Here is a 115,343-nt window from a genome sequence, read left to right as displayed (position 1 = left end):
GTTCGTGCGTACGGACTCGAGTCGGCGCACCTGAGCGAGATCGACCGAGCGTCGGCGAAGGCCCGAGACATCGGCGTCGACGTGTTCCGCCTGTTCACCCGCTTCGGATCTCGGAGCAACCGCGCCGAGTGCGTCGGACTGTCGGTGATCCTGCTGGCCGGATTCCTGCTCGTACGAGGCGATTACGTCACCGTCGGCGAGACGACGGCCGCGGCACTGCTGTTCCATCGCCTGTTCAATCCGATCGGCACCCTGCTGTTCACGTTCGACGACATCCAGTCCGCCGGTGCGTCGTTGGCGCGTCTGGTCGGCGTCATCGACATCCCCGACGAGCGACCGGTCGGCGACGGTTCCGTGCCCGCCGACGCCACCTTGGACGTCACCGATCTGCGGCACGAGTACGAGTCCGGGCACGAGGTGCTGCACGGGGTGAACCTGAGGGTCGGTGACGGCGAGACCGTCGCACTCGTCGGATCCACCGGTGCAGGCAAATCCACGATCGCGGCGATCGCGGCCGGATCCATGGCGTCGACGGCGGGGACGGTTCGTGTCGGCGGAGCATCACTGGATGCGCTGGGCAGCGACGGGTTACGACGACATGTGGCGATCGTCAGTCAGGAGGTCCACGTGTTCGCCGGCCGATTGATCGACGACGTGCGGCTCGCCGCACCGGCTGCCGGTCGCGACGACGTCGAAGCCGCGCTGCGTACCGTCGGAGCGTGGGGGTGGGTCGAGGCGCTCGAGAACGGACTCGACACCGCGGTCGGTGAGGGTGGGCACCAGTTGACCGCGGCACAATCGCAGCAATTGGCCTTGGCACGTTTGGTTCTCGCCGATCCCGCCGTCGCGGTGCTGGACGAGGCCACCGCGGAAGCCGGCAGTTCCGGTGCTCGCGATCTCGAGGCCGCCGCCGAGGCGGCCACGAAGGGACGCAGCACGTTGATCGTCGCGCATCGCCTGACGCAGGCCGCTGCGGCCGACCGCGTGGTGGTGTTGGAGCACGGCCGGATTCTGGAGCAGGGTCCGCACGAGGAGCTGGTCGCGGCCGGTGGACGATACGCACAGTTGTGGGAGGCGTGGCAAGGCCGTTGATCGATGTAGGGATTTGCCTAAAGCTATTAGTTTTGGTTACGGTGTCCTCGAATCGACGAGGAGGCCGGCATGGCACGCGCAGGATTGACCGCGCAGCGCATCGTGGAGGCAGGAGCGGATCTGGCCGATGAGGTCGGCTTCGATCGCGTGACTGCCAGCGAGATAGCCAGACGCTTCGACGTGAAGGTGGCGAGCCTGTACTCGCATCTGAAGAACTCGCACGAGTTGAACGTCGGGATCGCGCTGCTGGCGTTGGAGGAACTGGCCGATCGGGTGTCCGAGGCCCTGGCAGGCCGAGCGGGCAAGGACGCTCTGGTTGCCGTCGCCAACGCGTATCTCGACTATTCGCGCGAACATCCAGGTCGCTATGCAGCGACGCAGTTTCCACTCGATCACGAGACCGCTCTCGCGAGTGCGGGAGTGCGTCACTCGGCGATGATGAAGGCGATTCTCCGCGGGTACGACCTCGGCGAAGAGGATCAGGTACACGCAGTTCGATTGCTCGGCAGTGTCTTTCACGGCTACTCGAGCCTCGATGCGGCCGGCTCGTTCGATCACAGTGCCCCCGACTCGCAGCAGTCCTGGGTCCGCATCCTCGACGGAATCGACACACTCTTACAGCACTGGAGGCAGTGACATGGAACCGATCTCCGAACGCGACATCAGGTCGTCGTTCGTCAACTCGTCCAAGGGCGACGCCGGTCGGCTCTCCCTTCCCGACATGTTCGACGCTGTGCCGTGGGACGATCTCGACTTCTTCGGTTGGGTCGATCCCAAGCTCGCCGGGAGGAGCTACATCGTCGTTCCTTCGGAGGATCGCCTGCGCGGAATCTCGTTGCGCTACAAAGTCGGTGGTCCGCGCACGGCGCAGATGTGCAGCATCTGCCTCACCACGCACGCCAACGGCGGAGTGTCTCTGATGGCTGCCGCGAAAGCAGGCGAATCCGGCAGGCGCGGCAACACGGTGGGCACCTACATCTGCTCGGACCTCGCCTGCTCGCTCTACGCACGCAAGAAGAAGACCCCGGCGCTGGGCCGTCAGTTCAAAGAGGACTTCGACGTCCCGACACGAACCGCGGCAGTCGAAGACAACATCGCCGCGTTTCTCGCTCGCGTCCTCGATTGATCAACTGATGGTGGGACCGCGCGCCCCGATCGACCACTGCGCGCCCATACTCTGATGCGAGTAGGGGCGCGCAGTCGGCAAGAAGGGTGTGAGGTCCTGTCGGAGATAGGACCGGTCGACGTCATTCGCCGACAAGACCGAAGTCAGTCCTTGTTCTTCTCCGCGATGAACAGCTTCTCGATGCGCTCCGCCTCGTCCTTCTTGGCGGCAGCTTCGTCGGAACGCTCGGCGGCCTCGGCCAATTCGGCCTCGGACGGCGCAGCGGCCAGCTTCTCCTGCTTGTCGACCTGGGCCTGCTGAGCCTTCTTGCGATCCTCGGCGGCCTTCGCGGCGGCAGCGGCCTGCTCGTCGGCCTTCTTCTTGTCCGCAGCGGCCTTGCGCTCGGCGTCCTGAGCGGCCTCGCGCTTGCGTTGCTCGGCCTCCTGGCGGGCGTCACGTGCGGCTTCCTGCGCGGCGGCGTCGGCTGCGCGGCGATCCTTCTCGGCCGTCTCGCGAGCGACCTTCAGTTCGTCGTCGGCCGCGGCCTTCTTGGCCCGAGCCTCGGCGTCGAGACGTGCTGCCTCGGCGCGGTTCTCGGTGCTGTCGACGAGGGTCTCGCCGCGGTCGGCGAGGCTCTTGTCTCCCAACAGATTTCCGACGGCGCGGTCCAGCGATCCGAGCGTGTGCTCGTACACCAGTCGCGCGGGTGCTTCTGCATTCATCTTCTCGACGACGTTGGTCTCGATGAGCTGCAACGGAATTCGGGCGATCTTGTACTGGATGCGAAGGATGGTCAGTGGTATGGCTAAAACGCTCATGAAGCGAAACTCCTGGTATGAGGTAGTGGTTCAGGCCTGGTTGCGGAGCTCTTCGGCCTTCTTGCGATCGGCTTCGGCCTGACGAAGTGCTTCCTGGTGCTTCTGTGCGGCCACCATCTCGTCGGAATCGGCCGCGGCTTGCTCGATGCGACGATCCTCGTCGGCCTCGATTTGCTCGGCGGTCGCGTCGACCTCGGCTGCAGCGCGCTCCTGCGCCACTACCTCGCGCTTCTCCTGTTCGGCGGCGGCGAGCTTGGTCTGGCGAACTCGATCGGCGTTGGCCTCGGTGACCGCGGCGTTCTCTTCTGCGGCTTCCCGACGGCTCTCCGCCGCGGTGCGCACATCGGCCAGCTCCTCGGCGGCCTCGGTGGCCTGCGCCTCGGCGACCCGCTCCGTGGCATTGGCCTCCTTGCGCTCGCGGGCCTGCGCGGCCTGCAACTGGCCCTCGGCTGTCAACGAGTCGTTGCCGGTCACCGCACCCGCGACCTCTTTGGCCTTGCCCTTGATTCCGTCGAGCAATCCCTTGCGTGCTTCGCCCGCTACGTTCTCGTCAGTCATGTAACACCAGGTACCCACTGGCTGTTCGAGTAACCCCACGTCGGTATCGGACGATACGATCCCCGACGGACGAATCAGCAGTAAGGAGACGTATGCCAATCGCCAAGATCAACGGCATCGACATCAATTACCAGGTCAAGGGCAGTGGAGACCTGGTCGTTCTCGTCATGGGCACCGGCAGCCCCGGTCGTGTGTGGGAGCTGCATCAGGTGCCGGCGCTCACAGCAGCGGGCTACCGGGTGTGCACGTTCGACAATCGCGGCATCGCTCCCTCGTCGGAGAGCACACACGGCATCACCATGGAGGACATGGTCGCCGACACCGCCGGTCTGATCGAGCTCGTCCGCAACGGTGACGAGAAGGCCTACGTCGTCGGAACGTCGATGGGCTCACGCGTCGCGCAGGAGCTTGCGCTGAGCAGGCCCGACCTGGTTCGCAAAGCCGTGTTCCTCGCCGGCCACGCGCGGGTCGACGAGTTCCAGAAAACACTTGCGCAGGGTGAACGAGCCCTCTACGACAAGCGTGTGGAGCTTCCCGGCACCTACTCTGCTGCGGTGACCGCGGTGATGAACCTGTCGCCTGCGACGTTGCGCGATTCTCGCGGGGCGCGTGACTGGCTGGACCTGTTCGAGTTCTCTGCCTCCTCACCGTCCGCCGGAGTGCGCGCTCAGCTGGGCATGGAGGACGATTTCGATCGAACTGCCGCCTATCGCGGGGTGGCGGTGCCGTGTCTGTCGGTCGGATTCGCCGACGATCGGATGATCCCGCCCTACTTGGGCAAGGAGTTGGCCGACGCCATCCCCGGTGCCCGGTACGTGGAGATCGCGGACGCCGGGCACTACGGATATCTCGAGCGTCCCGAGGCCGTCAACGCCGAACTGCTCGGCTTCTTGAAGGCCTGACGGCACCACGGCCCGACCTGCGTTGCTAGGGTCGTGTGGCACCTCACGGTGCAGACTTACCAACCAAACGTTCGCGACGAGTGAGGCGAGATGAGTACCAACCCGTTCGATGACGAAGACGGACGCTTCTTCGTGCTGGTCAACGACGAAGACCAGCATTCGCTGTGGCCGACGTTCTCCGAGGTCCCTCAGGGATGGCGTGTCGTCTTCGGTGAAGACACCCGCGCCGCGTGCCTGGAGTACGTCGAGAAGAACTGGACCGACATGCGTCCGCGCAGCCTGCGTGAGGCCATGGAGGCCGACGCTGCTGCACGCGCATCCGCTGAGGGAACCCCCAGCACCGAGGCCTGAGCTCCGCCTTCTACGAAGGACTCGTACCGCGCCGCCGACGAACTGTCGGTCGGCGCGGTTCTTCTGTGCGGCGAAGCGTCGGGCGCAGTAGTTCCTCGGTGCGCGCGAGAATGCGTGGTCGACGCAGGGTTCGGGCACCCCACTCACCGAGTGTCACACCCGCGGCCAAACCGCAGCCGACGCCGAACGCTGCGAACAACGAGCTGATGCCGAGCAGTAGCTGGTCGTTGAGGATCGCGTACAGACCGCGATACAACGCCAGGCCGGGGAGCAGTGGAGTGATGCCCGCGACGGCGACGATCAGCGGCGGAATCAGCGCACGACGTGCCAACAGACCACCTGCGAATCCGACGACGGTAGCGGCGATGGCCGAGGCGATGATCGGTCCCACATTGAGAGTCTGCGAGAGCAGATACACCAGCGAGCCCGCGAAGCCGCCCATGAATGCAGCCGTCAGCGCACGACGTTCGGCGTAGCAGGCCAATGCATAGAACAGTGACGCTGCCGCGCCGGCGATCACCTTGGTGGGGACCTGCAGGATGTCCGGTGGGGCCAGGTTGCTGATCTGCGGTAGATCACTGCCGATCAGCGCAGCCAACCGCAGCGATGTCGCGACGCCGGCGATGATGCCGCCGGTCATCATCAGTACCTCGAAGAATCTGGACACCGCGGTGATCGGGGCACCGGTGATCGCGTCCTGCACCGAGCCGACGAGCGAGAGACCCGAGAGCAGCACGATCACACCGGCCGCGATGATCTGCGACGGCGAGATGTCGATGTTCAGTTGGTCCTGGAAGTTGTAGAGGGTGATCGCCGGTGTCGCAGCCACGAAGCCTCCGACGACCTGCTGGAAGAAGAACGGCAGGCCCGCGCGGTTGAGTACGCGTCCGATGCGGTCGATCACCATCGTCGTCAGGAAGCTGACCACAGCAACCAGCGCGCCACCGCCGAGCAGCACACTGATGGCCGCGGCCATACCGGACCACGCCAGAGTCGCAATCCATCGGTTGTACGGGTGCGGAGCCTTGGTGATCTCGTCGAGCCGCTCGAGCGCCGCACTAGGCGGCACCATCTTCACGCGCACGGCGCGAATGAGACGGTCGACCTCGGCCAGCCGCGTGAAGTCCATCGACCGGTAATGCACGATGCGCATCGTCGACGCCGGGGGACGCGTCGGGCCGCGGTGCGCACTGAGAGTGATCGAGTTGTACGTGACGTCCACATCGCACCGTGCGAGGCCGTACGTCGCGGCGATGAACTGCACCTGAGTTGCCGTATCCATCGCTGCCGTGCCCGAGGCCAACAGAACTTCGCCGACGCGAACCGCGAGATCGAGGACCTCCGCAACCGACGCATCGTCGGTCAGATCGATCGGACGAAGGGGCGACGGTGCTGCGGTCGGTGTATCGATGGTGGCCCGACGCTCACCGGTGAGACGGCTCAGCGAAGCCGTCAGGTCTTGCAGGAAAGTCATGACCGTCTTTACACGTTGCTGGGGTGATCCACCGACAAGGTACCTGTTGACACTGAGCGTCCGATGAACGGATATGATTGCCTCGCTTCACTGCCTCCTTAGCTCAGCGGTAGAGCACTCGCCTTGTAAGCGAGCGGTCAACGGTTCAATCCCGTTAGGAGGCTCTTTCGGACGGCCCTGACCAGCGAAAACGGTTGGGGCCGTCTCTTTTTGGCCTGTTGTGGCCGCTCGTTTCTTGCGCGAGCCCGGTTCGTCCACCTGGGTTTATGAGTCGCTTGTGAGCTGGGGATTTGCCGGTTCGTCGGCTCGATTCGGCGTTCGGTGTCACAGAGTGTCACAACTCGTTGCCAACTCACCGGTGAGCATTCATGTGGATGTAGGTGGATGCAGTCGGACTGTGCGGGAGGTTGCCCGGGTCGAGGTGCAGTGTTGGAATCAGTGTCGGTTTCGTAGGCTAATACCCTACGTATCCGATACTCGATGGAAGTGTCCGTGACTGCGGGCAGTATTCGACGCCGTCAGGCCGGGTTAGCTCCCGAGTTTGCGAGGCTTCCGATGCGGATGGTGCGTGCCGCCACGGCGGCCGAGATCTACGCGCACCCGCGGGCCGAGCTCGCGCGCCTGATGGATTTGGGTCTGCTGCATCGGGTGGCGACGGGCTTCTACGTGGCGGTGCCCGACGATCGGGTCGGGACCGAGTGGATGCCGGGTTTGGAGGCAGCGGCGGCCGGTATCGCGGTGGCGGCCTACAGCGCCGACGATGCCTTCGTGATGGGTGTCAGCGCGGCCCGTTTGCACGGTGTGATTCCGCGTGCGTTGGCGACTGCTGTAGTAGCTGTGCCGACACGCCACGATCCGATTCGGTTGGCGGATCGTCAGGCGCTGGTTCGGTTCGTCGTGCGCGACACTGCACGTCTGGATGCGGAGCGTATCGATACCGAGTTGGGTCCGGTGCTGGTGACTACTGCGGAGCAGACGGTGTTGGATCTGGTGAAGCGTCCGGGTCTCGGTGACGCCGAGGGTGAGGTGTGGCCGGCGGTGGAGCAGTTGTATCGACGGTGCGAACCAGAAGTGTTAGCCGAGATCGCCGAGGCTCAGAAGATGCGAACGACACTGTTGCGGATGCAGGCTCGGTTGGGGGAGAAGTAGTGAATCCCGACGAGTTGGCCTCGGTGGCCGCGCAATTCGGTGTCGCGCGTGGACAGGTCGAGCGGGATCACCTGATCTCGCACCTGCTCGGCTATCTGAGTGCGCACTTCGCGGATCGGATTGTGTTCATCGGCGGAACAGCCTTGGCCCGGACCCATCTGGTCGATGGTCGTCTCAGTGAGGGCGGTCAAGGTGCAGTTGCTGTCGGCGGAAGGGCACCCAGCATGGCCTCTCGAGAACCGGCAGCTCGAGCAGCGGTATGAGGATGCACTCGGAGCTGAGTTGACGGTGCCCACGCGGCCCGCGTTCGTTGCGGGTAAGACAGCCACCTGGTGTGATCGGCGAGCGTCGCGTGATCTGTGGGACTTGTGGGCACTGAGTCGGATTAAAGCATTCGAGCCGGACGTGGCCGATTTGTATCAAAGGTTCGGGCCCACGAACAAGCTGCCAGGGCAGTGGCAGTTCGCGGACATACCGACCGAATGCGATTGGGAGAGTCAGTTGTCGGGGGCAGACGCGGCTGACCGTGACAGCGCGCGAAGCGGCAAACCTTGTGGCCCGGGCATGGCAGGCGCTGGCGATACGTTAGTCCTGCAGTCGCATGAAACAGTCTTGCGGTAAAGGCCCGTAACGCAGGCGGTCTGCGAGCGAATTAGGCTGTGCTGCCGAATATTCGACGGTATGAGTCCAGTTCTTCTTCGTCAACATCGATTTTGCCGAAGAGTACGTACATTGTTGTGTCCCATGGGCGAAGGCCATCGTGCCTGGGAGTGAGAAGAACCGCGACCGTCCGGCAAGAATCAACTGTTTCGGCGGGACGCCCGGAGATCCATTCGTGGTGGCGGAGCATCGTCCACCCACGGAAGACTGCTTGGTGGTGTCCGCTGAGATGATTCAGCACGCTGAAAGCCAACTGTAAGTGATTGTCTCCCAGCCAGTAACGGCGAGCCTCAAACCGCGTCTCACCATTGAGGGCGTCTCGAGCGATTCGGAGCTGGTCGAGCAGTCGTCGGCCGATCGCGGCCCGCTCGAGTACGGGATGCTGATCGAGCATGTGCAGCACGTTCAAGCGGTCGAGTTCGGGACGATCCCACGACGACGTAGCGACGTCCTCGAGCAGCTGGCGATATAGCGCTGCCCCCGCGGTGTCGACACTCGATGCTGGCTCCCTCGGCAAGAGGGGGTACGAAAAGTGCTGGGCTTGTGCTGGATAGTTTTGGTTGCTATCAGCGTTCCGGGTTGCTTCGAGGTCGGCATTTGCGAGCTCGAAATACTGCGGCACGTGTTCACCCGGTGCGACTTCGTCGTCTTTTATTCGATGAATGTATGCGCCGACAGCGGTGATCGACCTCAGCTGGTCGAAGAGGAATTCCCACTCACGCCGCAGAAGAGCTACTACCGCAAGCGACGGCGTCGATGAGACAGGGGAGATGTGCTCGGGTGGCTGGTCGTGATCGATTATCACAACACCCACCCATGCGTATGCCGCGGCGTCGACATGCATCGAGCGTCCACGAGCGTTGTTAAGAGCCTTGGGTGTGGCGGTGAGGGTTCGTACTGTGCCTGCGGCCTGGCGTGCGCCCTTCGCGGCGTTCTTGGCAATCCAATTCAGTTCGCGCGCAGGGTTTGCGTCGGTGGGTACGTCGCGGGACTTCACCTGGATAGCAAGTGCTCGATTTCCGAAGATGACCGTACCGTCGCCGAGCTCACGGGATGCTGTGCCTTTAGCGATCTTCTTTGGTGGTAACACAAAATCGGGGAGCCCCCACTGTGCCGCAGCGGCGAGGGTCGCGTTCTCGGCTGCAGGACCTCGACTCACTGCTGGTTCGAGGACTCGGGCGTGTGGAATCGTCCGCCCGAACACGCCGGTTTCAGTGTGGACCAGCATGACCATGTTGTTGGCGTCATCCCGATAGACAGCCAGGCCGAGTTCGGACTGAGCAAGCCGGGGTTCGAGATCTGGGTAATGTGAGTAATCGACCGGTGCCCACCTGCCAGGGTCGTGGTCGTTTTCGGGAGTCAAATTGACCACGTCCAACTCAAGGTCCGGGCGGTTGGGCGATTCGCGCAGACCAACCGAGCGCTCGAAGCCGCGAACAATTTCTGCTGCAACTTCGAGAAGTAAGGCACATCGGCGGCCGACCGTGTCTTCGTCTGGGTTGCTCGGCCATGGAGGTAGCGCGAACGCGATGTCGAGGGCAACGTCCGGCCGACCGCGCAGGCCTTGCGCGCCTTCGGTGGGTTCCACCTGGAACCGCGCGATCGGGGTTGGTGTCCGAACGAGTGTGGGCGGCTCGGCAACTAGTTCGACGATCTTGTGCGGTGGGTCCACCAGCACGGTCGGCTGAGCTGAGTGTGCCCATATTCCAAAAACCTCCGCGTCTGGGACGAGGGCGACGACATTCTTCAACAGACCCATTGCCGACCGCAGCATCGAGATTTGAGTGGGAGTTTCTGCTTCGATTGCGTAGGGCTGGAACAGTGTGAGGAGCTGCAGGTGGTCGGGTCGGAGACCATCCAGCGCGCCGGAGCGGTGGAGCTCGGTGAACTCGGATGGGGTTGAACAAAGCGGGAATTGGATCGGTCGGTCAGGCGTGGGTGTGATGCCCGAAGTCAGTCTCTCGGTGGCCTGGATTGCTGCGTTCAGGCTGTCCTTGACTGCAGCAATGAAGTCTCGGCCACTCTGTTGGAGGGCGTCGGCCTGCGTTGTCCACTCGACCGACACTCGCAGCTCGCCGAGGCCTCGTTCGTCGAGCTCGATCCAACAGCGCAGTGCGCTGTCGATGCCCAGCTCGTTCCAGTGCGTCGCGATGTCATGACGAAGTTGGTGCGCCGCATCCAACGATTGCCAGGCTTTCTCGAACGGCTCTGATCTCTGATCGCCGGTCGGATCGAGGGTGGTCATGCGTCGTTACTACACCAATGCACCGACAGTACGGCGTCCCTGATCTCGTTCACCGTCAATTGGCCACGCTGAAGAGATGTCACGCTGTGTAGTAGCTAGACACCTTCGGCTTCCCGAAATTTGCGTGCTCAAGCATTTCTAAGGTCACACGATTCTCGTCGTGACTGGATAGCCACTTTCTGACCTTGTGGCGCTCAATTCCTGCCTGATTTCCAGCCAAAGAAAGTATTCTCCTGTTCTGGGGATGGGATATCTGGCGCTCGATGGATGTGAGAACGCCCCTTGCTTTGTCAGCGTCCCAAGCAGCAAGTCGCTGAACGCAAATCGAGAGGAGCACTATGGGGGTGCGCGCATCCGCCGACCGCTCTGCTACAAAGTCGACGAGTTTAGATCCGGGGGTCTGTTCGCTTGGGAACATGCGGAGATAGTGAGCGATCGACCAGTCAAAGGATGCCCAAGGGCTGCTTGCATAGTTGAGAAACCAGTCCTCAAGATGGTCCTGCGAAAATACCATTTTGAACATCGGTGCCAAGGCATCAGAGGCGTGTGGCATACGTTCAGCTAGATGCGAAAACTCTGCGATCCGGTAGGGAATTGCGTGACTACGCATACGATTCGCGACGAACTTCAGGCTCGTTCTTGATGCGCGAGTCGGGTCGTCGAGTAAGCGGTCGACTAATTCTTCCAAAGGCTTCGTTTCTTTCTTGAGGATAGCGTCATCCACGGCACTGTGTTCAATCTCTAGTGCATGCTCGGAAACTTCATCCCCCTCGAAAACGTCTGTCTTCGCGGCGTTGATATGCATTCCTATATCGCTAGCTGCCTGCTGTAGCTCGATCTGAGCTCGCCGCATGTCTCCAGCTTCGTCTCCGAAGAGCCAGACGTCGTCCATCCATCGGGTCCAGCTTCGTCGGGGACGTGGAGCCGCTTTGCCGAATATGGTCAGGTGGGGCACTGTGGAGGCATGATGCTCAAGCACGTCGTCGAGTGACTTCATGTACATATTTGCGATTACCGCTGACGCAAGCGAGCGCTGTGGTAGTCCAGTGCGGCCGGAGGTTTTGTACATTCGTTCGACGAATGCGAGTAGCGCAGTCTGTATGTGGTTCTTCTTCAGCGTATCCTCCAGCGACGTCTGAAGCCTGTCGAGAGGGATGCTTGCGAAGCATGACACGAGGTCCGTGCGCAGACCGGCTTCAAAGTTGCGGCTCGCATCGCCGAGGTGCGAGCGGTATTGCTTCCACTGCAGATCATTGTGCGAGTAGTCCCCTTTCTGCGGATGGTCCGGCTTTAGGCGCCAGCCGTACGCACTCTCGTGCAGCCCCCCGATCAAATCGACACTCACCGCATCGACCAGAGCCTGATAGGTCAATCGGTCTTCGATGGAGAGCACGACAGCTGGTCGAGCCCCCCAGTTTTCTTTTGGTACGTCGATTAACGCCGGACTCTGGTTTTGTGTGCTGTCGATGTGGTTGCCGAGTCGAGTGGGGGACGCAAGGAGGAAGTCAATCTCGGGCCACTCCCATGGATCGTGGTACCAATCGCCGAAGAACTCTCCGCGCACGTTCTTGGCGGCAGTCTTGAAGTCAAGAACGTTTGCCCAATCCATCTGTGCCATCGGCTGATACTGGCATACTCCAAACCCCGTCACGTCGTTGGTCCGTCTCAGCGACCCGACCCACTCCCTGTCCAGGGTGCCTTGGTGCCATGAGCATTTCGGTGCCGTTTATGGCGCAGCCCGGTTTGACGCTGGGAGTGGAAGCAGCTCGGACAGCGTTATCACGGCGTTCCTGCGGCTGACTTCATCGTGCCCATTCGGGCTGCGTTCGTTGCAGGTAAGGCGACTAGCGGAGACCCTCCAGATCGTAAGGCGGAAAAGGTCGCCACCATATCGGCGAGCCGTTCCAGGGCGAAAGTCCGCTGGACGTGTATGCGGACTGCAGGCTAGCGAGAGCAGCATCTCGTTCTGCTCCGTCCGGTAATGGTCCGCCGGATTTTGCTTGCGGCTCGGGTTGAAGCGTGATGGCGGTCGAGTAAGGGTCGAGGCGGAAGAAGGCGACCACCTCCTCGATGAGTAGTCGCGTGAGGCGTTTCCCTCGCTTCGATTCATGGAGGAACATTCTGTCAATCAACAGCACTGAGTCAACCCAGTGGTCGGGATGGGAGTCGCGAATCTCTGCTGCGATGGCTCCGAGTCCTGAGGCGTCCGTGCTGATCGCGTCTGCCGCGTCGGCGATGTCCTCGTCGGAGACGTTCCAGCCGATCCAACCGCTGATAAAGGCACCGGCGCGTTCGTCGTCTGTGGCGAGCTCAATTTCGCATGAGAAGGCGCGGAGAATGTCTACACCGCCGTCAATCGGTCGGTGAACGGTGACGCGTGTTTCCCAATAGTCGCGGGCGGAGACTTCGTCGTTGAGCATTTAGAATTTTCTTCCCTGGTGGTGGTTCTGCAGGCAGGTCTACCTTTTCGCGCCTGCCCGGATCGACTCAAGTCGCATTCAGGCTGGTGCTGTTGCAGTTGGGACTGGCTACACGCATTGATCCACGACCGACGGAGGTTAGCCGTTACCCCAGTTCCAGCCCGGCAAGGACTCCAGTTTTGCTGATCGCTCAGCTTTCATGTTGTCCCTCCCACGCCACTGCTCCCGAACCCACAAGCCGAGTTTGACGTCTTGTTCTATGTGTCCGTCCGGGGGCTTGATGCGACCTTCGCGAGCGACGTATTGCTCTAACATCTCGAATTTTTGGTTCCAGATGTGATCGCTTTTTGTGCCCCAGAACCAGCCGGGTATAGCTTCCAGCTGAGCTTGTTTGTCGGAGTTGAGTCTTGTGTGCTCACGTCGCCGGAGCCTCGCCCATTGACCGATCTTCAGGCCGTCCTCGACGAAGTCGACTGGAACGTTTGCATGGCCTTCTCTTCGTGCGTAGGAACGCAGCAGCTCGAGGTGTTGCGTCCATGAGTCGTCGAGCGCGTTCCAGCTCCAGCCGGGAACGGCCTCCAACCGCTGGCGTCGGTCCTCTGTCATCGTGGTGCGATTGCTCCGTTGTTCCCCGACCCATCCGCCGAGATTGACTCCGTCCGCAACATAGCCACGCGTAACCCTTGTGTGTCCCTGGCGCCCGGCGAATACAACGAGCGATGAGTACGCCCGCTCCCAAGCGTCTGTGTGCGGGTCCCACGACCATCCGGGGACCGCTTCCAGGAGCTCTCGACGTTCCTGAGAGATGCTTTCGCGGTGATTCCGTTGTTCTAGTACCCAACCACCAAGATTTACACTGTCTTCCTTGAACCCTTGCGGTACGAGTGCGTGGCCTTCTCGTCTCCGATACTGCCTGAGCAGTTCGAGCTTCTGCTGCCACATCGCGGCTCGTGCGTCCCATACCCAACCGGGCATCGATTGCAATCGACCTACTTCGCTCGCGGAGAGATTCCTCTGGTTGCCTCGTTGGACGGTGATCCACGTTCCGAGTCGAAAGCCGTTCTCTAAGTGTGTGTTGGGGACGAGAGTATGACCTTCTCGTGCAGCAAAGGCTGTTAGAAATTCGAAGCCGCGGTCCCACTTCTCGGCTAGTGGTGTCCACGACCATTCCGGCAGTGCCTCAAGGAGTTGGATCCGCTCCGAAGTCATGTCGTCGCGGTTCGTGCGCTGCACGGCCACCCATTGCCCGAGCCTCAGACCGTCTTCGATCAACCGCTGCGACGGCCGAGCGTGACCCACCCGCGCGGCGAACGCCTTCAACGCCTGGTAGTTCCGCGTCCAGGTGTCCTTGCGGGTGTCCCACACCCAACCAGAAAACGCCTCCAGCTCTCGTGTCCTTTCTTCGGACAATTGGCCTCGCTTGTACAGACCACGCTGTGTCGCAACCCAGCTCCGGAGGTTGAAGTCACCGACCGCGTATGGAAAAGGAACGTCGGCGTGGCCATGTTCGGCTACGAACTGCTCCATGAGTTGAATCCAGGTACTCCATTGGTCTGCCAGTACGTCCCATGCCCACCCGGGGAGTCGGTCCAGCGCGGACCGCCTGTGGTCGCTGAGGGTCTTGTTAGTCAAAGCGATCCGTTGGACACTCGCCCATTGCCCGAGCGCGTACCCGTCCACGACGTAGTCGACGGCCACCCTTGAGGTGCCCTTGTCTGCGGCGTATTGCTCCAGCATCCCGTACCAAAAATTCCAGGGGGCACTTGTCTTCTCGATCAAACGAACATCGAACGCGTCGACGAATGCCTTTCCGACGGTGTGCGCCACGTCCAGGTGAATCTTATCCGGAATGCGTGCGCGCCCACCTGTGCGGCCGAGTTCGCGGCGTATCTCGTCGATCTGCTCCGCCATATGTTCGTCGTGAGAGCGCAGAGCAGTAACGACACGCCAGACAGACTTGAATGATGAATCTTTGAGTGCGGTTTCGGGATCCGCGGCGGTATCGATGAAAACTGGAATGACAATGGTTCCGACGGTTTTGTTCTCGGCCAGCCGAATTGCGCGCCCGACGGCCTGAACGATGTCGACCTCCGACCCTCGCGGGTCGATGAAGGCGACACCGTCAAGAGTGGGGACGTCGACGCCCTCACCGAGGCATCGCGCGTTGGCGAGTAAGCCGCGCTCGTCGTCGTCGAGGTGACGAAGACGTTGAAGGCGGACATGCCGCTCGCCGGACGACATCTCGCCCGAGGCGAACCCGGTCCACAATGTTCCCGGGGGCCGCTGCTCCGCGGGCATCCATTCGAGAATGTCGGGCATTTCCGCCGCGAACCGCTTGGCGCGAAGCACGCGGGAGTGGAAGCTGATCACGCGGCGAAGGTCATATTTTCGCATCGCTTTCGCAAGCCCGATCTGGCTGGCGAGGGTACGTGCGTCGGTGTCCTGGTCCTGTCGACGGATCAGAACGCCGTTGGTCGCCCACTCACGAAATGTCGAGTTGTCGACCCCGACGACAGCGACTTGGTAATCGGTGAGTAGTCCGCGTCGAATGGCTTCTCCGAAACTCAGACGGTGGAACACTTCCCCGAATTTCGTGGCGTCGTCCATCGACGCGACTTCCATTTCCGAGCCACGCGCCGCCGTCAGCACTCGTCCGGTGTAGTAGCGCGGTGTCGCCGTCATGAACAGCCGCCGGCGAGCCGCGATGGCGTTCGAGTCGAGAATCGTTGCGAATACCGTTGATTCGTCGCCCGCGACACGGTGACTCTCGTCCGCGATGGCCAGGTCGAAGTGCGGGACTTGTCCGAGGGTGAATGCTTTCGCGATCTGCGGCGAGGACTGATACGTCGAAAACACCACACGTGGTCCACTGCGTTGAAGGAACTCGGCGATCTCGGCGGGGTCGTTCTGAACTGGGAGGCACAGCTCGCTGGTGTACGCCAAGGCTGCGTCGTCCTGGGTGACGGTTTCATCGGAGCAGACTGGTAGCGCCTCGAACGGTTCGGTCGCGTTCGTTCTCCATACCGCCATCGTCTGCTTCAGCAGGGACAAGGACGGCAACAGAACCAGGGTTCGCTGCGCGTGGAGTTTTTGCTTGATGAACAGAGACGTGAGCGTCTTTCCTGTACCGCACGCCATGACGAGCTGACCACGGTCGGCGTTCTGGAAGCCGTCCACGACGTTGTCGAGAGCTTCGGTCTGGTGGTCGCGGGGTAGGGCCGGCTGTGGTGGTGGGATGGGATGTAGGAGGTCCGGGGACTCCGCCCAGTCGATGTCGGCAGTTTGGAGGTCGGCAAGGCCGATCAAGCCGACCGGTTTCTCCTGGGCGTCGATAGTTCTCCGTGCGACGTGGTGTATCCGGTCGGTGGTTGCGATGAGGAGGCGATAGTGGAACCGCCTCCTGGACGACTCGGACAGGAACTTGTCGACGTCGTTCTTCGTGACGGCGCGATCCGCGGCATATGCCTTCGCCTGTACCGCCCAGAGTTTTCCTTCGTTGTCTTCGACCACGAGGTCGATACCGGCGTCGCTGCCCCATCTGTGCTCCCAGTCGTCCCAGAGCCAGACATTGCGAACGGTGTGTCGGTAGTACGCGTCGTTCTGGAGGTACCACTTGCAGATGCGCTCGAACTGCCTGCCCCGGATGTGGTTGTCCTGGGAGAGGTTGTTGTACAGGGTGGCGAATGTGCCCATTCTGGAGACGATAATCGTCTTTAGCGACAGGTTCGTCTCCATAGGCGTCAAAGATCGACCCGAGTAGGTGTTCCCGGCGGGGCTGGTGCCGACGATCGGCCGAAAGTGCCGCGCTCATGCCTGTACGATGTGACCGTCCACCACCCGAACGCCGCTTGCGGCGGCTGAGTTCGAGATCGAGACCAAACGAATGGATGTCTCAGAAATCCGACGGCGGTTGAACATACCGCCGGTGGCGGGAATTGCATGGTTCTCGGTCGACGAGAAGGAAGTGGCCTTCGCCCAACATAAAAGCCCACGTCACCGTGCCGTGATTCTCAGATCTTGGCCTGATAGCAGCCCTCTCGCTTGGGTATTCGCTCGCTCCATGAGTAGTTCAAATGGCATTGAACACGAAGCACACGATCACAGGTACGAATACCCTGCTTGCTGGATCGAGAATCCCGCCAGGATAGTCACAACGGTGCCGTTAACGATAAAGAAATCAGTGTTGGATCATCAGACTGCAATGTGCGCGGAACCGGACGAATTGATAGCCACGGCCCTACTGGCAGTAGAGGTGGCACCGTGAGCGACACCCGATGAGCCAGTCCGTGACGTGGGATGATTTAAAAGTAGAGTTTGTCGAGAGCGTGATCGGCGAGCTCTGGCTGGAGGAGGTAGCTCGCGCAGTGCGCACAGTAGCACCGAAATATCCGCCAAGCAGCTATACCGAAACCGGGGAATGGAGCACCCGAGAGTACGAGAACCTGGTACAGGATGTTGTCGTCAAACAACTACTTGAAGCGGGGCAACTCGCGTACATAGTCGATACCGCATCCGACGTCTCGTCGGCGCGTGCCCTTGTACATCACATCGTCAGACGAACCCTTGCTCGTGGTCGACAGCGGACCGTCATCGACAATCTGCTGGAGAGATGCCGTCAGCTGCAGATCGCCGATGCCCGCAGCGGCGTTGCGCGCGTCGATCTAGACGCGTCGGGTCTGCGCGCCGTAGCTTCCATGGTCGCGAAACTTCCTCGCGTAAGAATCATCAACAGTGACCGGGCCCCGGTCGTGTACTCTGCCGAGACTCTTCAGGAAGTCCTCAGCCTGGTTCGTGAGGTCGTAGGGTCCGACGTCGGCGACCGAGACATGGCACGCATCTTCGAACTGGCTTTGACAGACTACCTCCCAAGCGGTCTTGTTCATAGTGATGGAGGCGAGGACGAACCTGATCGTCGGCTCACACCGGAAGATGAGGTTGCCGCAATCGATGCACTTAGACAACTTGTCGCCCTACCGGCAGACAGCCAGCGGCTACTCGCCCTCAAAATATCCAATAGGTCGGACGTGTACGTTGCAGAGTCCTTTGGTATCTCACGTCCGACTGCTGCCAAGCGTTTCAGAGAGGCGTCAAACGCGGTCCATGCGGTGATCGTTGACGCATCGGTTCAGATTCAAGATGAAGTGCTAACACGGTTCAGCGAGCATCTGCTCCAAAGGTACATACCCTCCGTAGACGGTCTGGGAGACGAATGATGAAGCCGAACACACCTGGATGGTTAGAGGACTCGCTGCGTGCGCTGGTGTCGGCTTCGCCGGGACCTGCTGCAGTCCACATTGGACCTTCGACTCCAAGACCAGGTGAAGTACGACGTCTTGAGCCCATGGATCATGGCGGTCCTTCACCGCATCTAGTTCTGGTGACGGATGTTGACCGTGAACTCGCATCGGCGTCAGTGGTTGCCCTGTCTAACGACGTTGAGATGGGCAGTGATATAGATCGTCTATTGCCTCGAGGCGCCAGTGGGTTACCTTACGACCTCGTCGTGTTGCCCGACGTGGTTGGCCCTGTGTGGTTTGTACAACTGGGGCCGGCCCTCGCGACTTTTGTTGGGGACTTTGCAGAACTGCCGCCTGCTGGTATCCCTCTGCGCGACCAGAAGGATTTTCGCTGGGCATGGAAGGAGCGCCGACTCGACCAGTTGGTCGCCTTGACTGCCGAATGCCGCTATCAACTACTGGACGGCGAGTTAACAATGGTTGTTGATCCGGCGGCTTTCGACCTGGATTTAGTCGCGAACGAGGATCGGGCACAGATGACTATTGCAACGGTTAACCTATGTAAATCTCAATCGATCCGCGTGTCTACAAATGTGCTGCGATCGACTGCAGTGAGCAGCAAATCTCCCGCGTACGAGTCATATGTAGCGCTCACTCGAACAATCCCTCGTTATCCACACTTGCTCTATCCGGACGCGCTATACAGCGGGGAAGTGGCGTTTCAACGAGACGTTGAGGACGATCCTTTGCCGAATGCGGTCGCCGGGTTAATAGCTAAGTTAGATGATAATCTTCGTTGTATAAGGGTTGCAACAATCTCTTCGCTATGGAATCGTTCTGCACTCGATTCTGGGGCAGGATACTTTGGTATAAGTATGGAAGGAAGAAGACATCAGATGGTGCTTTCCAAAGTTGATCACGAAGAGGACAGTCGTGTCTGAATCTGTTTGGCACGACGGCCTGACTTTACGTCGCTGGCGTCTGCGCAACTTCAAATCGGTGCAGCATGCGGATGTTGAACTAGCGCCACTAACTGTGATCGTTGGTGCAAATTCGGCTGGCAAGAGCACACTATTGCAATCGATAAGAGTCGCTGCTCAAGCCGCCACCTCAAACAGCGAGTTTTTTCCCCTGAACGGTGAGCAAATTCGCGTCGGCACCTTCGATGAGACGCGATTCTCGGGCGCTCGCGAGGCAGGCGATCCAATAATGCTAGGTGGACAGTTTCACTTCGGTTCGGAATCCTACTCAACCGTTGCACCTGGCTACGGCTCAGTGCATCTTCCACGCCGCCGATTTCGTCGGCAACGTGAGCACGGGCAAGACACTTTTATCGATTGGGACTTGACTCTAATGGGGGCCCCAAAGCAGCAGTCTGCATCAACCAACATAGTCGGGATCGAAGTGTCCGCTTTTGTCACTAGCGACTTGCATTCGTCCCTGCGCGCCGATCGCTCTGCAACGCCAACGTCAAATTCTTTCGGCCATGAATACCAGTACGGGGGAACTGTCACCGAAGCAGCGGGCGAATCAATAGAACTAACCGACCTCAATATTCGTGGTGGTTTTCCGATTCGATACATGTACACGGAGCCGCTCGCTGACATCCTGTTTTGGGCGTGGTATGAGGGCCGTCAGGCAGCGATGCGCGCCAATCTTCCTCGCGACGCATCTGCGAGGACTCGCGAACGGTGGTTGAACGAGGACGCCAAAAAGGCTAGAGATGAGTCTGGACCAATGCCCGGCACTGCGGAGGTGGTCGACGCGATCACGGCGGACCTCCGTACAATTCTGGATGATCTTCAGGACGTGCTGCAAACGCCGAACGCGCAGCGGATGCTTTATATCCGCGTTAGAGAACTAGCCGATACACGGGAGTGGCGTCTGGATAGTGATTGGCCTAGGACTCAGCTGGCGGAAATATATCAACAGGTGACAGAGCGGCTGGGCCTTGGCGACCGGCGAGGCCCCAAACTTGCGTCACTGCCGGACCTTCTGGATTCGACGGTAAGCGAGTCCAGGGATTTTCTTGCCAACCGCGTTCAGCATCTGGGTCCGCTTCGAATGGACCCGCAGGTTGTTTATCGATCATCGCCCACCGCCAATCCGGGATTCATTGGGGCCAAGGGGGAGTACACCGCCTCGGTCCTGGAAACTGGCGGCGATCAGAGAATTCAGAACCCGCCGGTACTCCCCGACGGCAAAGGATCCGGTCAGACGCTGCTTAAAGCAGTAAACTCGTGGGCCGCACACCTAGGGATCGGGGACGGGTTCAGTACTGAGGACAGCGGACGTCTGGGATTGCAACTTTCGGTTCGGCCTTCGGACGTGAACCTCGATCTGGATCTAACAAGTGTCGGAACGGGCGTGAGCCAGATCCTTCCTGTCTTAGTCATGTGCCTACAAGCCCCTCCAGGATCGCTGCTTCTGATTGAGCAACCAGAATTGCACTTGAATCCTGCCGTGCAACAGCGTTTAGCGGATTTTCTGCTGGCAGTTGCATCAAGCGGACGGCAATTAATCGTGGAGACTCATAGTGACTATCTGATCACCCGTTTGAGGCGGCGTACAGCTGAAGACCAAACCGATCTCAACCAGCAGCGCATTACCATCATCTTTGCCGAGCGACACGATGGCGCTACGACCTATAAGGGAGTGAGACCGGCCTCTGACGGGTCAATGGCGGACTGGCCATCGGGATTCTTCGACGAAACCGCACAGGATTCGCAAGCTCTAATGGAGGCACTGATCGAGAGGGCAGAAAGGTAGAGTCACTGGTCCTTCAGGTAGTTGGCGGGCGGAATTCACCGGTCGGCGCATCGCTAAGTTAAATTAATATTAGTTCATCGTTCTTATAGGTGGGTGATCTGAATCAACGCATCGTCTGCGCTCTCGTTGAGTTGCGAAGAATCGTAGTCGAGAAATTGGTCGAAGCGCTGGAGAGTCTGCGCCGTTTGGGAAAGTGCAGTCCGTCCGTGTTCTTGTTGGTGCAGCGTAGCTAGGGATTTCTCGGGCCTCATATGTAGAGTTGTTGGCTAAGTGATCATGATGTGCGGGCGCTATGTGTGTTGCGAATGCGGTTGAGTATTCCCACACGTGGTGATGAACGCGCTGATCGCTGTGATCCTCACGCCGGCATCGACCGGAGGTGTGATCGGTTGCTTGTCGCAGCAACCCAGCGAACCAGTGCTGAGTTCGGCGAGGGCCCAATCGCTGAAGCGATTTTCTCTCCGACGATGAGGTCTGGCGGGTCCCCTCCGAAATGCCGGGAATCGCTTGAGCCTCGACTCTGGGCGGCCGATTGGCCACATATAGGTGTTGTGTCCGTGCGTTCGCCGAGACATTCGGCAGCTCCAGCGGTCGCCCGACCCACGTGACCTGTTTGCGGGCACACATCAACTCGCGACGTGGTTCGCCCCTGCACGTGGAGCGCTGCGAATGCCGCGGTCACCTACATCTCAGGCCCGGCGATGTTCGGAGGTCTGCGCGGCCCGTTGATCTGTTGGGGTTGACTGGCAGGTCCCCGATAGTCGGGCCACCGTGTTCTAGAGCCACGGTGTGATTGATTTCAGTCGATCTCGCAACCCTCGACCGGTTGGTGGTTGTGGGTGCATCGGGCAGCGTACTCGGCCGGCGTGAGGTAGCCGAGGGATGAGTGCCGGTGTCGATGGTTGTGGTCGTCTTTGAAGTCCTCGATCACCACCCTCGCTTCGAGCAGGCTCGTCCAGTGATTTCGGTTCAGGCACTCCTTCCGTAGCCGATTGTTGAACGATTCGATGTGTCCGTTGTTCCACGGCGTCCCCGGCGGGATGTAGGAGATACCGACACGATCTCGGCAGAATTGTTGCAGCACATGAGAAATGAACTCCGGACCGTTGTCCATTCGCAGCACCAACGGCGGCCCGCCCCACAGCGCGAACGTCTTGTCGAGCTCGTCGGTCAGCCGCTGTGCGGTGATCGAGCGCTCCACGATATTCAACAGGGACTGCCGGGTGTGTTCGTCGATCATCGACGCGATTTTGATCGCCTTCCCGTCTACGGTCGAATCGAACTGAAAGTCCATAGCCCACACCACTTTCGGCGCATCGGCTTCGATTTGCGGGCAGGAGCTGATGCCGGCGCGTTTGCGTGGATGGTAGATCCGAACCTGCAGACCCTCCTCTTTCCAGAGCCGGTGCACCTTCTTCTTGTTCACCGACATGCCCTGGTCGTGCCTCAGATGTGCCCAGGCGCGACGGAAGCCGTGCAGCGGATGCGAGCCTGCGTACTTCCGCAACGACGCCCTCAAAGCCGCGTCGGGGTCCGCGGGCGTTTCGGCGATCGGTGTTCGTGCGTAGGTGGAGCGGGCAAGCCCAACTGCTCTGCACGCCAGACGTTTCGACACACTCATCGTGTTGACAAGCATGTCGACGGCGCGGCGCTTGGCGGCTGGGCTCAGAATTTCCCCTTCGCTACCTCCCGCAGTGCATCCTTCTCCAGCTCGGCCTCGGCGAGCAGGCGTTTGAGCTTGCCGTTCTGCTCGCGCAACTCTTTGAGTTCCTTCGCGGCATCGGTGTCCATCCCGCCGTACTGACGACGCCAGTTGTACAACGTCGCCGCCGACACCTCGAGCTCCGCCGCGATCTCATCCTGCGTCTTGCCCGCAGCAGTGAGCTCATCGGCACGGCGCAGCTTGCGCACGATGTCCTCGGCAGAGTTCCGCTTCCGTCCAGCCATGTTCTCCATCGTCCTATCCGCCCAGCTCATGGGCAACAAGACTCTAAAACGAGATGGCTCCGTTCACTGGGGACACGCCAGTTGACCACCTACAACAACTGAGTCTCGACGGCCGCGTGCAGATCCGGGTTCGGTGTCAGTTTGCGCGAACTCAGCGTGCGCAGAGCGATGTATCACGCGCATGACTGAAGAGCTGGGCCCGATCGGTGAGGACCTTGAGCGAACAAATCCAATTTTGACGCTCCATCTTCATCTGCGACCTGAAAATGCCAACCCTGTAATTCTCCTGGTTTAAGAATTTGACATCTCGCCTCGCAGCACGCCTCTAACAGTGTGAGGGACCGGAAAGCCGCCCGACGAGGGGCGGCGTCTGGACCATGACCGCAGTTACGGAGGTTACAGCGTGCGTATCGAAAAGTGTGACATTGAAAGCAGCCCGATCGCGGCTGGTGCTCAAAGCGACAGTCCTTGGTCTGACTCAGCCTGCGTGGGGGTGTCTCATGCATAGTCACGTAACCCACGCTGACCTGGTCACGTTCGCGGTCAAGAGGGTCAATGTGCCCTCTGCGACCGCCAAATCGCGGCGCACTCAGGTCGCGCACCTACGGAGTCGACTTGAGGCATACATTGCAGACCACCCCGACTACAACCTCGTGAAGATGCGTGGGTCGGGGAGCGTCGCGAAGCACACCGCTATCAATTCAAGCTCTGACACTGACATCGCCGCGTACGTACGCGCAGCGGCAGTGGGAGGTGTAGACGTCGACGAAACTAAGCTTCTGGAATGGCTCCGTGACCGCTGTATCGAGGTATACGGCGCAACTAAGGAAGCCAGCGATTTCGAGATCTCGCACCACGCGGTCGGCATCACGATGCACGGCACGGGCCTCAAGATCGACGTAGCCCCGGTGCTTTACGAAGGCGAGCCGGACGATCGCGGACACCTCGTCACTCAGACAGGTGACCGCGTCCTCACGTCGGTAACGCTGCATAAGGAGTTCTTGAACAAGCGGCGCGCGGTGGCAGGCCCCGAGTATAGGGAATTCATCCGCCTGGTGAAGGCCTTCGTCCACCGCGCCAAGCTGGAGGCCGCCGCCTCCGGACCGGAGCTTCGTTTCAAGTCATTTCTCGTCGAGCTCATAGTGGCGCATCTGTGGGACAACGGCTGGCTTTCGAAGCCGTTCGCGATCAAGGACTACCCGCGCGCTTTCGAGCAGTTCTTCGCCTACATCGTTATGACCGAGCTTAAAGAGCCGATCGTTTTCACCGACTACTACCAGGCAAGCGAGGTCGACATCTGCGTCGACGCTGTGCAGGTCTGGGACCCAGTTAACCCGTCCAACAACGTGACTAAAGGCTATTCCGAGAGTGACCGCTTGAGACTCGTCCAGCGGTGCTCCGAAGCCCTCGACAAGGTCAACACCGCCTCGTCCGCCACGAACAAGACCGCCGCCGTCACAGCGTGGAAGTCGCTCTTCGGCCCGACCTTCCCAGGAGCCTGACATGACCAGTTCCTATACGCGTTCCGCAACATTCACTATCACCAACGCGCGTGAGATCGCAGCCAGCGTAGGTGCCGACCTACGCAACCTCTACTCCAAGTACGGCGAACCCGACCCTAGTTGCATTGAGATGTTCACAGAGGAACTTGCGTTATACCTCAGGGCCGGGTATCTCGACTTTGTTCAGTTCGGATTCCGCGATGAAGACAGATGGGTGCTCAAGCTCCAGTACACCGCCGTCGTGGGCGGGCACCTCCGCAACGACACCCCTGGAAACCTGCCCAGTGCGATGGCTGTAGTCGGGCACGACTTCCACAGCTACCTCCAGCAGAACTCTGCGTTCCGCGGCCTCTCGCCCGAAGAACGGGCGGCGTTCAGGGCAACCCTCCCTACGAGTCGGACCCCGGGAACAGCCCCGACCGCCAACCGCGCGACCTCATCTGCCGGAACTCAATTCTCGAACAACGGCCGGGGTGTTGACCGCACCGTCTACCTCGATATCTGACCACCGCCCGGTGCCCCCACACAGGCGAAAGCCGATAACACATTTTAAGGACCAAACCCATGGCAAGTTCAACAAGCCTTTTTCATCCAGTTATCCCGCTACCGGACGACGTCCGTGCTGACCGCTACGCCAGATTGGTGGGCCTCGACTCGGTCAAAGCCAGGCTCCGCAAGGAGGCAGCTGTCCTCGCCGACCCGACGATGCTCACCGGATGGGCATCCAAGAACCATCCGAAAGTGGCACCGAACGACCAATCGCTTACCCTGCTTAAAGACCGCGCCCCTCTGCTGCTGTTTGCAGGCGACGTCGGTTCTGGCAAGTCCGCACTCGCGGAGAGCTTCGGATGCGACCTCGCTACACACCTGGGAACAGAGGTCGAGCTGTGGCGACTCAAGCTCTCGACTCGTGGATCGGGCCACGTAGGCGAGATGACCGGCCTGATCAACTCTGCATTCGAAGAAGTCACGTCCGAGGCCAAGCTCGGCCGCAACTATCGCACAGGCGAAGTCTCGAAAGTTACCATCATGGTGATCGACGAAGCCGACGCACTCGTCCAATCCCGCGAAGCCACCCAGATGCACCACGAGGACCGAGCAGGTGTCGACGCGTTCCTCGCCGCGATCGACAATCTCGCCGGCTCTGGCATTCCACTTCTCGTGGTGATGTGCACCAACCGGCTCGCAGCGCTAGATCCGGCAGTCAAGCGCAGGGCCGCAGCCATATTTGAGTTTGGACGTCCGGACGAAGGTCAACGGCGTCAGGTGCTCGCGACGGCTTTTAAAAACTACGACCTCGCCGATGACACCATAGAGAAGCTGGTTATTGCGACCGGACCTCAAGGCCCCGAACACTACGGCTTCACTTATTCAGACCTCACCCAGCGCCTTCTGCCCGCCGCAATACTGACTGCCTTCCCCGACGACGCAATCACTGCAGACCTACTTTTCGCAGTGGCTTCGGACCTCGGCCCCACCGCCGCCTTCAACGACCAGGCGACAGCATGAATGCCCCGACCGCTCCTCGCGACGCGGGCGCCCAGACCGGCACCGAGGTGAAACCGTTGACGGGCCAGTACGACATCGCCGCAGCATTTCGTCGAAAGCAGTCGATTCTGCTGGACTCGCACGCCTCGGTCCGCGACGTGATCAGTCATCCGACAGGTCTGGGCGACCATTCCGAGGCTGACTGGGTCGGCGTGTTGAAGGATTTTCTGCCTGAGCGCTACACTGTCGGTCCGATTTTTGCAGTAGACGCAGATGGTGCCAGGAGCGAACAAATTGACGTGGCGGTCTATGACAGGCAGTACTCACCACTCTGGTTCGGATCGCAGGCCGGCTTCAATATCGTTCCTGTGGAAGCTGTATACGCAGTGTTCGAGGTCAAACCAACCATCGACACTACGTACATCGCCGCAGCGTGTAGGAAGGTCGCGTCTGTTCGCCAGCTTCGCCGCACGTCAGCACCCATCAAGCACGCAGGCGGGGCCTTCAGTGCGACAAACCCGACGTCGAAGCACATCATAGGTGGGCTTCTTGCTGCAAAGGCATCGTGGGTCGATCGCACCGCGACAATCGCGAAGCTCGAAGAGCATTTGCCCGCAATTGGTTTGGACGGATCCCTCGACATCGGAATCGCGGTTGACACGATCGCGTTCGACTACACACCCGCGCCTACCAAACTAGGGAGCAGGCAGGGCGAGATCCCGCTTGAGTTCAGCGCGGAGACCGACCAGCTGATTCATTTTGGGATCCGCCTTTTTCGTCAACTGCAGCAACTCGGGACCGTGCTCGCCATCGATATGGGCGACTACGAGTCAGCGCTTGCTCGACAGTAGACCAGCGTCTCCGCTAGCCAAGATCGAGTCGCTTGTAGGTTGGAACCCGTCGCGAAAGACATGTTCAGGCGGGCGTGTGCAGCGACTTTTTGGGGACACCCCGCGATGTTCACACGATTGTTGTATTAGGGTTTGTGGCGCGAAGTCGGACCTCTCCACCCCCCAAGTGCCGGCGTTCTGGGCGAGTTGTTATCCGTACTTTACGATCAGACTTTTATTCGAGCTTTCGAGCAAATACGAGTGAGTTATTGCGGATGCACGCGGAGACGTCAACCCACCGAACGGTGGGAAGTTAGCGTTCGGGAGAGATCGTCTGAACGCTTTGCGCCTGGTAGGCACAGTCACTGGGTCCGGGGTTCGAGTCCCTGTGGGCGTAAGCGAGAAGGCCCGGTGCCAACCGCGAGCTAGTCGGTCATTCTTATGGTTTTGCGTTCCGGGTGGAGCACGAACGCATCCCGCGGCCGTTGTCGACTACTCGCTCTTATGTTCAGCTGACCCTTCGTGAACGCTTCCTGCAGTTCCGCCGGTGAACGGCAACCCGTCTTCGTGAGTTGGACCGTGAGAGTTGATGCAAACCAATGAATTGCAGATTGGAGGTTCCTCGCTCAAATTCCGATCGGAATCAGGCTCGGTGTCACAAGCGTGTCACAAGTCGGTACCTACGAGGATGGATTCGGTTGGTACCACCTGGACGATTGGCACTGGTCAGAGTGTCTGTGGTGGTTCCATCCGGACGTATCTGGTTGTCTCGCAACATACTTGTAAGCGAGCGGTCAACGGTTCAATCCCGTTAGGAGGCTCTTTCGGACGGCTCTGACCAGCGAAAACGGTTGGGGCCGTCTCTTTTTGGCCTATCTCGGCCGCTCGTTTCTTGCGCGAGCCCGGTTCGTCCACCTGGGTTTATGTGTCGACTGTGACCTGGGGTTTTGCCGGTTCGGCGGCTCCATTCGGCGTTCGGTGTCACAGAATGTCACAACTCGTTGCCAACTCATCGGTGAGCGTTCGCGTGGATGTAGGTGGCCGCGTACGGACTGGGCGGAAGGTTGCCGGACCGGATTGCACGTCGGATCCAGTGTCGGTTCTGTAGGCCTGGAGCCTACGTATCCGACACTGGATCGAGGTGTCTGTGACGACAAGCGATGTTCGACGCCGTCAGGCCGGTCTACCTTCGGAGTTCACTCGGCTTCCGATGCGGATGGTGCGGGCCGCGACGGCGGCCGATGTCTACGCGCACCCGCGCGCCGAGCTTGCGCGGCTGACGGACTTGGGTCTGCTGCATCTGGTGGCAAAAGGCTTCTAGGTGGCGGTGCCCGACGATCGGGTCGGGACCGAGTGGATGCCTGGATTCGAGGCTGCGGCGACAGGTATCGCGGTTGCGGCCTACAGCGCCGACGATGCCGTCGTAATGGGTGTCAGCGCGGCCCGGCTGCACAGGGTAATCCCACGAGCGTTGGCGACGGCTGTGGTGACTGTGCCGAAGCGGCACGATCCGATTCGGTTGGCGGATCGTCAGGCGCTGGTTCGGTTAGTTGTGCGCGACACGGCACGTCTGGATGCGGAGCGCGTCGTGCCCGAGTTGGATTTGGTGAAGCGTCCGGGCTCGGTGACGCCGAGTGTGAGGTGTGGCCGGCGGTGGAGCAGTTGTATCGACGGTGCAGTCCAGAAGTGTTAGCCGAGATCGCTGGGGCTCAGAAGATGCGAACGACGCTGACGCGTCTGCAGGATCGGTTGGGGGAGAAGTAGTGAATCCCGACGAGCTGGAGACGGTGGCAACGCAGTTCGGTGTCGCGAGCGCTCAAGTCGAACGGGATCACCTGATCTCGCACCTGCTCGGCTATCTGAGTGCGCACTTCGCGGATCGGAATGTATTCATCGGCGGAACAGCCTTGGCTCGAACCCATTTGGGCGATGGTCGTCTCAGTGAGGACATCGACCTGATTGCGGTCGGTTCCAGATCGGAGGTCGCTCGTGATCTCGTCCGCGCTCTCCCACGCGCGGTGATGCGCAGCCACGGGCGATTGGTGTGGGACTCGGCGATCAGCGAGGTGCCCGAGCGCCTCGGTGCAGTGGTGAGGTCGCAGTCCGGTCTGGCTGTCAAGGTGCAGTTGCTGTCGGCGGAAGGTCGCCCAGCATGGCCGCTGGAAAACCGGCGGCTCGAACAACGGTTTGAGGATGCACCGGGAGCTGAGTTGACGGTGCCCACGCGGCCCGCGTTCGTTGCGGGTAAGACGGTGACCTGGTGTGAGCGGCGGGCGTCGCGTGATCTGTGGGACCTGTGGGCACTCAATCGCATTGGCGCATTCGAACCGGAAGTGGCCGATTTGTATCGGAGGTTCGGGCCCACGAACAAGTTGCCTGGTGAATTGCAGTTCGCGGATGCTCCGACCGAATCCGATAGGGAGAGCAAACTTTTCCGCGTCCGGACCCGTATCTTGCGAGCTGGGTGGTCGATCAGCCGTCGGAAGCGTGGAGGTCGACATCGGGGAAGCGCTCATCGAAGACGCGTTGGACATCGGGGTTGACCGCAGCGAAAACCTGATCGAGGAGCGTGCCGAGTTGCAGCGTCTGCGAGTGTCCTAGGACGTCGATCATGACGCGCCTGACTTCGCGGACGTGCCCGGGGGCGGCCTGGGCGACCACGTCCTTACCCTCCTGCGTCAGAGCCACCTCTGTGAAGCGACCGTTGTCGGTATCCGGTCGGCGACGCACCCAGCCGCGATTCTCCATCTTGGTCAAAGTGTGTGACAGGCGAGAGATAGAGCCACCGACGAATGCGGCGAGGTCACTCATGCGGACCGTCTGATGGGGCGTGTCCGATATACATGAAAGGACCATGTAGTCGAAGTTGTTGATTCCCGCGTCTTGCTTGAGCTGGACACTCAGGACTGTCGGCAGCGACTCGACCAGACCGGCGAGCGTCAGCCACGCCCGGATCTCCTCCGGGTCAGCCATTGGGGGTCGCTCGTCATCGCCCGAGTGTAGTTTTCGAGTTTGACGGGCACGTTCATCGACCTCAGTGGACATCGCGTAGGCCGCGCTTCGCCGGCGGTGACGCCAGGGTGCGAGAGCTCTGCCTGAAGTATCGAAGGTGCACTGCTACGTGCAGCGCTGCGTTGTGTTCTTACGCGTCTGGTCCGATCAGGACGATCCCGTATTTGGGTGCGGCGAGCATCATGCGTGCGATCTCTGCGTCGTCGATGGCTGGGGCGGGGCCGTTGTTGGTGGCGGGTTGGCCGGACTCGCGGAAGAAGCCTTCGATCCCGCCGGGGATGAAGCCCAGCAGGATTCGGCTCGGTGTATCTGCTGTGTTGCGGAAACTGTGGGCAATTCCTCGAGGACCGAACGCGAAGTCACCCGGCCCGACTGCGTGGGTCGCGCCGCCGATTGTGATCTCGAACGTCCCGTCGAGAACGGTCCAGAACTCGTCCTCGTTGGTGTGGATGTGCGGGGGCGGGCCACCGCCGGGGGTGGTGATGCATTCGATGACTGCGAAGCTTCCACCCGTGTTCTCGGCGGTTGCCTTGTAGATCAGGGTGTCGGCGACGAACCACACCCGCTCGCCCTCCCCGGCTGCGACGGTGAAACCTTCGACGGGAGTGGTTGTCTCCCCGCCGCTTTCGGTATCACCGGTGGTACCCCGCGGATTGTGTTCACCTGGGAGTGGTTCGAACTCGCTCCTGTGCGGGGATATGCCCGCGGTCGTCCGTGCCGGTGTCGATGTCGTTCATCGACACCTTGACGGCAAACACGCACTGTTGAAATATCAACTGTGGGTGTCGAGGTGTTCCGAAGGGGGAAGTCCGGACGGGACAAGGAAAGCTTTGAGTCTCGACCCTGTGGGAGGGTCTCAGGACGTGAGCTTGGCTTGGTAGCGATCGAGGAGCGACGGGACGCCGGCGGTCGGGGGTGCCCACGAGTTCGGAACCGGACAATCGACGGCGACACGGCGGGCCGCAGCCACGAAGTCGCGGGTCAGAGGCGAGTCGACGTCCGAACGCCACCCGATGGACAACGGTGTGGGGGGTATGCCAGTCACCGGAACGAATGCCAAACCTGGCCTCGCATAGAATCTTTGAGTCGACGCTTGCGAGAACGCCACGCCCTTGCTGGAGAGGATGGCTTCGAAGCACTCGTCGACAGTGGAGACTTCGGCACCGAGACGAACGGTCTCACCATCCCTCGAGCTGACGGCGAGCCAGAAGTCCCTCCATGATTCCGGGCTGCGCCTCGCGACGAACGGTTGCCCCGCCACTTCTTCAACACTGGTCGAATCTTGCTGCGCCAGAGGCGAAGTGGATGCTACGACAAGCACTCTCGGCTCCACGAACAGTGTCTCGAGCGCAAGCCAGTCCTGCACGACGACCGGCGGCCTGACGAACGCGACGTCGACCGACCCGTCGCCGAGTCCGACGTAGGGGTCGGTGAAGTCGAACGACTGCATCTCGACCGCGACGTCGGGGTGGAGAGCACGGAAAGCCGACAAGATGTCCGGCGTCAGCTCCGCGGCAGCGTTCGCCTGGAATCCGACGATCAGGTTGTTGCGCCCGCTGCGGCCCACCTGACGTGTCAACGACGCGACACGCTCGGCATCGGCGAGAAGCTGCCTGCTCCCTTCGAGGAGCTTGTCCCCGGCAGGGGTCAACGAGACATGACGGGAATCGCGGATGAACAGTGCGGTTCCCAAGGAGTGTTCGAGTTTGCGAATCTGGACGCTGAGCGAGGGCTGTGCGATATGCAGCCGCGCTGCTGCCTTGCCGAAATGAAGCTCTTCCGCGACGGCCACGAAATACGACAACGGCCTGAGCTCCAACGGAAGATTCACGTCCCCGATGCTATTCCCGCAGCTAGACCAGCACCAGTAGTTGTTTCCTATCGATCGGGCGACCGATTGGTATTGGACGAACCCGCAGGTCCAGCGTGTGATGGGTCACATGACAACACCAACCGACACCACCACCCAGACCCCGGAACAGTGGGCCGACGCGTTCACCCAAGCATCCGACGCAGACGCCGAGATCTCCGCGCACGGCACGTACTTCACTTGCTCGTACCTCCTCGACATGGACACCCACTCCTTCGTCATCGAGATGTCGAACGGCAAAGTCCACGCAATCGCCGTCGACCCAGGCCCGCTCGACCGGCCATATCAGTTCGCCATCCGCGCCGGCGTCGAGACGTGGCAGGGCTTTGGAGTTCCCGTTCCGGCACCGATGTTTCACGGCATCTGGGCGGCGTCGTTCCAGCGCGACATGAAGCTCGAGGGAGATGTCCTCGTCCTGATGCAGAACCTGCGCTGCGTTACCCGCCAGATCGAACTGCTGCGCGCCGTCGGCGTTCCGGTCTAGTCCCCGACTCACACACGACTCACCGAAGGAACAGAACATGAGCAAGATTTCACCTGTGACCGGCCATTACGTCGATGTCGACGTCGACGGTCTTCTGTACAAGGTCTTCTACCTAGAGAACGGCACCGGCCAACCGTTGGTATGCCAGCACACCGCCGGGTGCCACAACCACCAGTGGCGTGGACTGCTCGAAGACGAGGACATCACGCAGAATTACCGCGTGATCGCGTACGACCTGCCCCGCCACGGCAAGTCCGATCCGCCGGAGAACACAGAGTGGTGGAAAGAGGAGTACAAGCTCTCGGCCGACCATTACGCCAACTTCATCGTGGCCCTGGTCGATGCACTCGAACTGGAGAATCCGATCTTCATGGGTTCGTCGTTCGGTGGCAACATCGCCTTGCAGCTGGCGCTTCGCCATCCGGAACGCTTCGCCGGAGTCATCCCGGTCGAGGGAGCCGACTACTCACCGGGCTTCTACCTCGACTGGTGGCAGCACCCCCACGCGAACGCTGCGCAGGTGTGTGCAAGTGGCACATGGGATCTCATGGCACCACAGTCGCCCGAAGCCGACCGCTGGAAGACCTGGTTCTACTACACGCAGGGATCCGAGGCGTTCAAGGGCGACTTGCACTTCTACTCCGTGGACCACGACCTGCGCGACAAGCTCGACCAGATCGACGGCGACCGTTGCCCGGTCGTCATGCTGACCGGCGACTACGACTACCTCACCACCCCTGAGGACAGTGCCCGCACAGCTGCGCAGATCAAGAATGCGAAGTTCATCGAGATGAAGGACATCGGGCACTTCCCGATGAGCGAGAACCACCCGGTGTTCCGGACGTACCTTATCGAGGCGCTCGAGGTCTTGCAGAAATCCGCGTCCACCTCGGTCTCCGTCTGACCTGACCCTGTACACACCCGCATGCTCGCCGGCCTCCGACACGGGGCCGGCGAGCATTCTTTTCGGCCCTCGAAAGGGAGATCCCGATGTCTGCCAAACACTTTCCGTACTGGGTTGCCGGCGAATCGACTACCAGCGGTGTCGCTACCGAGATCCGCAATCCGTTCGACGGTCGCATCGTGGGGACGGTGTTCGAAGCGGCGTCGGAACACGTCGACGCCGCGATCGAGGCGTCCGCCGCGGTGGCGGACGAGTTCGCGGGAACGCCGGCCCACGTTCGGTCGGATGCGCTCGTACATGTCTCGACGCGTCTGCACGAGCGTCGGGAGGAAATCGCTCGGCTCATCTCTGCCGAATCCGGCAAACCGATCAAGTGGGCGCGAGTCGAAGTCGCTCGCGCGGTGTCGACATTTCGGTGGGCGGCCGAGGAAGCACGACGATGGAGCGGGCATCTTCAGCGACTTGACACCGACGCTGGATCGGACGGCCGCTTGGCGCTGATTCAGCGCGTCCCACGCGGTCCCATCCTCGGAATTGCACCGTTCAACTTTCCGCTGAATCTGGTGGCCCACAAGGTGGCACCGGCCCTGGCGGTCGGCGCGCCGATCATCGTCAAACCTGCGCCGGCCACCCCGCTGACAAGTTTGGTGCTCGGCGAAATGCTCGCCGAGACATCGCTTCCGGCGGGTGCTTGGTCAGTGCTGACCGTCTCTAACGACAAGGCATCGGACATGGTCGTGGACCCTCGGCTACCGGTTGTCTCGTTCACTGGATCGGTTCCGGTGGGTTGGTCGATTCGAGAACTCGTTCCGCGCAAGCACGTCACGCTCGAACTCGGAGGTAATGCCCCGGTGGTGGTCTGCGCAGACTGGGCCGACGAGGAAAAACAGGAGTACGCAGCCGAGAGAATCGCACGATTCTCGATGTACCAAGCGGGTCAGTCGTGCATCGCGGTGCAGCGCGTCTTCGTCCACGACAGTCTCTACGACGCCATGCGCCGCCGCATTCTGGCTCACGTCGCGTCGCTGTCGACCGGTTCACCCGACGACGACGAGACCGACGTCGGCCCCCTGATCGACGAGCGCGCAGCCGTGCGCGTGGAGGAGTGGATCGAGGAAGCCGTGGAGGGGGGAGCTACCGTTCTGGCCGGCGGTGGACGCACGGGCGCAGTCGTCGATCCGACGGTCATCGAGGATGCACCGCCAGGGGCCAAGGTTGTCGACGACGAGGTCTTCGGGCCCGTTGTCGTACTCTGCAAAGTCGCCTCGGATGCGGAGGCATTCGAACAGGTCAATGAATCCCGATTCGGATTGCAGGCGGGCATCTTCACGTCGAACCTGCAGACGGCGTTCACTGCGTCACGCGTCCTGGACGTCGGCGGGGTCATCATCGGTGACGTGCCGAGCTTCCGCGCCGATCAGATGCCGTACGGCGGAGTCAAAGATTCTGGGATGGGCAAAGAAGGGGTGCATTCGGCGATGGAGGACCTGACGCAGGAGAAGGTGCTCGTTCTGACCGGTATCGAGATTCCCTGAGATTCGGCACGACCCACCCAACTCCGAATGCCTGTTCCGACGGCAAATTCACAGTGCGCCGGCTTTCCCGTCGGGGCCGCGAGTCAACCGTTCGCCCTCACGCCAGGCAAGACCGAAACCAACCACAACGGGACTGCGCGACCGACCGGGTGTCTGTCGGTCCAAAGAATACTGATGTTCGTTCGAGCCAGTGGGCCGAGGTGTCGGATGTGTTGTACAACGTCGGTTTACAACTACCGTATTTGGGTGGAGTTGGGTCTCGGTGTCACGAGCGTGTCACATGTCGGTACCTACGAGAGTGGATTCGGATGGTCCCGCTTGGACGGTCGATGCAGGTCAGCAGCTCCATGGTGGTTCCATGCGGACGTATCTGGTTGTCTCGCAACATACTTGTAAGCGAGCGGTCAACGGTTCAATCCCGTTAGGAGGCTCCACTGCTCCGATCCCGCTGCTGGGGTCGGAGTTTTTTGTCTGTGCGGGCCGGTGTGGAGGGTTCGCGCGCACATACGCCCCTCGTGGGAATTCACGGTGTCTGCAGGAGGTGCGGATTCCGACGAGGGGCGTAGATCCGCGGCGGTCAGAGTGATCCGTGCCGGACGATTTGGCCCAGAGCCTACGTATCCGACACTCATGGGCGTACACGTGACTTGAAGCGATGTGCGACGCCGTCAGACCGGGTTACCTCCCGAGTATGCGCGGCTTCCGATGCGGGTGGTACGGGTCGCGACGGTGGCCGAGATCTACGCGCACCCGAGGGCCGAGGTCGTGCGTCTGACGAACTTGGGCCTGCTGCATCGGGTGGCGACGGGCTTCAGCGTGGCGGTGCCCGATGATCGTGTCGGGACCGGGCTTGGAAGTAGCGGCGGCCGGTATCGCTGTCGCGGCGTACGGCCCCGATGACGCTGTGGTGATGGGTGTCCGCGCGGCCCGGCTGCACGGTGCGATTCCGCGTCCGTTGGCGACGGCGGTGGTGGCTGTGCCGACGCGGCACGATCCGATTCGGTTGGCGGACCGGAAGGCGATTGTTCGGTTCGCCGTACGTGACACGGCGCGTCTTGATGCGGAGCGCATCGATACCGAGTTGGGTCCGGTGTTGGTGACGACTGCGGAGCAGGCGGTCTTGGATTTGATGAAGCGTCCCGGGCTCTGTGATGCAGAGGGTGAGGTGTGGCCGGCGGTGGAGCAGTTGTATCGGAAGTGCAACCCGAAGGTTTTGGCCGAGAACGCCGATGTTCAGAACGTGCGAAAGACGTTGGTACGGATGCAGACTCGGTTGGGGGAGTAGTCAGTCCCGACGAGCTGGACTCGGTGCCAACGCAATTCGGTATCGCGCGTCCACAGGTCGAGCGGGATCACCCGATCTCGCACCTGCTCGGTTACCTGAGTGCGCACTTCGCGGACCAGGATTGTGTTCATCGGCGGGACAGCCTTGCCTGGAACGCGCAGTTCACCAATCCATCCCATCGAGGCAGAGCCCCAGACACCTCCTCTGCCCGGAATGCGCGATGCGGCCTCACCGTGCAATAGCCAGGTGCCAATGTGGGTTCGCAGTTCAATCCACCTCTTCGCCGATCCACTTGGCCAACAAGTGGTGGATGTGGCGGATTTTCACTTCTTGATAGCGAGCCAACGGCAACGTCTTCGACTGCGCGGACTTGAGGCCCTTGTGCACCTTCGGCATGTTGTACGCGTCCTGGTCGAACACCCTCGCAGAGCTACCGAGAACCGTTGCTTCCAACCAGGACTGCTCGGGGCGAAGCCACTGGGTCTTGGCCGGCTTCGGCCGTTCGCCCTTGAACGGCGCGAGCAGATAGACGTCCATGATCGAGGTTTCATGGTTGTCGCCGTTCGGGCGGAACCGGTAGACGATGCGCTGGTACGCACCCCATGGATGGAAATTCGGAAAAACTGTGTAGTACACGCTGTCGAGCGACTCGGCGTCGGACATGTTGTCGGCCTTGACATCTCCGATGATGTCGCGCAGTCCTTCTCGAGCGAGCATGCCCGACATCTCCCGGGCGGACACACCGTCGGGCAGCGTCACCATCGGGTCCTCGTCGATGCGAGCGTCGACCATGGAGTCGAACATCTCCTGCTCGGACGGTACGAAGTTGATGTGCGGGCTGGGCACGCCGTTGGCGGTGATGCCGCGGTTGAAGTTGCCCCAGGTGTCGTACTGGCTGTTGGAGTCACCGGTGCCGACGACGCGTTGCGGATGCGTGGTGATGACGTGGAACGCCTCGGAGAACGCTTCCTGCGCGATCTTCCAGTTCGCCTGGATCACCTGTGCGACGTGGGCCTGAATGTAGCGGTCCTCCAACGGCCAAGCCTCGAAATGCTTTCCGAGGTCACCGAGAAAGCTGTCCAGCGACTCGGACGTGGGATCCATGTTGATGAAGACGAAGCCGCCCCAGGTGTCCACCTTGACCTGAGGGAGGTCCATCTTGCCCTTGTCCACATGCGGGAAATCCCACGCACACGTCATCGACTTCAGTGACCCGTCGAAGTTCCACGCGAAACCGTGGAAAGGGCAACGCAATTCGTTGCCCGCCGGCCCGTCCTCCTCGCGGAGGGTGCGTCCGCGGTGCAGGCAGGAGTTGTAGAAGGCCCGGATTCCCATGTCCTTGCCGCGTACGAGAAGAATCGACTTCTCGCAGATCTCGTAGACCAGTGTGTCGCCCGGCTCGGGGATCTCCTCCTCACGGCACGCCATCTGCCATACCTTGTACCACACGCGATCTCGCTCGAGTTCGTGGTACTTGCGGCTGATGTAACGCGAGATCGGGACGAAGTTCTGGTCCTCGTACATCTCGTGTGACTCGATGCGCAGGATCTCCGGTACGGGATGGGTGTCGGTGTCCAGGAGTCGTTGGTAGCCAACGCCGTTCTCGATGAACCCGGCGTCCTCGGCGGGGCGTTCTTCGGTGTTGGTCACAGTTTGCCTCCCTGTTCGAGCGTGATGGCGCGGGCCTCTTCCGCCAATTTGTCGGACTGCATCTTCTCGAGTAGTTTCGCCGCACCCATGAATCGCCGGTTCTGTGTGATCGGCACGGGTTCGCGGGGGCCGAGTCCGACCCACCGGGCCAGCTCGGGGTCGACCGCTTTCACCTCGCCGTGGAGGTAGCGGCCCTCGGGGTCGAACGTTCCGGTCTTGCCGTGGCGGTCCGTGACCAGAACGTTGAAGTCGTCATCGAATTCGTAGATAGCGTGGCTCATCGGATGCTTGATCTGTCGCATCGCAATCTCCTTGGAACGGGGCAACGCCCTTACTTGGTGCCGAATGCATTAACTGTAACAGCGAACAGTGATCGCGGGCACACTTTTCTTTAGGCTGACTCCAAAAACTCCGGTCATGTGCGTGCTGCCCACCGTAGGGCTCCCGCCACGAGTCGGCGGTAGACGGGATCGGCGAGGGTGGGCGACTTGTCGCCGGGCTGCAGATACGCCAGCCGACTGCGGCCGTTGGTTTTCGTCCACCCGACCAGCTGCGAGCCCGGTCGGTGGCTCCAGCCCTCGCGTTCGTCGCGGCGGCCCGCCATGGCCAGTGCCGTCGACCAGTGCACGCCGTCGGTCATCTCCGCGTCGGTGCGCAGCAGGGGAGTGACGTCGTCCTCGAAGACTTGGCACAGGTAGGTCTCGTCGACGAGGTCGAACGAATCGGGGATGCCGAGGGTGATCGGGTGCGCACGATCGGTGACGGTGATTGTCTGCGGAACTGCATGTCGGTAGCCGGAGTCCGGGCAGTCGACACCGCGGACGATGCCTGGCCGGTAGAGGTATCGGCCACCCACGAACTCGGCCCACTCGTCCCAGTTCGCCCACGAGGCGATGGCGTGATGCAGCACCACGTAACCGTGTCCGCTGGTCGGAGCCGCGGCTACAGCTGCGCGCACGGCCTCCGGTGGATCGGCCGGTGTGGGCAATGTGCCGGGCATGTCGTAGTGCAACGAGACGTCGAACCGGGCCAGGTCGTCCGGGCCGAGATCCGCGTCCGGGTGTTCGTGCCAAGACACGTCGCCGGGCAACGAGTCCAGGAGTTCGGTGAAAGCATCTCGGTCGAACGAATGCCCACCGGTGAATGCCGCAATACGCATGAACGGGTGTCCCATCGATCAATTTCAACTTGTGATGCAGTCAAGTTACTCGGCGAGGGCGGTAGTTCAGCGTCCTTCGATCATCTTCGAACAGACCTCGGTGGTCGCCGCCCGCAGCCGAGGTGCCGATATGCCGGCCAGCGGCCCACCCTCGATGCGCAGCGGCTGGATGGCGATGGTCGTGGCGATCATCGTCCGCACCCGCAACGACCGCGCGGCCTGCTGCGCTGCCGCGGACCGCTTGTTGGCCGGTGTCTCCGCGACCGGGAAGTAATCGAATGCACGTCGGATGTGCCGGTCCTCGTACTCCTTCGTCAGCAGGCGAGTTCCGGGCGTCGCGCCGCCGGCCATTTGCAGAAACAGCATTCGCGCCGCGTTCGGGTGCTCGGCCGTCCAGTCCCACACGGCGTCGATGACGCTCTTGAACGTGTCTGCGTCGGCCTCGGCGTCGTCCGGCCGGGCATGCTGCGCGGCGGCGGAACTGGCGTCCATCGCATACCCGAGGGCGCTCTCGAACAGCTCTTCCTTGCTCGCGAAGTGGTAGTAGACCGCGGTCGGTACCATGCCTGCGGCCTCGGCGATCTCCTGTATCGACGTTTCTGCGAAGCCTTTTCGGGAGAAGACGCGGACGGCTGCTTTGACGATGAGGTGCCGGCGCGACGGCCGATGGGCAGAACCCTTCGGTGCACCGGGCTCGGCCGGCGTGTCGACGGTGTTCTCATCGTCTGCGTTGGCAGAACTCGACGAGACGGTGCCTACCGGATCGTCGTCGGTGGCGGGCGATGAATCCCAGCCGTTCGGCGTCTCGTCTGCGTGACCGTTTTCGGGGTCGCTGTTTCGTCGTCGTGGCACCGGGCTCAATTTACTCGCTGGTGCACGTCGCGACACCCTGATCGAGCGGTGGGTGCCATGATCTACTGCATGGCAGGCAAGGGAGTGGCACCGAAGCGGACTGCGACGGCTCCGACGAGCAAGGGCGCAAAGCGAGCGGCGCATCGTCCGTCGCGGCGTGAGGTCGTCGTCGACGCCGCGATGCATCTGTACTCGGTCCGGTCCATCGAGGACGTCACGGTTGCAGATATCGCCGCGGAAGCCCAGATGACCTCCGCCGCCGTCTACTACCACTACCCGTCCAAAGACGAGGTTCTGCTCGGCGGGCTGCGGCTCTATGCGGACGGTTTGCTCGATGAACTTCGCACCCAGGTCGAGAGCGACCCGGACGCCTCTCTGGGCGACATCATCGTTGGATTGCTGGAGTGGACGGATCGGCATCGGGCCGCGTCGCTCGTGTACTTCGTGCGATCGCCGGGATGGAGCCTGTCGATCGAGTCGCTCCGCAGGGAAGTGCGTTTGACGATGCTCAACATCTTCACCGCCGAGTTGCGTAGCCGCAGCGGAGTCACGACGCGAGCGAAACAGGCTGCCGCCGCGACTGCACTGTCGAGTCTGCTCGAGGTCTCGGTGTCGTCCTGGCTGACCGAGGACACGGTTCTTGCCAACCTCGGACGACGGAGATTTTCCGACGAGGTTCGCGAACTGGCCGCCGACATCGCCAGTTTGTGAGGACTGCTGGAGCCGAACACAACTAAGTGCTCGTCCGCGGGCCGTTGACCCGGAACTTTGCGGAAGTATCTTTAGACCGACGACAGTTTATGGTTGACTTGCACCATGCTCAGTCAGTCGCGTGCCCGATCCATCGATCTCGACAACCCGTTCGCACCTTTGACGGGATTGTGCGAACTGGTCCTGGTCCGGCACGGCGAGCAGGTGCTGAGCAAAGAACTCAGTGCCGGTGAGACGGTAGATCCGCCGCTGTCCGACCTCGGGGAACGCCAGGTACAGGCTGTGGCGCAGAGGCTGGCCACGGCTCGCGTCGATGCCGTCTACAGCTCTCCGCTTCGGAGAGCGCTACGTACCGGAACCGAGATCGCCGATCGACACGGACTCGTCCCCGTGGTGCGGGACGACCTCACCGAGTACGAGCCCTGGCAGAAGTTTCCTGCCGACCGCAGTCCCTTCGACGCCCTGCCACACGACGAGATCGCCACGATCTTTCGTGAGCACATCAGGACGCGTCGGTACGACGCGTTCCCTTACGCCGAGGACGGGGCGGCGTTCCGCGGCCGTGTGCTCGGGCAGATTTCCACGATCGTCGACTCCCATCGCGGTGAGCGGGTGGTGGTGACCTGCCACGGCGGCGTCATCAACGCAGTGCTCGCCGACGCTCTGGGCAGCGGTCTGGACATGCCTGTTCGAGTCCACCACACCTCGATCAGCGTGGTCCGAGGTGCCGACACGCGCCGAGCGGTCCAGTCGGTCAACGATTTCTCTCATGTACTCGACTTCCAGACTTCCGTCGGAGCCATGAATCTCTAAGTCCTGCAGTTGAACACCGATCAAGGAGTCATCACATGGATCTCGACCTCAAAGGCAAGCGCGCCATCGTCAGCGGTGCCAGTCGCGGCATCGGCCTAGCGATAGCCCGCACGTTGCTCGCCGAAGGCGCATCGGTCGGTGTGTGCGCACGCGGCGAAGAACACCTGAACGAGGTGTCCGCCGAATTGTCCGAGCTCGGAACGGTTTTCCACAAAGCAGTCGACGTCGGTGACGCCGACGCCGTGAAGTCGTTCGTCGACGACGCCGCCGAGGCGCTCGGTGGTATCGACATCGTCGTGGTCAACGCCTCCGCCGCCACCGGCAAAGGCCCGCAGGCGTGGATCGACAGTTTCAACGTCGACCTCATGAGCCTGGTCAACTTCATCGAATCGGCCGCGCCCCATCTCGAAGCGAGTGCCTCGGCGTCGGTGGTCACCATCAGTACCACATCGGCGCTCGAGGCCGGTCCGATCAGCACCGCCAACAGCTACGGTGCGCTGAAAGCTGCCGTACTGCAGCACTCCTCGGCGCAGGCGCGGGCACTCGGTCCGAAGGGTATTCGCGTGAACGCCGTGTCGCCGGGCCCCATCTTTTTCGAGGGTGGCGCCTGGGAGACCATCCAGACGAGTCGTCCTGCTCTCTACGAGGCTGCGCTCGGATCGGCGTCGCTGGGCAAACTGGGTGCAGCACAGGACGTTGCGAACGCCGTGACCTTTCTGTCGTCACCCGCCGCAGGACACGTCACCGGAATCAACATGGTGGTCGACGGCGGCTTCACCAACCGCTTCGACTTCTGAGTCCCGACATGTCGTCTGATGTGACCGGCACAGCCGACCTGGTGATCCTCGGCGGCGGGTCCGGCGGGTACGCCTGCGCGTTGCGGGCTGCCCAGCTGGGCATGTCGGTGATCTTGATCGAGGCGGACAAACTCGGTGGTACCTGCCTGCACAACGGATGCATTCCGACCAAGGCACTGCTGCATGCGGCCGAGGTCGCCGATTCCGTCCGCGAGGCTTCGACTTTCGGAATCAAGGCGACCCTCGACGGTGTCGACATGAGTGCGGTGAACAGTTACAAGGACGACGTGATCGCCGGCCTGTACCGCGGGTTGCAGGGCCTCGTTGCCTCCCGTGCGATCGAGCTCGTCGCCGGGCGAGGTCGCCTCGTCGGTGACCGCACCGTTGCGGTCGAACTCGCAGACGGTGGTGTCGCCACCTACCGCGGCGAGGCGCTGATCCTGGCGACCGGCTCGCAGTCGAAGTCGTTGCCGGGCCTGGACATCGGTGGTTCGATCGTTACCAGTGACCTCGCACTGGAACTCGACACCGTCCCGGACAGCGTCGTCGTCCTCGGCGGCGGAGTGATCGGGTGCGAGTTCGCCAGCGTCTGGTCGTCGCTCGGCGGACATGTGACGATCGTCGAGGCGGCACCCACGTTGCTGCCGACCGAAGACCCGTGGGTGTCGAAACAGATCGAGCGAGCGTTCCGCAAACGCGGGATGGTGCTGAAGACGAAGACGTCGTTCACCGCCGTCTCCGCTCGAACAGGCGGAGGAGTGCACGTCGAGCTCGCCGACGGATCCACCGTCGACGCCGACCTCATGCTCGTGGCCGTCGGCCGCGGTCCACGCACCGCGGACATGGGCTTCGCCGAAGCGGGCGTCGATCTCGATCGCGGCTTCGTGGTGACCGACGAGTGGCTGCAGACATCCGTGCCGGGCGTGTTCGCCGTCGGCGACATCGTGGCGGGGCCACAGCTGGCCCACCGCGGCTTCGCGCAGGGGATCATGGTGGCCGAGCAACTGGCCGGTCTGGATTGCACGCCCGTCGCGGACAGGGGAATCCCGCGAGTCACCTACTCCAACCCCGAGGTCGCGTCGGTCGGCTTGACCGAAAGCGAAGCGGCAGCGAAGTACGGCGATGTCGAGACCGTCGTCTACGACCTCGGTGGCAACGGCAAGAGCCGCATACTCCGCACGGCAGGCGGGGTGAAGCTGGTCCAGGCCGGCCCGGACGGACCGGTGGTGGGCATCCACCTCGTCGGCGCGCGCGTCGGAGAGCTCATCGGGGAAGCGCAGCTCATCTACAACTGGGAGGCGACAGCGGGGGACGTCGCCCAACACGTGCACGCGCACCCTACTCAAGCAGAGGCACTGGGCGAGGCGCACTTGGCCCTGGCAGGTAAAGCGCTGCACGCGCACGGCTGATCACCGAAAGAGGACACGATGGCGGGACCTGCAGGCCGGCTCGACGCGGTCGTGGTGTGCGGTGGGCAGTGGCACGACTTCGATTATGCGAGGCTGCAACTGCTGTCGTCGCTGAGTGAGTACGAGCTGGTCCGGACAAGGGTGTTCGAGGACTACGACTGTCTCGATGCTCTGGCTTCGGCCGATCTGCTGGTCACCTACACGTGTAATCGGGTCCCGACCGACGTGCAGCAGAAAGCGTTGGAGGCATTCGTTTCTCGCGGTGGTCGCTGGCTGGCATTGCACGGCACCAACTCCGCGATCGACCGGACGCCGAACGGATCGCCGAGCAAGTACGTGACACCGCGGACCCTGGGTGACCTGGCCGGTGTGCTGGGGAGCCAATTCCTGGGGCACCCGCCGATCGCTCCGTACACGGTGGAGTTCACCGAACCCGAGCACCCGTTCGTCGCCGGGATCGGCCCGTTCGAGGTCACCGACGAGCTCTACGTCTGTGAGCTTCATCCACCGATTCGCGTGCTCGCTCACACTCGCTTCGTCGGTGAGTCCACGGGATTCGCCGAGGGGCACACCACTGAGGACGAGCCCAGGCCGGTCCTGTACCTGAAGGACCACGGCGACGGGACGGTCTGTTACTTCACGTTGGGACATTGCCGGGGTCGGGTCGACGTCCAGGACCTCGGAATCGACGATCTGGGCCGGGTCGACCGAGGGAGTTGGACAGTCCCGGAGTTCCGAACGGTCCTCCAGCGCTGTGTGTCGTGGGCCGTCACCGGAGAGCTGACGGCCCACCACTGAGCTGGGTCAGATGATGTCCACCGTGTCGAGAACCCTTTCGGCGTAGGCCGAGTCGCCGACGATCGTCACGTGCTTGCGCCACGGGCTGCGGGTGGTGCCCCACAGGACGAAATCGGTAGCGGCCGAGGTGATCACGGTGTCGGCGGCCGCCGCCCCGGGTTCGACGGTCAGCAGCTTCGAACCCGGCCGCAGGGTCCACTCGCCACCGCCGGGACCGGTGAGTCGCACCCCCAGCGGGCGGTCGAGTACCCCACTCACCGGAGTGCACATCTGCGGCAACCCGGTCCACATCCACTCGACGGCGGTGCGCACCAGATCGTCTTCAGGGTCGGGCACCTCCCGGGTGACCGGTCCGTCGGATCCGAGCAGATCGACATACATGTGGCACCACATGTCGAAGGCGAACGCATCCGAAAGCTGATGCGTGCGATAGGTTCCCAGATCGGTCAGTGTCATCGGGGCCGACGCCGTCTCGGTCTGCTGCATGGCTTCGAGGACCGCCATCGCGCCGTCGACGTTGTCCAGGAACTCGTCGGCAACCTGCGAATTGGACCACTCCCGGCGTGCGTCGACCAACTGGTTCTGCAATTCTTCGGCGGTGCTGGGCGTAGGCGCGGCCGGATCGGAAGGCGGCGGATCCACCATGACCGCGAAATTCGAACCGGTATGCGCCACCAGATCTTTCACCGACCAGCCTGCGCAACGGCTGGGAGCCGACCACTCGTCGACGGTGAGACTGCGGACCACGGACCCGTATCGGTCGGCAAGCTCGCGACTCGCCGACAAGCCTGCCCGGCTCATGACCTGCTCACCGTACCGGTGTCGATGAAGTATTCGGAAGCGGTGACGTCCATCGAAGTTCTCTCCTTGGAGTGTTCGGTCGGGGAAACTGCGGTCAGTAGTTCGCAGTGCCGCCGTCGACGCTGAGGATCGCGCCCGTGATGCCGGCTCCGGCGTCGGAGGCGAGGAGCATCGCCATCGCGGCAACCTCCTCGATCGTGTTGGGACGCTTGAGCGCCGACTCCTCGGCGAACAGCGCGACCATCTCCTCGAAGGACATTCCCATGGCCTTGGCCGTGGCAGGGCCGTTGTCCTTGATGATGTCGGTGATCACCAGACCGGGGCAGATGGAGTTGACAGTGATGCCTTCGGTACCGACCTCACGGGCGATGGACTTCGTCATGCCGTTGATGGCGTGCTTCGCGGCCACGTAGGCGGTGAACACAGGTTTGCCGTGCTTGCCTTCCACCGACGAAATGTTGATGATGCGGCCGGACTTGTTGGGCAGCATATGTTGAAGGGCTCGGCGGGTGGCCCAGAAGTTCGAGTTCAGATTCCAGTTCATCACCAGAGTCCACTCCTCGTCGCTGAGGCCGGCCGTGGGTTGGAGGTCCTTGGCCCCGCCGGCATTGTTCACGAGAACGTCGATCCGCCCGAACGTGGCGACCGTCTGCTCGATGAAGTCCTCCACATCGGACTGCACGGTGACGTCTCCGGGGAAGAAGGCAGCGCGATCACCGACCCCGAACTGTGCGAGAGCTTTTTCGCCCTTGTCTCTCGAGCGTCCGTTGAGAGACACCTTCGCCCCTTCGGCCAGCGCCGCTTCAGCGATACCGCGACCGATTCCCTGCGTTCCGCCCGTGACGGCAACAACCTTGTCTTGCAGCTTCATTGATTTTCTCCCATACCGATTCGCTCAGGACCAGAGACAAGTAACTTGTCATCGACTACAGTCTGGCATGTAGAGTGGCTCACGTCACAGTAATTCTGCAGACGGATACAAAAAACTACCTACGAGGTGCAGTCGCCGATGTCAGAGACGAGAAGTGAAATGTCCGACCAGCGTTGGTTGGTCGACACCGACCCGAGCCCCCGTCTGCCCGTGTACACGCGTCTGAACGCGAGCGATGTGCTGTCGGACCCGATCACGCCACTCGGTGCGGATCTGGGTTGGATCCAGAACATCCTGCCCGGGTGGAACTTCGGGTACGCCAGCCTCGGTAGCTATTCGCTCGCGGAAAGACCCGATGTGGCGGCCTCGTCCGGCATCTTCTACGGGCACCTCTACATCAACCTGTCGATGTCTCGCCTGGTCGGCATCCGTGGCGGTCTACCGGTGGAACTCGTCGATCAGCTCTTCTACGGCGGAGACCCGAACATCCCGGCGTATGTCGGCCATCCCGACGACGAGAACGCCGAGGCAGGCAGCCGCCTGGAGGCCCGTAACGCGTGGGCGCTGTCGACCGAGACATTCCCGGAACTGGAAGAGGACCGAATTCTCGCCGACCGCTTGCGGGCCGAACGTCCCGACCTGTCCGCACTGACACCGGCAGCGCTCGTCGCGCGAGCCCGGTCGGTGATGCCGCTCGAGCGCGTCGCGTGGCGCGGGGAAGTGATCGCCACCAACTGTGCCGCGGTGGGTCCCGCCGTTCTGGGCCAGCTGCTGGGCGCAGAGAACCAAGACCTCGTCGTCACCCTGGTCGGTGCAGCCGGTGACGTGGACTCGGCCATGCCGTCGTACGCGTTGTGGGAACTCGGCCGCCTGGTGCGGGCCGACGACAAACTGATGGCGGCATTCGATTCCGGGGTTGCCGGTGTCGGTGATCGCATTGTCGGAATCGACCCGAAGTTCGACGCCACCCTCGACCGGTTCCTTCTCGATTACGGATACCGAGGGCCCAACGAGTGGGATCTCGGGTCCGTGTCGTGGGAGACCCGGCCCGAGCTGGTTCTCGGCCTCATCGACCGGCTGCGGCTCCAGGACGACTCGGCCGCGCCGGACGTACGTCTGTCCGACCAGGCGTCGGGCGGAGCCGACGCATGGGCCCGAGCGCGGGAGATCGTCGGTGACGACGAGGCGGGGCAGGCGACGCTCGCGGCGGCGTTGGCGTCGGCCCGCAGATTCGCTGCATGGCGTGAACGCGCCAAGACCAACTGCATCAAGGTCCTGCACGAGGCCCGCGTGCCGCTCGTGGAACTCGGTCGCCGATTGCACGCCGACGGTCACCTCGACTCGGCCGACCACGTCTTCATGGCGGTCGACGACGAACTCGACGCGCTGGCGAGTGCCCCTGAATCGATGAGAACCACTCTGGCGCAACGACACAGCGGCTGGCGGGAGCTGTTCGGACTGGAGCTGCCCACCTTCCTCGACACCCGTGAACCGATCCCCGCCCTGTCGACACTGGGCCGCACGGGTCAGTCGGCCGCCGCCCCCGTGAAAGTCGGCGATGTCCTGCAGGGCTCCGGAGCCTCGCCTGGAATCACGCAGGGGCGTACACGCGTGATCACGTCGATGGCAGAACTGGACACGTTCGAGGTCGGCGATATTCTCGTTGCACCGCAAACCGATCCGTCGTGGACCCCGTTGTTCATGGTCTCCGGCGGTGCCATCACCGACGTCGGTGCCATGGGCTCGCACGCGATGATCGTGAGCCGTGAACTCGGTATCGCGTGCGCGGCCGGCGTTCAGGCCGCGACGCGTCGCATACCCAACGGGACCCTCGTCGAGATCGACGGATCCAAGGGCACGGTCACGATCCTGGAACTGCCGTGACGACCGGGGTCGGCACCAGCACGCGGGCCGTTTTCCTGTCGGAGCGTCCGGGTGGTGACCCCGGGCCGCAGAATTTCGAGATCCGTGACCTCCCTCTCGCCGAACGCACCGCCGACCAGGTAGTCGTGCGCAACCTGTTCATGAGTGTCGACCCATCGATGCGGGGACGGTTGGCGACGTCGGAGATGCACTACACCACCAACTTTCAGGTGGGCGCGCCGCTCGACGGGTCCGCACTCGGTGTGGTCGTCGACGGTACCGACGACGTGCCCGCAGGTTCCTACGTGCGGCATCGCCTGGGCTGGCGCGAGCACGCGGTGGTCGACATCGCTGCGGCCACGGTGATCGAGCCGCGGGGGATCGACCTGCACCACTGGCTCGGAGTGCTCGGCCAGACGGGCTTCACCGCCTACGTCGGACTGGTGCGCGCGGGTGGATTTCGGACCGGTGACACCGTGTTCGTCTCCGCAGCAGCCGGGGCGGTCGGTAGTGCTGCGGGCCAGTTCGCGAAACTGCTCGGTGCGTCGAGGGTCCTCGGTAGCGCCGGTGGGCCGGACAAGGCGGCGCTGCTCACGGAACGATTCGGTTTCGACGAAGGCATCGACTACCGCGAGCGGCCGATCGGTGACGCGCTGCGCACAGTCGCACCGGACGGCATCGACCTCTACTTCGACAATGTCGGTGGCGACCACCTGGTTGCTGCACTGGGGTCCATGAATCAGCGTGGTCGGGTGGCGCTGTGCGGCATGATATCCAACGGGGGTCCGGACAGCCCGCCCATGGATCACCTGATGAACGCCATTCTGAAACGGATCACGTTGCAGGGCTTCATCGTCCGCGATCACGAGGATCTGCGGCCCGAGTTCGAGGATCAGGTCGCGGACTGGCTGGCATCCGGGAAGTTGATCGCCGAGTCCACCATCCACGATGGGCTGGACAACGCGGTCGACGCGTTCCTGTCCATGCTCGGCGGCGGGAACGTCGGCAAGATGCTGGTCCGATTGTCCTGACGGCTCAGCGGAGATGCCCCGTATCGTTGACCGATTCGATGACGAAGCGCTCCGAGCGCAGCACCGCGATGCGGCTCATCGACGTGTATCCGGGGTTGAAGAAGAACGGTGACGGTGCCTGCAGGATGTCGGACAACAGCGTGTTGATGGCGCCGCCGTGCGACGCCACCACAGTCAGCTGACCCGGTGCCCGTCGCGTGGCGTCGAGGACCGCAGCGCGCATTCGTTGCGCGACTTCGGCTTTGTCGTACTTCGGAACGAAGTCCTCGAACCGCCCCTCGGCGAATGCTCGACCCTGAGGTGTGTCGGCGATGGCCTCCGGGGTGGCGTAGCTGGTGCGGTCGCTGTCCCATTCCCGGAACCGCTCGTCGATGATGACGTCGAGTCCGTGTGGTCTTGCCGCCAGTAGCGCGGTCTGATGGGCGCGCTTGTAGTGACTCGACACCACCTGCGCCACCGGTTCGCGGCGCAGCCACGCACCGAGGCGTTGGGCCTGGCCGTGACCGGCGTCCCCGAGTCCGGGATCGGCCGCGCCCTCCTCGCCAGGCAGACCGTGCCGCACCAGAATCACCCGGCTCGCCGTGGCGAGAGTGTCCTGCGTCATGCGGACACCGTGCCGCGCAGATGTGCGGTGTCGTTGAGGGAAGCGACCACGATCACGCCGGAGTCCAACTTCTGTACGCGTGCGATCGAGGTGTAGGCGGGGTTGTGCCAGAACGTCTTCGGCATCTCGAGGATGTCGGCGACGACTGCATTGATGATGCCGCCGTGCGCCACGGCCACCACGCGCCCGCAGGGATACCGGTCGAAGACCTGATCCAGAGCCGACCGAGCGCGGGCGCGAAATTTCGGCAGATCGAGGGCAGGAACGTACTCCTCGAACCGGCCGTCGGCCACCGCGCGCAGTCGAGCATCGTCGGGTGCCATGTCCTCGACGGCCATGTAGTCCGCGGGGCTGATGTCGTCGTCCCACTCGCGCAGGTCCTCGATCACCAGATCGAGCTCCCGATCCATCCCTGCCGCAAGCTCTTCCGCCGTCTGCCGGGCCCGAACCAGGGGACTGGCAACAATCGCATCGATGTTCTCGTGCCGCAGCCACGTCGCCAGCTTGCGGGCATCCGCGACGCCTTCGGGGGCCAACCCGGGATTGCGCACTCGGGAGACCGGTTGGCCGTGCCGGACCAGTAGAACCTCGATCATCGATTGCCTTTCGGTGGTGTGGGAGCTAGCCGGCGATGGTGCGTTCGGTACTCCAATACGGAGCGCGCATGGCTTTCTTGTCGAGCTTGCCCATGGCGTTGCGGCTCAGTTCATCGACCACGACGTAGTTCTTCGGGCATTTGTAGGAGGCCATCGAGTCCTTCGCGAAGCGGGCGAGTTCGTCCACGTCCAGCGAGGTGTCGGGCCGCGCCACCACCAGGGCCAGCAGGGCTTCGCCGAGGTCGTCGTCCGGCACGCCGATCACCGCGACTTCCGCGACGGTCGGGTACGTCGACAGAACGCGCTCGCTCTCTGCGGGATACAGGTTCACACCGCCGGAAACCACCATGTCGGCCACTCGATCGGTGATGAACACGTACCCGTCGTCGTCCACGTAGCCGACGTCGCCCAGGGTTGCGACTCCTGGCAGAATGTAAGCCGCAGCGGTCTTTTCGGGATCGGCGTGGAAGACGACGCTGCGCTCGGGCGGCGTTCGGAAGCCGAGCACACCCACCTCACCGCGGCCGAGTTCGCCGCCGTCGGATCCGACGACCACGGCTTCGAACGGGGGGACCGCTCGGCCGACCGACCGGGGGTGCCCGAGCCACTCCGTCGAGTCGATCTTGCACACCGACCCGATTTCGCTGCCGCCGTACGACTCGACGAGTACCGGACCGAACCAGTCGATCATCGACCGCTTTACGTCCTGGGGACACGCGGAGCCGGTATGCGCGACGTATTGCAGAGACGAGACGTCGTGGCGCGAGCGGACGCCATCGTCGAGTCCCAGCAGACGCTGGAAGTGCGTGGGAACCATCAGTGTCGACGTGACCTGGTGACTGTCGATCAGCTCCAACGTGCGTTCGGCGTCGAAGCGGCCCATCACCACCACCGGCTGACCGGAGAGCAGATGGCGTATCGCGGTCAGTGGACCGTTGTGTTGCAGCGGTCCGACGACGAGATGGACGCCGGCGGGATATCCCGACCGCGCGGACACCGCGTCGACGAAGTCCGCGGCGGTCTCGGCGGGAGCGGGCAACCAACGCACTTGCGTGCCGCGAGCGCGGCCGGTGGTGCCGGAGGTGTACACGAGCGGTGGTCGAGCCGGGCGTTCGAGTGGAAGTGCCGACGCGGACACGTCCTCTCGCGACACGACGAACTCGGACCAGTCGACGCCGCCGAAGGCGTCGGCGTTGTGGATGATCACCGCCCGAAGGCCGACCTCGAGGCCCGCTGCGAGGGATGACATCAGGCCGAGTGGCCCCGTCACCACCGCCACGGACCCGGAGTCCACCAGCTGATCGGCCATTTCGTCGGGCTTGAGCTGCCGGGAGACGGCTACCGTGCCGACACCGCGCCGGATCCCGGCTACATGCGCCAGGAGAGTCTCTACGGCGTTCTCCCCGATCACCGCGACGCGTTCGTCGGAGTTCGGGGCGATGCCGATCAGTCCCTCGCCCAGGGCATCGAGGGTGGTGGCGACGTCCATCCAGGTCATCGCTCTACGGTCGTCCACCAGAGCCAGGCCGTGCGGGTCGGCCGTCGCTCGGTCCCTGATGAGGTCGAGCATGGCTCACTCCTTCAACGGTTCGGTCCTCGGATGTGCAATAGTAACTTTATAGTGATTCTACTTACATTCGGCTACTGTTGCGGCCATACTGTAGAAGACGTAAACAAAGTCCCCGCCGGAATGCTCGTTGCATCGTTCGGACCAGAGAAGAGGTGTACGTGGTGACTTCGACCGCGACCGACCCAACCCGTGAGGCCGTCGAGCCCATCGGATCCAACGATCCGACACCGAGCCGGGAGATCCTGCTGGATCTGCACCGGCGCATGGTTCGGATCAGGCAATTCGAGACCGAGGCCGGCCGGCTGATGGAAGGCGGCAAGCTGCCAGGTTTCCTGCACCTGTACGTCGGCCAAGAGGCCGTCGCAGCCGGTGCGATGAGCAATTTGCGAGACACCGATCAGATCTCCTCGACACACCGCGGACACGGTCACGCTGTCGCGAAGGGTGCCCAGTTCCGCGAGATGTTCGCCGAATTGTTCGGCCGCGTCGGCGGGTACTGCAAGGGTCGCGGAGGCTCGATGCACATCAACGATCTGTCCATCGGCATGCTCGGCGCGAACGGCATCGTCGGCGGCGGTATTCCGATCGCCGTCGGGGCAGCGTTCGCCGCCAAGTACCGCGGCGAGGACTCCGTCGCCATCCCGTTCTTCGGTGACGGGGCAAGCAACATCGGCGCGTTCCACGAGGCCGCGAACATGGCCGGCATCCTCGAACTCCCGGTTGTATTCGTCTGCGAGAACAACGGATACGCGGAATTCACCGCACTGCGGGATCACATGAAGCTCGAGAACGTCGCCGATCGCGCACCGGCCTACGGATTTCCCAGTGAGATCTGCGACGGCATGGATGCGATCGCGGTGCGTGCAGCCGTCGGGCGTGCGGTCGAACGGGCCCGCAACGGCGGTGGACCCACTCTGGTCGAGGCCAAGACCTACCGCTACTACGACCACCAGGGTGTGAAGGGACTCCGCAAGACCTACCGCACTCAGGAAGAGGTCGAGGCGTGGAAGGAGCGCGATGCCATCAAGCTCCTCGAAGCACGGGCCGTGTCCGAAGGTCTGGTGACGGAATCCGAGTTCGCCACCGTCTGGGCCGAAGTGGACGCGGACATCGCAGAATCCGTGAGCTTCGCCGAGGCCAGTCCCTTCCCGGACGTGGCCGACTTCGCCCTCAACGTCTACAGCGACTGAAGAATCGAAAAGGCTGGAACGATGTCTACTGCAACAGAAACATCACCGAATTCGACAACACCGGCCGAGGCCGCGTCGGCACGCATCACAACCTACGTCAAGGCGTACAACGAGGCCGTCGCGCAGACCATGCGTGAGGACGAGAACGTCTTCGTAATCGGCGAGGATGTGGCCGGATACGGCGGCGTCTTCCACATGTACGACGGACTTCTCGACGAGTTCGGGCCACGGCGCATGGTCGATACGCCGATCGCCGAGATGGGTCTCATCGGGCTCGGTGTCGGTGCCGCCGCGCGCGGGCTGCGTCCCGTCGTCGACATCATGTTCATGGACTTCCTGGCCGTCGCCCTCGACCAAGTGGTGAACCAGGCCGCCAAAATGAAGTTCATGTACGGCGGCGAGGTCAAGGTACCGATGGTCATCGCGGTCGCCTACGGCGCGGGCGTGAGCGCGGGTGCACAACATTCGCAGTCGCTCGAAGCCTGGCTGGCTCACACGCCGGGACTGAAGGTACTGATGCCGTCCAACGCGTACGACGCCAAGGGCCTGATGGTCTCGGCCGTACGCGACGACAATCCTGTCGTGTTCATGCTGAACAAGGTGCTCCTCGGAGCGCGTGCCGAGGTGCCGGAGGAGATCTACTCGATCCCCATCGGTCAGGCCGCGATTCCGCGTCAGGGTGACGACGTCACCATCGTCGCCTTCGGCCGTATGGTCACCGAAGCCCTGAAGGCCGCTGACATTCTCGCCGAATCCGGAGTCTCGGTCGAGGTCGTGGACCCGCGGTCGGTGCAGCCACTCGACACGGCCACGATTGTGAAGTCGGCGTCGAAGACCAACCGCATTCTGGTGGTGCACGAGGCCGTCACGTTCGGTGGCATCGGGGCCGAAGTAGCTGCGCAGATCCAGGAAGAAGCGTTCGACTACCTCGACGCACCGGTCCTGCGCATCGGCGCACCCTTCACCCCCGTGCCGTTCAGCACCCCGCTCGAGAAGGCCTACGTGCCGGACGCCGACCGGATCGTCTCCGGAGCCCGCCGCCTGCTCGAAAGGAATTGAGAAGTGGCACAGCAGATCGTGCTTCCGAAGCTGGGTCTCACGATGCAGGAAGGCGTCATCGGGGAGTGGGTGGCCGAGGCGGGCCAGCGCATCGGCCTCGGCGACGTGCTCCTGCGACTGGAGACCGACAAGGTCGATGTCGACGTGGAAGCCGAAGCCGAAGGCATCCTCGCCACTTCCGCGAAGGCCGGCGACGTCCTACCGGTCGGCGCGGTGATCGGCTGGCTTCTCGGTGACGGAGAGCAGGCACCGAACGGTGTCGCCGCGCCCGCAACCACCGACGCCGTCGTCGACGACACCGCATCGGCAGTGGCTTCCGCAGCACCGGTTTCGGCCGACGGCACTCGACTCAAAGCGTCGCCGAATGCCCGTCGCGTCGCAGCGGCGTCGAACGTCGACCTCGCTGCCGTTCGGGGCACCGGTCCCGGCGGGCGCATCGTCTCCGAAGACGTCGAGGAGTTCCTCGTCGCTTCTCCGACACCCGGTTCTCCGGCACCCATGACTGTGGCGTCCGAGCCCACGATCATCGCCGAGGCCACTGTCTCCGAATCCACCGCCTCCGAGCCGAACTCTGCGGCCGGACAGTTCGTCGGCCCGTTGATCCGGCGCCGGGCGGCCGAGCTCGGCGTGGACCTGACTCGGCTCGTCGGCACTGGAATCGGTGGCCGCGTCACCAAAGCCGATGTGGAGAACGCAGCTGCGCCACAGTCTGTTTCGAATACGTCTGCGACGAATCATGCCCGTGTCTCCGGTCCGCAGCCCGGTGACGTCATCCCGCTCTCGGGTATGCGCGGCGCGATCGCCCGCAACATGGTCGACAGCCTCCACACGATGGCGCAGCTCACCCATGGCTACGAGGTGGACGTCACTGCGCTCGTCGCCGTTCGCGAACAACTCAAGACCGAGAGCGTGCAAGCCAATTCGAAGCCGCCGAGCCTGAACGACTTCGTCGTCAAAGCCGCTGCCCTTGCGTTGCAACAGCATCCGGCGCTGAATGCCGGGATCGCCGACGACAAGGTGACACTGTTCGAGGAGATCAACATCGGAATCGCGGTCGCCGTCGATGGCGGACTCGTGGTTCCCGTTGTGCGCAATGCCGACGCTGTGTCACTCGCCGCGATCGCCCGCCGCACCCGCGCGGTGGCCACTGCTGCTCGGACGGGCAAACTGGGGCTGACGGATATGGAGGGTGCGACGTTCTCGGTCAGCACACTCGGTGCCTACGGCGTCGACTTCTTCACCCCGGTCGTCAATCCGGGCAATGTGGCCATTCTCGGCGTCGGCAGGGTCAAGGACGGATTCCGTTGGGAGGGTGAGACTCCGGTGCGGACGCAGGTCATGACCCTGAGCCTGACCTTCGACCATCGGGCGGTTGACGGTGCTCCCGCGGCGGAGTACCTGCGCACTCTCGGCACGATTCTCGCCCGGCCTCTGGCCTTGCTGGCCGGATAGCGCGCATGCTCGTGGTCGACGAGGGGCTCTTCGCGCAACTGGATCCGCCGGTGCTGGCCGGAAGCGAGTGCGGCGACTGTGAAGTCGTGGCGTTTCCGCCAGTAGCGCGGTGCCCGGGGTGCGCTGGGTCGGCGGTAGTGCGGCGCGCGTTGCCGACACGCGGGTCGGTCTGGACCTGGACCACTCAGTCGTTCGCGCCCAAGCCGCCGTTCGAGGTGCCCGCGTCGGGATTCGAGCAGTTCGTGGTCGGCTACGTCGACCTTGGCAGCGTGCTGGCGGAATCTCGTATCGTCGGCGTCGTCGCTATAGGTGACGAAGTCGAACTTCGATTGCTTCCGGTCAACGAGACCGAGGTCACGTTCGCCTTCGAGAAGGTCGAGCGATGAGCGACGACGTCTACGTCGTCGGAGCCGGCATGCATGCGTTCGGTCGGCACGACGGGGTCTCCGGCCTGGACATGGGTGAGTACGCTCTGCGCGGTGCCTTGGCCGACGCCGGAGTCGCGTGGTCCGACGTCGACGCCGCTGTCGGGGGTAGCAATGTTTCCGGAAAGCCCGACTCGCTCGTCTCGCGGCTCGGCCTGACCGGCATTCCGTTCATCACGGTCAAGAACGGTTGCGCCACAGGTGGAGTAGCTTTGTCCACGGCCACCGACATGCTCACCGCACGCCGAGCCGACGTGGTGGCAGTGGTCGGTTTCGACAAACACCCGCGCGGTGCATTCGCGTCCGACCCGGCCGCTTACGGTCTGGACCCCTGGTACGCCCGGACCGGCATGATGGTCACCACCCAGTACTTCGCGATGAAGACCCGCCGGTACTTCCACGAGCACGGGCTGGACGAGTCCGCGTTGGCGGCGGTGTCCGAGCGCGCCTTCGCAAACGGGGCCGCGCATCCTATGGCGTGGCGGCGAAAAGAATTCACCGCCGAGCAGGTCCGTGCGTCCGTCATGGTCAACGACCCGCTCACCCAGTACATGTTCTGTTCGCCGGGTGAGGGCGGCGTCGCACTCGTTCTCGCGCGCGGAGACCGAGCGCACGACCTGTGCGAGCGACCGATTCGGCTTGCTGCGGTGGAGGTGCGTACTCGGCGGTCCGGATCGTTCGAGGTGTTCTCGCCATGGCTCGCTCCTCGTCCGATACGCAGTCCGAGCATCGATGCGGCCGCGGCGGCGTTCGCCGCCGCCGGCCTCGGACCCGGCGACGTCCACGTGGCGCAGTTGCAGGACACGGACTCCGGCTCCGAGATCATCCATATGGCGGAGACAGGTCTCTGCGCGCACGGCGAGCAGGCGAAGTTGCTCGACTCCGGTGCCACACACCACGACGGCTCCATGCCGATCAATACCGACGGCGGGTGTTTGGCGGGCGGCGAGCCGATAGGTGCGTCGGGGTTGCGGCAGGTACACGAGGTCGTCCGGCAATTGCAGGGCCGGGCCTTGGGAAATCAGGTGCCGAGCCGGCCGACAATCGGCTTCACCCACGTTTACGGTGCACCCGGGTTGTCGGCGTGCACCGTATTGACCGCAGAATGACGAGAGGGGCACCATGACAACGGGTCTCGGTACCATCCCCGAACTGGCCGAATTCCAGGCGGACGTACGCTCGTGGCTGGGGTCCATCCTGCCGCCTCGGCCGGCACCGTCACCGCAGGACCGGCCCGACCTCGCCGTCTTCCGCAACCTGTCGGACGAGGACGAAACATCGTTGCTCGACGCCGCACGGCATTACCGCAGACAACGGTTCGACGCCGGCTACGGGGCGGTGACCCTGTCCGTTGAGCACGGCGGTCGCGGATTGCCCGCGTCCTACGCCTCGGCCATCGCGCAGGCCGAGCGTGAGTTCGACGTCCCGCCGTCCACCGAACTCATCAGCGTCACAACCGGTCTCGTCGGGCCCGCGGTGGTGATGTTCGGATCCGAGGATCAGCGGCGCACCTACGCAAACTCGTTGCTTCGCACCGACGTTCTCGCGTGCCAGTTGTTCAGCGAGCCCGGGGCTGGATCGGACCTGGCGGCTCTGGGGTGCCGCGGCGTCCGCCGCGGTGACGACTGGGTGTTCGACGGGCAGAAGGTGTGGTCGTCCGGAGCTCGCTTCGCCGATCTCGGGATGCTGTTGGCCCGCACCGACCCGGATGCACCGAAACACAAGGGCATCACCGCTTTTCTGATTCCCCTGGATCTCGCGGGAGTCGACATTCGGCCGATTCGGCAGATGAGCGGAGGATCATCGTTCAACGAGGTGTTCCTACACGAGGTCCGGGTGCCGGACAGCATGCGCCTCGGCGAGGTTGGTCAAGGGTGGAAGGTCGCCAATGCCACGCTGGCGTTCGAGCGCACCGCGTCCGGATCGGTGACTCGCAAGAAGGGTGGCTCGGTAACCGAATTGATCTCGTTGGCGCAATCTCTCGGTGTCGCGAGCGATCCGTTGGTACGGCAGAACATCGCGGATGTGTACATCCGATCGGAACTGCGGGTGGCCACGGCCGATCGGGTTGCCCGCGCTGCTGCCGCGGGTGCATCTCCGGGGCCGGCAGCATCGGTCGGCAAACTGATGGCTTCGGACGTCCTGGGCAAGATCGGCGAGATCGCGGCGGATCTGCTGGGCACCGAGATCACCGCCGCGGTCGACGACGACCGCTTCGCCTGGACCGAACACCTACTGGGCAGCCCGGGCTACCGGCTCGCAGGTGGCACCGACCAGATTCAGCGCAACGTCATCGGCGAGCGGGTACTCGGGTTGCCGCCGGAGCCCCGGGAGAACCGCGACCAGCCGTGGTCCCAGCGCGACAAGCGCTGAACTTTCACCAGGCGAGAGAAAGGGCGAGCCGTTCCCTATGGAACGCGGCCCCGCCGAAGAGCTGAGCGTCGGCGCGGGCTCGCCGGAAATACAGATGACAGTGGTGTTCCCACGTGAAGCCGACACCTCCGTGCAATTGAACGGCTTCGGCGGTCACGGTCCGGTAGGCGTCCGAACACCACGCCTGCGCCACTGCGCTCGCCTCGGTGAGGTCGGTGGCCTCCACCGCGCGAACCACTGCCGATCGGCTGGACTCCACGAGAATCATCAGGTCGGCGAGCGTGTGCTTGACGGCCTGGAAGCTGCCGATGGCTCTCCCGAACTGGCGTCGTTCCTTCGCGTAAGCGACGGTATGGTCAAGGCTTACCTGTGCACCGCCGAGTTGTTCGGCGGCCAGCACGATGCAGACCACATCGAGAGCGGGACCGACTGCAGCCCAGGCGCTTCCACCAAACGTCAGGCGCCGGGCCGGCGTACCCGACAAGGTCAGCGCGGCCTGCGCCCGCGACAGGTCGAGGGTTCGCAGCGGTGTGACCGTAGGTTCGCTTGCGGCGGCGTCCACGACGAATACGTCGGGACCGTCCGGTGTGTGCGCGACGGCCACGAGCCACCGCGCGCCGGCGGCACCGAGGACAGCCGGTGCGTGGCCGGACAACGACCACCCGGTGCCCGTTTCGGTGGCGGTGAAGACTTCGTGTCCGGGTGACCACCATCCACGCCTGTCGAGTCCCGCGAACGCGGCCGGCCGTCCCTCGGCAATGTCCGCGATCACGTCGTCGGCGTCGGTGGCGTGGACGAGCACCTGTCCGGCGAAGATCGTCGACAGAAATGGGACCGGAAACAGGGCGGTGCCCAACTCTTCGGCGACCACCGTCAGTTCGGCCCGACCACCGAGACCGCCGCAGGATTCGGGCAGTCCCAAGCCGGCGACCCCGATCTGTCCTGCCATGACCGACCATGCGTCGGCATCCCAGCCCGGGCCTGCAGGATCGAGCGAGCGGCACAGGTCGGGTCCGCCGAGATCGGCCGTCGCAGCGCGCACAGCTGCCCGTAGGTCGTCGAGTTCCGTAGTCACGTCAGGTCTGCTCACTCGGCTTCGAGTGCTGCGTGCGCAGCCGCCAACCGGGCCACCGGAACACGCCTCGGGGAGCACGAGACGTAGTGCAGCCCAACCGAACTGAGGAACGAGATGGAATCCGGATCGCCTCCATGCTCGCCGCAGACGCCCAGCTTCACGTCGGGGCGAACGGAGCGCGCGCTGTCCGAGGCCAGAGAGACCAGGGCGCCGACACCGTCACGGTCGAGTACCGCGAAGGGGCTGTCGGTCAGCAGTCCGTGCTCGAGGTAGTGCGCGAGCATCGTCTTCTCGACGTCGTCTCGCGAGAATCCGTACGTCAGCTGGGTCAGATCGTTGGTGCCGAAGGAGAGAAATTGCGCCTCGGCGGCCAATGGTGCCGCGAGTAGCGCTGCCCGTGGAGTCTCGATCATGCTGCCGACGAGATAGGGAACCGTGACCCCGGTGTCCGCGGCGACGGTCTCGGCGGCGCGGTGAACCTGTGCGATGGCCTCGGTCAGCTCCCCTGGCAGGGAAACGAGCGGGATCATGACTTCGAGTGCAGGCGTGAGTCCTTCGGCGTTCACCGTGACCCATGCGCGGAACAATGCTTCCGCCTGTGCGGGATAGAGGCGGGTCTGCACCATGGCGAAGCGCACCCCGCGAAGACCGAGCATCGGGTTGGACTCGTGTGTGGCAGCCGCTCGTTCGGCCTGGGCATCGTCTCGGTAGTGCCCGTCCGACGGCAGGAATTCGTGCAGCGGTGCATCGAGTAGCCGGACGGTGATCGGCCTGTCGCCCACGACGCGAAGCAGGTCGGTGAAGTCCGATTGTTGAGCCGCCGTCAGAGCGGCGATCGCCTCGATCTCCTCGGCTTCGTTCTCGGCGAGAACGAGCCGCTGCACCAGCGGCAATTGGTCACCCAGGAATTGATGTTCGGTGCGGCACAGCCCGATCCCTTCGGCACCGAGACGGAACGCGGTCGCGGCGTCTTCGGCGTTGTCGGCGTTGGTGCGCACACCCAGTTGACGAATCTCGTCCGCCCACCCGAGTAGCACCTCCAGTTCCGGCGATGGTTCCGCGGGCCTGATCGGCACGGCACCTGCGTAGACGTCGCCGGTTCGGCCGTTGACGGACACTGTGTCACCCTCGGACAGGGTGATGCCGTCGGACGTCACGGTGGCGGCACCGAGGTCGATGCGTAGCGTCGTCGCCCCGCACACCGCCGGACGGCCTGCGCCGCGGGCTACGACAGCAGCATGCGACGCCAGTCCACCGTTGGACGTGATCACCGCGGTCGCGGCGAGCAGGGCGGGGACATCTGCCGGGCTGGTCTCCGACGCAACGAGGATGACGTTCTTGCCTTCGGCGGCGAGCCGAAGGGCCCGCTCGCTCGACAGGGCGATCTCGCCCGTGGCCGCACCCGGCGACGCGGGAAGACCATGGGCGAGTAGGTGTTCCCGGCCGCTGAGTGTGAGCTGCGCGTGGAGGAGGTCCTGCATCAGGTCCGGTTCGAGCATGCGGACGGCATCGTCGCGTCCGATCGACCGACCGGTGGCGAGATCGACGGCAAGATTGGTGACCGCGCGGGGGCCCGGGTGTTCCAGCGCGCCGGCGCTGAGCAGTGCTAGCTGGCGGTCGCGGACCTCGAACTCCACTTCTGCGACCGCGCGGAGATGCGGCTCGAGCGTGGCGAAGATCTGGTCGAGAATCTGCACGCCACCGGGAGTGTGTGTGAGTGGTGCGCCCGGACCGGGATTGGGGTCGGCCCGGCGCACTCCGAGATGAAAGACACCGTGCGGCGCGTATTTTCCGCTCTCCAGGTCGCGACTGATTGCCGATCCGTACCCGGACTCGTCCCAGGAACCGAGCCGCAGGGCGCGAACGTGGAGAGCGATTCCCAGGTCGCCCGGCAACGACAGGGCGTTGCGCGCCCGCTGTCCGCGCGGAGAGGCCCAGCGAGCGAGCATGGCTTTGGCGGCGAGGCCGAGCTGTTCGGCTGGATCCGTGGGAAACGGTGCACCGGTGGACTTCTCGATCAGTTCGAGAAGTGCCGGCACGCGGGCACGACTGTCGGGGTGGTCGTCGTCGAGGTCGTCGAGATCGTCGGTGTCGATCTCCAGAGCGCCCTCGGCGACGAACCGAAGATTGGCAGCCCAGGAATCGTAGATGTCGCGTTCGCGGCCGATCACCTCGACGAGCGCGTCGATGTTGCGGCTCGACAGACCGATAGCCGAGATGGCGGGCGGTAGAGCGGATACTGCCACCGGGGCGCTGCAGCGCAGATGCATCAACATCGGCCTGCGTTCGGTGCGAACATCGGGCCAGATTCCGCGGACGGCCAGCTTTTCGAGCAGATCGATTGCGGTGGAAGCGGTCTCGCGGTTCTCGAGTCCGGTACCGGACCCGATCGGTACGGTCAGCCCGGGCACCACCGGCAACCCGAGCGCCACGAGGTTGTCCATCTCCACACCGTGAACACCCAGTACGTCGGCGCCGAGTCCTCGGGCCCGGCCCTGACCGTAGGGCACTGCCGCTCGTGTCGATGCGTGGATGACGTTGTCGAACAGGGTCATTCTGCGCTACCGGAGACGAGCTTCTCTTCGAGGGCCTCATCCTCGGCCCTGGTCATACCCAGCATCATGAGAACGTGCTGATGCAGCCACATCCACACGGTGTGGTAGCCGTCGGTCAGAGGCGACGTCAGAGACGCGGTGTCGCCGTTGTCGAACCGTTCGAGCGCTGCTATCAGCCGCTCGCGGTAGTCGAGGAGCTGCGGGCACTGCTTTCCCGACCGACGGAGCATCTTGGTCACGTCGTTGTGAATGTCTTCGAGCCGATCGCGAATCCTCGCGTCGTACTGGGCGTCCGAATGGTCGTTCGCGGAGCCGTCGGGGCGGCACTGCCAAGCAGTGCACAGCTCGCGCAGGCGACGGTTGACCGGAAGGAACACATGGAGCAGATCGGCGACGGCCTTGACCTCGTCGCTGCCCTCGGGGAGGCGAACCTGCGCTCCGGCGTGGTCGATACCGGCCTGTGTCGGCATGACGACGGGGCCCTTCGCGACGGCATCTCCGGCATCGACCACTGCTTGCAGTTCGGGTGTGATCGGGCCACGAACCATGCCCTTGACCACCAGATCGACCAACTCGCTCGTGACGACGGTCGGTGCGGACATGTTGATCGCGAGGTCGTTCATGGTGTTCCTCGTTCTTCTCCGGTCCCTGTCGGGACGGTCATCGGCAAGTGATGCGGCGCTTGCTGTCGGTAGGACTGTGACGGTGCTCATAACCTACCCAATTAGTAGTGGATGTCAAGAAACAATCCGCAAACTATGTACAGACTTGATTCGGCATAGTTACTTGACAACAAGTCCTCTAACCCCGCTAGGGTGACTGTGATGGCCGCCACTCGGCCGTGTAGCAGACGAAGTGAGGCCTCGAATGAACGACCGGCATGAGCTCTACATCGGCGGCAAATGGGTTCCGTCGTCAGGCGACGGAACGATCGACGTGCTAGAAGCGGCAACGGGGCAGTTGCTGGCCCGGGTACCGGCCGGCACCGAATCGGACGTCGACGATGCTGTCGCCGCAGCGCGCAGCGCATTCGGTGGATGGTCCCGGTCGACGATCGCCGAACGAGTGACAGTGCTGCGGCAGATCGCCGACGGGCTCGTCGAGCGTGAGACCGAGCTTGCCGAGATGATGGCGCGCGAAGTCGGTACGCCCATTGCGCGGTCGCGGACCGTGCAGGTCGGACTCGGCGTCACGATCTTCCGATCGATGGCGGATACCCTCGAGAGCATCTCGCTGGAAGAGCGCCGAGGTACATCTCTGATCATCAAGGTGGGTATCGGAGTCGTCGGGGCGATCACGCCGTGGAACTACCCGCTGTATCAGCTGGCAGCCAAGGTGGCACCCGCGATCGCAGCCGGTTGCACGACCGTCGTCAAACCCAGCAGCGTCGCGCCGCTGGCGGCGTTCGTCGTAGCCGAGATCGCCCACTCGGCCGGGCTGCCGCCGGGCGTGCTGAACGTCGTGACCGGTTCGGGCGGCCAGGTCGGGGAGCGATTGGCCGGTCATCCGGACGTCGACCTGGTGAGCCTCACCGGTTCCACTTCGGCCGGTGCCCGCGTCGGACAAGTAGCTGCAGCCGGAATCAAGAAAGTCACTTTGGAACTCGGCGGAAAGTCTGCGTTCATCGTCGCTCCCGACGCCGACCTGGACGCCGCTGTCACCGCAGCCGTTCGGGGTTGCTATGTCAACAACGGTCAGACCTGCACCGCCACCACGCGATTGCTGGTCCCCGCCGACCGTATCGACGAGGTCGAGAAGAAGCTGGTGGACCTAGTGGGGTCACAGACGGTCGGCGACCCCCTCGACGAGTCGGTGGACATCGGACCGATGGCGTCTCGGGAACAGCAGCAGTCCGTGCTGAAACATCTGGCCGAGGTGCCGGAAGGCGCAGTCTTCCTGGTCGGTGGACCCGGCGACGTCCAGGGACTCGACGCGGATCTGCGATCGGGATTCTTCGTGCGGCCAACTGTGGTCTCCCGCGTGGACAACAAGTCCGCGATCGCGCGCGAAGAGGTGTTCGGTCCTGTCCTCGCCGTGATCACCTACGACGGCATCGACGACGCAGTCGCGATCGCGAACGACTCCGACTACGGACTCTCCGGAGCAGTGTTCGCCGGCGACGACGACGCCGCGATTGCCATCGCTCGCCGGTTGCGCACGGGCCAGGTCTCCGTCAACGGTGGCCGGTTCAACGCGGCTGCACCGTTCGGTGGCTTCAAGAAATCGGGCATCGGCCGCGAGCTCGGACCCGACGGCCTCGACGAGTACTTCGAGTCGGTTTCGCTGCAGCTGCCCGCAAAGGCGACGTGACATGAGCGCCGACGATCATCAGGAGATCACGAAGCTCATGTCCCGCTTCGCGCGCGGAATCGATCTGCGGGACTGGGACATGTACCGGTCGGTGTTCACCGACGACATCGAGATCGACTACACGAGCTACCGCGCCGGCAACGGTGGTCCGTTCAAGGCGGACGACTGGGTGCAGCGAGGGCGGATGCTCTTTCCGGGACTCGCAGCGTCTCAGCACTTTCTGTCCAATCTCGACATCACCGTCGACGGTGACAGCGGAACAGTCATCTCTTATGTGCGCGCGGAGCACGTGCTCCCCAACACAGCCGGCGACGCGATGTTCACCATCGGGGGCTACTACACCGATTCGCTCCGGCGGGTCGACGGTGAGTGGAAGATCTGCAAGAAGCAACTGACGGTGCTGTGGAACTCGGGTAACCCGCAAATTCTGGACATGGCCCGAGAGCGCGCGGCCGCCTTGCTCGCCGCCTGACCGGTTCGGCACCGAACGCCGTCAGAGGTCACGAACCGGGTCGGTGCCGTCCCAGTTCGTGGCTGCGTCGGCGACGTGACGGTACAACGCGAGAATGCTCGGCCGCGGTTCGTAGATCTCGACGAGATGTCCCAGCTCGCCGCGGGCATCGTGGAACGCAAAGCTGTTCCCGTTCGGCGTGGTGGAAGAAAACACTGCGGGCCAACCGCTTTCGGTGAAGATGCGTTGCTGCTCGGCGAACGAGGCCACCATGATCGCGACATGGTGTACGCAGTGTCGTGCCGTCGTGGTCTCCGCGAATTCCGGTGGAGTCGACCTATGGGCCTGCACCAATTCGATCTGGGTGTGCCCCCACTGGCCGTAGGCAGAGGTGTGATCGAACGCTCCGGGGTTGCGTCGGACGAAGAACGGCCCGGCGCCGGTGCGGGACGAGAAGTCCGCGGCCGCCTTCCGTACGTCGTCGACCATGTAGGCGATCTGTACGACGCTGCCCAGCTGATACTCGCGCACTGGTTTCTCCTTCGGAGACCTTGGCTAACTTGGCGGCAACTATAAATACTTCGATGGGCGTCGAGACCCGAATCGTGTCAACTTCACTCGAGCGCGCGCCCGACGGACCTGTTTTGGCACGTCAGTGCACAAAACCAACTTTGTCGGAATGCTGGACTTATTCATGTACATAGTTGAGTATGACCTAGGTAACAACACAAGAATTCAAGTTACTCACCTCACGTAGGTAGGATTCCATGACAGATGCGCTCAGCATCAGCCGTCTCTCCAAGACCTTCGGCGGTCATCGGGCACTCGACGACGTCGAGCTTCTCCTCGCACCCGGCGAGATCCGCGGATTGGTCGGGCAGAACGGGTGCGGCAAGTCCACTCTCATCAAAGTGCTTGCCGGATATCACGATCCCGACGACGGTGCGCGGATCGCGGTCGGCGGTCATGAGCTGCACCTCGGAATTCCGGGCAGCGGTGAGGCTGCCGGTCTTCGCTTCGTCCACCAGGAACTCGGACTGGTCGAGAGCCTCGACGTGGTCGACAACCTGGCGCTCGGGCACGGATACAAGACCAGTGCCATCGGCACCATCGACTTCAGGGCAGAACGTTCTGGGGCCAAGGCGGCTCTTGCCGAGCTCGGTGTCGACCTCGCCCTCGACAAGCTTGCCGGGGCGTTGACCATGAGTGAACGCACCATGCTTGCCATCGCCCGTGCGGTCCAGGATCGCTCCGGTGGAGCCCGTGTGCTGGTACTCGACGAACCCACTGCCAATCTCCCTGCCGCAGAGGCAGTTCGGTTGTTCGATCTGGTCCGTCGAATCAGTGACCGCGGGGTGGCCGTGCTGTTCGTCTCGCACCACCTGAACGAGATCTTCACCCTCTGCGACAGCGTGACGGTCATGAGAGACGGCAAGATCGTGACCACGAGGGCCCTCGACGGTCTCGACGAATCCGGTCTCGTCGAACTGATGATCGGCCGCCGCGTCGAGGAGTTCCTCGCCGAACCGGAGGAGACCACCGACTCCTTCGGTGACCCCGTTCTGCAGATCGTCGAGTTGTCCTGTGGCGCAGTGGAAGGATTCAATTTCTCGATTCGTTCCGGTGAAGTACTCGGCATTGCCGGTATCACCGGATCCGGTCGAGAGCAGATAGTGCCTGCACTCTTCGGCGCGGAGAGCCGCGGGGGCGCGATCACCGTCGACGGGAAGACCGTCGAACAGGGTCGCCCGGACCTGGCGATGTCGGCGGGTATCGGCTGTGTGCCGGCCGAACGCCTCTCCAACGCAGCGTTCGCAACAGCATCCCTACGCGAGAACGTGTCGGTCGCCGATCCGTGGGGGTTCGCCAAGGGTGGTCTGGTGCGCGTCAAGCGTGAGAAATCCGATGTGGCGCACTGGCTCGAACGTCTCGGAGTGCGGCCCACGGGTGATACCGAACGGCATCTGAGCACCCTCAGCGGCGGCAACCAGCAGAAGGTCGTACTCGCGCGGTGGCTGCGTCGCAATCCCCGAGTGCTGCTGCTAGACGAGCCCACACAGGGCGTCGACATCGGCGCGAAGGCCGACATTCACGCCCTCGTGGACGCCGCCGCTCAGGCCGGCGCAGCGGTACTGGTGGTGTCCACGGACCACGGCGAGCTCACCCGACTGTGTGACCGGGTGATCGTGCTGTCGGTCGGCCGTGTTGTCGACGAATTCTCGCGGCCCCGGATCGACCCCGATCGGCTGACCGCTTCGACGTTGAAGAAACCTGCTCCCGCCGCGTCCTTCGTCGGCACTCGGACTCGGTGAAAGGATCACCATGACAACCCAATCCCACGAAGAAGCGGCGGCCGCGCCTGCGAGCCCACCATCAGGCGGAAGCGACCGCGCAAGTGCCCGAACGAAGGGGCGCACGTTCTCACTCGGACTCGATCGCTTCAGCGGTCTGTATGTGTGGGTCGCCATCATCGTGCTGTTCGCGATCTGGATCCCCGACACCTTCATGACCCAGGGCAACTTCCGCATCGTCGCCGGCGATCAGGCGATCACCGCCATCTTGGCCATCGGCCTCATCGTGCCGTTGGCCGCGGGCGTGTTCGACCTTTCCATCGCCGGCGTCATGGGGTTCTCGGTCGCGATGGTGTCCTACCAACTCTCCCAGGGCATCAGTACGCCTGTCGCCATCGTCACCACCCTGCTGTGCGGTGCGCTGATCGGTGCCGTCAACGGCTTCGTCGTGGTCAAATTGCACGTCGACTCGTTCATTGCGACGCTGGGTATGTCGAGCATCCTGCTGGCCGGAACCTACTGGGTGACCGACGGAAAGCAGATCACCGAGGGTTTCACCGATGGCTTCCTCGACATGGGCAGCAAGCCCTTCCTCGGCCTGCCGCTGCCGTTCTTCTACATGATCGCCGTCGCCGCGGTGATGTACGTTCTGCTCGAAAAGACTCCGTTGGGCCGTTACCTGTACGCCACCGGCGGCAATCGTCAGGCAGCGCGACTCGCCGGCCTGCGTGTCGAACGAATCATGTTCGGTGCCTTGATGACATCGGCGACGATCGCTGCGCTCACCGGAGTGGTTTTGGCGGCCAAGCTGGGCACCGCCGCGCCCGACATCGGGCCGTCGTACCTGCTTCCCGCCTTCTCCGCCGTATTCCTGGGCTCCACCCAGATCCGCGCCGGCCGCGTCAACGTGCTCGGCACGCTCATCGCCATCTATCTCCTCGCCACCGGTGTGAAGGGCCTGCAACTGGCCGGCGCACCCAGCTTCGTCAACGACCTCTTCAACGGACTCGCCCTCATCGTCGCCGTCGCGCTCGCTGCGCGGACCGCTCGCCGCAACTAGTTCTCCGAAAGGAACTCACGTGAAAACCAACACCTGGACAAAGGCTTTGGCCGGCATTGCTGCTGCAAGCCTGGTCCTGACCGGCTGCAGCAACTCGGACGACACGACCACCGGCGAGGCCGCAGACGTCGCCGGTGCGCAGGCTTTCGCCGATCAGTACGAGGCCGCGCCTACCGATCTCGTGCTGACCACACCGTTGAGCAAGGCGCCGGAGGAGGGCAAGTACGTCATCAGTATCGAGACGCCCCAACCGATCTCCAGCGCCAAGAACGACGCCATTCAGGAGGCGGCCGACGTACTCGGGTGGCGATACCAGCGTGTTCTGATGGGCACCGACGCCGAAGCGGCACCCAAGGCCATGGATCAGGCCATCGCCCTGAAGCCGGACGCCATCCACATCTCCGGCACACCGTTGACGATGCTGTCGAAGCAGATCGCCTCCGCCGAGGCCGCGGGCATTCCGGTGGTTGCGGACAGCATTGCAGGAGAACCGGTTCCCGGTGTCATCTCCACCGCGCTCGACGGCGATGCGCAGGTGCAGGAGTGGGGCAAGATGGTGGCCAGTCAGGTGGTCGCGGACAGCAACGGTGAGGCCAATGTCGCGATCTTTTCGATCACCGACTACTCCATCCTCAACGTCTTCACCGATGCTTTCACCGCGCAGTTGGAAAGTCAGTGCCCGGACTGCAAGGTCCAGCTCGTCAACCAGCAGGTCACCGATCTCGGAACCAAGACCCCGCAGAGCGTTGTCAGCACGCTCCAGCGTGACCCGACCATCAACTACGCGGTCTTTTCCTTCGGCGACCTCGTCCTCGGTGTCGATGCGGCACTACGCGGAGCGAGCCTGCAGGATCAGATCACGTTCGCCGGTCAGACGCCGACGCCGGACAACCTACAGTCGCTGAAGGACGGCGACAACAGTGTGTGGGTAGGTTTCCCGGTCCAGATTCTCGGATGGCGTGTGCTCGACACGTTGGCCCGCCAGTTCAACGGCGACGATGTGGCCGAAGCGGACGCGGCGTTCATGCCGACTCAGTTGCTGAACAAAGACAACATCGACACGGCGGTGCTCGACGAGGAGACCGGTTACTACGTGGGTGTCGCCGACTACCAGGATCAGTTCAAGACGCTCTGGAAGAAGTAGATTCGCATGATCCTCGCGGCAGCCGAGCGCATCGTGTCGTTGTCGTCCCTGTCCGCGATCGAGGTACCGCCTCCGCAGTTCGTCGAGTTCGCCGCCATGGGCGGGTTCAACGCAGTGGGTGTCCGTGCGGCGCAGACCGGGCAGGACAGGGGATTTCAGCTCCCCGCCGGGTCCGCGCTGCTGCGCGACACCAAGTCCGCCCTGGCGGACAACGGGATGCGCGTGCTCGACGTCGAAGTGGTGAAACTGCACCCCGGGAGCTCGCGTGGTGATTGGTCGGCGGTGCTCGAAGCCGGCGCGGAACTCGGCGCGGACTATCTACTCGTCACGGTGCTCGACGACGATCGGGGTCGCGCCGAGAGCAACTTCGCGGAACTCGCGGAACTGTCCGGCGACTACGGACTTCGCGCCTGTCTGGAACCGATGATCTTCTCGTCGGTGCGGGACGTGACGGCGGCCGCAGCATTCGTCGAGGCTGTGGCCGGCCGGGCCGGCGTACTCGTCGATGCGTTGCACTGGGCGCGTGCGGGTTCCGAGGTCTCCGACATCACCGCCGTCGCAGAGGATCTGCTGCCGTACTGCCAGCTGTGCGACGCGGTGTCGGCAGCCGCGTCGGTGGATCCGAACGCGGCCATCACCGAGGCCCGAACCCACCGTCTGGCTCCGGGCACGGGTGCCCTTCCGCTCGTCGAACTCCTGCGAGCACTCCCGGCGTCGGCCGCAGTCAGTGTGGAGGCACCCTCGGCCCGAAGCGTCACCGATCCGGGCGGGTGGATCGCCGAACTCGGCCGGGCAACGTGGACGGTGCTCGACGAGCTTGTGCACACCAATGAGAAACTGTACTCATGAGCAACAAAGTTTGTGTCGACCGGAAAGTGAACGCTGACATGACAACTGCAGTCGAGAACAAGTTCGTCCACATCGTCGCCCCCAGGGAAGCGGAGACCGTCGTCGAGGACACCGTGACACCGGCCCCTAACGGGGTGGTCGTCGACATTCGGTACTGCGGCATCTGCGCGACCGACACGCACGGATACGCGTCGGCAGCATTGCCGCCTGCGGTGTTCGGACATGAATGGACGGGCACGATCAGTGCGGTGGGTGCCGAGGTGACGACGGTGCGTGTCGGGCAGCGTGTGGTCGCGGGTGTCGGGCCGGCATGCGGGGCGTGCGCTCAGTGCCGCGCCGGGCACGCGGCCAACTGCGATCTCGCGTTTGCGGAGGCCAACGGAATCACCGACGATGCACCGGCCCACGGTGGTTTTGCTACCACGCTGAAAGTGTCCGCACGGCGGGCGATTCCGGTGCTGGACGCACTGTCCGACGAAGAGGCCGCGTTGATGGAGCCGGCCACCGTGACGTTCCATGCCGTCAAGCGAGCGGCCATCACGCTCGGCTCGATCGTCGTGGTCCAGGGTGCAGGACCGATCGGCTTGCTGACTGCTCAGCATGCGCGCACCGCCGGTGCCGGGCGAGTGCTGGTCAGCGAACCGTCACCCGCACGTCGTTCGGCGGCCAGCAATCTGGGCTTCGCCGACGTGGTGGAGCCCGGGGACCTCGCTGCTCTACTGAACGACGTCACCGATGGTCTCGGTGCCGACGTGCTGTTCGAGTGCACCGGCGTCGCCGCGCTGTTCCAGCCCTCGGCGGAGTTGGTCAGGCGGGGTGGAACGTTGGCGCTGCTCGGCTATCCCGGAACGGACTCGTCGGTGAGCTACGGGGACTGGCAGTCACGAGAACTGACGGTCATCGGTTCGCTGGCGTACTCGCACGAAGACTTCAAGGGGACGATGACGCTGATCGCCGAGGGCCGGATCGACGTGAAGTCTTTGCACACCGGGACGATCGGGCTGGGTGAGTTGGTCGATATGTTCGACGAACTCGACAGCGGTACCAGCACCCACGCCAAGGTGCTGGTGGACCCGAACCGCTAGGGGCCGGCGGGAACGGGGACGGTCTGGCCGCTGCCGCAGGTGGCGCCGCCGTCGACTGGGATCGCCACCCCGGTGACGAAAGACGCGAGCGGCGAGGCGAGGAATGCGATGACCTCGCCTACTTCGCGGGCGGTGCCCCAACGGTGCAGGGGCACCATGCCTTTGAGCGATTCGTAGCGATCGGGTGTGTTCTCTTCGATGCGCTTGGTCATTCCGGTACTGATCGGACCTGGGCAGACGGCGTTCACGCGAATACCGTCATTCGCGAGGTCGAGGGCGAACGACCTCGCCATGTTCACCGCACCCGCTTTCGCTGCGGCGTACGGCCACCGGTTGGGCTCTCCGCCCAACGCGGTTGCCGACGCAGTGATGACGACCGAGCCACCGCCGGCGCGGCGGAACGCCGCAATCGCCTCGCGCACACCGAGTGCGATCGCCCGAAGGTTCACGTCGATCGACCGGTCGAAGACGTTCATGTCGAGTGTCTCGATCGAGCCCGATGCCGGAACTCCGGCGTTGAGCACCAGGGCATCGAGTCGGCCGAACGAAAGCTCGGCCTGCTCGACGGCGGCGCGGTTGTCGTCGGCGTGGGTGACGTCGCCGACGAAGGCGACCGCATTGTCGTTGCCCGCCAACCAGTCCAGTGAATTCGAGGTGGTGTCGAAGGCGACCACCGACCCACCGCGTTCGAGAATGATCTCGACCGTGGCACGGCCGATTCCGGACGCTGCGCCGGTCACGACCGCCACGAGACCGGCGGTCACGACACCTGCTCCAGCGGCAACGGGCCCGGTGTCCCTCTCGACGGTCGACGACCGGCCGGCGCCGCCGAACGCTGGGCTGTCATAGTGCACTCGCTTTCGGCGTGGTCAGTTCTGCGGCGGTTTCGAGCAGGGTGGCCAGCCGTGCCGGTGCCGCAGCCCAATCGGCGGGTGATCGCATGTCGTCCCAGAAGTTGACCTCGACGATCAACTGCTCCGCGCCGGCGGCGATCGCGGTCCGGATGTCCTTCTCGACACCCTCGATGCCTTGACCGGCCGAGCCGACGGCATCGGTCGGTCGCTGCAGATAGGATCGCAGGAAAAGTCGAACGGGATCCATACCGGCCGGGCGCATTTCGGCCATCGTGTCGAGCTGGTCGAGCAGCGCTGCCGATGTACCGCTGCTGGGGTTCCAGATGTCGAAAAGGGCTGCGGTCCTTGCTAATCCGGTGGTGGACCGCAGTCCGGACAGGAGCGGCGGGTGCGGCTGCTGTATTGGTTTGGGCCGAACGACGGAGCGGGGGATGGTGAAGAATTCGCCGTCGAACCGTACGGGATCAGGACCCCAGCACGCCTGAACGGCGTGCACGAGTTCACTCATTCGTCGACCACGGGTACGCGGATCGACGTCCATCTGGGTGTGTTCCTCGTCGGACCAGCCGGCACCGAGACCCGCGACGAGCCGTCCGCCGGAAAGGATGTCCAGAGTCGAAAGTCGCTGCGCCAGTTCGATGGGACGATGGTAGCCAGCGACCAGGATGCTGCTGCCGATCGTGACCGTCCGAGTGCAGGCTGCCACGTAGGCCATGAGTTCCGTGGCCCCGAGCACCGAGCGGTAGGCCGGGTGGACGCTGGTGGTGTGGCGACCTCCGTAGATTGATTCGTTCACTTCCGGATAGAACAGGTGTTCCTGGACCCACAGGCTTGCGAACCCGAGTTCCTCGGCCGAAGTGGCGAACTCGCGCACCGCACCGACGTCGACATGTTCCCCGAGCTGGGGGAGGCTCAATCCGATACGTAGGCTCACAGGACGGTCACCGTTCCGGTGTTGCCGTCGACCTCGATCATCGCTCCGTCGGGGATCCTGGACGTGGCGTCCTGCACCGACACGGCACAGGGGATGCCGAGCTCGCGGCAGACTATCGACGAGTGAGTGATAGTGGCACCGACGTTGACCACCACACCGCCGGCGAAGACGAACAGTGGCGTCCAGGCCGGATCGGTCTGCGGCGCAACGATGATGTCGCCTTCGGCCAGATCGCCGACCTCGTAGGGATCGTGCAGAATCCGGGCTCGGCCACGGCTCACCCCCGGTGCACCGGCCACACCGGACAGCGCGTCGCCAGGCGCCGCGATCTGTGCCTTGTGCTCGGTCCGCCTGGGCCACTGCGACAACGGGAGCTTCTCGAACAGGAAGAAAGGTGGTTCGAGGTCGAACAGCGCCAGGTATTGCTCACGTCTGTCCGCAATGGTGTTCTCGAACGACTCGGGGTCCGCCACGAACGCGTCGAGCTCGTCGTCGAGCAGCATGGTGACGTCGTGGTGGTCGCCCATCACTCCCCGATCCACCATGCGATGGCCCAGTTCGTAGAGCGCAGTCCGCATTTCGCCCATGACCTTCACGCATGCGGTCTTGGTTCGTTCACGCCACGGCATGAATTTCGTGATGGATTTGGCAGCGTCGAGAAAGCTCTGCCGAGTGGCGTCGTCGGGCATCTTGGCGGCGAGTTCGGCGGTGAGCGCGATGCGCTTGGCCTGGTTACGCTCTCGGATGAGCTCAGGGTCGTTCTCCACGGGGCTCATCCGCATGCCGTTGACTGCGAGCAGCGCCAGGACCGGCTTGGATTCCCAACTGTCCGAGCGGATGTCCCATTCGTTCGGCGCGCGCGACCCGTACTTGTAGAGGAACTCGTCGAAGTCCGTTCGAAACTGTTTCGCGTCGGGGGTGCCGCTCGCGTCGACGGCCTCGAGCAACGTGGCGAGGCCGTCGTCGAAGAGTGCGGTCAGTTCTGCAGACCCGGCGACGAGGCGGCCCATGTTCCACAGTGCGTAGGAGGGCTCCGCGGAGTCGACTCCGCCGAGGCCGCTGAGGAGATCGCCGAGCTTGTCTGCTTCGCCGATGGATTCGAGCAGCGCGCCTGCGACGGCCGGCCCCATCGTCGACAGGGTAGTGGTGACGGGGTGATAGGCGTAGCAGAAGATCAGGTCCGGAACGAAGGAGCGGGCGTGATCGACGAGCTCCTGGTCGCTCATGGCCGTGACATCGGGGCGATTCGCGCGCGCGAGATCGGCACGGTGCTTGGCTTCTTCGGCCTCGGGGAATGTGTCGGTGGTCAGTGACCACGCGGTCTTCTCTGCCAGGCCCGCGGTGAGTTCGGCGTTCTGGTGGCCGGGCTTCTCGACGTACTCGGGGATGTCCGGATGATCGCCGACCCACAGGCTGTTCCAGACCGGAACGGTCAGTCCGGGAAGTCGGGCACCGTTGAGTTCTGTCATCGAGAAGTTCGTGTAGTGGTACCCACCGAAGTTGCCGATGATCTCCGGCATCCCTTCGTCGATCTCGGACGCGAGATGAGTCCCGAGGTGCTCGACGTAGCCTTCACGCCAACCGATGTTCAGGCCCTTGTTCCATACGAGGGTCACGTTGAGCGGACTCGACGGGTCGGGCAGAACCTCACCGGCGTTCGCCCGTGTGTAGACCGGGTACCGCTCGCTGAACTCCCAATCGGTGATCCAGCTGTCGGAATTCTGGTCGCTGCTCATCGAGTCCTCCTCATCCGTGGCGTGGACTGTATTTCAAGTCACACTATAGAAACAGTGGGTCAATGGAAACATGCACAGAGATATTGCGCAGCAGTTTGAGAAGCTTGTTCTGGAGAACGGTCCACACTACTAACTTTACTATCAATCTAGTAAGAAGCCTGGTTTTGTGGGAGACTCGGCCCATACCCCGTCAGTCGGCATGCCGCCGGCCCCTACCCGGGAGGAACATCATGTTCGCAAAAGTCCTCGTTGCAAATCGCGGAGAGATTGCCGTCCGCGCGTTCCGTGCGGCGGTCGAACTGGGCGCTTCCACCGTTGCCGTCTATCCGTATGAAGACCGCAACTCTGCGCACCGGGCCAAGGCGTTCGAGTCCTATCAGATCGGCGAGCCGGGTCACCCGGTCCGCGCCTACCTCTCGGTCGACGAGATCATCTCGGCCGCAAAGAAATCCGGTGCCGATGCGGTGTACCCGGGGTACGGTTTCCTGTCGGAGAACGCCAACTTGGCCGCAGCGTGCAAGGCCGCCGGTATCACGTTCGTCGGCCCGTCCGCCGAGATCCTCGAGCTCACCGGAGACAAGTCGCGCGCTGTTGCCGCAGCCGCCGCGGCAGGGCTTCCGGTTCTCGCATCGTCGGCTCCGTCCGAGGATCCGGACGTGTTGATCGCGGCAGCCGAAACGATGTCGTTTCCGATTTTCGTCAAGGCGATTGCCGGCGGTGGCGGCCGCGGCATGCGCAGGGTGGTCGCACCGGAGGAACTACGCGACGCCATCGAAGCCGCATCTCGCGAGGCGAGGACCGCGTTCGGCGACGGGACCGTCTTTCTCGAACAGGCGGTCGTCGACCCCCGGCACGTCGAGGTGCAGATTCTCGGCGACGCGACGGGTGAGGTCATTCACCTGTTCGAGCGTGACTGCTCACTGCAGAGGAGGCATCAGAAGGTAGTCGAGGTCGCCCCGGCTCCCGGGCTCGATCCCTTACTGCGAGAACGAATCTGCGCAGACGCGGTCAGGTTTGCCCGGCACATCGGTTACACCTGTGCGGGTACGGTCGAATTCCTGCTCGACGCGCTTGGAAACTACGTGTTCATAGAGATGAATCCGAGAATTCAGGTCGAACATACGGTGACCGAGGAAATCACCGACGTGGATCTGGTGGGCTCGCAACTGCGCATCGCGTCCGGTGAAAGCCTGGCCGATCTGGGATTGAGCCAAGATTCCATCGTGATCCACGGCTTCGCCATGCAGTGCCGCATCACCACCGAGGACCCGACCGACGGCTTCCGTCCGGACACCGGGCGCGTCACCGCCTACCGCACCCCTGGAGGGTCGGGTGTGCGCCTCGACGGCAATGTCGGCGTGGGGTCGGAGATCGGGTCGCACTTCGATTCGATGCTCGTCAAATTGACCTGCCGCGGGCGTGATTTCGCCACCGCTTCCGCGAGATCACGACGGGCGATCGCCGAATTCCGGGTACGCGGTGTGGCGACGAACATCCCGTTCCTGCAGGCGGTGCTGGACAACCCGGACTTCCTCGCGTGGAAAGTCACCACGACCTTCATCGAGGAGCATCCGGAACTGTTGACGCAGAACACCTCTGCCGACCGTGGCACGCGCATCCTGCAGTACTTGGCCGACGTCACCGTCAACCGCCCGCACGGCGAGCGACCGTCGCCGGTCTACGCGATCGACAAGCTTCCGTACGTCGACACCCGAGTCGCGCCTCCCACCGGCTCGAGGGACCGGCTGATCGCTCTCGGGCCGACCGGTTTCGCGGCCGAGCTGCGATCTGCGACCGCACTCGCCGTTTCCGACACCACTTTCCGCGACGCGCACCAGTCCCTGCTGGCCACCAGGGTGCGCACCCGCGACCTCGTCGCGGTGGCACCCCACGTTGCGCGCCTCACCCCGCAGCTGTTCTCGATCGAGGCCTGGGGTGGCGCGACCTACGATGTTGCGCTTCGGTTTCTGCACGAGGATCCGTGGGAACGACTCGCCGCCCTACGCGCGGAGATGCCCAATATCTGTCTACAGATGCTTCTGCGCGGCCGAAACACCGTCGGCTACACGGCGTACCCCGACCGCGTCACGCACGCCTTCGTGCAGGAAGCCACCGACACCGGAGTCGACATCTTCCGAATCTTCGACGCTCTGAACAACGTCGATCAGATGAAGCCTGCCATCGACGCAGTCCGCGACACCGGGACCGCTGTCGCGGAGGTGGCGATGTCCTACACCGGCAATCTGGCCGATCCGAACGAAACCCTTTACGACCTCGACTACTACCTGCGCCTGGCCGACCGGATCGTCGACGCGGGTGCCCATGTCCTGGCCATCAAGGATATGGCGGGCCTGCTGCGACCGCCCGCCGCAGCGACTCTGGTCGCCGCGCTGCGGTCTCGCTTCGACCTTCCCGTGCACTTGCACACCCATGACACCCCCGGCGGCCAACTCGCGACGTACTACGCCGCGTGGCAAGCCGGCGTCGATGCCGTCGACGGGGCGAGTGCAGCCCTGGCCGGGACGACGAGTCAGCCCGCGTTGTCGGCGATCGTCGCTGCAACAGACAACACCGACCGTGCCACCGGACTCGATCTCGCGGCGGTCTGCGACCTCGAACCATATTGGGCAGCAGTGCGTTCCACGTACGCGCCGTTCGAGTCAGGCCTCCCGTCGCCCACCGGGCGCGTCTACACCCACGAGATCCCGGGCGGTCAGCTCTCCAATCTGCGCCAGCAGGCGTCCGCGCTGGGGCTCGCGCACCGTTTCGAGGACATCGAGGCTGCCTACGCGGGGGCGGATCGGGTGTTGGGCCGACTCGTCAAGGTCACGCCGTCGTCGAAGGTGGTGGGCGACCTCGCGCTGGCGCTGGTCGGTGCGGACGCGACGGCCGCCGAATTCGCCGACGACCCATCGAGTTACGACATTCCAGGGTCGGTCGTCGACTTCCTCCGCGGTGATCTCGGCGAACCGGCGGGCGGATGGCCGGAACCGCTTCGAAGTCGGGCATTGACCGGCCGGGCGGAAGCGTGCGCCGCCACTGCGTTGACCGAGGCGGACGAGAAGAATCTGTCCGCGCCCGGCCACGAACGCCGAACCACGCTGAATCGTTTGCTTTTTCCAACGCCCGCCCGCGAGTTCGAGCAGCACCGCAAGGACTATGGCGACACCTCGCAATTGTCGACCAATCAGTACTTCTACGGATTGCGGCAGGGAGAGGAGCACCGAGTTCGGCTCGAGCAGGGCGTCGAACTGCTGATCGGGCTCGAGGCGGTATCGGACCCCGACGTCGAAGGAGTCCGCAACGTTCTGTGCATCCTCAACGGCCAGCTGCGTCCGGTGAGGATTCGCGACCGGAGCATCGAAACCACCGCCCGGTCTGCCGAGAAGGCCGATAGCACCGATCCCGGGCACATACCCGCACCGTTCAGCGGTGTCGTCACGCTGTCGGTCAAAGAGGGCGACGTGGTCGCGCAAGGTGAATCGGTCGGGTCGATCGAGGCCATGAAGATGGAAGCGACGATCACCGCGACCAGGGCAGGTATGGTCACCCGCGTTCCGATCGGCCGTACCTCTCAGGTCGACGGCGGCGATCTTCTGCTGGTGCTGGCGTAACCGCCCGCCGCCCTGACTCAGATCAGGGCAGCGGCGATCGTCTCGGCGTGCACGCTGGTGACACCGAACAGCAACTCACTGGTCTTTGCCCGCCGAAAGTAGTGGTGCAGTGGGTGTTCCCAGGTGAAGCCGATTCCGCCGTGGATCTGAATTGATTCTTCGGCGGCGAAGGTGGCCGCTCGGGACGCGAGCACACGGGCAGTCGCGGCGGCGGCGACGAACTCGCTTGTGCTGCGCGCGTCGGCCCCGGCTGCATCGAGCACCGCCGCCTCGGCCAGTTCGGTCGCGATGAGCATGTCCGTGAGGCGATGCTTGATCGCTTGGAACGACCCGATGGCCCGTCCGAACTGCTGACGGGTTTTTGCGTACTCCACCGACATGTCCAGGCATGCTCGCGCCGATCCGACCTGTTCGGCTGCGAGAGCTGTGATGGCGGCCGCCTGCGCCTTTCCGAGGCCGGCACCGATGTCGTCACTCGTCGCCCGGTGAGCGACCGCGCCGAAAAACTCGACCCGTGCGAGGCCCCTGGTGAAATCCAGTGCCTCACTCGGTGTTCGGGTGACTCCGTCAGCGCCACCCTCGATCACCGCCAGCTCGGTACCGTTCGGACCCTTGGCTACGACGATCAGCAGATCCGCATCGGCTCCGTCCACCACGGCTTCTCGAACGCCGTTGAGGACGAGGGTGCCGTCGCTGCCCGCCGTAGCCTCGATGGAGGACGCTGCGAAGGGGAACGGGGCCACCAGTGTGGCCGTCCGGGTACCGTCGGCAATCGTCGGAAGATTCTGCGAGCAAGCCCGTTCGGACCCTGCGTGGAGGAGACCGAAGCCTGCTAGGACGACCGAAGACAGATAGGGGGCCCTGCCGAGCGAACGACCCAGCTCGGTCATCACCACTGCTGCGTCCTTCAGCGTGAAGCCGGCACCGCCGAATCTTTCCGGGAACGGGATTTCCGTGAGACCCATCTCGACCAGTGCAGGCCGGACGTCCTCGCCTATCTTCGTTCTGGCCAAGGACGAACGGAGGCCGGCCTGTAGATCGCGTTGCTCGACGGTCAGTTCGAGTGTCATGGCATGCTCCTATCGTGGTTCGCGAGGCAAGCCGAGCCCGCGTTCGCCGATGATGTTGCGCTGGATCTCGTCCGAACCGCCGGCGATCCGATATCCGGGGGCACCGAGGAGATGTTCGGTCCACGCGAAAGTGTCGGGTGCACCGGTGTCCGCCAGGATCTTGGGCCCGAGGAATGTCGCTGCGGCGTCGCCGATGCGTTTGAGATTCTGGGTCCACACCAGTTTGCCGATCGAACCCTCCACTCCGGGAACAGCTCCGGCCAATTCACGCTCGGCGTACCGGGCGACCATGAGTGCCGACGCTCTTTCGTAGACAGCAACTTCGGCCAGCTGTTGCCGGACGAGCGGATCGTCCGAAATGCCGAGGCTCTTGGCCAGCCGGACCAGATCAGCGCCGTTCCCGCCGGCGCTGACGATCCCGGCGCTCGAACTCCGCTCGAAACCGAGTGTGGTCAGCGCGACTGTCCAGCCGTCGCCCTCGGCACCGAGCCTCGACGAGTCGGGCAACTCGACGTCGACGAGAAACACCTCGTTGAACGTCGACCCGCCGGACATTTGGCGAATAGGTCTGATGTCGACCCCGGGTGCGTCCATGGGCATCATGAACGCCGTCATGCCGCGGTGTTTCGGGACGGTGGTGTCGGTGCGGGCGATGAGCAGGCCCCACTTGGAGAACTGCGCTCCCGAACTCCACACTTTTTGACCGTTCACGCGCCAGCCGCCGTCGGACTTGACTGCCTTGGTCGACAATCCGGCCAGGTCGGAGCCTGCTCCGGGTTCGGAGAACAATTGGCAGCAGAGCTCATCGGCCCTCAGGAAGGGTTCGACGAATGTCTTCTTCTGTTCGGGGGAACCCAGAGCGTGGATGGTAGGTGCCACCAATTCGACTGTCACGAGTACGGTCTCGTGTCGCTCCGGTGCGTTGTACTGCCGTTCGATCCCGACGTACGCGCGCTCGTGGCTCGCGGTGAGACCCGGTCCGCCCCATTCGGGTGCCCAGGTGATCGCCCCGAACCCGGCATCGACGCGGCGGCTCTGCCAGTGTGCCGCAGCGTCGATCAGCTCGCGTTCTTCGTCGTGACTGCGATTGTGGAAGATCGCGTAGTTGGGGTCGGACATCGTGGAGTTCGTCCTGGGTTCGAGGTTCTCCGCGAGCCAGGCCTCGGACTTCTCGGCGAATGCCTGAACGTCGATCGTCATGACTTCGTTCCCCCCGCCATCTCGGCGATGCGCGCCTCGACCGCGATCTTGGAATCCGGGTGTTCGGACAGGCGAAGGGTGTAGGACTGCTCGAGCTCGTACCCGCGTTTGAGGTCCATGCTCTCGCACCCGTTCAGCGATTGCTTCGCCAAGGTCAGGGCGTAGCGGCTCTTCGCCGCAATAGTTCGTGCGCGTGTCATCGCTGTGTCGAGCAGGACGTCGTGATCGACGACTTCGATGGGAGCGCCCCACGCGCGCAACGTCTCCGCATCGACGGCCTCGGCGGTGAAGAACATCCGCCGCATGGCCTGTTGCGGCAGCATCCGGGCGGTGAATCGCCCGCCGCCGAGCACGCCGACGCCCATCTCGGGCAGACCGAACGTGGCCCGCTCGGACGCTACCACGAGGTCGCATACCGACGTCAGGCCGAATCCGCTTCCGAGGCAAGGCCCGTTGATCGCCCCGATCACCGGCAGCGAGCAGTCCAGGACCGCGAAGATCGACCGGCGCACTTCGCGCATCTCGACCTCGCCGCTGGTCGCGTCCATGACGCGGAAGCTGCCCAGATCGTTTCCTGCACAGAAGATTCGGCCCCGCCCGGTCAGGACCACCACGCGGACGTCCTGGTTGTCCGACAGTGCCTCGAAGACGGTGGCGATCTCCCGGTACATCTGGGTGTCGATCGCGTTGACCTTGCCGCGGGCCAACTCGACGAGTGCGATACCGGGCTCGGGCTCGGTGACCACGACGTGGTCGATTCCAGCAGGCTGTAATGACAAGGGAACCTCTATTTCTCGTGTGACGCGGCGAAGATCATCGCCGCCATCTGCGCCGGTACTGCGGTGCGATCGCGGGTCCAGCTGCGCAGTGCGAACTTCTGCACCTTGCCGCTCGCGGTCTTGGGTAGCGAGTCCACCACGAAGATGCTTTCGGGAATCTTCTGTACGGCTATGTCGCGGTCGAGGAGGAATCGGTGGACCTCGTCCAGGGTGAGGTCTCGGTGATCGCGAGTGACGACGAACGCGCAACCCCGCTCTCCCGTTTGGGAATCGGGTCCCGCGACTACGGCGACCTCGATTACGGACGGGTGAGCACCGAGGTGGTTCTCGACGTCATGGGCACTGATCTTCTCCCCGGAACGGTTGATGATGTCCTTGATTCTCCCCACAACGTGAATGGCACCGTCGCTGTCGAAGCGGCCGAGGTCACCGGTCTTGAAGAAGCCATCGGGGGTGAAGGCGTCGTCGTTGAGGGTGGGGTCGAGATAGCCGAGAAACGTATCCGGTCCGCGCCACAGTATTTCGCCGACGCCGTTCGCTCCGTCCGACACGATCACCTCGGTAGGTGCGATGGGGCGTCCGTCGGATTTCTGACGCACGGCCGAGGAGTCCCATCGATCCGCAGTGGTGACGGAGGGGCCCTCGGTGGCACCGTACATGCGCACCACGGTGCCGAGGCGAGTCGTGGTCGCCGCGGTGAGTGCGTCGGGCACGTCGGCTCCGCCGCATACGATGTACCTGATCGACGGTGTCGGTACCTGTCCGGATTCGGATTCGTCGAGTAGTCCGCGCAGGAACGGCGTCGAGAAGATCATGAAGCTGCAGTGTTCGTCGACGATACGGCGGAGCGCGATAGCAGGATCCCACGTTTGTTGTAGGACAACGGATGTACCGAGAAGAAACGGCAGAATCAGGGCGCAATTGACGCCCGTGACGTGGGTGACCGGCGACGGATTGAAGATCACGTCGGTCTCGTTGAGTCCGAACCAGTCGATCATCGACGAGTTCTCATAGACCAGGGTGTTATGGCTGTGGAGGGCACCCTTGGGGTCGGCGGTAGTGCCGGATGTGTAGAGCAACAGGCAGATATCGTCTGCGGAAGGTGCTGTGCGCGAACGTAAGTCCGAGATCATCTCGTCCGTGACTCGGTCCAGCAGATCATCCCACTCCGCCAAGGATACGACGAGTTCCAGGTCCGGCAGATCGTCGGCCAGATTGCGATACATGGCGGCCACGTCGACCCCGCGCAATTCGGCAGGGACGAAAGCGACCTTTGCTCGTGACTGTCCGAGAATGAAGCGGAGCTCGCGAGACCTGTAGATGGGCACGATGGGGTTGGCGACCGCACCCAGCTTCATGACGGCCTGAAAGACGACGACTGCCTCGATGCAGTTCGGGAGCTGGAACGACACGACGTCGTCGGACGTGACGCCGCGGTTGTGCAGGGCGGCGGCCACTCTGGTCGCATCTCGATCGATCTCGGCAAACGTGGCTCGGCGCTTGCCGTCGACCACGGCGACGGCGTCCGGGTACATACGAGCAGCGCGGGTGAGGTAGTGCCCGATCGGTCGGTCGCTCCAATGCCCGTCGGTTCGGTACGAGTGTGCGAGGTCGGCGCTCGGCGGCCTTGTCGGCAACATCGCTACTCCCTACCGTTCGGTCGATACTTTTCTGACAACAACTACAGTAACCAATCGCGCAAACTATGTATAGGTTTAACGTAGATCACACAGCCCCGACGCTATGGTTATCTCATGGTGACCACTGACGGCGAGATCGTCCCGCGCGTGCGGGCACCCAAGATGTCCGCGAAGATCGCTAACCTCATTGCCGACCAGATCCTGACCGGCGGCATCATCGAGGGACAGCGGCTGCCGACCGAGAAGGACATGGTGGCAGAGCACGGCGTAGCACGGACCACCGTCCGCGAGGCGCTTCGACTCCTCGAAAGCCGTGACCTGGTAACCATCAAGTCGGGCATCGGCGGTGGGCCGGTAGCGAAGCGCCCTCAGCTCGAATCGCTCGGCAACACAATGAAGCTCTTCCTCCAGATCGACGGAGCCAACATCAGCGACGTCATCGACGCCAGGCTGATGCTCGAACCGATCGTGGCGCGGGAAGCCGCGGCAAACATCACCGATGAGCAGGTCGAGGTTATGCAGACCGCTCTGGATCGAATGCGCGAAGACCCGGGCGACTACGGCAACTTCCAGGACAACAATTCGGCCTTTCAGCGCAGCGTGTACGACGCCGCCGGTAACCCGGTCCTGAACATCGTCATGGAGACTCTGTGGCTGCTGGTGCGGGACGCGGAGCCGAACGAGCATCCCATCGCCACGCGACTGGCCGCGATCGAGATGCAGCAGGACGTGCTCGACGCGATGCGAGCCCGCGACGAGGACGCCGCCGCCGCCACCATGAGCGCATTCGTCCAGGAGACCGCAAAGTACTACCGCCGCCGGCTGTCCGAGATCATTTCCAGGCCGGTCCGGTGGCAGATGTGATCAGAGACAGGCTGTGCGAGAGTGAATTCGGGTGCTCCCCGCCTGGATGATCGGCACAGGTCAGAGCCTCTGTGGTGGTTCCATTCGGACGTATCTGGTTGTCTCGCAACATACTTGTGAGCGAGCGGTCAACGGTTCGATCCCGTTGGGAGGCTCCACTGCTCCGATCCCGCTGCTGGGGTCGGAGTTTTTGTCTGTGGTGGCCGGTGCGGACGGCTCGCGCGCATATGCGGCCCTCGTGGGAATTCACGGTGCTTGTAGGAGGTGTGGATTCCGACGAGGGGCGTGGATTGCCGGCTACGTCCGCCGTTTCGGTCAAGGCGTACGCGTGGTTGCCAGTCGATGCTGAACGATGGCGACCACAGCCACGACCGCAACTCCGACGGCGAAGAGGCCCACGGCGGCGGGCCATTCGTTGCCGACGGCCAGTAGTTCTCTGTTCTCGCCCTGCCACGGCCACAGTGCACGCAAGGACCCCAACAGCAGGCCGGCAGCGGCGACCATCGCCAGGTCGTGGTAGTTCGCCAGCAACCGTTCGAGCACTCGAACGAAGCTGACCAACCCCACCAGAGCACCCAGGGCGAACACGGCCAGGTACGTCAGGTTCCGCTCGTCGACGGCCGTGAGCGTCGGCGCATACAGGCCGATGACCAGCAAAAAGAACGAGCCAGATACACCTGGCAGCACGAGCGCACATATTGCGATCGTCGCGGCGAAGAACACCAGAATCAACGACGGATTCGACGCCTCGACCCCGGGTAGCGACGTGAGAACGACGACCGCGACAGCGAGAACGACGAACAGAACCACGGCGGACAGTCGGGACCTGATGGTGGGGAAAGCTCCACGACTGATCTCCATGAACGGGATCGCCACCGACATCGCGATCATGCCCATGAACAGTGCCTTGGAGTAGACGGGCTGATCCGTGACGAAATCCGCCATGATCCCTGCCACCGAGAACACCATCAACAGCATGCCGACGCCGACCGTGACGAGCAGCCACCAATCGACCTGACGGATCTCGGCGCGTACGTCGGACCGTGTGAGCACGGCCTTGGGGATGTCCGTCAGATGCTTCGCCGACGCGATGGCCCTGGTGTAGATGCCGGTGACCAGGGCGACCGTGCCGCCGGAGACCCCGGGAACCGTTTCCGCCAGACCGATCAGACCGCCGCGAACGACGTTGGCCGCCAATTCCGTCGCCGGCGGCCGCCCCCTGACAACCTCATCGAGTCCGGGTCGATCCTGCTCCTTGTCACCATGTTCGGAGGGCGTCTGCCGGTTCGTCGTCATGCCCGAATCGTCCCAAACGCCGCAATACTGCTCGACACCGGCTCGACAAGCTCGGGTGTGATCGCACCCGTGAGCGAGCGGTCGACGGTTCGATCCGCCCTCCCCATACCGCCGTCACGAATCAGCTCCCCGTTCTTGTGAACCCGACGCCGATCGGAGTCGGGTATCCGAAACGGAGGAGCCGATCCGAGGTGGTCGGTCACAGAGACGGCCTCCGCGAACATCGGCGTGGATCCGAGTATTCAGCGGAAGATCAGCTCGTGCCAGAACCGATCACGTCCAGTCCAGTCGAGAGCGGTTGTCCCAGTAAATTTCCGGCGACTCGGCAAGATCCGGATCGCTCGCTGCGATCAGTTCGCGGTCGATCGACAGAGCAGCGACATTCTGCTCGAGTTGTGCCGCAGTGGCCGCGCCGGAGAGCACGACATCGGCCCAGGGTTGGGCGAGTGCACGTGCCAGCGCCAGTGCGTCGCGGCCGATTCCGGCGGAGTCCGCGACGCGGGCGAGTGCAGAATCTTCGGCCACCAGTCGGCCGTTGGCCATGGCCTCTTTGACGACGACGAACCAGCCGGCTTCGTGTGCTCGTGCCAACGCCGGGCCGACGGACGGCTCGAGGGGGTTCCACGTCGACTGCACCGAGCTGAACACCCCGATCTCCAGCGCTGCATGCACCACGTCGGCTTGATGTGGCCCGCTGGTGCTGATGCCGATTCGGGTACCACTCTCGGCTAGGGCACGTAGGTCGTCGAGCAGGGCAGTGTCGCTCAGGGCTGGACTGTCCGGGGTGACGCTGTGGATCAGGTAGTGGTCCGGTGCACCGCCGAGGTCGCGCAGAGTCTGCGGCCACTGCTCGGCCAAGCGGGCAACCGAGTGCTCTTTCACCTCGTGCACCTCGGCACCCCGCTGGAAATCGGCGACGTACGCGTATCCCCATTTGGAGCCGATCACCAGCTCGTCTCGCCGAGAAGGGTGTCGCGACAACCAGCTGCCGAGGAAGCGCTCGGCAAAGCCGTAGGAGCGCGCGACGTCGAAGTGTCTGATTCCGCTGTCCCATGCGGCGTCGAGTACTGCGTGGCACAGCTGCTCGAGGGCTGCCGGATCGAATCGCCCGTCGACGGCATCGGAGTGCCCGACCGTCAGGTACTCGGGGCGTCCGAGGGCGGCAAGGCCGAGACCGAGTCGGGTCATGTCGTCAGTACTTTCGTTGTGCCGTGGCGGAAACAACCACCATATCTGCGATCGGACCGCGCTCGCGTGATCGATACCAGATGTTGCGAGGCAGGATCATCGAGCTGAGACTGTGAACTCGGGGCGCACTCGGTGTGCGCCTGCAGTACGGCCACGAAGGAGAGATCTGTTGACCGATTTTTCAGGTAAGCCATTGATCGGCGAGATTCGGCTTGCACGAGCTCGAGCCGGATTGAGTTGGGCCGCTGTGGCCGAGGCCATCGACATGCCGGTGGCATGGACGGTGTCGGCACTCTACGGACAGCATCCCCTCAGCCTCGCCCAGGCCGACCTGCTCGCCGAAAAACTGGGCATGCCCGACGGTTCGTTGTTCGAGCTGACCCTGGCTCCCTATCGTGGGTCGCTGGACATCTCCTCGGACCCCACGGTCTACCGATTCCACGAGGCGCTGCAGGTGTACGGCCCTGCGCTCAAAGAACTGATCGCCGAGGAATTCGGCGACGGCATCATGAGCGCCATCAACTTCACGATGAACATCGAACGACGACCGCACGATGACGGAGATCGGGTCGTGGTGACGTTCGACGGGAAGTTCCTCGACTATCGATGGACCGAGTAGGCCGAAATCGACAGTCAGGGGGACGATTCGGAAGATGGGCCGACCAGTGCGCGTCGCATCCATTCGTACACTCTCTCGTCGTTGAGGAGGGTGAAGTGGTGTGCGCTGTTGATCGCCAGACCGTCGTCCGGACGAAGTCCTATGTCACGCAGCTTGTTCCGCCCTCCGGCGCTGTCCGTACGGACCAGGCCGTCGCCCACGAAGATTCCGATCGGGTGTCGCGGGTTTCCTGTGATGACGGCGGACGCGTGATGATGCCGCACCCCCTCCGGAACCGAGATGTCCGCGGCCGCTCCGACGTCGAATCCGTCGGCGTAGCTGGCATGTCCCTCGTCCTCGGTGATCGATCCGTGAATCAGGTCGCGGACTCCTGCGCTTCGACGCGCCAACAGGTTCGCGAACGGACGGGTCTCGGGCGCTATCGCCAGCGCTGCCGTGGCGACGTGAACGCCGCGCGCAAGCGGCGCACCCAGATGTGGTGTCCCCAGGGTGAATACGTCCGTCAACAGCTCCACCCATCGGCGGCCGTTCTCCGCAGCGTGGTGTGCGGCGCTGCGCGAGACCAGCCCGCCCATGGAATGACCGACCAGGGTGATGCGGTGAACCCTGACGGGCCAGGCCGGCACGAGCTGTTCCAGCAGGTCCGACAGGTCGGCACCGTTCGTGGCAATTCGACGGCCGGTGTTGTAGCGCAGAAAGATCGAGGTTGTTCCGGCTTCGGAGTCCAGGCGCTGCCCGTACGTGGGTCGCCCACCGAGCCGCCATGCCGATTCGGTCTCGACGAGCCCGTGCAGGAACACCACGAGGTACGCTCCCGCGTCGGGAAACGCCGTGGCCAGAGCGCGGTACTTGGGAACTACCGGGCGTCCGTCGACACGTATCGACATCGGGTAGGCGAGGACCCGGGAACTGCGCTCCATGTCGTCGCCGATGAGACCGTGCAGGACGGCGATGGTCTGGGCACCGAAGACAGTGTGGGACGGCGACGGGCGATGGTCGTCCTCCGTCGCTTCGTCGCCGCCGGAAAAGGCTCCGACAGCCTTGGCTGCGCCGGTGCAGGCGGCTGTGATGGACGCGTAGGTTCCGGCGGCGATCGCGTCGTGCATCAGCTGTGTCGGTAGAACCGCGGGACCGACGCCGAGCCGCACAGCGGCAAATGTGCGTCGTGCAATGGCCGAGTGAACTGCGCGAACACCACCCGCGGCCGACGCCAGCTCGCGAATCGCGATTTCTGCGAGTTCGCCCAACTCTTGTGTGCGCTGAGTTTTCGCCCCCACCGTTTCCAATGTACGTATGTTCACTCGAATGGGTCGTCGGTTTTCTAGGACACCACCCGGCCGCCGTGCCACTATTGTCCGGTATTTCCCCTCGAACAGGAGAGAGCCGATGACGGTTGGACGACTTCCGCTGAAAGCGGCAACGATCGCGGCATTGACGGTTGCAGGGCTGTTCGTCGTGCCGGGGGTAGCGTCGGCCGCTCCTGCCTTCGATCCGAACAACGACGGTGCGGTCACGGTCGATGAAGTGCTCGATGCACCGCTGTTGCCAGCGTCCCTGTCTCCGGGGCTCGACAGCAACGGTGACGGTGCACTCAGTATCGGCGAAGCGTTCGAGGGCAGAATCCCCACCAACCCCAAGCGGTGTCTGATGGTGGACGATGGGTTCATCTGCCCGTGACCGGTTCAGTCTCGGCGACCCACCACCGGGTTCAGTTCCGAGGCCGCGAGGCCACCGGGCTCCACGCCTGGTAAGAATTCGCGCCAGGTGCCGCTGATCAGCGTGGGCGACTCGACAACCCGAGCCCCGTCGGCAAAGTAGGTGGTGGCCAAAGCGCGGCGCGGCTGGGTCGTCAGGTTCGGCCCCGCGGTGTGGAAGCACAGCGCGGAATGGAACGACACGTCTCCTACCGAGAACGGCTCGGACTCCACGGCAACGCCGCGCTCGACGAAGCGATGGGCGACGGCCTCGTCGTACGAGGTGCCGACCTTGTCGAACTCCAGGTCGGCAACCTCGTTCAGTACCTCGCGGCCGCGGGCGAACGACAGCGGACCCATTCGGCCGGGGATGGCCGACATCGGCATCCACGCGGTGACCGCCTGGACGGTCTGCAGTGGGAAATGCTCCGCGTCGTGATGCCAGGGCGTGCGTCCACAGCCGGGCTCCTTGGACAGCGCGTTGTCGTGGTAGAGCCGCACGGCCGGTTCGTCCAGCAAGGCCGCGGCCAGGCCGCCGATCCGGGGCGAGAGTGCCACGGCACGCATCAGGTCGTCGTGGAGCCACATCTGCTCCAGTGCGGTGAACCGACCGGCGACGTTCTCGCCGTGCTCGGCGCGCAGTAGCTCCTCGAGGCGCTCGGCGAGGCGTCGTACCACGGCAGGGGAGAACACGGCGGGCAGCCGAACGAAGGCCTCCCGGGCGAAGGACTCGACTGCGGCCGGGGCGAGGTCGTACGGCTCGGCAAGCTCATGCGCGACCTGCTCGTCGGACGCTGCGTCGACGTCCGGCAGGCCCGGCCCGTCGACCAACTCGGCGGGCACCTGGTCGTTGGCAGCCAGAGTGACGTACCAATCCCACCAGTCCTGATCGTCGCCTGCCCAGTCCTGGTCGATACCGCCATCGCGATTCTGCTGGGGAAGCCGTTCGTTCGTCGGAGCCGCAGGTTCGTTCAGAGCCACAGCAGGGCCGCCTCGTGCGAGAAGGTGTAAGAACCCGACTCGTCGCGGCAGGAGGCGAGGTAGTCGCCCAGCACCGGTGCAGCCTCCATCTCCTCCAGCGACACGGAGTCGTCGAAGGCACAGCGCTGCAGAAAGCCCTCGGCGACAACACGATCGGATGTCCCGGTGGTGTACGTGACGCGCTGGTCGCGCACATCCGCGCCGGCTCGGATCAGCGCGTCGCGCACCTGCTCGGCCGTCGTGTACGGGGTCGCATCACGCACGCCTGCCCGGAAGGCGTCGTAGAACGCCAGGTAGTGGGAGCTCGCCGTGGCCTGCGCGACCAAACCGAGGCCGCCGGGGGCCAGAGCAGCCACGAATCGTTCGGCTGCGGCATCCAATTCTGTGGGCGGAAGGGCGTACAGCGCGTGGGTGGCCCACACGATGTCGTACCCGGTCCGATCCGCGGGCAGGTCCTGCAGGGTCATCACCAGGTCGTCTCGAGGCACGAACGGTGTGCCGAGGGCTCCGCGAGCCTCGGCCACCGAGAACGCAGACGGGTCGAGCAGGTCGTAGGCCAACTCTGGCACCGTCGACAGATCGGTGTAGCGGCGTAGAGCGGTGGGGAACTTGCCGCTGCCGCAGGCCACGTCGAGCAGCGACCAGCCGTCGCGGCTGTGCTCGGCGAGCAGGGCGGGCCAGTCGGCGGCCAGTGCCAGTTGGTGGTAGTCCTCCGTGGCCAGGGCGTAGAAGGCCTCCATGCCCGTGCGGCCGGCCTCGCTCCAGTGCTCGAGACTGCGCTCGGCCGTGTCTCCGTTGCTCATGGCACTCCTCTCGGGAAGCCAACCGCAACGCATTCCCGGGTGCGTCGTGGTTCACTCGATGTGGTGTCCAACATAGCTCCGTATCCGTCGAGCGACGCTGCAGCCGGGTTCCTCGACGCGTTACGCGCCCTGCGGCGTGACTCCGGGCCTCTGCCCGGTCTCGCGCCCGACTCCTACGCCCGAGACCACGCCGCTTTCGAGCGACTGTCCGACCAGCGCGGTCTGATCGCCGAGCACCTCGCCGCCCGGCTGGCAGCGATGGGGGATGGACCGATTTCGGTGCTGTCGGTGGGCTGCGGTGACGGGTCGCTCGACGTCCGGCTCGCCGCCGGTCTGGTACAGCGGCTGTCCGGCGAACCGGTGCGGTACGTGGGCATCGACCCCTGGCCCGGGAGTGTGGAGTTGTTCACCGCCAGGATGGCCGCGCTGACGACCGCCGAGCTCAGCGTCGATGCGCACGTCGCGTCCTTCGGCGACGCCCCGGTCGACGAGACTTTCGACGTCGTGTTGTTCGTGCACTCGATGTACTACGTCGCCGACGTGGGGGCGACGCTGCGAAGCGCTCTCGACCTGCTGCGGCCCGGCGGTGAGCTGTGGGTGGCCGTTGCACCGTCGGCTGCGCTCAACGCTCTGGTGGGCGTTCTCGCCCCGCCGCTGGAGGGCCACCGGCAGTGGTTCAGTGCCGACGTCGAGAAAGCCTTCGTCGACGGCGGGATCGCAGTGGACGACGTGGCCACTCTGGACGCGTTGGTAGACCTCGCCTCTGCCGGCGACGAGGTACTCGACTTCGCAGTGCAGGCCCGGCTGACTCCCGAGTTGTACGGCACCGTGCGGGCCTATCTCGACGCGGTCTCGGTGCCGGGCACCGACGGCAGACGTCGGGTGCCGCACCCGGTCGACGTGTTCGCCGCAACCCGTCGTTGACCGGTCACGCAGGATCTGCGCCGACAATGTGCGGCCCTTCGCCGCGAATGAGCTCCGCGGGCCAGGAAAGTCGCCCCTCGTCTTGACCCACAGCGCGCGAACGGGGGGAATTGCCACCGGAGGCGCAAATCTCCGGTGACATATTGACACGAAGACGTTCCTAGTTGCATGGTGAACTGAGAACGGTGCCGTTCCTGTTTGGTGCCGATGACGGAACGTGGAGGTAAGTCATGGCAACGAACGCGGCACTGATGTCTCGGAAGTGGGTGACGGGGCGGGCGGTCGGTCGCCGGATCGAGGAACTCGACCCGGTTGTGGGCAACGAGGAAGCCACGCATCTGAGCCTCGAAGTCCGTTATGGCGACGCCATTTTCGCCCATGCCGCGTACACCGTGGCATTCGCTCGACAGGTGGCGGTTCCGTCGATCGCGCGAATTCTGTACCGGACCGGTACCGGCGACATGATGCACGACGTGCGCAGACGCAACGACGACACGCTGCTCTTCTTCGGCGAGATGCTCCATCACGGGCATTCCAGCGAATACGGCCGATCGATCATCGACCGCATGGAGCAGATTCACTCGCGGTTCGGTATCACCGACGACGACAAGCTGTACACATTGGGTTCGCTGGCCTTCGAGCCGGACCGCATCGTCGAACATCTCGGGTTGAGCGTCTTCACCGACAACGAGCGTGAAGCGCGTTTTCACTTCTGGCGTCAGGTCGGGGAGTACATGGGCCTCGATGTTCCGCAGACGCGAGAGCGTTTCTTGCGCTGGACGTTCGACTACGAGTCTCGGTACGAGCACACCGACGGTGCCCGCAAGATCGTCGATCAATTGTTCCTCGATTGGCAGGAGCGATGGTTCCCCGGTCGGACGAAGCGCTTCGCCGACGGCATTCTGCTGTCGGTGTTCACCGAAGACCTGCGTGCGATACATCGATTGCCCGAGCCGTCCCGAGGCCATCGGCATGTCGTGCCGCCGGCGATCGGTGCGTACCTGGCATTTCAGGGCGTTCGCCCGCATCGGCCCCACCGATCCTGGTCCGACCACTTCGGAACGCGGCATCCCAAGCCGCTGGACATTCCCACACTCGGCCACCGCAAGGCCGTCGGACGCACCGAGGGCCCGGCACTGGGAAGCCGTTGATGGACAACAGAGTCACGAGGACTCCGATGTACGCACGCGACGAGGCCGGATTGGTCCCGACCGTCGGGTCTTCCAGTCGTTCGAGCCCTCGCACGGCAGTGGACGAATCACGTTGCTCTGACAGATAGTGGTCCGATGGACACGCTGAATCCCGATGTACCCGACGACGTCTTCGCCGACGTGTTGAAGCAGGTCTCGCAGTTCGTGCGGTCGCGTGTCGTCCCGCGCGAACTCGAGATCATGAACACCGATGCCATCCCGGAGGATCTGCGCACGCAGGCTGCCGAGATGGGATTGTTCGGCTATGCGCTTCCGCAGGAGTGGGGTGGGCTGGGCCTGAATCTGATTCAGGATGTCGAGTTCGCCATGGAGCTCGGGTACACCTCGTTGGCGTTGCGATCGATGTTCGGCACCAACAACGGAATTGCCGGGCAGGTGCTGGTGGGGTTCGGCACCGAGGAACAGAAGGCGAAATGGTTGCCGGGCATGGCGTCCGGTGACGTCGTTGCCTCCTTCGCGCTGACCGAGGACGGGGCCGGATCCAATCCGGCGGGCCTGAAGACCACTGCGACGGTCGACGGCTCCGGGTGGGTCATCAACGGCAGCAAGCGGTACATCACCAATGCGCCGATCGCGAACATGTTCGTCGTCTTCGCGAAACTGGACCCGAAACCGCTGAGCGGCAACGGTATTGCGGTATTCGTGGTTCCCGCCGACGCTGCGGGAATCGAGGTCGGTGTCAAGGACGCGAAGATGGGGCAGCAGGGATCCGGCACGGCCGACGTGAACTTCACCGACGTACGCGTCGAGGCCGACGCCTTGGTTGGCGGCAACAGCGATGCAGGAGTGGAGCCTGCGGAACGACCCATGATCGATATCGGCTACAAGGCTGCGATGACCTCGCTGGCGCGGGGGCGGGTACACATTGCGGCGCTGGCCGTCGGTCAGGCGCAGCGCGCGCTGGACGAATCGGTCTCGCATGCGGCGGCGTCCACTCAGGGCGGTGAGCCGATCGGGAACTTCCAACTGGTGCAGGCCATGATCGCCGATCAGCAGGTCGGTGTGATGGCGGGCCGGGCCATGGTCCGTGAGGCTGCGCGGGCGTGGGTGCAGGAGACCGATCGGCGTATCGCGCCGTCCGCGGTGAAACTCTTCTGCACCGAGATGGTGGGCAAGGTCGCCGATCTCGCCGTCCAGATCCACGGTGGTGCCGGATACATGCGAGAGGTCCCGGTCGAGCGCATCTATCGGGATGTGCGACTGCTGCGCCTGTACGAGGGCACGAGCGAAATTCAGCGACTGATCGTCGGCGGCGGATTGATCCGGGCGGAGCAGAAACGCAACCGCTGAGTGTCATCAGGTAAGCGTGCCGATCGGTGTTGGAGGACTGGCGATGGTCGTCGATTTCACGCACGTGCATCTCGGCCCATCGGCGAACAACCGAGAGCGGCCCTTCGAGCGGCAATCCTCACGGCGACAGAGCGACGGTATGTGGCCAGTGATGATCGACGCACAGGCCTTCGCTCGAGCGCGAAGGAGAGCGACTTTTCCGCGCAGCGCTACCGTGCCGGAGCGGGAACGAGAACGAATCCTGTTGTCGTGCTCTCTACATGGCCGCCTGTGGGCGGTGTGAAGTGGCTGCCCAGTAGGAGGGTGTTCGTGTCGGCGATGCTGGAGAGGATCAGTTCTCGGGTGCGTCGAGCCAGAAGTGGATCGACGTCGGCACCGCAGCACAGACTCGGGTGGGCGAGCTGCACGGGGTGGTGCATCGAATCCCCTGTGATGAAGGCTGTCTCGCCCGCCGACGAGATCCGCACCGACACATGACCGGGGGTGTGGCCCGGTGTGGGAATCAGTTCGATTCCGTCGGCGATCTCGACCGCCGATTCGGCAGTGACCACATCGAGTTGTCCTGCCTGCCTGATCGGGGTGATGGAGTCCGCGAACATCCGCTCCTGGTCCGCGCTCAACTCCTGGGAAGCCCAGAAGTCCCATTCCGTGCGGGACGTGAGATATCGGGCGCGGGGAAAGGTCGGCTCCCACAGACCCTCTCGCACGGTGGTGTTCCATCCGACGTGATCACGGTGGATGTGTGTAGTGACCACGAGGTCGACCGAATCCGGTGACACTCCTGCGCCGGCCAGCCGCTGGAGGTATTCGGTGTCGAGGTCGTTCCATGCAGGATTTTCCCGGACCTTGCCGTTTCCCACACCGGTGTCGACGATGACGCGTGTATCGGCGATATCGACCACGAAGCTGTGCACGGACACCCGAATCTCGCCGTCCTCGTCGGTGGACGACGGATCGAGCCAAGGTTGAGCGCCGACGAGCTCGGGGGTGGCGTCGGGAAGCAGCCACCGTCCCTGCCCCTCCAACGCAATCTCGTCGACGCGAGTGATGACGACGTCGCCGACCGACCATTGTGTAGGGGAAGAAGGCACGACCGGATCCTAACCCCAATGATGCTGCCGGACAGTGCCGATCCACCAACGACCGAAACTCAGACGGCACCGCTTTACCTGACGTCTGAGCCGGCCGAGCGCGTCGCCTGACGGGGTACCCGGTTCGGCGGTGTGCACGGTCATGTCCGTGAGGTCACTCCACTCGGGATAGAACCGGCGGGTACGGGGATCGCGAAAGGTATATCTGGCCAGGTCGACCGACGTCCCGCATGTCTGTCGAGATCGGCGTACAGGGCGGCGCAGAGACCGTTGTTCGAAACGAGGTCCGGCCGCACACGCTGCCGAAAAGAGGACTCACTTGCCCACTCTGTGCGGTGTCTGAGGCGAGATCGGCAGGCAGACGAACAGGAGGCATCCTGGCGGGGTGGCGGCGAAGGGCATTCTGGTCGAATGAGGTCCCAGGTCCTGCACACTGTCGAACAGGTCACTGGTGTCGAGGAAGCTGGCGGGGTCGATGTCGACGTTGAATGTCGGTCGATACGGGCGCGGCACGATATCCGCGTCCGGTAATGCCGCGGCGAGTGCGTTGAAGAAACTGGAATACAGCTCGCTGTTGACACTTGCACTGAGCACTGTCGCCGGATCCGGCGATACGTCTCCGAAAGCACCGTTCCACGTGACCTGAACGCCAAGACTGGGGATGATGAAATTGTTCTGCTGCAGAAACCCGACCATGGCGTAGGCATCATCGGGCATCGGTCCCATCAGCGGGGCATCTACGGTCTGCTCGGACGGAAAACTGGGTCCGTGGCATGGTGTTCGGTTCAGCCACACCAAGAATCCGTAGCAGGCGTTCGTCCGGGACGGCTCGCGAAGCGCGGAAACGTAATCGCGGGAGATGATCCGGCGACCGTTCCACGACCCGTCGTTCGCCAACAGCATTCCCAGTCGCGCAAAGTCGTTGGGCGGCATGAACAGGAGTGCAAAGCCGTATGTGTGCCCTGTGCGGTCTCTCGCCCAATGATAGTCGGCCGGTGTGATGCCGATGGGAGAGAACAACTCTCGCTGGGCGAAGGCTTGAAGGTCTTCGCCGACGGCGTTCTCGACAACGTAGGCCAACAGGTCCGGCCCGCGTTGGGAGTATGCGAAGTCCTGTCCTGGGGCCGTGACGAACGGCCGAGACAGGGCTTCGGCCGCGACGTCGACGGTCACGTCGAGGCCGCTCGGGATGCCGTCCGACACGATCCCCTGCGCGAGCCCGGAACTTTGGTTCAACAACTGCCGTACCGTGATGCTGCGGTGTGCCGCATCGCCCTGGCCTGGGGGAAGGTACCGGTCGATCGTCGCGTCGACGTCCAGTTCGCCCAAGGTGGTGGCCACACCCGCCAGCATCGACACCACACTTTTCGTCGAGCTCCACAAGTGCCACGGTGTGTTGCCTGTGGCCTCGTTGTATGGGCCTTCCCCGACGAGGCAGTTGTACCGAAACACCTGCACGTTGGTACGCAGGCGTGACGATGCCAATGCCACCGCGTCGGCGAGAGCCCTATCGTCCATCCCAACTTCGGACGGGGTTGCGCGCTCGAAACCGGCTTCCGCGACAGACGGTGCCGAACACGTGCGCGCGGTTCCCTCGACACCAGGAACCGCATGTGCCGAAACGGGAATGCCGACGCCGATCAGAACGACCACGCACACCGAGAGCACGATCGGACGCAGGTTTGTCATCGATCGTGCACGAGCACCCCAGGGCCACAGCGTCTGCACGCACCACAGTCTCTCACCGTGGGCCGCACCCGGTGCGGTTTTCGTGAATTGACGAGGTCGGCAGGCGATGTCCATCACGACGACCCTTGCCGGGGCCTGCAGGTGCGCGCAGGAAGTCAGGTTCCGCAGTAGGTCCGAAAACCGGCACTGAAGTTCTCAGGAGCAGGCAGGGCGTAATCCGCCCGGTCATCGTGTCGGTCGAACGGCGATGTGACGACCTCGAGCAGACGCTCGAAGGGCCCCAGATCGCCGGTCGTCGCAGCCTGGAGCGCAGCGTCGACCAGGTGGTTCCGGGGAATGTATGCCGGGTTGACGCGGTCCATACCGTCGGCGACGGATGAAAAGTCCTGTCCCCGAGCCGAAACCGCAGTCCGCCACCTCTCGAGCCAACTCCTGGAGGCGTCGGGTGGGACGAGGGAGTCGAACGGCACCGAGTTTCCGCGTAGGTTCTCGGCGAGGGCGCGGAAAGTCAGGGTCCAGTCGGCGCGGTGATCCGTGAGCAACCGATGCAGATCGTCGACGAGAGCGCCATCGACTGCACCCTCGTCCAGGCCGAGTTTGGCGGCCATCGCGGCGCCGTAGTGCTGTCGGTAGCGATCCCCGTAGGTGTCCAGGACCGCGGTCAGGGCGGTGATCGCGAGATCGGGAGTCGAATTCACCAGTGGCAGTAGTGTTTCGCCGAATCTCGCCAGATTCCACCCGAGAACGGCGGGTTGGTTGCCGTAGGCGTAGCGTCCACCGTGGTCGATGGAGCTGTACACCGTGGCGGGATCGTAGGCGTCCAGAAAGGCACACGGCCCGTAGTCGATGGTCTCGCCGGAAATCGTCGTGTTGTCGGTGTTCATGACGCCGTGCACGAATCCGACCGACATCCATTGTGCGACAAGGGACGCCTGAGCATCGACGACGGCCTCGAAGAATGCGAGGTAGCGATCCTCGGGTGCTCGCTCGACGAATTCGGGGTAGTGGCGGGCGATCGCGTAGTCCGCGAGGGTCTGCGCGAGTCCCTCTCGTCGGGCAGCGAACTCGAAGGTGCCCACCCGCAGATGGCTCGACGCCACCCTGGCCAGTACCGCGCCGGGCTGCGGACCTCCCTCTCGCACCACCCGTTCTCCGGTCGTGACGACGGCGAGTGAGCGGGTGGTGGGGATGTGCAGCGCATGCATCGCCTCGCTGATCAGGTACTCGCGCAGCATGGCTGCCACCACCGCACGCCCGTCACCACCGCGCGAGAACGGCGTGGCACCGGAACCCTTGAGATGCAGATCGACCCGACGGCCCTGATCGTCGCGAAGCTCACCGAGCAGCAGCGCTCGGCCGTCCCCAAGCAATGGCTGGTAGTTGCCGAACTGATGACCCGCGTACGCCATCGCCACGGTGGCGGTCTCGGTCGGAGAAACGGATCCGGACAGCACGCCGGCCCCGTCCGGAGTGCGCAGCGACGCAGGGTCGAGCGCGAGTGACCGGGCCAGGCCGTCGTTGAGGATCAGTACGCGAGGATCCGGTGCGTAGGTGCCCTGCCACGGTAAGGTGACGCCGGGGACCTGGTCGGCCAAGGTCGACTCGAACCCGAATGGGGGCAGGCTCGTGGTCGAAACGCCCGGTCCGAAAGATTCGCTCATGGTTCAGGGGTACCACGAATCGTGGCACCCAACCTCCCGGGGCTGCAGTCCGACTCCGATCAGCCGCGCGAGACTGCCGTCACGCGGGTGTTCTGCTCACCCTCGACGGTCTCGTACCCGGCCGCCGCATCGAAACGGATGTGAACCCGTCCGTTCTCGTCGTCCAACGACACCCGCGCCCGTACTCGATACACCTCGGCGATGAGTTCTTCGGTCAGCACGTCCGCAGGTGCGCCACCTGCGACGACCCTGCCGTCCTGGAGCACGAGCACCTCGTCGCAGAACATCGCGGCCAGATTCAGGTCGTGCAGCGCGACGATGCTGGTGATCGGCAGACGGGCGACGAGGGCCAGCAATTCGAGCTGGTGATGGATGTCGAGGTGGTTGGTCGGCTCGTCCAGCAACATCTCGCGAGGCTGCTGGGCGAGTGCGCGTGCAATGTGCGCCCGCTGCTGCTCACCGCCGGACAGCGTGCGCCACAATCGATCCGCCTTGCCGGTGAGTCCGGTCTGCGCGAGCGCGTCGTCCACTGCGTCGTCGTCGAGGTCGCTACCGCCGAACGCCCCGCGATGGGGGATCCGTCCCAGACGCACGACATCTCCGACCGTCACGTCGACGTCCGTGTGCGCGTGCTGTCCGACGACCGCGACGGCGCGAGCGATGTGCTTGCGTTTGAGCGAACCGAGCTCGGCACCGTCCAACTCGACGACGCCTGAGGTTGGCGACGCGGCCCCGGCCAGCAGGTGGAGCAGCGAGGACTTACCGGAACCGTTGGGCCCCAACAGGCCAACCGTTCGGCCGGGCGCGGGGTGCAGCGTCACTCCGTCGACCACGAGTGCGCCGCCGCGCTTCCAGGAGACGTTCGACGCGTGCAGTGTCATCGAATTCCTCTCTTGCGAGCCATGATTGCGATGAAGGCAGGGACGCCGACCAGTGCTGTTCCGACGCCGACCGGCAGTGGGGTCGGGGCGAAGGCGACTCGGGAGACGGCGTCGACCCACACCATGAAGATCGCGCCGATGACGGCAGTGGTGGGCACGAGGCGGCTGTGGTTGGGCCCCACCAACAGTCGCGCCGCGTGCGGAAGAATGAGGCCGACGAAACCGATGGCACCGGCCACGCTGACGAGTGTCGCAGTGATCAGGGCGGTTCCGACGAGCAGTGCCAGGCGCACCTTCTTGACGTCGAAGCCGAGCGAGGACGCCACCGAGTCTCCGAACGCGAATGCGTCGAGCACGTACGCGTAGTAGCAACAGACCACTGCGCCGATACCGGCAACGGTCACACAGAGCACGACGTCGTTCCATCGCACTCCCTCGAACGATCCGAGGAGCCAGAACATCACGCCGCGGGTCTCGTCGGAGTCCGCGAACGCGAAGATCACGAAAGATGTGAGCGCCGAGAACAACTGAGTGGTCGCGACACCGGCGAGGATGACGCGGTCGTTTCCGCTACCGGACATGCGGGCAAGGAAGAGCACCAACCCGAACGCAACGAGCGCACCGATGAACGCGCCGCCCGACAGACCGAGTGCGGCACCGCCGACACCGAGAACGCCGACCACCACGGCTCCCGTCGACGCACCCGAGGACACCCCGAGCACGAACGGATCCGCCAACGGATTGCGCAGAAGCGACTGCATGATGACGCCGCAGATCCCGAGCCCGACGCCACTGGCCGCAGCGACGAGTGCTCGGGGGAGCCGCTCCTCCCAGACGATCGCGTTCTTCGACGCTTTCACCGGCACATCGGTGACGCCGAGATGGTTGAGCACCACATCGCGAACGTTGACCAGCGAGATGTTCGCGGGCCCGAGCGTGATGGCGACGAGAACAGACACCACACACAGCACGACACCGCCCAGCAGAGCCAACCCCCAACGCCACAGGTCGGTGTGCGATCGCTGGGCGGTCCGCCGCGGGGTGATGGTCGCGGTCAGGACGACAGTCCCAGGTCGCGCAGTCCGGCCGACACCTTCTCGACGCCGTCGACGGCCCGGATCGACGGGTTCATCTCCGCGCCGTGCAGCGAGATGTAGCGCTTGTCGCGGACGGCGGCCATCGTGCTGGTGACGGGGTCGGACTCGAGGAATGCGATCTTGTCGGCGAGTAGGTCACCGGGGAAGCGATTGCGGGCCAGGTCACCCAGTACGAGGACGGTCGGATCCCGATCCACCATGGTCTCCCAGCCGACGGCGGGCCAGTCGTCGTCGGTATCGGCGAAGACGTTCGTCATTCCGACCGTTCTGGCGAGCAGATCGGCCGAGCCGCGTCCGCCTGCGATGTACGGGCTCTTGGTGTCTGCGAACCAGAAGGCCACGGACACATCGGCATTTGCGGTTCGCGCGGTGGCGTCGGCCATGCGGGTCTTCAGTTCTTCGACGAATTCGGCACCGCGCTCGTTGACGTCGAAAATCGCCGCGAGTTCGGTGATCTCCTGGTACAGCGACTCCATGGTGAGCGGCGTCGTCCGGGTGTTGCCCCCGTTGACGCTACGACCGGCGTCGCAGTCGGTGGGTGAAAGATACGTGGCGGCACCGGTTTCGGTGAAGCGCGAACGCTGCGCGACGCCGCCCTGCTCGAAGTGGCGTCCGAACGATGCGGTGACGAGGTCGGGTTCGGTATCGACGACGACCTCGTAGGTGGGGGCATTGTCGGCCAGTCGAGGAACCGCGGCGTTGGCGTCTGCGAGGTTGTCGCGGACCGGATCGGTCCAGGATGCGGTGCCCACCATCCGATCCTGCACACCGAGCGAGAGAAGGATTTCGGTGGAGTTCTGGTCGAGTGACACAACTCGCTGCGGGGCGGAGTCGAAGGTGACCGACTCGCCGCAGTTCTCGATCGTCAGCGGATACGACGTCCCGCCGTCGGTGGCCTCCGCGGTGGCGTCGGAGACCTCCTCGGATGCTCCGCAGGCGACGAGCGATCCGATCAGGGCGGCGGCGGCAGCGAGAGTGCCTGCGCGGCGACGAACGTTGAGCACGTGGAATGTCCTTCGGGTTAAGACAGCAACGAGCCGCCGGGGATTGCCCGACGGCGGCACACACCGAGGCGTGTATGAGCACAGGCTAACCTTTGTCCTGCGCCGATGGAAATCGTGGCATTCGATCGGGTCCGAAAGGACACGATGCGCGGCATACTCGTCCTATGGCCGACTTCAACCAGATGATCATCGACGAGTTCCGGAGCAACGGCGGACACGTGTCGACGGCGGGTTTCGGTGATGCGCTCGTCGTGCTGCACTCCATCGGAGCCAAGAGCGGTGAGATCCGGTTGAACCCACTCATGGCGATTCCGGAGGACGACAGCTGGCTGATCGTGGGCTCGGCAGCCGGCTCACCGAAACATCCTGCGTGGGTGCACAACCTGCGTGCACACCCCGCCATCGATGTCGAGGTTCCCGGCGACGGTGCCGTCCGAACCATCGCGGTGACCGTGTCGGAACTCCCCGACGACGAGTGGGACGCGAACTGGCAGAAGTTTTTGGACGCGTCCGAGGGCTTCGCGAAATACGTCGAGACGGCGGAGGGTCGTCGGTTCCCGATCTTTCGGTTGACGTCCGCCTGACTCACGACTTCGATCAGAGCGCCGTGCGCTCGAATACCGCAGCCAGTCCCTGTCCTCCACCGATGCACATGGTCTCGAGTCCGTAGCGAACCTCGCGCCGATCCATTTCCCGAAGAAGTGTCGCCAAGATTCGGGCTCCGGTTGCGCCGACTGGGTGGCCGAGCGAGATGCCCGACCCGTTGGGGTTCAGTCGCGGATCGGTGGGCTCGATCTCCCAGGTTCTGAGGACCGCGAGAGCCTGCGCTGCGAAGGCCTCGTTGAGTTCGATGACGTCCATGTCTTCGAGCCCGAGTTCGAGCCGACCGAGTGCGGCTCGCGTAGCGGGAACCGGGCCGATGCCCATCGTGCGGGGCGGGACGCCTGCTACCGCCCAGGATGCGAGTCTGGCCAGCGGGCGAAGGCCCAACTCGGATGCGACCTCAGGGGTCGTGACTACGCACAGCGCCGCGCCGTCGTTCTGACCGCTGGCATTTCCCGCAGTGACGGTCGAATCGGGGTCGACCCGCTGGCGTATCGGACGTAGTGAAGCCAAGCTCTCCATGGTGGTGTCGGGGCGCGGGTGTTCGTCGACGGCAACGACTGTGGGATCACCCTTCCGATTGGGAACCGACACCGGGACGATTTCCTCGTCGAAGACGCCGTTCGCTTGCGCGGCGACTGCTCGACGATGCGACAGCACTGCCAGCGAGTCCTGGTCTGCGCGTGAGATCGAGAACTCGGCACGTAGGTTCTCCGCGGTTTCGATCATTCCGCCGGGAACCGGGAAGTGCGCCCCTCCTGCGGTGACACGCGCGCGGGCCAATCGGTCGGCCAACTGGACCGATTCTGCCTTGACGCCCCATCGCATGCCGGTCGCGTAGAACTCGGCGTTGCTCATCGACTCTGCTCCGCCGGCCAGGACGAGAGTGCTGGCTCCGGTCTGAACCTGCATGCACGCGTTGATGACTGCTTGCAGGCCCGATCCGCACCTGCGATCGATCTGCTGCCCGGGAACCTCGATGCCCAGTCCGGCCTGCAATGCTGCGACTCGGCCGAGTGCGGGTGCTTCTCCGTTGGGTGATGCTTGGCCGAGGATGACGTCGTCCACGCGGCCGGCTTGAATGCCGGTGCGGTGCATTATTTCTCGGATGACAGTGGCTGCGAGTTCCTCGGGGGCTATGTCTCGGAAAACGCCTCCGAACCGTCCGACGGGCGTTCGAAGAGGTTCGCAGATGACGGCGTCTGGCATGTGAATTCCTTACTGGAGGTCGGTGTTCAAGGAGATTGAGTTCGGAACAGAGCCCGCCACGTCGATGCTGCGGCCCCGGCCAGCAGCCCGCCCGTGAGGTAGAAGACCGCACCCGCCCCGGCCGAGCCGGCGAAGGTGCCTGCGACGAGGGGGATGACTACTTGCCCGAGGCGATTGCCCGTCAGGCGAAGCGAGAGAGCAGACGCACGGTTCCGTGGGTTCACCAGTCCGGCAACCCAAGTCATGGTCAGGGGTTGAGCGAGACCCCAGAAGAATCCGGCGATCGCGATCAGTACACCCACTACCCATTGGTTCGGCAGGATCGGGACCAGAACCATGGGGAGAGCGGAGCAGAGGCTCCCGGATACCAGAAGCCACTGTCTGGGAGCCACTTTCAACAGCTGAGTGAGCAGCGTACGTGAGATGATGGCGGCGACGGAGCGAGCTGTCAAGATGACTGTCACGACTACGACGCTGTACCCGTACTGCTCGCCGAAGACCGGTAGGTACGCGGTCATCAGGTCCATGGACGTCAGAATGATCAAACTCGAAAATACTGCTGGACGCATGCCTTGTGTCGTCAACATCGTTCGTGTGGACTGTTTTTCGTGCTGCTTGCGCGCGCTGACCGAGGCCCCGCTGATACTCAGTGAGGGCGCCAACGTGAGGATCGAGGCCACGACCGCGACGCCGAACATGGCAACCAAGGCTCCCTGTGTGTCCACATGGCCGACGTCGCTGCGTGAGGCGATGAAGCCGACGATCGGTATTCCGATCGACTGGCCCACCGATATCCAGACCGTCAATCCACCGAAGCGCCGGTCGTAGTCGTCCGGTTTCGACCGGACGGGGATGTAGCCCTGGCTGGACACCATGGTCAGGATGTGGCTGAAGCCCAGTAAGATACAGCCGGCAGCCAGTACCACGATCCCCGAGCTCACGATGACGACTGCGACGGCGATGAGTGAGATCGCGGTGCCCAGGCGCAGCATGGTCGCCGCCCGGCGACCGTCGACCGCCCGTCCGATCTGCATCGCCGCGACCAGTGGAAGCAGCGAATACAGGGCCGTGAGGATTCCGACCGTCAGGGCATCACCGCCGAGTTCCAACGCTTTGTAGGTGATCATCACACGTACTGCTGCGTACACCGCCTGGATGAGTGCCGTTGTGGCACAGAGCATCACAAACCAAGACTTGATCATCTGCGCTCAGTGTCCCGTGCCGGTTTCGATGCGACCGACAGGGAGGTCACTCATTCGAGAAGTTCTCGATTTCGTCGGCTCCTGCAGCCCGAAGGTCGGGCTCCCGTTCGCGAATGCGGCTGGCGCGGGCCACGTGTTCGGCGGTCAGTCGCCCGGCCTCCTCCGCATCTCCTCGCTCGATCGCGGCGAGAATGCCGTCGTGATCGTGCTGAAGCTCGGCCGCATCTGCCGGTCGACGCCACACGGTGGTGCCGGGGGTGAAACGGGCCCACAGAAGTTCGAGGTGCTGAACGATCAGTGGGGACGTCTGGCCGTAGATGGCGAAGTGGAAGGCTCGATTGAGAACCGAGAGTTCGGCCGGAGTGCTGGTGCCCGCTTCCTGGGCGGCGGACAGCTCTGCATGTGCCGCGCGAATCGCGTCGAGTCCACGCGGCGTCATTCTCTCCACGGCCATTTCGGCGGCCGTGCGCTCGGCCGCGGCGCGGAGGCGATAGAGGTCGCGGGCGGTGTCCGGCGTCATTTCTCGTACCGACGCACCCTTGTGTGCGTCGTAGGAGACGACTCCGTCGGCTTCGAGCATGCGCAGTGCTTCGCGGACCGGTGTGGCGCTGACTCCGTATCGCTTCGCGAGAACGGTCTGTTTGATCAACTCGCCGGGCTTGATCGCACCGCTGGCCACGTCTTCCTTGAGGCGATCGACTACGTATTTCGTCCGGCTCACTGGCGGGGCGGAACTGGAGACGCTCATGCCGGGGACCTCTCTTCGTGCGAAGTGCGCTCTATTTTGTCTACACCATCGTGTGTCGACCTTACGCATAAACAGTCGGTTGCACATGGACTATGGACAGTAGACAACACTCTATAGAGTGTGTAACGTGCATCACCAGCGCAGGGGAGTGTGACCGGCAACTCGCTGTTCGATAACGATGTAGGCCCTTCCCACCGGCGAGACAATCACTGACGAGACCGATTACGGAGATGCGAATGAGCTCCCAGCACAATCTGACACTGGATATCGCCGACTGGATCGTGAGGCAGAGCAATGCCCCACTCCCGGGGAAGATGGATCATCATGTTCGGCGCATGCTCCTCGATCACCTGGCCGGCGTGGCCGCAAGCGCAGTCGGAGATGTTTCGCGCGCCGTCGGGGTGCACGTCTCGCGGTCCTACACAGGCTCCACCTCCACTGCGATCGGTCACGGTCGCACGTCTGCCCTGGGCGCAGCACTGCTCAACGGAACCAACGGCCACGGAATCGAGTCCGACGAGGGGTACACACCGGGTTCGATGCACCCAACTTCGGTGGTGTTCCCGGCCGTGTTCGCAGTCGCTCAGGAGCGCGGGATCAGCGGTGAGCGCGTCCTGATCGCCTCCGCCATCGGAATGGAGCTGGCGTGCAGAATTGCCGACGCAGGCCACCCCGCAACACGTAACCGCCATTTCCACAACACCCCGATCGCCGGAGTCTTCGGGGCGGCTGCCGCCGTCGCGGTTCTGCTCGAGCTCGACGCGAACGGCGTTGCCAACGCGCTCGGCCTCGCCGGCTCGCACGCCAGCGGCGTCTTCGAGTTCCTGGGCGGTTCGGCCGAGGTCAAGCGCTTCCATCCAGGCAAAGCTGCCCGTGACGGCATCGCCAGTGCCGACTTGGCCGAAGCCGGCCTGACCGGTCCCACCACCATCTTCGAGGGTCGTGATGGTTACTTCGCCGCCTATGCGGGGGACGAAGGCACGGACTGGTTCGCCGACACCCTCACCCGAGGACTCGGTGAGGACTGGGTTCTACTGCGCACCTACGTGAAGCCGTATCCGTGCTGCCGACACCTGCACGGTGCGATCGACGCAGTCCTGGCGCTCCGTAACGAACATTCCCTCGATGCAGCCGATATCAGCTCCATCGACGTCGGTACCTTCGCCATCGCCACCCGCCACGCAGGTCGAGTCCTCGACACCATCCTGCAGGCACAGTTGAGTCTTCCGTTCACTGTCGCCGTGGCAGCTGTTCGCGGAGCCGTCACCATGACGGACTTCGCCGAGACCACCCGACAGGACGCCGACATCGTCGCACTCATGGACGCGGTGACTGTTCGCCTCGACGAGGCCGCCGAGGCGTCGTACCCCAAGACCGGACGCCCGGCCGAGGTTGCGATCACCACCAAGGACGGACGTCGTTTGGTCCACCGCGTCGAGCAGCCGTACGGGGAGCCGACCAACCCCATGTCCGACGCCGACCTCGAGGTCAAAGCTCGCGGACTGGTCGAACCACTGATCGGTGCCGACGGAGCCAAGCAGCTGATCGAATCCTGCTGGAACTTCGACACCCTCACCTTCCTCGACGATCTCGACGCCGCAGTGCGCGCGTACTCCACCACCACCTAAGACATCCACTTCCGCGGGCAGCCGTCGGATACAGAAAGGACCTCTCATGGAGGTTGCAGTTCACGATCTCGAACTCGCCTACGGCGACTTCGTAGCCATCAAGAGTCTCGACCTGATCATCCCGGACGGCGAATCGGTCGTCCTGCTCGGCCAGTCGGGCTGCGGAAAGACCAGCACGATGCGCTGCATCGCCGGTCTCGAAATGCCTACCGGTGGAACCATTTCGATCGGCGACAAGACGGTGTTCGATGGCAACTCCGGAAAAGTGGTTCCGGTGTACAAGCGCAATGTGGGCATGGTTTTCCAGTCCTACGCCGTGTGGCCGCACAAGACCGTCCTCGAGAACGTGGCGTTCCCGCTGAAGATGAAGGGCGTGGCGAAGTCCAAGCGTCGGGCCGAGGCGCTCGCCGTACTCGAACTCGTCGGACTGGCGCACCTGGCCGACCGCGGAGCGAGCATGCTCTCCGGTGGGCAGATGCAGCGTGTGGCCCTCGCACGGTCCATGGCGATGGCCCCGAGCGTGCTCCTACTCGACGAGCCACTGTCCAACCTCGACGCCAGGCTGCGCGACGACCTTCGCGTCGAGCTCCGCAGGATCCAGACCGAACGTGGTCTGACGAGCCTCTACGTCACCCACGATCAGCAGGAAGCGCTTGCTCTGGCCGACCGCATCGCGATCATGCAGGAGGGTCGCATCAGTCAGCTGGGCACTCCCGAGCAGATCTACGGTTCGCCCGTGAGCGCCTCGATCGCCAGCTTCCTCGGCGTGACCAATGTCTTCTCGGTCGCGGCCGACTCGACATCGCGATCGCTTCATCTCACCGGGTCCGAGGTCGTGCTTCGGTCCGCCTCCGACGTGCCCACGGCGGCGTCGAGCGCCTGCATTCGACCGGAAGACATTCTCGTCACGCTCGACCAGCCCCGCGACGCTGCCTCGGCCGCAAGCCATTCCGACACCAACATCCTCGACGGCGTCGTCGAGATCGCTGTCTTCCAGGGATCGACCATTCGGTGCAAGGTCAAGCTCGACGGCGGAGTTCAGCTCGACGCCGTGTGCGCGCCGCCCACCGACGGTCTGCTGGCACCGGGTGCACGCGTCAAGGTCACCATCGCCGCGGATGCGGTCAAGGTTCTGCCCGACGAGGCCCCGGTTGCGGAATCCCGAGTGGCGGTAGCAGCATGAGTGCGTCACTCCTCGAGAAGTCGGCACCGGAGGCACCACTTCCACTCGTACCACGTAAGCGCAACAAGAAGATCGGCCGGCGCGGCAAGTTCGGCAGCCTTCCCCTGCTGCTCGTCGTTGCGTTCCTCGTGCTGGTACCTGCAGGCTTCGTCCTGCTTGCAGCGTTCAGTGAGACGGTCCCGCGCCCCGGAAGCATCTCGTTCGATCTCACGCTGAAGAACGTCGATGTCCTTCTCGAGGCCGGCGTCCTCGGAGCGACCGCGAACTCCTTGCTCATTGCGGTGTCCGCGACGGCAATTGCCCTGTGCATCGGCGGATTCCTGGCATTCATCACCGCCAGAACGAACGTCCGCGGAAAGTCCTTCGTCTTTCTCATCGGCTTGATGCCGATGTTCCTGCCGTCGTACGTGGGTGCATTGGCATGGTCGATTCTCGGAAGTCCGGGAGCGGGTCTGCTGAACGTAGCGGGCCGAGATCTGGGAATGGGAAGCCCGGTCAACATGTACTCCACCGGTGGCGTCGTCATGGTGTTCGCCATGTACTACGCGCCGTACGCCTTCCTGCTCATTCACGCCTCGATGTCATTGATGAACCCCGACCTCGAAGATGCGTCCAACGTGCACGGAGCGTCCACCTGGCGCACGATTCGCTCGGTCACCACCCCACTGGCGCTGCCGGCAATCATGGGTTCGGGCTTGTTGATGTTCATTCTGATCCTCGAAAACTTCCCTGTTGCACAGGTATTGGCCACCCCCGGCCAGATCGACACTCTGCCCACCTTCATCTACAGGTTGATGAACACCTCGCCCTCGCGCGGTAACGAGGCATCGGTCATCGCGATCGTTCTGGTCGCCGCCGTCATTGCGATCACCATCGTGCAGCGCAAGGTATTGGCCAAGCGTTCCTACACCACGGTCTCGGGCAAGGGAGTCAAGGCTCGCACCCTCGACCTCGGCAAGCTACGTACACCGGCACTGCTGCTGGCGCTGCTGTATTTCGTTCTCGCGATTGTGCTTCCGCTTCTCGCCCTGTTTTTTTCGGCCATCCGCAGCTCGCCGTACATGCAGTCGTTCGGTTCGTTGACCGAGCCGGGCGCATTGGATATCACCTCGTTCTTGGACGTGTTCTCCTCGGAGACCTTCCACACGGCAGCGACCAACAGCGTCCTGGTGTCCGTGATGGCGGCAGCAGGCGGAACCGTGCTGGCCTTCCTCGTCGGCTACACCGTCTACCGCACCAGTTCGTACGCACGCGGTCTGCTCGAAGCGCTGTCGATGGTGCCGTTGGCCATCCCGGCAATCGTTCTCGGAATCGGACTGCTCTGGACGTGGTTGGTCATGCCGGTGCCCGTATACGGCACGCTCTGGGTTCTGATCATCGGATTCGTCGCGGTGCAGATGCCACAGGGATTCCGCGGTATCGCTGCTGCGATCCAGTCGACCGATCGCGATCTGGAAGACAGCGCAGTTCTGTTGGGAGCACGCCGCTTTCGTGCCATCAGCTTCGTCACGATTCCGCTGCTCCGCGTCGCGGTGTCCTCGACGTTCCTGATGCTGCTGATGCTCAGCATGCGCGAGCTCACCGTGCCCCTGTTCCTGTACACCACCGACACCCGCATACTCTCGATCGCCATCTACGACCAGTTCGAGAACGGTGGAGCGCTCCGCGAGGCTTCCGCGCTGGCCCTGATCTACTGCGCGATCATGTTCATCCTCAGCTACCTGCCGCGCCGGATCGGTGCCAAAAGTGGGTCCGGTCATGCATAACGCAACCGGCTCGAAAGGAATCGAAATGACTACTCGAAAGGGACGTCTCCCACGGCTGGCCGGAGCCCTCGTGGCAGCGACCGCACTCGTCGTGACGCTGACAGCGTGCGGCCAGGAAGGCGGCGGCAAAGACGAGCAAGCTCGCGAGCTGTATCGGGCATCGGAGGTCGACACCAGTAACGGTCTCGTGATCGACGGAGAACTCGTCGCGGACAAGGCCCTCTGGGATGCGGCGCAGGGGGGAGTTGTCAAGCTCTACTCCGGCACCGGAAAAGAAGCCGAAGACCTCACTGCAGCCCGATTCAAGCAGGAGACGGGCCTCGATATCGAGCTGACGCGCCTGCCGACGAACAAGCTCGCCGAACGTGTTCTGTCCGAGCAGGGCGCAGGCAAACTCGGTGCCGACATCGCGCGAGTCACCGATCCGCGCGTGGCGAAGCAATTCTCTGAGCAGGGTGTATTCGTGCCGTATGCAACGCCTTTCGACGATCTGCTTCGTCAGCAGAACACCGGTTTACGCGACACCTATCTCAACTGCTACTACTTCGTGAACGCAATGGGATACAACGACGCGATCATCGAAGAGGATCAGCCCACCCAGTGGGAGGATCTGACCGACCCGAAGTACAAGGGAAAGCTCGGTGTCGTCGCGGTGACCACCGGCGGAACGCTGAATGCGCTGGCCAACTTCCAGATCTCCACACTCGGCGAGGACTTCTTGAAGAAGCAGGGCGAGCAGAATCCACGCATCTTCGATTCGACGTCCACCGAGGTCGATGCGCTTGCTCGTGGTGAGATATCCATCGCATCGCTGAGCTTCAACAACGCTTTCGCGGCCGAACTCGCAGGTGCGCCTCTCGAATTGGTGATTCCCGACAAGGGCGTGTCGGCGTCGGAAAACTTGATGGGCATGACCGCGAACGGTCTCGCCAATCCCGCTGCTCAGGTGTTCATGAATTGGACGATGTCCAAGTCCGGACAAGGATTCGCAGCGGCGCAGGGGTTCGTCCCGGCGCGTACCGACATGGACCCGATCAAAGCGGGCGACAAGTACCAGCTGCCGCAGGCAAATTCGCCGCAGTTCCATCTCTTCACCGAAGAGGAATACGACGAGTTCGCAGCGCGAGACGAAGAGATCTGGAAGCAGGCGTTCGGTTACATGGGCTGATCCGGCCCGAATCGAGAGCGATCTCGCAGACTTCATGAATCTATAGAATATCGAGAGAAGGACAATCATGACCGCAGTGATGACCGACCGTGATGCACTGGTGGATTCGGTTCGCGCCTTCGCGAAACGGCACCTCGCCGACGGAGCCCTCGAACGGGCCCATGACCCCGCGTACTCGTGGGACATCGCTCGCCTGCTGGGCGCGCAAGATCTTCTGGGCCTGACCATCGCCGAGAAGGACGGGGGCCAGGGAGCATCGTTGGCTGACGCGGTGGCCGTCATCCAGGAAGTTGCTCGTTCGTGCCCCAAGAGCGCAGACATTTTGCAGGCCGGTAACTTCGGCGCGATCCGTACCTTCGCTGAGTTCGGTACCGAGGAGCAGAAGCACAAGTACCTGCCGGACCTGTTGTCGGGCAACGCCCTGATCAGCCTCGGCATGAGCGAGCCCGGGGCAGGTTCGGCTGCGACCGAGCTGGAGACCTCGGTGACCGAGGACGGTGACGGGTATCGGCTCAACGGCACCAAGATCTGGGGCACGCACAGCGTCGACGCCACGTTGTTTCTGATCTACGTCCGCTTCGGCCCCGGCACCCGCAACATCGGCTCCGTTCTCGTCGAGCGCGGTGCCGAAGGGCTCTCGTTCGGGAAGCCGTCGAACTACATGAGCGGCGAGCAGTGGTGCCAGCTCTACTTCGACAACGTGTGGGTCCCGCGCGAGAACATCCTGCTCGGACCGGGTGGGTTCAAGAAGCAGATGAGCGGGTTCAACGTCGAGCGCATCGGAAACGCCTCGCGCGCATTGGCTTTGGGACGACTGGCCTTCGATACCGCGCGTGCACACGTGAGTGAGCGGACCCAGTTCGGCCGTACCCTCAACGAATTTCAGGGCCTGCAGTGGAAGTTCGCCGAGGTAGCGGTTGCCCTCGATGGCGCCGAACTGCTGCTCGAGCGTGCCGTCCGTAATGCCGCGGCCGGCCTGCCGTCCGCGTACGAGACCTCGGTGGCCAAGCTCGCCGCCAATGAAGCAGGTTTCCTCGCCGCCAACGAAGCAATGCAGGCCATGGGGGCCCTGGGCTACAGCTCCGAGTCCCTGGTCGAATACTGCATGCGTCGTACCCGTGGCTGGATGATCGCGGGCGGATCCATCGAGATGTTGAAGAACCGCATCGCCGAAGAAGTGTTCGACCGGAAGTTCAGCCAGCGCGCACCGAGGCAGGAAGACGCCCGATGACCTCGACACCAGTCGCGGTGCGAGGCGTGGTTTCCTACGAGGTCGAGGACAGGGTTGCGGTTCTGACGATCGACAATCCTCCGGTCAATGCGAGTAGCGCAGCGGTTCGGCGAGGTCTGTTGGACGGGCTCGGTGCCGCGAATGCAGACAGTGCGATCGATGCGATCGTTCTCCTCGGAGCGGGCAAACATTTCGTGTCCGGTTCGGATCTGCGAGAGTTCGACGGACCCGTCCCCGAGCCGACACTGCCTACCGTCATCGCGGCAATCGAGGCCTCTGCCAAGCCCGTTGTCGCGGCTATCTCCGGCTCGACGCTGGGCGGTGGCTTCGAGCTGGCGCTCGGATGTGACTACCGAATCGCTGCGCCCGGGACCGTCGTGGGATTGCCGGAAATCGGCCTCGGAATGATCCCGGGTGCCGGCGGCACGCAGCGACCGTTGCGCATCATCGGACCCTCACGAACGCTGGATCTGATCACCTCCGGCAAGTCCATGCCGGTGCGATGGGCAGCTGACAACGGTCTCGTCGACAGCCTTGCCGACGGTGATCTGCGCTCTGCTGCAGTCTCTTTCGCTAGGAATTGCTCGGGCAAGCGTGTTCTGATGGACCTTCCGGTCGTATCGGTCGATGAGCCGGGTGAGTTCGAGCAGACGGCACACGCAGTGCTGACGCGGGGACGCGGACGACCGCAGTACGCGGCGGCGGTGACAGCGATTCTGAACGGCGTGGCGCTGTCTGCGCCGTCCGCGATCGCCTTCGAGCGAGCCGAATTCACCAGACTGCGCAACGGTCCTGAAGCGGCGGCTTTGCGTCACCTGTTCTTCGCTCGACGTGAAACGACGAAGGCGAACAAGCCGACGTCGCCGAGGGAAGTCGACTCGGTGGGTGTCGTCGGCGCGGGAACGATGGGAGCCGGCATCGCCCGCGCCTTCGTCGAGGCGGGGAAGTCCGTGGTCCTCGTGGACAGGGATCCCGACATGGCGGTGCGGGCAATCGAGAAGTTGCGTTCGACGTACGAGCGGTCGGTCGCACAGGGGCGGCTGAGCACGCACGATGTCGACGAGCGCATGATGCTCCTGAGCCCCGGTCGTTCGGTCGAGTCCTTGGACGAATGCGACCTTGTCATCGAGGCTGTCTTCGAGGACATGGCGGTCAAGAAGGAACTGCTGCAACGACTTCAACATGTGGTTCGTCCGCACGTCACTCTGGCGACAAACACGTCGTATCTGGATATCGACGAGCTCGCGACGGCGGTCGATCGTCCCGGTCGGGTAGTGGGTATGCACTTCTTCAGCCCTGCGCATCGCGCGGCGGTCCTCGAAGTGGTGCGAGGGCGCGAGACGTCACGTGAGGCATTGGACCGAGCGTTGACAGCGGCGACCGTGTTGAAGAAGCTGCCGATCGTTGCGGGCGTGTGCGACGGGTTCATCGGGAACCGGATCTACAACGCCTATCGTCGCCAATGCGAGCTGATGCTGGAAGAGGGTGCCTACCCGGAGCAGGTCGACCGAGCGTTGGTCCAGTTCGGTTTCGCGATGGGCCCGTTCGCGGTCTCGGACATGTCTGGACTCGACATCGCCTGGCGGATGCGGCAGGCGAAAAAAGCCGATCGCAATCCTGCCGAACGCTATCCGGACGTCGCGGACGCTCTGTGCGAACAGGGCCGATTCGGCCAGAAGACCGGCGCGGGTTGGTATCGGTACGTCGACGGTTCTCGAACCCCGATCTCCGACCCTGCCGTCCACGAGCTGATCGATCGATCCTCGTCGGGCAAGGGCATCGAACGGAGTGCGTTCACCGACGACGCCATCGTCGACCGTGTGCTTCTGTCGATGGTCAACGAGGCTGCACTGTTGCTGCAGGACGGAATTGCCGATCGTTCCGGCGATATCGACCTGATGCTGACACTCGCCTATGGTTTTCCCTCGCATGTCGGCGGCCTCGGGCCGTGGGTGTCGAACCAGGATCCTGCACAGCTCTCGGAACGGCTCGAGCGTCTTGCCGCGGTGGTCGGACCAGGGTTCACTGTCGGTGACCCAACCGTTCTGCGTACGTAGCCGAGCGATGCACGATCACAGCCACCTCGATCGCGGTCGAGGTGGCTGTTGTCGTACGGACTATCGACCGGCCTCACCCGTGCTCGACGAAACGTCCATTCGCCGAAATTGTTTCGGCAGTGCGCAAGAGTTGGGGTACCACGTCGTCGCGGAGGGTCTCGACGGACATCCGCGCGGAGTTCGCCGACACGTTCAGGGCCATGATGGTACGACCCTGCCGGTTCTTGATCGGCACCGCGGCAGAGCGCACACCTTCTTCGCGTTCACCGTCGATGATCGCGTAGCCCTGATCTCGTACCCGCGCGAGTTCGCTGCGAAGATCGTCAGGGTCGGTGATGGTCGTCGGGGTGAGCCGGAGCAATTCGGTCTTGTCGAGGTAGGCGTCGAGTTCTGCCGCCGACAGTCCTGAGAGCAGTGCCCTACCCAGCGAGGTCGGATAAGCCGGAAGTCGTGCGCCCACAGTCAGTGTGATCGTCATCGACCGTGCGGCAGGGACACGAGCGACGTAGACGATGTCGGGTGAATCGAGCACAGCAAGTGAAACCGACTCGCGCACTGCATCGGCAAGGTCCCTGAGATACGGCAGCGCATGGTCCCAGATCGGGGTGGACGAAAGGTAGGCGTAACCGAGTCGCATCATCTGCGGGGTGAGCGCGAACCTTTTGCCGTCCGGCTGCGAGGCAAAGCCCAGCCTGCACAGCGTCAGCAGAAGACGCCGAACGGTAGGTCTGGTCAACCCCGTGAGTGCGGCAGCCTCCGAAATGGTCAGCGTCGGGTGCGACGCGCTGAACGCTTCGATCACTTGGAACGCCTTGCTGACCGACTCGATGTAGTCGGGATCGTCTCTCGGCATTCCTCTGTGCGCTCCTGTCGATCGGATGGTCGTGACCGACCCTCACTGTCGCCCATCGTAGCCAGCACTCGGCTGCTGTTCAGGCAGCCGAGTGTCGATTCAGGCGATGTTGCCCGCTCGGCGGCCGAAGACGGCACCCGCAGCGAGCCCGGAACCGCCAGGATAGTTTCCGCTGAACAGCCCACCGAGCATCTCTCCGCAGACCAGCAGACCGGCGATGGTCGAACCGTCGTCTCGACGGACGCGGCCGTGGGTGTCGGCGGCCAGACCACCGAAGGTGAAGGTGATTCCGCAGGTGACGGGATATGCGTAGAACGGCGGGGTTTCGATCGGTGCGGCCCAGTTGCTCTTCGGTGGCTGCACTCGTGCGGCGCGGCCGTCCTTCACTGTGGGATCGAACGTGATCGATCGGTCGATCGACGCGTTGAATTCGTCGATGGTCGTCTCCAACCCTCGAGCGCCGATGCCGAGAATGCGGGCCAGTTCGCCGACCGAGTCGGCCACCGTTTCCGAGACTCCCGGCATGTCGTATTCCTCGGTTCTGAGCATCGGACGCAGAGCGCTGTCGAAGATCTGGTACGCGATGAAGTCAGGTTGAGCGAGAATCTCCTTCCCGTACTTCGCGTAGGTGTAGTTGCGGAAATCGGCTCCTTCGTCGAGGAATCTGTCCCCTCGATTGTTGACGACGATTCCGAGTGGATAGGACTGCCGAGTCAACCGGTTGGTCAGTTCGCGATTGCTTTCGTTGTTCTCCGCCAACGCATCCCATGCCGTGCTGTGGCAGGTCGTCCAGTCTCCGCCCTTACCTGCACCGATCGAGAGGGCGGCCGCGAGAACCTCGCCGGTATTGAGTGGTGTGCCTCGTACCTTGGCGTGGGACCACCCTGCCCCCAGATGCTGTTCGCGCATCTCGGCGTCGGCTTCGAAACCGCCTGCGGCCAGCACAGTCGACTCGGCCAACACCGTTCCGGCGCTGCCGTCGGATCTACGAAAGCGCACTCCGGTGACGCGGTCGTTGTCGTAGATCAGGTCGGTGACGGAGTGGCCGTAGCGGATATCGACGCCCTCGGCCAGCGCGACGCGGGTGTGATCGG

Annotated in this window: 102 protein-coding genes and 2 tRNA genes (2 of these 104 only partly in view); 57 read left to right on the top strand and 47 right to left on the bottom strand. The window is 63.5% G+C overall.

Going from position 1 to position 115,343, the window contains the following annotated elements:
- The 3 genes from CH274_RS05465 to CH274_RS05455 form a co-directional block, all read left to right on the top strand.
- Positions 1-1,092: the 3' portion of an ABC transporter ATP-binding protein gene (locus CH274_RS05465; protein WP_094656843.1), read on the top strand. It extends 657 nt beyond the left edge of the window; the window shows 1,092 of its 1,749 coding nt (coding positions 658-1,749); the start codon falls outside the window, past its left edge; it ends in the stop codon at positions 1,090-1,092.
- Between the two features lie 69 nt (positions 1,093-1,161).
- Complete coding sequence (locus CH274_RS05460; protein WP_094656844.1) at positions 1,162-1,728, top strand: TetR/AcrR family transcriptional regulator; 567 nt, start codon at positions 1,162-1,164, stop codon at positions 1,726-1,728.
- 1 nt (position 1,729) lies between these two features.
- Entirely contained in the window at positions 1,730-2,218 is a 489-nt protein-coding gene (locus CH274_RS05455; protein ID WP_094630303.1) for an FBP domain-containing protein, read from the top strand.
- Between the two features lie 143 nt (positions 2,219-2,361).
- On the opposite strand, the gene CH274_RS05450 is transcribed toward CH274_RS05455, so the two are convergent.
- Both CH274_RS05450 and CH274_RS05445 read right to left on the bottom strand, forming a co-directional pair.
- Positions 2,362-3,015, bottom strand: coding sequence for a hypothetical protein (locus CH274_RS05450; RefSeq protein WP_094656845.1), 654 nt, complete (start codon positions 3,013-3,015; stop codon positions 2,362-2,364).
- Positions 3,016-3,045: 30 nt separating this feature from the next.
- Positions 3,046-3,573, bottom strand: a complete 528-nt coding sequence (locus CH274_RS05445) for a general stress protein CsbD (protein WP_094656846.1) — start codon at positions 3,571-3,573, stop codon at positions 3,046-3,048.
- Between the two features lie 92 nt (positions 3,574-3,665).
- Between CH274_RS05445 and CH274_RS05440 the strand changes: the two genes are divergently transcribed.
- Together CH274_RS05440 and CH274_RS05435 are read left to right on the top strand one after the other, a co-directional pair.
- On the top strand, positions 3,666-4,475 hold the full coding sequence (locus CH274_RS05440) for an alpha/beta fold hydrolase (protein ID WP_045196859.1): 810 nt from the start codon (positions 3,666-3,668) through the stop codon (positions 4,473-4,475).
- 90 nt (positions 4,476-4,565) lie between these two features.
- Positions 4,566-4,826 (top strand): MbtH family protein, encoded by a 261-nt coding sequence (locus CH274_RS05435; RefSeq protein ID WP_008710007.1) that lies wholly within the window; start codon positions 4,566-4,568, stop codon positions 4,824-4,826.
- 10 nt (positions 4,827-4,836) lie between these two features.
- Here CH274_RS05435 and CH274_RS05430 read toward each other — a convergent pair whose 3' ends face one another.
- Entirely contained in the window at positions 4,837-6,300 is a 1,464-nt protein-coding gene (locus CH274_RS05430; protein ID WP_032396059.1) for a threonine/serine ThrE exporter family protein, read from the bottom strand.
- A 92-nt stretch (positions 6,301-6,392) separates the two neighbouring features.
- On the opposite strand from CH274_RS05430, the gene CH274_RS05425 reads away from it, so the two are divergent.
- From CH274_RS05425 to CH274_RS29900, 4 genes are all read left to right on the top strand, one after another.
- Positions 6,393-6,464, top strand: a tRNA-Thr gene (locus CH274_RS05425).
- A gap of 391 nt (positions 6,465-6,855) precedes the next feature.
- Positions 6,856-7,449, top strand: coding sequence for a type IV toxin-antitoxin system AbiEi family antitoxin domain-containing protein (locus CH274_RS05420; protein WP_094656847.1), 594 nt, complete (start codon positions 6,856-6,858; stop codon positions 7,447-7,449).
- Entirely contained in the window at positions 7,449-7,712 is a 264-nt protein-coding gene (locus CH274_RS29905; protein ID WP_306436596.1) for a hypothetical protein, read from the top strand. Before CH274_RS05420 ends, CH274_RS29905 begins: the two co-directional genes overlap by 1 nt.
- Positions 7,615-8,070 (top strand): nucleotidyl transferase AbiEii/AbiGii toxin family protein, encoded by a 456-nt coding sequence (locus tag CH274_RS29900; RefSeq protein WP_306436593.1) that lies wholly within the window; start codon positions 7,615-7,617, stop codon positions 8,068-8,070. The genes CH274_RS29905 and CH274_RS29900 overlap by 98 nt, the downstream gene beginning before the upstream one ends.
- A 31-nt stretch (positions 8,071-8,101) precedes the next feature.
- Here CH274_RS29900 and CH274_RS05410 read toward each other — a convergent pair whose 3' ends face one another.
- From CH274_RS05410 to CH274_RS05395, 4 genes are all read right to left on the bottom strand, one after another.
- On the bottom strand, positions 8,102-10,354 hold the full coding sequence (locus CH274_RS05410) for a hypothetical protein (RefSeq protein ID WP_094656848.1): 2,253 nt from the start codon (positions 10,352-10,354) through the stop codon (positions 8,102-8,104).
- Positions 10,355-10,433: 79 nt separating this feature from the next.
- Positions 10,434-11,972, bottom strand: a complete 1,539-nt coding sequence (locus CH274_RS05405; protein ID WP_094656849.1) for an RNA-directed DNA polymerase — start codon at positions 11,970-11,972, stop codon at positions 10,434-10,436.
- A gap of 226 nt (positions 11,973-12,198) precedes the next feature.
- A complete protein-coding gene (locus CH274_RS05400; RefSeq protein ID WP_094656850.1) occupies positions 12,199-12,774 on the bottom strand; it encodes a hypothetical protein in 576 nt (191 codons plus the stop codon).
- A 138-nt stretch (positions 12,775-12,912) separates the two neighbouring features.
- On the bottom strand, positions 12,913-16,467 hold the full coding sequence (locus CH274_RS05395; RefSeq protein ID WP_094656851.1) for a DEAD/DEAH box helicase: 3,555 nt from the start codon (positions 16,465-16,467) through the stop codon (positions 12,913-12,915).
- A 581-nt stretch (positions 16,468-17,048) separates the two neighbouring features.
- Between CH274_RS05395 and CH274_RS05390 the strand changes: the two genes are divergently transcribed.
- The 3 genes from CH274_RS05390 (at position 17,049) to CH274_RS05385 (ending at position 20,780) form a co-directional block, all read left to right on the top strand.
- A complete protein-coding gene (locus CH274_RS05390; RefSeq protein WP_094656852.1) occupies positions 17,049-17,987 on the top strand; it encodes a hypothetical protein in 939 nt (312 codons plus the stop codon).
- A gap of 164 nt (positions 17,988-18,151) precedes the next feature.
- The gene (locus CH274_RS28845) at positions 18,152-18,952 is read left to right on the top strand and encodes a hypothetical protein (protein ID WP_143546525.1); all 801 of its coding nucleotides are present in this window, start codon (positions 18,152-18,154) and stop codon (positions 18,950-18,952) included.
- Positions 18,945-20,780 (top strand): AAA family ATPase, encoded by a 1,836-nt coding sequence (locus tag CH274_RS05385; RefSeq protein ID WP_143546526.1) that lies wholly within the window; start codon positions 18,945-18,947, stop codon positions 20,778-20,780. Before CH274_RS28845 ends, CH274_RS05385 begins: the two co-directional genes overlap by 8 nt.
- Positions 20,781-21,579: 799 nt before the next feature.
- On the opposite strand, the gene CH274_RS05380 is transcribed toward CH274_RS05385, so the two are convergent.
- Positions 21,580-22,727 (bottom strand): IS3 family transposase gene (locus CH274_RS05380; protein ID WP_373453907.1). Its coding sequence is split into 2 segments (ribosomal slippage): positions 21,580-22,451 and positions 22,451-22,727, totalling 1,149 coding nucleotides; the frame shifts between segments, so codons are not numbered across the junction.
- A gap of 377 nt (positions 22,728-23,104) precedes the next feature.
- Between CH274_RS05380 and CH274_RS05375 the strand changes: the two genes are divergently transcribed.
- The 6 genes from CH274_RS05375 (at position 23,105) to CH274_RS05350 (ending at position 29,090) form a co-directional block, all read left to right on the top strand.
- Positions 23,105-24,229: a CBASS oligonucleotide cyclase gene (locus tag CH274_RS05375; protein WP_306436595.1), complete on the top strand. Its 1,125-nt coding sequence runs from the start codon at positions 23,105-23,107 to the stop codon at positions 24,227-24,229.
- A 1-nt stretch (position 24,230) separates the two neighbouring features.
- Complete coding sequence (locus CH274_RS05370) at positions 24,231-24,734, top strand: HORMA-1 domain-containing protein (protein WP_094656855.1); 504 nt, start codon at positions 24,231-24,233, stop codon at positions 24,732-24,734.
- A gap of 137 nt (positions 24,735-24,871) precedes the next feature.
- Complete coding sequence (locus CH274_RS05365) at positions 24,872-25,738, top strand: AAA family ATPase (RefSeq protein WP_256993478.1); 867 nt, start codon at positions 24,872-24,874, stop codon at positions 25,736-25,738.
- Positions 25,735-26,568, top strand: a complete 834-nt coding sequence (locus tag CH274_RS05360) for a DUF6602 domain-containing protein (protein WP_094656857.1) — start codon at positions 25,735-25,737, stop codon at positions 26,566-26,568. Before CH274_RS05365 ends, CH274_RS05360 begins: the two co-directional genes overlap by 4 nt.
- 1,120 nt (positions 26,569-27,688) lie before the next feature.
- Complete coding sequence (locus CH274_RS29630) at positions 27,689-27,868, top strand: hypothetical protein (protein WP_256993479.1); 180 nt, start codon at positions 27,689-27,691, stop codon at positions 27,866-27,868.
- A gap of 442 nt (positions 27,869-28,310) precedes the next feature.
- The gene (locus tag CH274_RS05350) at positions 28,311-29,090 is read left to right on the top strand and encodes a nucleotidyl transferase AbiEii/AbiGii toxin family protein (protein WP_094656858.1); all 780 of its coding nucleotides are present in this window, start codon (positions 28,311-28,313) and stop codon (positions 29,088-29,090) included.
- Here the strand turns inward: CH274_RS05350 and CH274_RS05345 are convergent.
- The 3 genes from CH274_RS05345 to CH274_RS05335 all read right to left on the bottom strand — a co-directional run bounded on the left by CH274_RS05345 (position 29,020) and on the right by CH274_RS05335 (position 31,390).
- A complete protein-coding gene (locus CH274_RS05345; RefSeq protein ID WP_179275637.1) occupies positions 29,020-29,520 on the bottom strand; it encodes a MarR family winged helix-turn-helix transcriptional regulator in 501 nt (166 codons plus the stop codon). The genes CH274_RS05350 and CH274_RS05345 overlap by 71 nt on opposite strands.
- A gap of 169 nt (positions 29,521-29,689) precedes the next feature.
- On the bottom strand, positions 29,690-30,121 hold the full coding sequence (locus CH274_RS05340) for a cupin domain-containing protein (protein ID WP_179275638.1): 432 nt from the start codon (positions 30,119-30,121) through the stop codon (positions 29,690-29,692).
- 294 nt (positions 30,122-30,415) lie between these two features.
- Complete coding sequence (locus tag CH274_RS05335; protein WP_094630310.1) at positions 30,416-31,390, bottom strand: LysR family transcriptional regulator; 975 nt, start codon at positions 31,388-31,390, stop codon at positions 30,416-30,418.
- A gap of 109 nt (positions 31,391-31,499) precedes the next feature.
- Here CH274_RS05335 and CH274_RS05330 point away from each other — a divergent pair, with 109 nt between their 5' ends.
- From CH274_RS05330 to CH274_RS05315, 4 genes are all read left to right on the top strand, one after another.
- Positions 31,500-31,913 (top strand): hypothetical protein, encoded by a 414-nt coding sequence (locus tag CH274_RS05330; RefSeq protein ID WP_094656939.1) that lies wholly within the window; start codon positions 31,500-31,502, stop codon positions 31,911-31,913.
- Between the two features lie 37 nt (positions 31,914-31,950).
- Positions 31,951-32,817 carry an alpha/beta fold hydrolase gene (locus tag CH274_RS05325; protein ID WP_008719926.1) on the top strand — a complete coding sequence of 289 codons (867 nt, stop codon included), beginning with the start codon at positions 31,951-31,953 and terminating at the stop codon, positions 32,815-32,817.
- An 86-nt stretch (positions 32,818-32,903) separates the two neighbouring features.
- The gene (locus tag CH274_RS05320) at positions 32,904-34,352 is read left to right on the top strand and encodes an aldehyde dehydrogenase family protein (RefSeq protein WP_094656861.1); all 1,449 of its coding nucleotides are present in this window, start codon (positions 32,904-32,906) and stop codon (positions 34,350-34,352) included.
- Between the two features lie 829 nt (positions 34,353-35,181).
- Positions 35,182-35,637, top strand: a complete 456-nt coding sequence (locus CH274_RS05315) for a type IV toxin-antitoxin system AbiEi family antitoxin (protein ID WP_256993480.1) — start codon at positions 35,182-35,184, stop codon at positions 35,635-35,637.
- Positions 35,638-35,904: 267 nt separating this feature from the next.
- Here CH274_RS05315 and CH274_RS05310 read toward each other — a convergent pair whose 3' ends face one another.
- The 4 genes from CH274_RS05310 to CH274_RS05295 form a co-directional block, all read right to left on the bottom strand.
- The gene (locus CH274_RS05310) at positions 35,905-37,287 is read right to left on the bottom strand and encodes an aromatic ring-hydroxylating oxygenase subunit alpha (protein WP_094656862.1); all 1,383 of its coding nucleotides are present in this window, start codon (positions 37,285-37,287) and stop codon (positions 35,905-35,907) included.
- Positions 37,284-37,589 carry a hypothetical protein gene (locus tag CH274_RS05305; RefSeq protein WP_094630315.1) on the bottom strand — a complete coding sequence of 102 codons (306 nt, stop codon included), beginning with the start codon at positions 37,587-37,589 and terminating at the stop codon, positions 37,284-37,286. Before CH274_RS05305 ends, CH274_RS05310 begins: the two co-directional genes overlap by 4 nt.
- A 113-nt stretch (positions 37,590-37,702) precedes the next feature.
- Entirely contained in the window at positions 37,703-38,461 is a 759-nt protein-coding gene (locus CH274_RS05300; protein WP_256993481.1) for a ThuA domain-containing protein, read from the bottom strand.
- Between the two features lie 51 nt (positions 38,462-38,512).
- Positions 38,513-39,298 carry a TetR/AcrR family transcriptional regulator gene (locus CH274_RS05295; protein ID WP_094656940.1) on the bottom strand — a complete coding sequence of 262 codons (786 nt, stop codon included), beginning with the start codon at positions 39,296-39,298 and terminating at the stop codon, positions 38,513-38,515.
- 69 nt (positions 39,299-39,367) lie between these two features.
- Between CH274_RS05295 and CH274_RS05290 the strand changes: the two genes are divergently transcribed.
- The 5 genes from CH274_RS05290 to CH274_RS05270 all read left to right on the top strand — a co-directional run bounded on the left by CH274_RS05290 (position 39,368) and on the right by CH274_RS05270 (position 43,826).
- Positions 39,368-40,009, top strand: a complete 642-nt coding sequence (locus CH274_RS05290; RefSeq protein WP_254924164.1) for a TetR/AcrR family transcriptional regulator — start codon at positions 39,368-39,370, stop codon at positions 40,007-40,009.
- A gap of 105 nt (positions 40,010-40,114) precedes the next feature.
- Positions 40,115-40,822 carry a histidine phosphatase family protein gene (locus CH274_RS05285; protein ID WP_094656863.1) on the top strand — a complete coding sequence of 236 codons (708 nt, stop codon included), beginning with the start codon at positions 40,115-40,117 and terminating at the stop codon, positions 40,820-40,822.
- Between the two features lie 35 nt (positions 40,823-40,857).
- Positions 40,858-41,619: an SDR family NAD(P)-dependent oxidoreductase gene (locus CH274_RS05280; protein WP_094656864.1), complete on the top strand. Its 762-nt coding sequence runs from the start codon at positions 40,858-40,860 to the stop codon at positions 41,617-41,619.
- 8 nt (positions 41,620-41,627) lie between these two features.
- The gene (gene lpdA / locus CH274_RS05275) at positions 41,628-43,028 is read left to right on the top strand and encodes a dihydrolipoyl dehydrogenase (RefSeq protein ID WP_179275640.1); all 1,401 of its coding nucleotides are present in this window, start codon (positions 41,628-41,630) and stop codon (positions 43,026-43,028) included.
- A gap of 18 nt (positions 43,029-43,046) precedes the next feature.
- Positions 43,047-43,826, top strand: a complete 780-nt coding sequence (locus tag CH274_RS05270) for a ThuA domain-containing protein (protein WP_094656865.1) — start codon at positions 43,047-43,049, stop codon at positions 43,824-43,826.
- 6 nt (positions 43,827-43,832) lie between these two features.
- On the opposite strand, the gene CH274_RS05265 is transcribed toward CH274_RS05270, so the two are convergent.
- Positions 43,833-44,627: a maleylpyruvate isomerase family mycothiol-dependent enzyme gene (locus CH274_RS05265; protein ID WP_094656866.1), complete on the bottom strand. Its 795-nt coding sequence runs from the start codon at positions 44,625-44,627 to the stop codon at positions 43,833-43,835.
- A gap of 94 nt (positions 44,628-44,721) precedes the next feature.
- On the bottom strand, positions 44,722-45,498 hold the full coding sequence (locus tag CH274_RS05260) for an SDR family NAD(P)-dependent oxidoreductase (RefSeq protein ID WP_094630321.1): 777 nt from the start codon (positions 45,496-45,498) through the stop codon (positions 44,722-44,724).
- Between the two features lie 159 nt (positions 45,499-45,657).
- Between CH274_RS05260 and CH274_RS05255 the strand changes: the two genes are divergently transcribed.
- A complete protein-coding gene (locus CH274_RS05255) occupies positions 45,658-47,382 on the top strand; it encodes a PEP-utilizing enzyme (RefSeq protein ID WP_094656867.1) in 1,725 nt (574 codons plus the stop codon).
- Positions 47,379-48,392 carry an NADP-dependent oxidoreductase gene (locus tag CH274_RS05250; protein ID WP_094656868.1) on the top strand — a complete coding sequence of 338 codons (1,014 nt, stop codon included), beginning with the start codon at positions 47,379-47,381 and terminating at the stop codon, positions 48,390-48,392. Before CH274_RS05255 ends, CH274_RS05250 begins: the two co-directional genes overlap by 4 nt.
- A 4-nt stretch (positions 48,393-48,396) precedes the next feature.
- Here the strand turns inward: CH274_RS05250 and CH274_RS05245 are convergent, their stop codons facing one another.
- The 3 genes from CH274_RS05245 to CH274_RS05235 are packed head-to-tail and all read right to left on the bottom strand — an operon-like array spanning position 48,397 to position 51,162.
- Complete coding sequence (locus CH274_RS05245; RefSeq protein ID WP_094630324.1) at positions 48,397-48,996, bottom strand: histidine phosphatase family protein; 600 nt, start codon at positions 48,994-48,996, stop codon at positions 48,397-48,399.
- On the bottom strand, positions 48,993-49,592 hold the full coding sequence (locus CH274_RS05240) for a histidine phosphatase family protein (protein ID WP_094630325.1): 600 nt from the start codon (positions 49,590-49,592) through the stop codon (positions 48,993-48,995). The genes CH274_RS05245 and CH274_RS05240 overlap by 4 nt, the downstream gene beginning before the upstream one ends.
- A gap of 25 nt (positions 49,593-49,617) precedes the next feature.
- Positions 49,618-51,162, bottom strand: coding sequence for an AMP-binding protein (locus CH274_RS05235; protein ID WP_094656869.1), 1,545 nt, complete (start codon positions 51,160-51,162; stop codon positions 49,618-49,620).
- Positions 51,163-51,323: 161 nt separating this feature from the next.
- Between CH274_RS05235 and CH274_RS29465 the strand changes: the two genes are divergently transcribed.
- The 6 genes from CH274_RS29465 to CH274_RS05210 are packed head-to-tail and all read left to right on the top strand — an operon-like array spanning position 51,324 to position 57,661.
- Positions 51,324-52,352 (top strand): thiamine pyrophosphate-dependent dehydrogenase E1 component subunit alpha, encoded by a 1,029-nt coding sequence (locus CH274_RS29465; RefSeq protein WP_256993482.1) that lies wholly within the window; start codon positions 51,324-51,326, stop codon positions 52,350-52,352.
- Between the two features lie 21 nt (positions 52,353-52,373).
- A complete protein-coding gene (locus CH274_RS29460) occupies positions 52,374-53,411 on the top strand; it encodes an alpha-ketoacid dehydrogenase subunit beta (RefSeq protein WP_218829196.1) in 1,038 nt (345 codons plus the stop codon).
- A gap of 3 nt (positions 53,412-53,414) precedes the next feature.
- Complete coding sequence (locus CH274_RS05225; RefSeq protein WP_094656871.1) at positions 53,415-54,863, top strand: 2-oxo acid dehydrogenase subunit E2; 1,449 nt, start codon at positions 53,415-53,417, stop codon at positions 54,861-54,863.
- Between the two features lie 5 nt (positions 54,864-54,868).
- Positions 54,869-55,249, top strand: a complete 381-nt coding sequence (locus CH274_RS05220; protein ID WP_094656872.1) for a Zn-ribbon domain-containing OB-fold protein — start codon at positions 54,869-54,871, stop codon at positions 55,247-55,249.
- Positions 55,246-56,397, top strand: coding sequence for a thiolase family protein (locus tag CH274_RS05215; RefSeq protein ID WP_094656873.1), 1,152 nt, complete (start codon positions 55,246-55,248; stop codon positions 56,395-56,397). Before CH274_RS05220 ends, CH274_RS05215 begins: the two co-directional genes overlap by 4 nt.
- Positions 56,398-56,410: 13 nt before the next feature.
- The gene (locus tag CH274_RS05210) at positions 56,411-57,661 is read left to right on the top strand and encodes an acyl-CoA dehydrogenase family protein (RefSeq protein WP_094656874.1); all 1,251 of its coding nucleotides are present in this window, start codon (positions 56,411-56,413) and stop codon (positions 57,659-57,661) included.
- A 4-nt stretch (positions 57,662-57,665) separates the two neighbouring features.
- On the opposite strand, the gene CH274_RS05205 is transcribed toward CH274_RS05210, so the two are convergent.
- From CH274_RS05205 to CH274_RS05195, 3 genes are read right to left on the bottom strand one after another with little or no spacing between them, the layout of a single operon-like run.
- Entirely contained in the window at positions 57,666-58,736 is a 1,071-nt protein-coding gene (locus tag CH274_RS05205; RefSeq protein WP_094656875.1) for an acyl-CoA dehydrogenase family protein, read from the bottom strand.
- 11 nt (positions 58,737-58,747) lie between these two features.
- A complete protein-coding gene (locus tag CH274_RS05200) occupies positions 58,748-61,291 on the bottom strand; it encodes a putative PEP-binding protein (RefSeq protein WP_094656876.1) in 2,544 nt (847 codons plus the stop codon).
- Positions 61,288-61,914: a hypothetical protein gene (locus CH274_RS05195; protein WP_094656877.1), complete on the bottom strand. Its 627-nt coding sequence runs from the start codon at positions 61,912-61,914 to the stop codon at positions 61,288-61,290. Before CH274_RS05195 ends, CH274_RS05200 begins: the two co-directional genes overlap by 4 nt.
- Positions 61,915-62,158: 244 nt before the next feature.
- On the opposite strand from CH274_RS05195, the gene CH274_RS05190 reads away from it, so the two are divergent.
- Positions 62,159-63,601 carry an aldehyde dehydrogenase family protein gene (locus tag CH274_RS05190; RefSeq protein ID WP_094656878.1) on the top strand — a complete coding sequence of 481 codons (1,443 nt, stop codon included), beginning with the start codon at positions 62,159-62,161 and terminating at the stop codon, positions 63,599-63,601.
- Between the two features lies 1 nt (position 63,602).
- Positions 63,603-64,073 carry a nuclear transport factor 2 family protein gene (locus CH274_RS05185; protein WP_094656879.1) on the top strand — a complete coding sequence of 157 codons (471 nt, stop codon included), beginning with the start codon at positions 63,603-63,605 and terminating at the stop codon, positions 64,071-64,073.
- A gap of 21 nt (positions 64,074-64,094) precedes the next feature.
- Here CH274_RS05185 and CH274_RS05180 read toward each other — a convergent pair whose 3' ends face one another.
- Positions 64,095-64,583 (bottom strand): VOC family protein, encoded by a 489-nt coding sequence (locus tag CH274_RS05180; protein ID WP_094630337.1) that lies wholly within the window; start codon positions 64,581-64,583, stop codon positions 64,095-64,097.
- Between the two features lie 236 nt (positions 64,584-64,819).
- On the opposite strand from CH274_RS05180, the gene CH274_RS05175 reads away from it, so the two are divergent.
- The 5 genes from CH274_RS05175 to CH274_RS05155 are packed head-to-tail and all read left to right on the top strand — an operon-like array spanning position 64,820 to position 70,481.
- Entirely contained in the window at positions 64,820-66,364 is a 1,545-nt protein-coding gene (locus tag CH274_RS05175) for a sugar ABC transporter ATP-binding protein (RefSeq protein WP_094656880.1), read from the top strand.
- 10 nt (positions 66,365-66,374) lie between these two features.
- On the top strand, positions 66,375-67,403 hold the full coding sequence (locus CH274_RS05170; RefSeq protein WP_256993483.1) for an ABC transporter permease: 1,029 nt from the start codon (positions 66,375-66,377) through the stop codon (positions 67,401-67,403).
- 19 nt (positions 67,404-67,422) lie between these two features.
- The gene (locus CH274_RS05165) at positions 67,423-68,547 is read left to right on the top strand and encodes a sugar ABC transporter substrate-binding protein (RefSeq protein WP_179275641.1); all 1,125 of its coding nucleotides are present in this window, start codon (positions 67,423-67,425) and stop codon (positions 68,545-68,547) included.
- A gap of 6 nt (positions 68,548-68,553) precedes the next feature.
- Positions 68,554-69,396, top strand: coding sequence for a sugar phosphate isomerase/epimerase family protein (locus CH274_RS05160; RefSeq protein ID WP_256993484.1), 843 nt, complete (start codon positions 68,554-68,556; stop codon positions 69,394-69,396).
- 38 nt (positions 69,397-69,434) lie between these two features.
- On the top strand, positions 69,435-70,481 hold the full coding sequence (locus tag CH274_RS05155; protein ID WP_094656882.1) for a zinc-dependent alcohol dehydrogenase: 1,047 nt from the start codon (positions 69,435-69,437) through the stop codon (positions 70,479-70,481).
- Here CH274_RS05155 and CH274_RS05150 read toward each other — a convergent pair.
- The 3 genes from CH274_RS05150 to CH274_RS05140 all read right to left on the bottom strand — a co-directional run bounded on the left by CH274_RS05150 (position 70,478) and on the right by CH274_RS05140 (position 74,005).
- Positions 70,478-71,245, bottom strand: coding sequence for an SDR family NAD(P)-dependent oxidoreductase (locus tag CH274_RS05150; RefSeq protein ID WP_094630636.1), 768 nt, complete (start codon positions 71,243-71,245; stop codon positions 70,478-70,480). The two genes, CH274_RS05155 and CH274_RS05150, sit on opposite strands and share 4 nt — an antisense overlap.
- A 79-nt stretch (positions 71,246-71,324) precedes the next feature.
- Positions 71,325-72,269 (bottom strand): TIGR03619 family F420-dependent LLM class oxidoreductase, encoded by a 945-nt coding sequence (locus CH274_RS05145; RefSeq protein WP_094630341.1) that lies wholly within the window; start codon positions 72,267-72,269, stop codon positions 71,325-71,327.
- Positions 72,266-74,005 carry a PEP-utilizing enzyme gene (locus tag CH274_RS05140; protein WP_094630342.1) on the bottom strand — a complete coding sequence of 580 codons (1,740 nt, stop codon included), beginning with the start codon at positions 74,003-74,005 and terminating at the stop codon, positions 72,266-72,268. Before CH274_RS05140 ends, CH274_RS05145 begins: the two co-directional genes overlap by 4 nt.
- Before the next feature lie 230 nt (positions 74,006-74,235).
- Between CH274_RS05140 and CH274_RS05135 the strand changes: the two genes are divergently transcribed.
- Positions 74,236-77,619: a pyruvate carboxylase gene (locus CH274_RS05135; RefSeq protein WP_094656883.1), complete on the top strand. Its 3,384-nt coding sequence runs from the start codon at positions 74,236-74,238 to the stop codon at positions 77,617-77,619.
- Between the two features lie 17 nt (positions 77,620-77,636).
- Here CH274_RS05135 and CH274_RS05130 read toward each other — a convergent pair whose 3' ends face one another.
- Genes CH274_RS05130 through CH274_RS05115 form a run of 4 tightly spaced genes read right to left on the bottom strand, consistent with a single transcriptional unit; the run spans position 77,637 to position 82,308 of the window.
- Positions 77,637-78,689: an acyl-CoA dehydrogenase family protein gene (locus CH274_RS05130; RefSeq protein WP_094656884.1), complete on the bottom strand. Its 1,053-nt coding sequence runs from the start codon at positions 78,687-78,689 to the stop codon at positions 77,637-77,639.
- Between the two features lie 9 nt (positions 78,690-78,698).
- Positions 78,699-79,889, bottom strand: a complete 1,191-nt coding sequence (locus CH274_RS05125; RefSeq protein ID WP_094630345.1) for an acyl-CoA dehydrogenase family protein — start codon at positions 79,887-79,889, stop codon at positions 78,699-78,701.
- Entirely contained in the window at positions 79,886-80,635 is a 750-nt protein-coding gene (locus CH274_RS05120) for an enoyl-CoA hydratase-related protein (protein ID WP_094656885.1), read from the bottom strand. Before CH274_RS05120 ends, CH274_RS05125 begins: the two co-directional genes overlap by 4 nt.
- Positions 80,636-80,676: 41 nt before the next feature.
- Positions 80,677-82,308, bottom strand: a complete 1,632-nt coding sequence (locus tag CH274_RS05115) for an AMP-binding protein (RefSeq protein ID WP_094656886.1) — start codon at positions 82,306-82,308, stop codon at positions 80,677-80,679.
- Positions 82,309-82,422: 114 nt separating this feature from the next.
- Here CH274_RS05115 and CH274_RS05110 point away from each other — a divergent pair, with 114 nt between their 5' ends.
- Both CH274_RS05110 and CH274_RS29090 read left to right on the top strand, forming a co-directional pair.
- A complete protein-coding gene (locus tag CH274_RS05110; RefSeq protein ID WP_094630348.1) occupies positions 82,423-83,172 on the top strand; it encodes a FadR/GntR family transcriptional regulator in 750 nt (249 codons plus the stop codon).
- Between the two features lie 65 nt (positions 83,173-83,237).
- Positions 83,238-83,330: transfer RNA gene (locus CH274_RS29090), tRNA-Ser, on the top strand.
- Positions 83,331-83,487: 157 nt separating this feature from the next.
- Here the strand turns inward: CH274_RS29090 and CH274_RS05105 are convergent.
- Together CH274_RS05105 and CH274_RS05095 are read right to left on the bottom strand one after the other, a co-directional pair.
- Positions 83,488-84,468 carry a DUF368 domain-containing protein gene (locus CH274_RS05105; protein ID WP_094656887.1) on the bottom strand — a complete coding sequence of 327 codons (981 nt, stop codon included), beginning with the start codon at positions 84,466-84,468 and terminating at the stop codon, positions 83,488-83,490.
- Positions 84,469-84,741: 273 nt separating this feature from the next.
- Positions 84,742-85,656, bottom strand: a complete 915-nt coding sequence (locus CH274_RS05095) for an aldo/keto reductase (RefSeq protein ID WP_094656889.1) — start codon at positions 85,654-85,656, stop codon at positions 84,742-84,744.
- Between the two features lie 169 nt (positions 85,657-85,825).
- Between CH274_RS05095 and cynS the strand changes: the two genes are divergently transcribed.
- The gene (gene cynS / locus CH274_RS05090) at positions 85,826-86,275 is read left to right on the top strand and encodes a cyanase (RefSeq protein WP_045196854.1); all 450 of its coding nucleotides are present in this window, start codon (positions 85,826-85,828) and stop codon (positions 86,273-86,275) included.
- Positions 86,276-86,289: 14 nt separating this feature from the next.
- Here the strand turns inward: cynS and CH274_RS05085 are convergent, their stop codons facing one another.
- A complete protein-coding gene (locus CH274_RS05085; RefSeq protein ID WP_179275642.1) occupies positions 86,290-87,576 on the bottom strand; it encodes an esterase/lipase family protein in 1,287 nt (428 codons plus the stop codon).
- An 85-nt stretch (positions 87,577-87,661) separates the two neighbouring features.
- Between CH274_RS05085 and CH274_RS29085 the strand changes: the two genes are divergently transcribed.
- Positions 87,662-87,952, top strand: coding sequence for a hypothetical protein (locus CH274_RS29085; RefSeq protein WP_179275643.1), 291 nt, complete (start codon positions 87,662-87,664; stop codon positions 87,950-87,952).
- A 5-nt stretch (positions 87,953-87,957) separates the two neighbouring features.
- Here CH274_RS29085 and CH274_RS05080 read toward each other — a convergent pair whose 3' ends face one another.
- Both CH274_RS05080 and CH274_RS05075 read right to left on the bottom strand, forming a co-directional pair.
- Positions 87,958-88,950 carry a phytanoyl-CoA dioxygenase family protein gene (locus CH274_RS05080; protein WP_094656891.1) on the bottom strand — a complete coding sequence of 331 codons (993 nt, stop codon included), beginning with the start codon at positions 88,948-88,950 and terminating at the stop codon, positions 87,958-87,960.
- Complete coding sequence (locus CH274_RS05075) at positions 88,941-89,753, bottom strand: class I SAM-dependent methyltransferase (protein ID WP_179272988.1); 813 nt, start codon at positions 89,751-89,753, stop codon at positions 88,941-88,943. Before CH274_RS05075 ends, CH274_RS05080 begins: the two co-directional genes overlap by 10 nt.
- A 63-nt stretch (positions 89,754-89,816) precedes the next feature.
- Here CH274_RS05075 and CH274_RS05070 point away from each other — a divergent pair, with 63 nt between their 5' ends.
- From CH274_RS05070 to CH274_RS05060, 3 genes are all read left to right on the top strand, one after another.
- On the top strand, positions 89,817-90,677 hold the full coding sequence (locus tag CH274_RS05070; protein WP_143546527.1) for a class I SAM-dependent methyltransferase: 861 nt from the start codon (positions 89,817-89,819) through the stop codon (positions 90,675-90,677).
- Positions 90,678-90,907: 230 nt separating this feature from the next.
- Entirely contained in the window at positions 90,908-91,828 is a 921-nt protein-coding gene (locus tag CH274_RS05065; RefSeq protein ID WP_094656894.1) for an oxygenase MpaB family protein, read from the top strand.
- A gap of 135 nt (positions 91,829-91,963) precedes the next feature.
- On the top strand, positions 91,964-93,178 hold the full coding sequence (locus tag CH274_RS05060; RefSeq protein ID WP_094656895.1) for an acyl-CoA dehydrogenase family protein: 1,215 nt from the start codon (positions 91,964-91,966) through the stop codon (positions 93,176-93,178).
- Positions 93,179-93,387: 209 nt separating this feature from the next.
- Here the strand turns inward: CH274_RS05060 and CH274_RS05055 are convergent, their stop codons facing one another.
- The 6 genes from CH274_RS05055 to CH274_RS05030 form a co-directional block, all read right to left on the bottom strand.
- Positions 93,388-94,269, bottom strand: coding sequence for an MBL fold metallo-hydrolase (locus CH274_RS05055; protein ID WP_094656896.1), 882 nt, complete (start codon positions 94,267-94,269; stop codon positions 93,388-93,390).
- Between the two features lie 315 nt (positions 94,270-94,584).
- The gene (locus CH274_RS05050) at positions 94,585-95,958 is read right to left on the bottom strand and encodes a serine hydrolase domain-containing protein (RefSeq protein WP_094656944.1); all 1,374 of its coding nucleotides are present in this window, start codon (positions 95,956-95,958) and stop codon (positions 94,585-94,587) included.
- 155 nt (positions 95,959-96,113) lie between these two features.
- Entirely contained in the window at positions 96,114-97,619 is a 1,506-nt protein-coding gene (locus CH274_RS05045) for a protein adenylyltransferase SelO (RefSeq protein WP_094656897.1), read from the bottom strand.
- A gap of 59 nt (positions 97,620-97,678) precedes the next feature.
- Positions 97,679-98,500 carry an ABC transporter ATP-binding protein gene (locus CH274_RS05040; RefSeq protein WP_094656898.1) on the bottom strand — a complete coding sequence of 274 codons (822 nt, stop codon included), beginning with the start codon at positions 98,498-98,500 and terminating at the stop codon, positions 97,679-97,681.
- Complete coding sequence (locus tag CH274_RS05035; protein WP_094656945.1) at positions 98,497-99,462, bottom strand: FecCD family ABC transporter permease; 966 nt, start codon at positions 99,460-99,462, stop codon at positions 98,497-98,499. The genes CH274_RS05040 and CH274_RS05035 overlap by 4 nt, the downstream gene beginning before the upstream one ends.
- Positions 99,463-99,554: 92 nt before the next feature.
- Positions 99,555-100,601 carry an ABC transporter substrate-binding protein gene (locus CH274_RS05030; protein WP_094656899.1) on the bottom strand — a complete coding sequence of 349 codons (1,047 nt, stop codon included), beginning with the start codon at positions 100,599-100,601 and terminating at the stop codon, positions 99,555-99,557.
- Positions 100,602-100,765: 164 nt separating this feature from the next.
- On the opposite strand from CH274_RS05030, the gene CH274_RS05025 reads away from it, so the two are divergent.
- Complete coding sequence (locus tag CH274_RS05025) at positions 100,766-101,185, top strand: nitroreductase/quinone reductase family protein (protein WP_094656900.1); 420 nt, start codon at positions 100,766-100,768, stop codon at positions 101,183-101,185.
- Between the two features lie 13 nt (positions 101,186-101,198).
- Here CH274_RS05025 and CH274_RS05020 read toward each other — a convergent pair whose 3' ends face one another.
- Genes CH274_RS05020 through CH274_RS05010 form a run of 3 tightly spaced genes read right to left on the bottom strand, consistent with a single transcriptional unit; the run spans position 101,199 to position 104,363 of the window.
- Positions 101,199-102,413 carry an acetyl-CoA C-acetyltransferase gene (locus CH274_RS05020; protein ID WP_094656901.1) on the bottom strand — a complete coding sequence of 405 codons (1,215 nt, stop codon included), beginning with the start codon at positions 102,411-102,413 and terminating at the stop codon, positions 101,199-101,201.
- A 26-nt stretch (positions 102,414-102,439) separates the two neighbouring features.
- On the bottom strand, positions 102,440-103,612 hold the full coding sequence (locus CH274_RS05015) for an MFS transporter (RefSeq protein WP_094656946.1): 1,173 nt from the start codon (positions 103,610-103,612) through the stop codon (positions 102,440-102,442).
- A 49-nt stretch (positions 103,613-103,661) separates the two neighbouring features.
- The gene (locus CH274_RS05010) at positions 103,662-104,363 is read right to left on the bottom strand and encodes a GntR family transcriptional regulator (protein WP_032405656.1); all 702 of its coding nucleotides are present in this window, start codon (positions 104,361-104,363) and stop codon (positions 103,662-103,664) included.
- A gap of 236 nt (positions 104,364-104,599) precedes the next feature.
- Between CH274_RS05010 and CH274_RS05005 the strand changes: the two genes are divergently transcribed.
- From CH274_RS05005 to CH274_RS04980, 6 genes are all read left to right on the top strand, one after another.
- Entirely contained in the window at positions 104,600-105,991 is a 1,392-nt protein-coding gene (locus CH274_RS05005) for an MmgE/PrpD family protein (RefSeq protein WP_094656902.1), read from the top strand.
- Between the two features lie 46 nt (positions 105,992-106,037).
- Positions 106,038-107,174, top strand: a complete 1,137-nt coding sequence (locus CH274_RS05000) for an ABC transporter ATP-binding protein (protein WP_094656903.1) — start codon at positions 106,038-106,040, stop codon at positions 107,172-107,174.
- Entirely contained in the window at positions 107,171-108,940 is a 1,770-nt protein-coding gene (locus tag CH274_RS04995; RefSeq protein WP_094656904.1) for an ABC transporter permease, read from the top strand. The genes CH274_RS05000 and CH274_RS04995 overlap by 4 nt, the downstream gene beginning before the upstream one ends.
- Before the next feature lie 25 nt (positions 108,941-108,965).
- Positions 108,966-110,108: an ABC transporter substrate-binding protein gene (locus CH274_RS04990; RefSeq protein WP_094656905.1), complete on the top strand. Its 1,143-nt coding sequence runs from the start codon at positions 108,966-108,968 to the stop codon at positions 110,106-110,108.
- 67 nt (positions 110,109-110,175) lie between these two features.
- Positions 110,176-111,339: an acyl-CoA dehydrogenase family protein gene (locus tag CH274_RS04985; RefSeq protein ID WP_032405660.1), complete on the top strand. Its 1,164-nt coding sequence runs from the start codon at positions 110,176-110,178 to the stop codon at positions 111,337-111,339.
- Positions 111,336-113,396: a 3-hydroxyacyl-CoA dehydrogenase NAD-binding domain-containing protein gene (locus CH274_RS04980; RefSeq protein WP_094656906.1), complete on the top strand. Its 2,061-nt coding sequence runs from the start codon at positions 111,336-111,338 to the stop codon at positions 113,394-113,396. The genes CH274_RS04985 and CH274_RS04980 overlap by 4 nt, the downstream gene beginning before the upstream one ends.
- Positions 113,397-113,469: 73 nt before the next feature.
- On the opposite strand, the gene CH274_RS04975 is transcribed toward CH274_RS04980, so the two are convergent.
- Together CH274_RS04975 and tcuA are read right to left on the bottom strand one after the other, a co-directional pair.
- Positions 113,470-114,249: an IclR family transcriptional regulator domain-containing protein gene (locus tag CH274_RS04975; RefSeq protein WP_094656907.1), complete on the bottom strand. Its 780-nt coding sequence runs from the start codon at positions 114,247-114,249 to the stop codon at positions 113,470-113,472.
- Positions 114,250-114,348: 99 nt separating this feature from the next.
- Positions 114,349-115,343, bottom strand: the 3' portion of a protein-coding gene (gene tcuA, locus CH274_RS04970; RefSeq protein WP_094656908.1) for an FAD-dependent tricarballylate dehydrogenase TcuA. 490 nt of this gene lie beyond the right edge of the window; 995 of the gene's 1,485 nt are visible here — the last part of the coding sequence; the start codon falls outside the window, past its right edge; it ends in the stop codon at positions 114,349-114,351.

It is taken from the genome of Rhodococcus sp. 06-418-5, assembly GCF_002258285.1.
Classification (GTDB): Bacteria; Actinomycetota; Actinomycetes; order Mycobacteriales; family Mycobacteriaceae; genus Rhodococcoides.
The sequence above is the reverse complement of the archived record's forward strand: the minus strand, read 5'-3'. Positions and strand labels throughout refer to the sequence as shown.

Bases quoted from the DNA above. Each gene is read 5' to 3' on its own strand.
- CH274_RS05460 (WP_094656844.1), top strand. From the start codon at position 1,162: ATGGCACGCGCAGGATTGACCGCGCAGCGCATCGTGGAGGCAGGAGCG.
- CH274_RS05455 (WP_094630303.1), top strand. From the start codon at position 1,730: ATGGAACCGATCTCCGAACGCGACATCAGGTCGTCGTTCGTCAACTCG.
- CH274_RS05450 (WP_094656845.1), bottom strand. From the start codon at position 3,015: ATGAGCGTTTTAGCCATACCACTGACCATCCTTCGCATCCAGTACAAG.
- CH274_RS05445 (WP_094656846.1), bottom strand. From the start codon at position 3,573: ATGACTGACGAGAACGTAGCGGGCGAAGCACGCAAGGGATTGCTCGAC.
- CH274_RS05440 (WP_045196859.1), top strand. From the start codon at position 3,666: ATGCCAATCGCCAAGATCAACGGCATCGACATCAATTACCAGGTCAAG.
- CH274_RS05435 (WP_008710007.1), top strand. From the start codon at position 4,566: ATGAGTACCAACCCGTTCGATGACGAAGACGGACGCTTCTTCGTGCTG.
- CH274_RS05430 (WP_032396059.1), bottom strand. From the start codon at position 6,300: ATGACTTTCCTGCAAGACCTGACGGCTTCGCTGAGCCGTCTCACCGGT.
- CH274_RS05420 (WP_094656847.1), top strand. From the start codon at position 6,856: ATGCGGATGGTGCGTGCCGCCACGGCGGCCGAGATCTACGCGCACCCG.
- CH274_RS29900 (WP_306436593.1), top strand. From the start codon at position 7,615: ATGGTCGTCTCAGTGAGGGCGGTCAAGGTGCAGTTGCTGTCGGCGGAA.
- CH274_RS05410 (WP_094656848.1), bottom strand. From the start codon at position 10,354: ATGACCACCCTCGATCCGACCGGCGATCAGAGATCAGAGCCGTTCGAG.
- CH274_RS05405 (WP_094656849.1), bottom strand. From the start codon at position 11,972: ATGGCACAGATGGATTGGGCAAACGTTCTTGACTTCAAGACTGCCGCC.
- CH274_RS05400 (WP_094656850.1), bottom strand. From the start codon at position 12,774: ATGCTCAACGACGAAGTCTCCGCCCGCGACTATTGGGAAACACGCGTC.
- CH274_RS05395 (WP_094656851.1), bottom strand. From the start codon at position 16,467: ATGGGCACATTCGCCACCCTGTACAACAACCTCTCCCAGGACAACCAC.
- CH274_RS05390 (WP_094656852.1), top strand. From the start codon at position 17,049: ATGAGCCAGTCCGTGACGTGGGATGATTTAAAAGTAGAGTTTGTCGAG.
- CH274_RS05375 (WP_306436595.1), top strand. From the start codon at position 23,105: ATGACCGCAGTTACGGAGGTTACAGCGTGCGTATCGAAAAGTGTGACA.
- CH274_RS05370 (WP_094656855.1), top strand. From the start codon at position 24,231: ATGACCAGTTCCTATACGCGTTCCGCAACATTCACTATCACCAACGCG.
- CH274_RS05360 (WP_094656857.1), top strand. From the start codon at position 25,735: ATGAATGCCCCGACCGCTCCTCGCGACGCGGGCGCCCAGACCGGCACC.
- CH274_RS05345 (WP_179275637.1), bottom strand. From the start codon at position 29,520: ATGGCTGACCCGGAGGAGATCCGGGCGTGGCTGACGCTCGCCGGTCTG.
- CH274_RS05330 (WP_094656939.1), top strand. From the start codon at position 31,500: ATGACAACACCAACCGACACCACCACCCAGACCCCGGAACAGTGGGCC.
- CH274_RS05325 (WP_008719926.1), top strand. From the start codon at position 31,951: ATGAGCAAGATTTCACCTGTGACCGGCCATTACGTCGATGTCGACGTC.
- CH274_RS05320 (WP_094656861.1), top strand. From the start codon at position 32,904: ATGTCTGCCAAACACTTTCCGTACTGGGTTGCCGGCGAATCGACTACC.
- CH274_RS05315 (WP_256993480.1), top strand. From the start codon at position 35,182: ATGATCGTGTCGGGACCGGGCTTGGAAGTAGCGGCGGCCGGTATCGCT.
- CH274_RS05305 (WP_094630315.1), bottom strand. From the start codon at position 37,589: ATGCGACAGATCAAGCATCCGATGAGCCACGCTATCTACGAATTCGAT.
- CH274_RS05300 (WP_256993481.1), bottom strand. From the start codon at position 38,461: ATGGGACACCCGTTCATGCGTATTGCGGCATTCACCGGTGGGCATTCG.
- CH274_RS05290 (WP_254924164.1), top strand. From the start codon at position 39,368: ATGGCAGGCAAGGGAGTGGCACCGAAGCGGACTGCGACGGCTCCGACG.
- CH274_RS05285 (WP_094656863.1), top strand. From the start codon at position 40,115: ATGCTCAGTCAGTCGCGTGCCCGATCCATCGATCTCGACAACCCGTTC.
- CH274_RS05280 (WP_094656864.1), top strand. From the start codon at position 40,858: ATGGATCTCGACCTCAAAGGCAAGCGCGCCATCGTCAGCGGTGCCAGT.
- lpdA (WP_179275640.1), top strand. From the start codon at position 41,628: ATGTCGTCTGATGTGACCGGCACAGCCGACCTGGTGATCCTCGGCGGC.
- CH274_RS05270 (WP_094656865.1), top strand. From the start codon at position 43,047: ATGGCGGGACCTGCAGGCCGGCTCGACGCGGTCGTGGTGTGCGGTGGG.
- CH274_RS05265 (WP_094656866.1), bottom strand. From the start codon at position 44,627: ATGAGCCGGGCAGGCTTGTCGGCGAGTCGCGAGCTTGCCGACCGATAC.
- CH274_RS05260 (WP_094630321.1), bottom strand. From the start codon at position 45,498: ATGAAGCTGCAAGACAAGGTTGTTGCCGTCACGGGCGGAACGCAGGGA.
- CH274_RS05255 (WP_094656867.1), top strand. From the start codon at position 45,658: ATGTCCGACCAGCGTTGGTTGGTCGACACCGACCCGAGCCCCCGTCTG.
- CH274_RS05245 (WP_094630324.1), bottom strand. From the start codon at position 48,996: ATGACGCAGGACACTCTCGCCACGGCGAGCCGGGTGATTCTGGTGCGG.
- CH274_RS05240 (WP_094630325.1), bottom strand. From the start codon at position 49,592: ATGATCGAGGTTCTACTGGTCCGGCACGGCCAACCGGTCTCCCGAGTG.
- CH274_RS05235 (WP_094656869.1), bottom strand. From the start codon at position 51,162: ATGCTCGACCTCATCAGGGACCGAGCGACGGCCGACCCGCACGGCCTG.
- CH274_RS29460 (WP_218829196.1), top strand. From the start codon at position 52,374: ATGTCTACTGCAACAGAAACATCACCGAATTCGACAACACCGGCCGAG.
- CH274_RS05220 (WP_094656872.1), top strand. From the start codon at position 54,869: ATGCTCGTGGTCGACGAGGGGCTCTTCGCGCAACTGGATCCGCCGGTG.
- CH274_RS05215 (WP_094656873.1), top strand. From the start codon at position 55,246: ATGAGCGACGACGTCTACGTCGTCGGAGCCGGCATGCATGCGTTCGGT.
- CH274_RS05210 (WP_094656874.1), top strand. From the start codon at position 56,411: ATGACAACGGGTCTCGGTACCATCCCCGAACTGGCCGAATTCCAGGCG.
- CH274_RS05200 (WP_094656876.1), bottom strand. From the start codon at position 61,291: ATGACCCTGTTCGACAACGTCATCCACGCATCGACACGAGCGGCAGTG.
- CH274_RS05195 (WP_094656877.1), bottom strand. From the start codon at position 61,914: ATGAACGACCTCGCGATCAACATGTCCGCACCGACCGTCGTCACGAGC.
- CH274_RS05190 (WP_094656878.1), top strand. From the start codon at position 62,159: ATGAACGACCGGCATGAGCTCTACATCGGCGGCAAATGGGTTCCGTCG.
- CH274_RS05185 (WP_094656879.1), top strand. From the start codon at position 63,603: ATGAGCGCCGACGATCATCAGGAGATCACGAAGCTCATGTCCCGCTTC.
- CH274_RS05175 (WP_094656880.1), top strand. From the start codon at position 64,820: ATGACAGATGCGCTCAGCATCAGCCGTCTCTCCAAGACCTTCGGCGGT.
- CH274_RS05170 (WP_256993483.1), top strand. From the start codon at position 66,375: ATGACAACCCAATCCCACGAAGAAGCGGCGGCCGCGCCTGCGAGCCCA.
- CH274_RS05160 (WP_256993484.1), top strand. From the start codon at position 68,554: ATGATCCTCGCGGCAGCCGAGCGCATCGTGTCGTTGTCGTCCCTGTCC.
- CH274_RS05155 (WP_094656882.1), top strand. From the start codon at position 69,435: ATGACAACTGCAGTCGAGAACAAGTTCGTCCACATCGTCGCCCCCAGG.
- CH274_RS05140 (WP_094630342.1), bottom strand. From the start codon at position 74,005: ATGAGCAGCGACCAGAATTCCGACAGCTGGATCACCGATTGGGAGTTC.
- CH274_RS05135 (WP_094656883.1), top strand. From the start codon at position 74,236: ATGTTCGCAAAAGTCCTCGTTGCAAATCGCGGAGAGATTGCCGTCCGC.
- CH274_RS05130 (WP_094656884.1), bottom strand. From the start codon at position 78,689: ATGACACTCGAACTGACCGTCGAGCAACGCGATCTACAGGCCGGCCTC.
- CH274_RS05125 (WP_094630345.1), bottom strand. From the start codon at position 79,889: ATGACGATCGACGTTCAGGCATTCGCCGAGAAGTCCGAGGCCTGGCTC.
- CH274_RS05115 (WP_094656886.1), bottom strand. From the start codon at position 82,308: ATGTTGCCGACAAGGCCGCCGAGCGCCGACCTCGCACACTCGTACCGA.
- CH274_RS05110 (WP_094630348.1), top strand. From the start codon at position 82,423: ATGGTGACCACTGACGGCGAGATCGTCCCGCGCGTGCGGGCACCCAAG.
- CH274_RS05105 (WP_094656887.1), bottom strand. From the start codon at position 84,468: ATGACGACGAACCGGCAGACGCCCTCCGAACATGGTGACAAGGAGCAG.
- CH274_RS05095 (WP_094656889.1), bottom strand. From the start codon at position 85,656: ATGACCCGACTCGGTCTCGGCCTTGCCGCCCTCGGACGCCCCGAGTAC.
- CH274_RS29085 (WP_179275643.1), top strand. From the start codon at position 87,662: ATGACGGTTGGACGACTTCCGCTGAAAGCGGCAACGATCGCGGCATTG.
- CH274_RS05075 (WP_179272988.1), bottom strand. From the start codon at position 89,753: ATGAGCAACGGAGACACGGCCGAGCGCAGTCTCGAGCACTGGAGCGAG.
- CH274_RS05065 (WP_094656894.1), top strand. From the start codon at position 90,908: ATGGCAACGAACGCGGCACTGATGTCTCGGAAGTGGGTGACGGGGCGG.
- CH274_RS05060 (WP_094656895.1), top strand. From the start codon at position 91,964: ATGGACACGCTGAATCCCGATGTACCCGACGACGTCTTCGCCGACGTG.
- CH274_RS05050 (WP_094656944.1), bottom strand. From the start codon at position 95,958: ATGACAAACCTGCGTCCGATCGTGCTCTCGGTGTGCGTGGTCGTTCTG.
- CH274_RS05045 (WP_094656897.1), bottom strand. From the start codon at position 97,619: ATGAGCGAATCTTTCGGACCGGGCGTTTCGACCACGAGCCTGCCCCCA.
- CH274_RS05040 (WP_094656898.1), bottom strand. From the start codon at position 98,500: ATGACACTGCACGCGTCGAACGTCTCCTGGAAGCGCGGCGGCGCACTC.
- CH274_RS05025 (WP_094656900.1), top strand. From the start codon at position 100,766: ATGGCCGACTTCAACCAGATGATCATCGACGAGTTCCGGAGCAACGGC.
- CH274_RS05020 (WP_094656901.1), bottom strand. From the start codon at position 102,413: ATGCCAGACGCCGTCATCTGCGAACCTCTTCGAACGCCCGTCGGACGG.
- CH274_RS05010 (WP_032405656.1), bottom strand. From the start codon at position 104,363: ATGAGCGTCTCCAGTTCCGCCCCGCCAGTGAGCCGGACGAAATACGTA.
- CH274_RS05005 (WP_094656902.1), top strand. From the start codon at position 104,600: ATGAGCTCCCAGCACAATCTGACACTGGATATCGCCGACTGGATCGTG.
- CH274_RS05000 (WP_094656903.1), top strand. From the start codon at position 106,038: ATGGAGGTTGCAGTTCACGATCTCGAACTCGCCTACGGCGACTTCGTA.
- CH274_RS04995 (WP_094656904.1), top strand. From the start codon at position 107,171: ATGAGTGCGTCACTCCTCGAGAAGTCGGCACCGGAGGCACCACTTCCA.
- CH274_RS04990 (WP_094656905.1), top strand. From the start codon at position 108,966: ATGACTACTCGAAAGGGACGTCTCCCACGGCTGGCCGGAGCCCTCGTG.
- CH274_RS04985 (WP_032405660.1), top strand. From the start codon at position 110,176: ATGACCGCAGTGATGACCGACCGTGATGCACTGGTGGATTCGGTTCGC.
- CH274_RS04980 (WP_094656906.1), top strand. From the start codon at position 111,336: ATGACCTCGACACCAGTCGCGGTGCGAGGCGTGGTTTCCTACGAGGTC.
- CH274_RS04975 (WP_094656907.1), bottom strand. From the start codon at position 114,249: ATGCCGAGAGACGATCCCGACTACATCGAGTCGGTCAGCAAGGCGTTC.